Raw genomic sequence first — 115,343 nt, forward strand, 5'->3', positions numbered from 1 at the left:
ATGCCGGCACATCCTTGTGCATAATGATGTGTCAACATTACGATTTACTGAGCTGCATCCTCCGTATCAGGTTTGATAACTTCGATGACCTTGGGTGTCGATTCTTTTACGCTATCGATGGCTGACGGAGAAGCATCCTTGGCTTTGTCAGCAGTTTCTTTGGTGGCATCAGCCGCCTTGGCAGCGTTTTCTACGGCGGTATCGGCCGATTCTTTTACTTCCTCAACGACTTGAGGTCGCTTTTCATCGGCTTGTTCTAACGCTTCCTTGGACGTATCTTCCGCAGCTTCTTCTTTAGTGATTTCCTTGACGGGCTCGACTGCTTTAGTAACGGATTCGTTTATCAGTTTAGTTGAGGTGGCGGGTTTTTCGACTTTTGCCGTATCGTCGGAATTACCGCAACCGGCCATAGCGATAAGGGTTGTTAGGATAAGTAAGGTCTTGGTTTTCATAATGCGCTCCTATCGTTTGTTAGAGGGCAATAGCAAACAGTTCCGTTTGAATGCGAGTGAATTTTGATTCTAACGTAATCAATGGCGCAATGCGTGAATTAGATTTTTATGGGGATAGTTGATTGCTGTCGTCGATTCAAAGCAACCACGCTACTAGAGAGTTCGGGCGGCGATCGATATAAAACGTGATTCGCCGACCGAAAAATCGATTAAAAAGTGATAATTTCTTCGCCTTCGCTGACCAGTACGATGTCGGCCGGACGCAGTGAGAAAATGCCGACCGTGATGACGCCTGGAATGTTGTTAATGGTTTTTTCCAGTTCGCTTGGGTCGACGATGTTCAGGTTATGCACATCGAGAATATGGCCGCTGTTGTCAGTCACGCAGTTTTCCCGCCAGACCGGTTGGCCACCCAGTTTGACTATTTCTCTAGCTACGAAACTTCTTGCCATTGGAATGACTTCCACCGGTAGCGGGAATTTGCCGAGCACGTCGACGCGCTTGGAGCCGTCCGCGATACAGACGAATTTCTTACTGGCGCCGGCGATGATTTTTTCGCGGGTTAATGCGGCGCCGCCTCCTTTGATCAATTGTTTGTTCGGGTTGATTTCATCCGCGCCGTCCACGTAGACCTCGAGGGTGCCGACATCATTCAAATCCAGTACAGGAATGCCCATCTTTTTCAGATGAGCCGTGGTGGCTTCGGAGCTGGATACCGCGCCTTCGATGCCCGATTTCATCTCGGCCAGGCCATTGATGAAGTGGAACACGGTCGAGCCGGTTCCGACGCCGACAATCGAAACGCCTTTGACATAATCGAGGGCTGCATAGGCTACTTTTTGTTTGAGTTCGTCTTGTGTCATAGCTTTTTTATTATTGAGTTAGTGGTTGTAGTTAATATGTGATAATAACGCATCTAAATCGAGAGCTCATCCGTTTTTTAAGCATGTTAACTAAGTATATCGAAAAAATACTAAAGGCCCGCGTATACGATGTTGCGGAAGAGACGCCGCTGGATTATGCGCCGGGCTTGTCCAAGCGTCTAGGCAACGCGGTTTATTTGAAGCGTGAGGATTTGCAGCCGGTCTTTTCGTTTAAATTGCGCGGCGCCTATAACAAGATCGCGGCGCTGGATGAGCAAGCCAAGGCAAATGGCGTTATTGCGGCCTCGGCCGGTAATCATGCGCAAGGCGTGGCATTGTCGGCGCAGATGCTCGGCATCGATGCGTTGATCGTAATGCCGCAAACGACGCCCGAAATCAAGGTCAATTCGGTGCGCGCGCGCGGCGGCCAGGCCGTTTTGTTCGGCGATTCCTACGACGAAGCCTACGGTCGGGCTCGGGAAATCGCCGCCGAGAAAAACATGACCTTCATTCATCCGTATGACGATCCCGAGGTCATCGCCGGGCAGGGTACGATCGGCATGGAGATTTTACGGCAAAAAACCGGCGCACTCGATGCGGTGTTCGTGCCGGTCGGCGGTGGCGGTTTGTTTGCCGGTATTGCGGCCTATATCAAATTCGTGCGCCCCGAGGTCAAGCTGATCGGCGTTGAGCCGGACGATGCCGATTGCTTGAATCAGGCCTTGAAGGCGAACGACCGGGTCGTGCTCAAACAGGTCGGATTGTTTGCCGACGGGGTCGCGGTCAAGCAAATCGGCGAGGAGCCGTTTCGGATACTGCGGCATACGGTCGATGCGGTCGTCACGGTCAATACTGATGAAATCTGCGCGGCGATCAAGGACATTTTCGACGATACCCGCTCGGTTGCCGAGCCTGCCGGCGCATTGGCCTTGGCCGGCTTGAAAAAATATGTCGAAACCCGAAAAATCGTCGATCAAACGCTGATTGCGATTGAAAGCGGCGCGAACATTAATTTCGACCGGTTGCGCTATGTCGCCGAGCGGGCTCAGGTCGGCGAGCATCGGGAGATTTTGTTGGCTGTCGAAATTCCCGAAGAGTCGGGTAGTTTTTTGCATTTTTGCAACATGCTCGGTAATCGCAACATCACCGAGTTCAATTACCGTTATTTCGACGCGCGCAAGGCTCAGGTCTTCGTCGGTCTTTCGACCAGCGGCGCCGAGTCGGACAAGCCGGAAGTGATTCGGCGCCTCGAGGCCGAGCGCTTTACCGTGGTCGATATGACCGCGAACGAACTCGCCAAGGAGCATATCCGTTACATGGTCGGCGGTCATGCGCCGCGTGCTTTGAATGAAGTGATATACAGTCTGCAATTTCCCGAGCGTCCCGGCGCTTTGCTGAAGTTTTTGACAGCCTTGGGAGGGCGCTGGAATATTAGTTTGTTTCATTACCGCAATCATGGCGCGGCTTTCGGGCGAGTGTTGATCGGGTTACAAATGCCGAATTCCGAGCGCGATACGTTTGAGGTGTGCCTGGAGAGCTTAGGATTCGAATATTCGGAGCAAACCGCAAATCCTGCTTACGATTTGTTTGCCGGTGGTGGGGAGGAGAAAGGGTGAAAGAGGAAAGAGGAAATTGGGGCTTGACAAGAGGTTAAAATGTCGCATCATTTCACTATTCACTATTCACTATTCACTATTCACTATTCACTATTCACTATTCACTATTCACTATTCACTATTCACTATTCACTATTCACTATTCACTATTCACTATTTACTATTCACCGCGCATGCCCACGGCGGTCTGGGTTTTGGACATAAAAAAGGCCGCATTCGGAAAATGCGGCCTTTTTTGGTTCGGTAATCGGGTGAGCGATTAACGTTTGGAGTATTGAGGACGCTTTCTGGCTTTGTGCAAGCCGACTTTTTTACGTTCTACTACGCGTGCGTCGCGAGTGACGTATCCTGCTTTTCTGAGGGAAGGGCGCAGCGTTTCGTCGTATTCCATCAACGCTCGGGCCAGTCCGTGACGTATCGCGCCAGCTTGGCCGGAAGGGCCTCCGCCTTTGACGATGACGTTGACATCGAATTTATCGATCATATCAACGCATTCTAGCGGTTGGCGAGAAATCATTTGGTCGGTTTTCCGTCCGAAATATTGCTCGATGCTTTGACTATTGATCGTTATTTTACCGGTTCCGGTGGTTGCGTAAACGCGCGCGATAGCGCTTTTACGACGGCCTGTTCCATAATACTGAGCTGCTGCCATGATCTACCCGCTTAAATTTCTAAAACTTTCGGCTGTTGAGCCTGATGATCGTGTTCAGGACCCGCATATACTTTCAATTTCTTGAACATTGCGCGGCCCAATGGATTTTTTGGTAACATGCCTTGCACGGCTGTATTGATAATACGGTCCGGGAAGGTTTGTCTGAGTTTGCCTAAGTTAACGGCTTTCATATTACCGATATAACCTGTGTGGCGGTAATACATCTTGTCTTTTTCTTTATTGCCGGTCACTGCGATTTTTTCAGCGTTAACGACAATGATATAGTCGCCGGTATCGACGTGCGGTGTGTATTCGGGTTTATGTTTCCCGCGAAGACGGCGCGCAATTTCAGTGGCAAGCCGACCAAGCGTCTTCCCTTCTGCATCAACTACGTACCAATCGCGCTTAACTTCTGCTGGCTTTGCACTAAAAGTTTTCATCGTTACTGTTTATTCTGTTTAGGACCCAATAAAAGACTGGGAATGTTACTAGAGTCGCTAGGGTTTTTCAAGTTTATTTATTGTTTCTGAAGGTTAACCTGCGCGAGGTCATGCTTGAGGCTTTTATTTTTCTATAGCTTGATATTCAATGCGTGCAATTTACGGTATAAATGAGTTCGTTCCATGCCGATGATCGAGGCAAGTTTGGCAACGCTGCCGCCGGATTTTTCGAAATGGTATTCGAGATAGGCCTTTTCGAAGTGTTCTCGTGCTTCTTTTAATGGCAGATTATAAAACTCCGGGACCGACGATCTGCCGCCCGTTTGTTCGACCGCTGAGCCTAACGCGCCTTTGACTTCGTCGAGCTCCATGTCGTCGCCGACGCCGAGAATCATCAGGCGTTGAACTAGGTTCCTCAGTTCTCTTACGTTGCCTGGCCAACTGTAATTTCTTAAATAATTCTGCGCCGCCATCGAAAATTTTCGGAACGGCAGCTTTTCCTGATTCATGAATTGATCGACATAGAATCCGAGCAAGGCCGGTACGTCCTCGCTATGCTCGCGTAGCGGCGGAATTTCCATCGTGACTTCGTTGAGTAAATAATACAAATCCCGTCGAAACCGGCCTGCCTTAACTTCTTCTTCGAGCGAGACTCGGGTCGAGGTGACGATTCTGACGTCGACGCTGACCGATTGGATGCCTCCGCTACGCAAAAAGGATCGAGACTCCAATGCGCTGAGTAGTCTCAATTGAGATTCTTTGTCCATGCCGGCGATTTCCGATAGGAACAGCGTTCCGCCATGAGCCTGTTCCAGCAAGCCGGGCATCGCTTTGCCGTTTTCCTCCTTGCCGAAAAATTCGATCACCGAGTTTTCCGGCGAAAGGCTTCCGACCGCGACGTCGATAAACGGCCGTTCTCTACGTACGCTATGGTTATGTAGGTAACGGGCATAGAGTTCTTTACCGACGCCGGCATCGCCAACGAACAGCACGCGGGTATCGTGTTGCGCGAGACGCTTCAGTTGTTCTTTGATGCGGGCAATCGTTGCGCTTTTTCCGACCGGTTCGAAATCCAATGTTTGATATGCCTTCGGAACGGGTAGTTCGATTTGCAATTGACGCGATTCGAGCGCGCGTTCGACGATCAACAATAACTTGGCCAGAGACAACGGTTTTTCCAGGTAGTCATAAGCGCCTAGTCGCGTAGCTTCGACGGCCGATTCGACAGAGCCGTGACCGGACATCATAACGACCGGCGAGGCAAAACCGCCTTCCGCGATCCATTCCTTAAGGAGCGTTATCCCATCTGTGTCGGGCATCCAGATATCCAGCAGGATCAAGTCCGGTTTTTTTTCGTTCTTTAATTGTCTTGCTTGGCCTGCGTTTTCAGCGGTACTGACTTCGTAGCCTTCATCTTCCAGGATTTCATGAACCAGTCGACGAATATCCGGTTCGTCGTCGACCACTAAGATGTGTGCTGCTTTTGCATTCATAATATAAATAAGTAATAGCGTTAGACGGCAGGGAGTTGGATCACGAAGCCTGCACCGGCTTTATAGCCTGTGTCGATCCAAATGGCTCCGCCGTGTTCCTCGATAATCTTTTTGACGATGGCCAGTCCTAAACCGGTACCTTTTGCCTTGGTTGTAACATAAGGTTCGAATATTTTATCCAAATGCTCTTCTTTAATGCCCGGACCGTCATCATGAAAAGCCACTTCGACGAACCTGGCATTATTTTTAAACCGGTTAGTGATTGTAATTTTTACGTTGCCGTTTTTTTCGGTGGCTTCTAAGGCGTTTTTTATCAGGTTGTGTAGAACCTGTCGAATACTGATTCGGTCACCGTTGATCATCATAATCTCTTCTTCGACTGAAGTGGTAAATTTTGCATCGCCCTGTGAGGCGTAAAGGGTTAAAACTTCCTGTATTAGCGAGGGTAGGTTGATGTGCTCGGTTTGCTTTTTAGAGACTCTGGCATATTCGGAGAAATCGTCCACCATTTCTTTCATCGCTTCGACTTGCTGAACGATGGTTTCGGTGGAGCGCTGTAATATCGCAAGCGATTTTGGTTGCAATTCATTGGCGAGTTTGTGTTGCAGGCGTTCGGCCGATAGTTGTATTGGTGTTAGAGGATTTTTGATTTCATGAGCTAGACGCCGGGCGACTTCACCCCAAGCGGCATTTTTTTGCGCTTGTATTAGGTCAGTGACATCGTCGAACACGACGACAGCGCCTATGCTACGGCCTTCGGGCGAGTAGAGCGGGGTTCCTCTGCATAACAGTTCTTGCAGGCCGTTGGGGCCCAGGAAGGCGATGCGTTGCTCCCAAATATCCTCGGCATTTTCAAGCAAATGTTGAATTTTTCGCAAAGGATCGGCTAAATCCGAGTGCTCTTTTGACAAGTCCGACAAAGTTTGTCCGTAAAATCCGCTGACTTGTAGATGAAAGATACGGTAGGCGGCCTGGTTGGCCGTGCGGATTCTAAAATCCTTGTCAAAACTTATCACGCCGGCTGTTAGGTTGGCTAGAATTGTTTCCAGATAAGCACGTTGATTCTCGACTTCGATACCGGCCAGTCGGGTTTCGTCGCGGGCCTTGGCGATGCGTTGGGCCATGTCGTTGAACGAGATAACCAGAAACCCCAGGTCGTCCTGGGCCAGTACTGGAAGCTGTTGGTTGTAATGGCCCGCTGCGATAGCTTGCGTGCCTTTGACCAGTTCCTTGACCGGCGCGACAATGTTTCTGATGCTGATAAATGCGACCCAGATTGCCGCAAGTAGACTCATTAACAATACCAATGATAAGGCAAGCGAAAAGCTCAGTTTCAACGAATTTCGTAGAAAATTCATTTCTTGGTAGCGCACGAAGGCGAATTCAACTGAATCGGCCAGGTCCATGATTCTAAGGGGGACCGGGTATAGGGCTTGAAGATATTGAATGTCTTGAGTGCTGACAGTAACGATGACTTGTACCCGCAACTGCTCTTCCTTGGTCGAGTCAAGCGCGACGTAATGGTCGTTGCGGCGCACGTCCAGCCAGGCATGTTCGTCGGGAAGATGAGGGAGAATATCGCCGGGATTGATGCTGCTGGAAGCGATGATGCGGCCTTGTCTGGAAAATAAGGTCATTTCCGCCGCGCCGGCTTGTGCGCGTAGCTTTTCCAGATCGTCCATGCGTTGCGTTTCGGATTTGGTTTCGTAGAGTTGGTCGACGAGTTGTTGAGTCTGCCGTAAATGCCAACGCATCCGTTGGTCAAGGGAGGCTTGGCTGAGTTCGAGCGAGTCTTCCATCGCTCGGTCGATTTCGACATTGAACCAACTATCGATACCCTGATGTAAAAATTGCATCGAAAAGAAAAAAACGATGCCGGCGGGGGCTAGCGCCAATAGCACGAACAGCGAGACCATGCGAATCGTTAGCTTAGAGCCTGCTTCGCGTTTTTTGAGTTGTTGGGTAAGCGAGACAATGTTGACGCCAATCAATCCCAACAAGACGATCGAGCCTAGCGCATTGATGATCAATAATGATGAGTACATCTCGTTGAGTTGCGAGGATTCTTGGGTTGCCGAACTCATTAATTGCAAAGACAGCAAAACCAGTCCGAATAGAACCGCAATTAACGGGGCAAGGGGAAAACTCATTTTTGCACGGGCCATTGCAACCAATCGCTCGATAAATACCATTGCGGGTTGATATAAGTGGCGGGGCGGAGCGGCAAGGGCAGGGCTTCGCGGTCGAAACGAGTCTTGACGCCGACCTGGTAGCTCTCATCCTCAACGAGATCGTCTTCATTGAGTACGGCAATGTTACGGATCGCCGACATGCCGGCTAATGCCTCGGAAAGCGACGCGTAACTCGTACTGTCCGAGGAGGTGATGTTAGTGACTCGGTAGTTGTTCAATAAGGCGTGATATTGGATGCGGTAACGAATTTTGAAATCAACTAGGGTTTTGTTCCAAAGCCAAGCACGTTCGTGAACGACTTTGATCAGCACATCCCAGTATAAAGGAATGCCTTTTTGCAGTGCTTCGCGAGCGGTTTGAGTTAATTGATAATGGATATCTGCAGATAAGTAATATTGGCCGTCTCTCAATGCAAAGTCGATACTTCGGACTTCAATCTTCGATTCGTCCGCATGAAGAAAAGCCGGTCGAGCCAGTAGTCCGGCGAGTACCGCTATCCATATGCCTATCGATAGTAGGCGGTTAGTGTTTACGAATACGCGCATAATAAAATCCGTCCATTGCCTGGCTGCCGGTCAATATTTGCCGGCCATGGGGTCTTGCCATGCCCCAGTTGCAATCGATGGGCCATTCCGAAGCATCTTGATGGTGGTCTAAAAACCGTTGGATTTGTAGCTCATTCTCTTCCTTCAAAATCGAACACGTCGCATAAACCAGTAAGCCGCCCGGGGCTAACAAAGGCCATATGGCTTCGAGGATCTTTTGTTGGAGCTGTTGTAATGGGGCTATATCGCCGGGTTTGCGCAACAATTTAATGTCCGGATGTCGGCGGATTACCCCAAGTGCCGAGCACGGCGCATCGAGTAGGATTCGGTCGTACGGAACGCCGTCCCACCAGTCGTTAGGTTGGGAAGCGTCCGCGACAATGCATTCGGCATCGAGCCTTAGCCGTCGTAAGGTATCGCGGACTTTTTGCATGCGATTGGCATCGATATCGATTGCCGTGAGGCACGATATATCTCCTTGCGTTTCCAGAATATGTGCCGATTTGCCGCCGGGGGCCGCACAGACATCCAGTACCCGTTGGTTCGGCTTTAGGTCCAGTAATCCGGCTGAAAATTGCGCGGCAAGGTCTTGTACCGAAACCAAGCCTTCGGAAAATCCAGGCAATTGTTCGACCGGAACCGGCCGCTCAAGGATGAGCGCGGAAGGGCACTCGGAAGTCTCGATTGCACCGAGTTCGGCGGCGGCTAGTTGTGCTTTATAATCGGTTCGGTCGATGCGTGCTGAATTGACGCGCAGAGTCATTGGTGCCTGAAGATTGTTTTCGACCAATAAGTGCCCGGCTTGTTCCGGCCAATTTGAGCCGATCGTATCGATTAGCCACTTCGGATGATTGCTTGCCGCTACCGGGTCGTTGTCGGCCAGCGATTGTAATTCATCTCTGCGTCTTTGATAGTTTCTCATGATGGCATTGAGCAGCGGTTTTGCCCAAGCCTTTTTTCGAGGGGCTGCCGAAACCGTTTCGGAAACCGCGGCATGGGCTTTAACGCGCATGTATTCGAGCTGATAAAGACCGATCAAGGCTAAGGTCTTGATCTCATCGTCTTTGATCGGTTTACTCAATAATTGCCCGAGCAGAAAGTCGAGCCGGTAAAATTCACGAATGACACCATAGCATAGCGCTTGAACGAAAGCCTTGTCAGTAGCTGACTCGATCGTGCCGAGCGATTGTTCGAGGGCTGCGGTTAGCGATTGGCCTTCCTTCAATACCCGGCTCACAATCCGGGCCGAGAGATTTCTTAGGTTCACAGAGGATTAACCCAGGCTTTGCGCAGTCACATCATGCGCATTCATAAAGGCGGAGGCGGATATACGTTTGCCGCCGGGCAGTTGGACTTCAAGCAGGCGCAGTAAACCGTCGCCGGTGGCGACTTCAAGGTGTTTGCCGTTTTTGAGCAGCGTACCGGGTTCCTCATCGGTTTGACCGCTGAGCGGTTCGGCTAACCAAATGCGTAAAATTTGATCTTTATAACGCGTTTGCGCTACCGGCCACGGATTGAAGCCTCTGATTTTTAAATCCAATTGTTCGGCAGATTCGTTCCAGTTTAGATTCGCTTCGCTTTTTTCGAGCTTTGCGGCATAAGTGACTTGGCTTTCATTCTGTATTTCCGGATGTAGCGTATTATCTTCAATATTCGGTAATACCTTGCTCATGCCAAGCGCGCCTAGTTTGGCCAGGTTGTTATGCAGATCTCCCGCCGTGTCTTTGGGGGTAATACTGTATTCTTCTTTATGTAGCATGTCGCCGGCATCCAATTTGAGGGCCATGCGCATAATCGTGACGCCGGTTTTTTCGTCGCCGGCGATCAAGGCTCTTTGAATCGGTGCCGCGCCGCGCCAGCGCGGTAGTAATGAAGCATGTACGTTGATGCAGCCGAATGTCGGCAAGTCAAGAACTCGCTGCGGCAGAAGCATGCCGTAGGCGACCACGATCAGCAAATCCGGTTCGAACGCCGCCAGTTGTTGAAAGTGATGATCGGGTTTAAGAGATTCCGGTTGTAAAACCGGAATTCCGGATTGCATGGCCAGTTCCTTGACAGGGCTGGGTTTCAATTGCCGTCCGCGCCCTGCGGGGCGGTCGGGTTGAGTATAAACCGCGCAAATTTGATGGCTCGAGGCAATCAACATGCGTAGCGTAGGCACGGCAAATTCAGGGGTGCCGGCGAAAACGATTTTCATGAGGCTTTTTGTTCCAATCGATGAATTTTATTCAGTTTCTTTTTAATCATTTGGCGTTTCAGCGGCGAAATATAATCGACGAACAACTTGCCTTCTAAGTGATCCATTTCGTGTTGCACACAGACAGCCAACAGATCCTCAGCCTCGAATTCAAATGATTCGCCGTCGCGATTGAGAGCGCGTACTTTGATGTGTTCGGCGCGTTTGACTGTTTCGAAAAAACCTGGGACTGACAAACAGCCTTCTTCGGTTTCTTCGATGCCGTCTTTGGCAAGGATTTCAGGATTGATTAGACACAGCGGAGATTTCTTCTCTTCACTGACGTCAATGACAATGACTCGCTTGTGAACGTTGACTTGAGTTGCGGCCAAGCCGACGCCGCGAGCTTCGTACATGGTTTCGAACATATCGTCGACGAGTTTCCTGATATCGGCATCGACCGTTTCGACCGGGGCCGCCTTTTTACGCAAGCGCTCATCAGGGAACTCGAGTATAGTTAGAATGCTCAACAATTTCTCCACTATCATATTACAATTCTGGAATTTTATATGAATTCATCTAAACTTTGAATTCAGACAGCATAATATTACCGGATCTATCGTCTCAGGAACTCTCTATGGCTTTTCGACAAATTTTTGGATTGATCGTTTCGTTAGCAGTCAGCGTACTCGGTTGGGCGCAGGAAATAGAGGTCAATCCTTCTCACCCGGATCAATATACCGTAGTTAAGGGCGATACGTTATGGGATATTTCGGGAAGATTTTTGCGTAAACCTCATCAATGGCCTTTAATTTGGGAAGGTAATCCGCAAATCGATAATCCGCATTTAATTTATCCGGGCGATACCATTTATTTTTCCGAAGTCGGTGGTAAGCCTCGCTTAAGTTTGTCGCCGTCAGGATTTACCGGCGATTTAGGTTCGTCAAGAGAAGTCAAGCTCTATCCTCGTATTCGTGAAATGGACCTCATTGATGCGATCGAGTTAATTCCTTCCGAAAAAATCGCCAAATATTTGGCCTCGCCACGCGTGGTTGGGCAGGATGATTTGGAAAACTCGCCTTATGTCATCGACTTTGCAGGCGAGCACCTAATTGCCGGTCCCGGCAATCGTGTTTATGTTCGTGCGATCGAAAAGCCGGAAAGCTTGACCTATACGATTTATCGGAAGGGCGATACTTTCGTCAGTGCCGAGACCAAAGAAATTCTGGGTTATGAAGCGAAGTTTGTTGCAAATACGACGCTACAAGCGCCCGGCGATCCTGCAACGCTGCTCGTTACGCGTTCGACCAGCGAGATTCGCATGGGCGACAGACTTATGCCGCACCAAGAAGGCGATTTTACCCTGCATTACTTTCCTAAGCCGCCGGAAACTGAAATACAAGGTAGTATTATTAGTGTGCTGGATGGCGTTACTCAAATTGGGCGCTATAATGTCGTCGCCATCGATAAGGGTGCGTCGGATGGTCTGAAAGTCGGGCATGTGCTCGATATTTACAAAAAAGGGAAGTCCGTTCGAGATCCTTTTAGTAAAATAAGGAACGATACGATTCAATTACCCAATGAGTTGGCCGGAACCTTGATGGTTTTCCGAACCTTCGATCGGATTAGTTATGCGCTGGTAATGGACGCACACCAAGCGATTCACGTACTTGATAAAGTTCAAACCCCCTGAAAAATTTTCAAATTTCCTCCGATATCAAATACTGGCTTGCCTTATTGCGCACGCCGGGTTTCGGCTGTCGGTCGTTTCTTAAAACGCTCGACAGTCATACTCCTCAGCAATTGTTTTCCGAGTCAAGCAGTGGATTGGCCGCTCTCGGGCTAAAGGATTCGGTCGTTCAAGCGATTCGCAATCCCGATTGGACAGCGGTAGAACAAGATTTGCATTGGTTGGAGCAGCCTGGGCATTTGGCCGTGACTTTAGCCGATCCTTGTTATCCGATGCAGCTAAAGGAAATCGCCGATCCGCCGCCATTATTGTTTATTAGAGGAAATCCGGATATTTTGGCGCTTCCGCAAATCGCTATCGTTGGTAGCCGAAATCCTTCCCATTTAGGTGTCGAGACCGCTACTGAATTTGCTAAAGCCTTGGCAAGAGAAGGCTTTGTGATCACCAGCGGATTGGCTTTAGGTATTGATGCCGCCGGGCACAAAGGCGCCTTACAAGTTCAAGGGTACACGATTGCCGTAGCGGGAACCGGGTTGGATCGGGTGTATCCTGCGCGCCATAGAACATTGGCGACCGAAATTGTCAATCATGGTGCAATGATTTCAGAATTTCCTCCCGGAACTGGGGCGAAAGCCGATCATTTTCCTAGACGTAACCGAATTATCAGCGGTTTGTGTATCGGACTACTGGTGGTTGAGGCAGCCAAACAAAGCGGTTCTTTGATTACTGCGCGCATGGCTTTGGAGCAGAACCGCGAAGTGTTCGCGATTCCGGGGTCGATTCATAACCCCTTGGCAAGAGGATGTAATGCTTTGATTCGTGAGGGCGCTAAACTCGTTGAAACCGCGCGCGATATTCTTGAAGAATTAAGTCAGTATAATCAACAGGATGATGATATTTTTACGGAATTGAGACAAACAACGCTTGACCTTGAGCAACAAACATTATTGAATCTAATTATGTTCAGCCCCACTTCCATTGATAGTTTAGTGGAAAATACCGGATTACCGGTTGAAGTCATTTCGTCGATGTTGTTGGTTTTGGAGCTGCAGGGTTACGTAGAATCCGTTTCGGGAGGCTGTTATACCCGAATTAAATAAACGCTGTATGAAGGCGCAGTACAGGGAGTGCTGCCGTTTTTAGCCGATACCGGCTGCGAAAACGGAGGAATCGGATCGATTCCAAAAAGGAATCTCTCACGGAGAGAAGGGTTCCGTATAGAAACTTTTTTAAAGAAGACCCGCTATGAAAGAAAATATTTTTGATGTAATTATGTATCTGTTTGAAAACTATATGGAAGATGAGATTGATATCCTGCCGGATAACGAGTTGATAAAAACAGAGCTGGAAGAAGCGGGATTCGATCAAATCGAAGTGGTCAAGGCTTTTGATTGGCTCGAATCGCTGAGCCTGCAAGGGCAGATTACCCCGACGGTGCCGACCGCGTTTCGTATTTTTTCCAGTCAGGAACAAGATAAACTGGATTTGGAATGCCGTAATTTTCTGATGTTCATTGAACACAGCGGCATCCTATCGCATGCCAACCGGGAAATCGTAATCGATCGTGCGATGGCGTTGGAAAATGAAGAAATTTCATTGGAAAAATTGAAATGGATCGTACTGATGGTGTTGCTCAGTCAGCCCGACGAAGAAATCGCATTCTCAAGAATGGAGGACATTGTCTATGATCTCATCCCGGCTTACTTACACTAATCGTATTTTCCTATCTGAATGAGTAATAACCTCGTTATTGTAGAATCGCCTGCAAAAGCTAAAACCATTGAAAAATATCTCGGCAAGGACTTTCACGTACTAGCTTCTTACGGCCATGTTCGAGACCTGATCCCGAAAGAAGGCGCGGTCGATCCCGAACATGACTTCGCGATGAAATATGAAATCATCGATCGGAATCAGCGCCATGTTCAAGCGATAACAAAAGCCATAAAGCAAGCTCAAGCGCTTTATCTAGCAACCGACCCGGACAGGGAAGGTGAGGCGATCTCCTGGCATTTATACGAATTGCTCAAGGAAAAAAAACTGCTCAAGGATAAACCGGTTCATCGCGTCGTCTTTCATGAGATCACAAAAAAAGCGGTCACCGAGGCGATTGCGCATCCGGCCGAACTGTCGATCGATTTAATTAATGCGCAGCAGGCTCGTCGCGCCCTGGATTACTTGGTAGGATTTAATCTATCGCCGCTTTTGTGGAAAAAAATCCGACGAGGGCTTTCGGCGGGACGCGTGCAAAGCCCCGCGTTGCGCTTGATCGTCGAGCGCGAACTGGAAATCGAAGCGTTCAAGAGCCGGGAATACTGGTCGATCGACGCCGATTTGAGCGCGGATGAACAAGCCTTTAAGGCCAAGTTGACGCAATTCGACGGTGAAAAAGTCGAGCAGTTCACGATCGACAACGAGGAGCGTGCGCTACAGGTCAAGCAAACTTTACTCGATGCTGCCGACGGCAAATTGTTGGTCGCGAAGGTCGAAAAAAAGCAGCGTAAACGTAATCCTGCGCCGCCGTTCATTACTTCGACGTTACAACAAGAAGCCGCGCGTAAACTCGGATTTACGACCAAGCGCACGATGATGGTCGCGCAGCAGTTATACGAAGGCATCGATATCGGCGGCGAGACGGTCGGTTTGATTACTTACATGCGTACCGATTCGGTTAATCTCGCAGCTGAGGCGATCGCCGAAATGCGCGAACTGATCGCCGAAAAATACGGTGCTAAAAATGTGCCGAAGAGCCCGCGCGAGTTCAAGACTAAATCGAAAAACGCTCAAGAAGCGCACGAAGCGATACGTCCGACTTCGGCAAGACGGATTCCGGCCGAGCTGCAAAAATTTTTAAGCCCCGAACAATTCAAGCTTTACGATTTGATTTGGAAACGCACGATCTCGAGCCAAATGATTCATGCGACGATTAACACCGTTGCAGTCGATCTGCATTGTGGCAATGAACGGAATGTGTTTCGGGCAACCGGTTCTACGATCGCCGATCCGGGCTTCATGGCCGTGTACCTGGAAGGCAAGGACGACACTGCCGAAGGCGACGACAAGGAGAATTTTTTACCGTCTCTCGAAGAAGGGCGCCCGGTCCCGCTCAATGATATTATCGCCGGCCAGCATTTTACCGAACCGCCGCCGCGCTACAGCGAGGCCAGTTTGGTCAAGGCGCTCGAAGAATACGGCATTGGCCGACCTTCAACTTATGCATCGATTATCTCGACATTACAAAACCGTGATTATGTCACTTTGGAAAGCAAGCGGTTTTATCCGACTGATGTTGGTCGCATCGTCAATAAGTTTTTGACTGAGCATTTTAATAAATACGTCGATTATGATTTCACCGCGAACCTCGAAGATGAGCTCGATGCGGTGTCACGCGGTGAAAAAGACTGGATTCCATTGATGCGCTCTTTTTGGGTGCCTTTCAATACGCTGATTCATGAAAAAGAAGAAAGCGTGCAGCGCAAGGATGTCACGCAAGAGGCGATTGATGAAAAATGTCCGGAATGCGGCAGCCCTTTGTCGATAAGGCTGGGGCGGAATGGGCGCTTTATTGGTTGTACCAATTACCCGGAATGTTCCTATACGCGCAATTTGAACGAAGACGCCAGTAAATCGTCCGAACCGGAAGTCGTCGAAGGCAGAGTTTGTCCGAAGTGCGAATCGCCGTTGGTGATTAAAACCGGACGTTACGGCAAGTTCATCGGGTGTAGCGGCTATCCTAAATGCAAACACATCGAGCCGCTCGAAAAGCCGGTCGATACCGGTGTCGAGTGCCCGCAATGCAAAAAAGGCAATCTGCTCAAGCGTAAATCCAGAAACGGCAAGATTTTTTATTCCTGTTCAGAGTATCCGAAATGCAGCTATGCAATATGGAATGCCCCGGTTCAGGAAAGTTGCCCGGAATGCAATTGGCCTATTTTGACCCTAAAATCCACCAAGCGCCGGGGTGCCGAAAAAGTGTGCCCGCAAAAGGAATGTAGCTATGCTACGCCATATGAAGGCGATCCCGATGATGTTTTAGGGCCTAAGGGATAGTGCCGCAAAGCATTTCTCGATTACGGATTTGTGTTATACCCATCGTAGATCAAAATTCGGCGCCGAGGTGACCGTCAAAGGACGCCGTGAAAACGTCCATGTAGGCTCTATGCCAGCATCCATGCTGGCAAAGCCTTTGCCGATTACCCCGGCGCTTCCATAGGCTAATGCCGAAATTTGAAGTGTGAAAGGTATAATTCGTGATCGTATTTTCTCATCCCTAATCAGTCCGGGTACTTTCATAGTCCTAAGTGATGAGAGTATCTTCATGATCATTAGGTATGTGGTATGTTTGGCGAAGATGTCGGTAAACATACCCCTGACCTTTTGATTATTATCAAAAAGAAAGCAGCCCGAAGATTAAGGCAAAAAGTATCGAGTTCTTTTTCAACAGACTGCTAGCCAAATTAAACGAACAAATACAATACCAAGATGAGCGAATTACCTAATTGTCCGCAGTGCAACTCTGAATACACTTATATCGATGGAGGCATGTACATTTGTCCGGAGTGCGGGCATGAATGGTCGCAAGACTCGGAGGGCGGCATCGGAAATGAAGGCAGGATGATTAAAGACGCCAACGGCAATGTATTGCAGGATGGCGATACGATTACGGTGATCAAGGATCTCAAGGTAAAAGGCTCGTCCCTTGTCGTTAAAGTCGGCACAAAGGTCAAAAATATCCGGTTGGTCGAAGGCGATCACGATATCGATTGTAAAATCGACGGCATCGGCGCGATGAAATTGAAATCGGAATTTGTAAAAAAGGTTTGATCGAGCTCATGAATCGAAGGTCGGATTAGCGTAAGTCGACATCCTCGCCAAGCACGTTCCTCTCCTCCAGGAAATTAGACGCTTTTTCGATCAGATTAGGAGTAGTTGGTTATGTTTGAATCACGGCTTAAAGCCGCATAATGTAAAGCTAATCGGGCGACCTGGAAAGATTGCAAAAGGCGACAATGGGCTAAATTTTCAGTATGAAGCACTTTGTTTGGAATTTCGAAAAGAACGCTCAGCTGATTGCAGAGCGGGGAATGTCATCCGAACGAGTCGTTCATCAAGGGTGTTTTGGATGTGATCAAACATCCGAACCCTTCAAAATACCCTAACCAGCGCATGTTCATCATAAATATTGAAAATTACGCATATTTGATTCCATTCGTTGAAGATGAAAAACAGATATTTTTGAAAACCATAATCCCAAGTCGTAAAGCTACAAAACAGTATCTTGAGGTGAATAATGGCTAGCAAACTCGATCAAGAAGAGAAAGATCTGCTTGAATCATATGAAAATGATGAATGGGTTTCAGTTATGAATCCATCAGATATTGCAGAATATACAGCAGCAGCAAAAAACACATTCAGAAAAGACAAGCGTGTAAATATACGAATGACGGAAATGGATCTTGAGCTTTTACAAGAAAGGGCATTAATTGAGGGATTGCCTTATCAAGTTCTTGTGTCAAGTATTCTACACAAATATGTAACCGGTCGTTTGGTTGAAAAAGGTGCATAACAAAAGCGTAAACTCGACCGGCGCGCCTTTCGCTACGCTACAGACAAGCCGCATTGGTCACCTGTATTTCTTTGATATTCAAAAAGTCCTCAAGCCCCCCACCAGTATTGTTTGGAAAACGGGGATCAAGTTTTTGATTTATGGATTTTATCGATTTCACTCGCGTTAGAAAATTACGATCCTATAAAGCGCTTATTTTCTTCAGGTTAAAACCGCTATGGAAAAGAGGGCGGATTACTTTTTACGGTTAATGGTAGCCGATAAGAAAAGTAACCAAGCGTCCTTTTCACTATAGAGAGTAGCAAATGTATAAATGTATAGTGAAATAATCGGAAAAGGGTGGGGTAAATGTCAATTGTAAGGCTTGACCCCCATCGTTCTCACTCCCTGGAAAAAATTCAGGGACTCTGTCAGATTTATTGGTACAAATAAAGTCTGAAAAAGTGGCTCAAAATTGTTGGCCATTTCTGGCTCAGTTTAATTGGCCATTAACACAGAAAAGACAAAAGGTATTTTTAAAGGTATTATTAGGGTCTAGATTCATAGCATAACCCCTGCTAAAAACCAGCAAATCGCCGAACACTTCGGGTTACACTTTACTACAGTAGGGCGAATTATCAGAGGTGTAAATTAGACGCTTCTTTTATAGACCTGACCCCGTTCTGCAGCCTCGGCTGGACCGCATGGTTAAGCATGTAGTGACTCAACGAATTCATCTACGGAAATATCAGCCTGTTTTAGAACTCCGCTCAATGTGCCAGTTTTTAGTTCGGCGTGATTTGGCACGACGCAACCCGAGGAACCGCGCCGCATCACGATATGGCTACCACGCTGCCGTGCAACCACGAATCCCAACCGTTGCAAAGCCCTTACAACCTCCGTTCCCGACACGACCGGCAATTTAGGCATGTTCCGGTACTTGAAATGAGGTCAGCAAAGGGCGTCCCTCGACGATAAGAGGAAATTCTTCAAGATAAAGCTCGGTTGCCTCACGCAAATTGGTCAATGCTTCCTCAACGGTTTCCCCTTGTGTAGTTGTGCCGGTTTCCGGATTGAAGGCGATATACCCCCCTTCGGGGGTTGGCGTTAAAACTGCTGAGAGTTCCATAGATTTTCTCCGTTAATGATGCGGGGGGATTAAAGAGCTTAAAGGCAAGAAAAACTTACCTCAATGGCCAAGGTGAATTCGATTATAAATAACTGACGCTATTTTGCTCAATTTTTATATACTTACGCTTTTCAAATTCATGGATAATTGCGTCGATGTCCGCCTCTGAAATGCCACCCTGAAATTGAAACATTGACTTAATTGAATTGGCTAACGCCTTTTTCTTGCTCGGTCGCAATTCAAAAAGCCTTTCAACAACGTATCCGATGGTGTCAATTTCGTCGAACGCCTGTGTTTTAAGATTTTGGAACTCTTAGCAGTAACTTATGATTTTGATCGATTTTGCGGGTTTGCATTCTCTTCTTCCTTTCTTGTCGCCTGTATTAACAATTGAGCAAGGCATAGTTTATCCCTATAACTAAGCTTTTCGCATGCAACAGCTACATCGTATGGCATTTAATTTCTGTTCCCTTATTTGAAGCTCCGTGTTAGCCACCTTTTTTCCAGGCCCAATAATCAAACTCCAATTTTGTGCCGCCAGCGGCCTCACAAAATGCTGCGATCATATATTGGCAATAATGGTAAGTGTTCTCGTTATGAATGTCGCCCATACGCGGTTTGCTGATTGGAAGACAATATCCGTAGCATGCGTTGATCTTTGATATAGTTTGAGAGTCAAGTGCACATGACGCATACTTATTCAATAGCGAAGCGAATTCTCCATTCTGAATTCGATAGCGACTTAACCATTTAATATATAGATCAACAAGTTTATAGCAGTGCGCGATGGATAATTTTCCGCCTTGATCTTTTTTCCATTTCGCATTTAGTGATTTGCACAAGCCTCTATGCCAGCATTGGAATCCAGGCTCAGTAGCGATTTCTTTTAATGGCGTGGCTGTTATGATGGAATCCGTTTTTTTCTTCGCCCATGCCTTGTATATCTCTCCGGGCGGCTCACTCCAGCTCCGATATGCCCTAAAGGTATTACCAGATACTCCGTACAAAGGCGACATTCCGGTGATATCCTCCGTTCCGAGCGCGGCGCGAGTTTTTCTTGCTGATTTGGAAAACTGAGCAAGTAGTGTTTCGCTCATATATTGCCGCATGCTACTTATCTCCATTGGTTAACTGTAATTAGGCATCCTAAAATTATTGGATCAAGTACGGGCTAAGATTCGCTTGAAGCATTACAGCATTCGTACTGAGCAGGCTTATACGGAGTGGATTAAACGCTATATTTTGCATTTTGGCAAGCGCCATCCGCGTGGCTTGGGCGCTAGCGAGGTGGAGCAGTTTTTGACGCATTTGGCGGTCAACGGCAAAGTGGCGGCTTCCAAAAAAACGGGGTTAAGTCTTTGATTTATGGCTTTTGCCGATTTCTTTCGCGTTAGAGAAATGTAATCCAAAAAACCGCCTGTTTCCTTCAGGTCAAAACCTCTAACGCCGGACGGGTTTTGCAACGCCGTCCGTGCTATTGTTTCACTTTTTAAATCGATATCTCTTTGGATACCGAGCGCTAATCTCGGCTCGGGAGTCCATTGCCGCTTTCGTTTAAGAGTATTCAACCTTCGGCTTGCCTTCCGATGATTCGCATGTTCCTATCGAAAACGCTGTTTCGCCGGCTTCCGTCAAAATTCGCAGCGTTGCCGCTTCGTCTTCTTCGGCGACGCAAACGATCATGCCGATGCCGCAATTGAAAGTGGTCAGCATGTCGGCACCGGAAACGTTACCTTGTTGTTGCAGCCAGTCGAAAACTTCCGGGCGTTTCCACGATCCTAATTGGATGTGTGCGGCTGTGTCTTCCGGTAGCACGCGCGGCAGATTTTCGGTGATGCCGCCGCCGGTGATGTGTGCCAGCGCATGAACCGGCACCGATTCGAGCAGTTTCAACAGCGGTTTGACGTAGATGCGGGTCGGTTCCAACAGCGCTTCACCGAGCGTTTTGCCGTGGAAAGGTTCCGATAGCGGCGTGTTGCCGTGCGCTAAAATTTTGCGTATCAGCGAATAGCCGTTCGAATGGGGGCCGCTTGATGCGATGCCGATCAGCTTGTCTCCGGCTTTGACCTTGCTGCCGTCGATGATGTTGCTTTTTTCGACGATGCCGACGCAAAATCCGGCTAAATCGTATTCGCCGTCTGCGTACATGCCGGGCATTTCGGCCGTTTCGCCGCCGACCAACGCGGCTCCGGCCAATTCGCAGCCTTTACCTATACCTTCGACGACTGCGGCTGCCGTGTCGACATCGAGTTTCCCGGTGGCGAAATAATCGAGAAAGAATAAAGGTTCCGCGCCTTGAACAATGATATCGTTGACGCACATCGCGACTAAGTCGATGCCGACCGTGTTATGAATGCCGAGATCGATCGCCAGTTTGAGCTTAGTGCCCACTCCATCGGTCCCGGAAACCAGTATCGGTTGTCGGTAGCGGTCGAGAGGGAGTTCGAACATCGATCCGAAACCGCCGAGTCCTGCTAACACTCCAGGTGTGCGGGTTTTGGCTGCGATCGGTTTGATCCGTTCGACCAATGCATTGCCGGCTTCGATATCCACGCCGGCACTCTTATAATTCAAGCCGTCTTGATTTTGTGCGCTCAATGTGATGTTCTCTATAAAGTAAAAATGTTAATGACCGATATTGTACAAGACATCTTCGGATTTGTGTGAGGGATATGAAGTCACTATTTAGGGTTCTTGCGGTTATCGTTTATTTGTGCGGTTCGAGTGGCTGGGCCGCCGAAGTCAAAGGCTTGTTCGAAACGGAGGTCATTGCGAAAAGCCAGCGGCCGGAAGATATTGAGGTCGCGATCAAGGAGGCGATGACCATTGTCTTGCAACGGGTATTATCCGGCAGCGATGTTCTCGATGACCCCGTTGCCAAGACGGCTTTGGCCCAGGCGCGTTTTTACGTCAAGCAGCACCAATATTCTTTGGTTGAGAAAACGAGCGATGCATCCGGGCAGGCACGAGTCATGAGGGTTTTGTTTGACGAGACGCGGCTATTGAATTTGCTCAGTACCGGGCGATTGGGGATTTGGAGCGAGATTAGGCCGGAAACATTGCTTTGGTTGGTCGTCGACGAACAAGGCAAGCGGCGTTTTTTTAAACCCGAATTGATGCCGTCTTTGGAGCATGCTATCAGCCGTGCCGCGAAACAGCAGGGATTGCCGCTGATTTTTCCTTTGCTTGATCTTGAAGAGCGCGCCCAAATTGCCGTGCATGATGTTCTGAGCGCTTATCCTGAGCAGCTATTGGATATTTCCGGGCGCTACGATGTGGTGTCGATACTGGCGGGCAGGGTGGCCCGGCAAGCCGATTGTTGGCAGGCGGATTGGGCTTTTTATTTCGACGGAGGCGTGCAACAGTGGTCAAATTCTTGCGGCACATTGCATGAAGCGTTGTTGAGCGGTATGCGGGGCGTTTATACGCGCTTGTCTCATTATTATGGCGTTAAGCCGGATATACTTGAGCGAGGCATGATGATGCTCAATATTGCCGGGATTGCCGGTATGAACGATATTACTCGAGTTACACGTCATATAGAATCCCTGCCGATGGTTAAATCGGTGGCTTGGCTCAGTGTTAGAGATGGCTTTAATCGCTATAGAATCAATTATGAAGGTGATTTCAGCGTGTTTCGGCATGCGCTCGGTTCCGGTGGCGTCTTAGAACCGATGGGGTCAGTTGGGGTGGGGTCTGGTGAATTAAGTTCCGACGAATTGAGTTTTAGACTGCTTCCCATGCGTTAAAGCCGTGATATATTCTTGAGAGTTGAATTCAATTTAAAAACTATTTAAGGTTAAGCAAGGATAAAGCTTTTGGATTCGCCAATTACAATAACTATAAATGTGAGAAGGTTATGACGACAAAGAAATTATTGAAAGTTACTATTTTTACGATCGCCGCATCACTGACTAATGGGGCTTTTGCTTACACTGACGATAATGACAAGCCAATTTGCAAAACACCAAAATTTAGGGACTTTAATCTGCCGGTTTATAGTGCGGAAAATAAAACCGAGGTCGCGCCCGAATCCGAGTTGGTGTTTACGATTTCCAATTGGATAGCGCCTGACACTATTCGAGTAACGGCAAAAGATATTCCACTGGAGTTGGATGTCGAAAATAAAAACAGTTTTTTTAGAGTCAGTGCAAAATTACCGGCTTCATTGAACGGAAAATTCGCCCGAATCAACGCAAGAGCCGATGCCGTTCTTGGCTGCAAAGGCGCGGAAGGATGGTTGATTAAGATTGCCGATAGTCCTCAAATTTTGGCCTCCGAGCCCGAAGAAGCCGACGAAAATGTTGGTAAGGCTACCGGGCAAGCCGTCGACAAAGTTGAAGAAGAGAAAGCCGAGGTGGTAATCGAGAAAGCGGGCGAGTAACCCTCAGGTCGTTGCGTTGGCTAATAAAGGATCTTATCGGGTTTAGCGTTCCATAGTTCAAAAGGCTTGAGATCGTTGCCTTGTTTGAGGTTTAGCATGGCGATGCTTCTTTCGTCCGGCGGTAGCGGAATTTCATCATAAATGAAGCTGTCGTCGAATCCGGCCGCTGCCGCGTCTTCTCGGCTACAGGCGTAATAAACCTTGTCGAGTCGGGCCCAATAGATCGCTCCCAGGCACATTGGACACGGTTCGCAGCTGGTGTACAAGGTACAGCCTGTCAACTGATAGTCGTTCAAGGTTTGGCAGGCCATGCGAATGGCCATGACTTCGGCATGAGCCGTCGGGTCGAGTCGGCCGGTGACTTGGTTGCCGCTGGCGGCAATAATTTTACCTTCTTTGACGATCAATGCGCCGTAAGGGCCGCCTTGTCCGGATTCGACGTTTTCGGCAGCGAGATCGATCGCTTGTTGTAAATAGTCCGAGTGCGTGTTCATAAACCTAAAGGGTTGTTGGGATCGATGCCCGGCATAAACGGAATACGCCGGTCCTGATCGGTGATCTGATAAATTTTTCCGAGCCAGTTGTTAAAGACCGCTCGAGCCGTATCCCGCCAAGTATTGTCGATGTAATCCAGTACGGCGGCTTCCGGAAAAGGTTCGATCGGTTTATTGCCGCGCCGCGCCGCTATGACGTGGTCTCGGTAGTCCATGAAAATATGCTGGACTTTGGGGCTGAAATAATGCTCCGGAAAAGGCGGATAGTCGTCTATTTGACCGTAATAATAACGCGTCACTTCGCGCTTGTATTCTTTCAACAGGCTGATGTCGTCGTACTCCGGGTGGCCTTGGAAGAATACGATTCGGAAACCGTCCGGGCTAACCGCCAGATGTACGCCTGCTTCCTTGCTCGCGACCAATACTTTCAAGCCTTTTTGTTCGATGTCTTCGCGAAAGATTTCGTTAAAGCGCGAATGCGGGACATCGAAGCGGGTATTGATTTCCGAGACTAAGGGATGCTTGCGATCCAAGACTTTATGCGGAAACACGCCCCAGCGTTTGGCGGGCAAACGGGTTCTTTCAATACCGTAGCAAAACTGTATGACGGCGTGCGTTGCCAGGCACGAACATAAAATGGACGGAACGTTCTGTTTTGCCCATAAGAACACTTCGGTCAACGGTTGCCAAAAATCTTCCTGGTCTAGTTTCGGTTGCGTGACATTGGCGCCGCTGATGATCAAGGCGTCCAGTCCGTCGCGCTTGATGGTTTCGAACGATTCGTAATAACGCTCTATGTGTGCTTTTGCTTCCGGGCCTCGGGGTAATCCGTCGACGGTAAACGGGTGGACATGAAACTGCGTGATTTGGTTACATGCGCCGACCAGTCGGAAAAATTGGCGTTCGGTGGCTTCAAGCGCGGCATCCGGCATCATATTCAGCAAACCGATATGCATTTCTCGAATATCTTGGTGACGGGCGCGCTCCGGGTTTAAAATTTCTTCGCCTTCTTCACGCAGACGCTGGAATGTCGGTAAATCGGTGTGTGCGACTAAGGGCATTAATCCTAACCTTATTTAAGCCTGTTGTTCGGCGATCGCATCCGCGATCAGGCGAATGAAATCGTCTTCGTTATTGACTTGTGCGGCATCGTTGGCGTCGATAGTGTAGCCGTACTGCCGGGCTATCGCTTCATAACGAGGTAAGCGCGACTTGAATAATTCCGGGAAGACCCAGGTGACGAATTCGTCGGGCGGAATCATTTCCGGGGCCGAATAGTTTTGTTTGGTCATAAATTCGGCCAATTTTTCATCCAAAAAGGCTTCACGGTAATAAAGCGGTTTCGGGTCGGTTTTGGCACGCTCGATAATAGTTTTTTCGAGATCCGGCGGAATCTTGATATAGAGAATTAGCGTGTGCCTAGCGAGCGTTTCCAGTACCGCCTGGTCGTCCAGTTCGCATACGCTGCCGCCTGCATCGTTAATGAAGTGTTTGTATCCGTAGATGTCCTCGGATTTTTTTATGAAATCGGGAACATCGAGCATTGCAGCGATTTCGGCTTCATGATGCAATTTTTGGCGTCGTTTGAATTCTTTTAATGACAATCCGCCCAGTTCGGGGTTACCGATTTTACCGAGAAAACTCGATACCGGAGTCAGGTTATCGACGGTAACGTTGTTGCATATATAGATAGAGTCGGATAGCAGTAACTCTCGCAAAAATGGCACGTCCATCGCTCGGCGCTTGATGTTGTCCAGGATCGGTTCATCCAGATACTTGGTGCCGATCCGGTAATCGCCGGAGTAATGAAACCATTTTTGTTTAGGTAGCTTATTGGCCAGCGTGGTTTTACCCGCGCCCGACATGGCCATTAGTGTAATGCTTTTGGATTCCCAATCCAGGAATTCCGGTGCACTCATTTTCATGCGAAGTGTTTCCGTTAATCGATGTAATCGTCAAAGTTTAAATCGTCCATGTTGCGCCGATGTTCGTCCGGATCGCTATAACCGAGATCTTCGTCGTCCAGTTCGAACGGTGCGCTCCAATCCTCGGGTTCCTCAATATAATCGAAGGTTGAATTATACCAACTGTCGTTGTCGTATTCGCCAATCTCTCCGTTCAAATATTGTACTTCGATTGAATCGTCGCTTTCATCGATCGTAATGACTTTGAACGTTAAATTATTCTCGACATCTTTGTACCATCTGTCGATGACGGGGTCTGCTATTGTAGTCATGTTAAGATCCTCATATAAGTTAGAGTATTCCGTATAAATCATCATAACCTGATTGACAGAATGTTATCGGCTGGTTGTTTAACCGGCAAGCGTTCGCAAGCCGACCGATTGTGAAATATATTGCTCGCTCCTACCATCCAAACTAGCTGAAATTACCAGTAAAGAAAAGAAGTTTTTTAACGGTCGTGGCGAATTAATAAATTCATGGTTTTGTGAGTAGTAGCGATGTATTTTTTGGTGTGGAGGTTTGCTGAAGACGGCTTTATTTGGTCGGTTGGCAACGGTAGTTTGTGGATGAATTACAGAGCTTTGGTTTTACCCGCTGGGCTGATCAGGTCTCAGCTTAATTTACGAGGCTTTTTCAAGCGGTACAATGCCGAAATGTCCTCGTTACCGAAGCCTTGATCCATTAACTGTGCGTAATTGAGCAATGTCATTTCGGCCAGTGGAATAGGCGTGTCGGCGTTTTCGGCCATTGCGCGGCAGATTTCCAAATCCTTGTGATGTAATGCCAATTTGAAGCCCGGTGCGAACGTACCCTGCATCATTGTCGGTCCTCTATGTTCGAGAAACCAATTGCCGGCTGCGCCCCCCGAGACGACTTCGATGACTTTGTCCATCGGCAGGCCTTGCGCTTCGCCGAATGCGAGCGCTTCGGTCACGGCTTGGTTGATGCCGGCGGCCATAATTTGATTGACCGCCTTCGTGGCCTGACCGCTACCGACCGGTCCCATGTGCAGAATGCGCGTTGCCATCGAGGCAAGTATCGGCCGGATTTTTTCTAAAGTTTCGCTACTCCCGCCTACCATCATCGCCAAGGTGCCTTTTTTCGCGCCTTCGACGCCGCCCGAGACCGGAGCATCTAGGAATTGCACTTGCTTTTCGGAGAGTATTTCGGCGGCTTTTTTTGCTGTCGAGCTGCTGATCGTCGACATGTCGACGACGATCGCGCCCGGTTTAATCGTCTGCGCGACGGCATCAACCATTTCTAGCACGTCTTCGTCGCGTGAGACGCAAATCAAAATGACCTCGCACGCGGCGGCGAGTTCGGACGGTGTGTCGAATACAGCGACATCGAGTTCGTTGGCCAACGCTTGCGTTTTATCGGCAGTGCGGTTATAGACGCCGGTCAAAAAGCCTGCCTTCGCGAGATTTCTCGCCATGCCAGCGCCCATGGCGCCGAGTCCGATGAGTCCTGTTTTCATCTTAATTATCCCGATCGAATTTTGTGAAATAGTTGTCGATATCGAGAGCGCCATGAAACACGCCCAAAATTTCGATTCGTGTCGTTGATTTCAGTAAGTAAGCGATTCGATAATGTCCGTAAAGCAATACTCTGATATCGCCTTCGTTTTCGGATCGATATTGATAGCCGATTTCAGGAAAGTCCTTGAGCAATTGAACCTTGTTGTAAATACCAGAAACAACTTTGCGGGCAGCGGTAGGGCTATCTTCTGAAATGTAAGTGAAGATTTCTTGAAGCCAACGCAAGGCCTCTTCGGTCCATACTATTTCCACCATGAATGAATGCGTGCTTTTAGCTCTTCGTCTTTGATAATGCGTCCTAGACGAGAGTCTTCCATGCCACGCTCAATCATGCGTTCAAAGGCTAGTTCCCGCATAATTTCATCATAGCTGGCATCGTCCGGTTGCGATTCGATCACTTCGACGATTTTCTCTTTAACATTAGACATGACAGGATCCTGGTATTTATGAAATTAGAATTATTTTTCTAAATAAGTATAAGCCCGAAGTCCCGCTTCGAGTTCTTTTTCATATTCGTAGCGCTCCAATTCGCCGATACCGCTTTGCGTTAGCTTGTTACGATAGGCTTCTTTTAATTCTTCAGGATTGATATGGACATAATCCAATAAATCGGAGACATGCTCGCCTTCCTGTAAGTCGGAAAAATGGTAGCCGTCGGCGTCGAGTTCGATATTGATCGAATGCGTGTCGCCGAAGAGATTGTGCATGTCGCCGAGAATTTCCTGATAGGCCCCGACCATGAAAAATCCGATCAGATAAGGTTCGTTCAAGTCGATTTTATGCAGCGGCATCGTGTTTTCGATATTCGGTCCGTCGACATAATGATCGATGCGTCCGTCCGAATCGCAGGTCAAATCTTGCAGCACCGCGCGCCGGGAAGGGCACTCGTCGAGCCGGTGAATCGGCATGATAGGAAAAATCTGATCGATGCCCCAGATGTCCGGCAACGATTGAAACAGCGAAAAATTGCAAAATACCTTGTCGGCCAACTTTTCGTTTAGTTCCTGCAAGATCGCCGCTTCGCTGTGGTTGTTGGGATTCAGATGCGCCTTGATTTGCCGAAACAGTTGTACGTATTCGCTTTCGGCTTCGGCGAGTTCGACAAGTCCGTGTTTGCCTTGCACGAAGGCATTTCTCGCTTCGTTCAGATTAAATTGGGCGTCGTGATATTGTTCGGCGATGTTGTGCGATGAGAATGGCGAGTCGCATTTGTCGAGTTCGGTATCGAGCGATTCGATATCGGTGACGTTGCTGATCAAGACCGCATGATGCGCGGTCAGTGCGCGTCCCGATTCGGTGATGATGTGCGGGTGTAGCAGGCCGTGCTCGGCGCAGCTTTCGGCGAAGCTGCGCACGATGTTTTGCGCGTATTCGTCGACGCTGTAATTGATCGAGCAGTCGCGGCGCGAACGGCTGCCGTCGTAATCGACGCCGAGACCGCCGCCGGCATCGACGGTATCGATTTTGGCGCCGAGCTTGTGCAATTCGGCATAGAACTGTCCGGCTTCTTTTAGCGCGGTCTTAATGTCGTGAATGTTTGCGATCTGCGAACCCATGTGAAAATGCATTAATTTCAAGGTGTCCAGCAGACCTTTGTTGCCGAGCCGTTCGACCAATTGCAGCACTTCGCCGGCATGGAAACCGAACTTGGACTTCTCACCGCCGCTGTTTTGCCATTTGCCGGTACTAATGCTCGATAGCCGTACGCGCACGCCGAGCAGGGGCTTGATGCCAAGTTTTTGCGATTCATCGAGTATCAATTCCAGCTCGGAAGGCTTTTCGATCACGATGTAGACCGTAAGGCCCATGCGCAAACCGATCAGCGCGAGACGGATGTAAGCTCTGTCCTTATAGCCGTTGCAGACGATCAGGCCGGGCGATAAGGCCAGGATCGCCAGCAGTTCCGGTTTGCTGCCGGCTTCGAGACCGACCTGTTTGCCGGCCACGATGCCTTCGATCACTTTACGCTGCTGGTTGACCTTGATCGGGTAGACCGGCGTGTAAGTGCCTCGGTAATCGTTCGTAGCGCAGGCTTTGCCGAACGCGTCATGCAATTGTTTGACGCGATTTTTCAGGATGTCGGTAAAACGCACCAGCACCGGCAGCGACAGGTTTTTATCTTTCAAGGTCTGCGCGATTTCGTACAAGTCCAGTTCGGCGTTCTTGTCGGGATCCGGCTTGACCGAGACCCGGCCGGCCGCGTTGATCGAAAAAAAACCGTCGCCCCAGTTGGCGATGCCGTAAGTTTGCGCCGATTGTTCGATGGTCCAGGATGGTTCAGGCTTGAATTGCACTCGGGTTTTCCTTGGTTTGAAATGTAGGATGGGCTTAATTTTGTAAATATTCAGTTCCCCTCTTTGAAAAAGACGACATGGATGCAGGGCAGAAAAATGCTCCTGCATTTTCTGCATTCATGACATCCTTGTCACTCAGCAGTTGTCGAGGGGTTCGGGAAGATTATATAAATAAATCCCCCTCAATCCCCCTTTTTCAAAGGGGGAGGACAAGCTCCGACTCGTTCTAAGGATATGGCCGGTAATGACTTCCTCAAGTACGCGGATGAATTTCCGGTGTAGTTTAGGTGCGAATAAATTCGCCCCTACAAGAGACTTTCGCAAATCGGGAAGTAAATTTTGGCGAAATCCTAAATACAGGCGATTGAACAATTATAGCAATTCCCAGTTTGAGCAGTTTCGCCGATTTTAGGGTGTGGGGTATGCCTGTCGAGGAACGCCGTAAACCCATCCATGGGGGCTTGGCGGCAGCTCGAACGCCAAGGATGGCGTGAATGCAGGTTTTGCAGGAGCAAAAATCTGCAAGCGCCAAGGATGGCGTGAATGCAGGTTTTGCAGGAGCAAAAATCTGCCCTGCTGCCGACATCCTCGCCAAGCATACCCCACACCCTTTTTGATCTCCAAATTGGGAATTGCTGGAACAATTAGTAATTTTTCAATACGGCAGAGATTTCTAATATAATGGCCCCATTTTAAACCTTTCCAACAGGATTACCCAACAATGAACCCAACTGAATGGTTTACCGAACAAGCTCCCGGCGCTGGCTCGGCTTTCTCGCTGAAAATCAAACGTAAATTGCATGAAGAGCAGTCCGATTTTCAATTCCTCGAGATCTATGAAACCGAGGATTTCGGTAATCTGATGGTGATCGACGGCTGTACGATGGTCTCGACCCGCGATAACTTTTTCTATCACGAAATGATGAGCCACCCGGTGTTGTTTACGCACCCGAATCCGAAACGGGTTTGGATCATCGGCGGCGGCGACTGCGGTACGTTGAAAGAAGTCTTGAAGCATCCGGGCGTCGAACAGGTCGTGCAGATCGATATCGACGAACGCGTGACGCGTTTAGCCGAAATTTATTTTCCTGAATTGTGCGAGTCGAACGGCGATCCCCGCGCCGAGCTGAAATTTATCGACGGCATAAAATGGGTCAAAGATGCCGCGCCCGGTTCGGTCGACATCATCATCGTCGACAGCACCGATCCGGTAGGACCGGCCGAAGGCTTGTTCGGCGAAGCGTTTTACCGCGATTGTTTGAATTGCCTGTCCGAAAACGGCATGGTCATACAACAATCCGAGTCTGCCCTTTATCATTTAAATCTGATGCAAGCGATGCGAGGTGCCATGAGCGCAGCCGGTTTCGAGCATTTGCAAACGCTGTTTTTCCCGCAATGCATTTACCCGTCCGGCTGGTGGAGCGCGACAATCGCCGGCAAGAAAACATTGGACGGTTTCAGGCAGGAGGATTCGGCGAATAAACCGTTTGCGACCGAATATTACAATGTCGATATCCACCGCGCGGCATTGGCGCAGCCGGAGTTCGTTAAACGGGCGTTCGGCGGTTGATGCATGGCAAGGCGGGCAATGCAGTTGTCCGTCTTCAATATTAACAATGAATACGAACAAAAATCGCGGTGCCGGTTGCCTAACTTATTCCCTTTCGTTATGTGTCTTGCGTCTCATAACTAATGTGCATATTATATGCGCATTAGTTATCGATGAGATATGCGCATGCCCCAGGTCTTTGACACTCACGCCCCAAAAAAACCAACAAACGTCAGTATCAACAGTGATTTACTTGTTAAAGCGAAAGAACTAAAGATCAATTTGTCGGCAACCTTGGAAACAGCTTTAACCGAATTAGTAAACGCTCGGCAACGAGAACTTTGGCTGTGTGAAAACAAGATTGCCATCGAAGCATACAATCAATTGGTAGAGGATCATGGAAACTTTAGCGACGATTTGAGGAGTTTTTAGTGGCTCAGTTCAGGGCTTACGAGAATTCAAACAAAGCAACTATGAAAGCCTACCCTTACCTTTTGGATATCCAATCCAACTTACTTGACGAGTTACGGACCACAGTCGTCATTCCGCTTTGCCCTACTAACCTTGCAGGTAAAGCTGCAATTACAAAGCTATGTCCAATCTTAAAAATTGATGACAGATCTTTTATTGTGCTCACCCAGCAAATTGCCGGCATAGATCGAAAATATCTTGGTAAAGAAATTTGCGACCTTTCGCAGTATCGCTCTGAAATTATTGCCGCATTGGACTTCATCATTTCCGGCATTTAACGGCATAAAAGCCCAGGCGGTAGCCGGCACTAAATACTTTGCTGGAACAATGCGCGCCGGATTTGATTTGATCGGTGGTTCAAAAAAGCTATGTATCTTAAAAAGAGCAGTTGAGAGTCTCAAACTACCGTTCGCCCTGAGCCCGTCGAAGGGTCAACGGTAGTTTGAGGCTTCACCACGACGGTGAAAGTGTTGTATACCCTTCATGCTTCGACTTAGCTCTCAAGAAACAGCTAATTTAGTTATTCTTAATCAATAGGTTACAGGATAAATAAAATCATTAAATAGGCCTTCAAACAGCTTGAGGCACGAGGTCAAATCCGAGTGTTTTCGCCTTTAGTTGAAGATACTTAAGGGTACGGTCATGGAATTTCGCTTCATATTCAGCTTGTGATTGCTGAACATACTCGGTGCCCTTCGTTAACATGGCATAGATTAATCGGGCTAATTTATGCGCTGTGGCGGTGATAGCTTTTCCTTTACCCAAGCGAGCCGCCGTTTTTCGGTAATAGGCGCCTAATCCGCATTGGCTGCGATGCAATCCTTGCGCCGCTAACTTAAGCGCACGCGCCACCCGGTTAGGTATCCGTTTGCTAGCGACTGAAAGACGTTTGCCGCCTGAGATTCGGGTCCCTGGGCATAATCCCAGCCAGGAACAAAAATGCTTGGCCGTTTTAAACTTGGATAGGTCCGTACCTAACTCCACCAAAACTTTAAGTGCCGTGCAAACATCAATACCACCAATCTGGGTTAAATCAACGCCTGCCCATTCCCTCAAAGCCTCCTGCACATCAAAGCCGGGCGCATTCTTGCCGCCTCGCTTGGTTTTGCCTTTGGCCGTTTGCACGTCTTGACGACGTAATGGAGCAATGAGGGTCTCCAACTTCGCGTCTGCCTCAGCGATTAAGGCTCGATAGGTGTCATAAAGCGATAAGGCTTGCGACAAGCAAAATAAATGCTCTGCTTTCCATGTTCCTTCCAAGCTCTTGGCTATTTCAACTTCACTTGCCTTGATGCGGTAATTTCGATGTTTGGCCAGTTCGATAGGATTTCGCTCCCCGGCGACAATGGCTCGTATGATGTTCAGTCCAGTTTGTCCAGTGATATCCGTGATGACATTGGTTAATTGCAGGTTCATCTGTGTCAGCGCTTTTTGCATGCGTTGTACGCAACGCGCTTGGTCTTGCAGCAACGTGTCGCGCTGGCGCGAGACGGCACGTAACGCGCAAACATCCGCAGGCGGGCGAAATGCCGAACTGAGCAAACCAAAACTCATCAATTGCTGGAGCCACTGACAATCCAGGACATCGGATTTACGGCCCGAGACATTTTTAACGCTACGCGCATTGACCAACATCACCTGAATGCCATGTGCTTCCAAAACCTCGAACACCGGAATCCAATAGACGCCTGTTGATTCAAGCGCGGCTATCGTAATGCCGCAGTCCAGCAACCACAAGGCTAGCGCATTGAGATCTTCGGTATAACAACCAAATTCCCGCACCGACTCTGTCGCGCGATCCGCCGGAACCGCCACAAAGTGGCTGCGGCTACCAATATCAATACCGGCCGCATTGGGATACTGAATATTCAATACTTTGCTGACGCGCATAGCCATGGGCATAAACTCCTGATGAAAGTTCATAAATAGCCTTGCCAGCTGGGGACATCGTCTTGCTCATTCTCTCAAGCGGGATGCAAAAGCTCACCAAAGTCGCCGACGTCACCAAACCACACTCAGACAACGGGCAATTAGCACCAGTGCTTATTCGGTCTTTGCTGGTAAGGTCCATATATAATACACTTTCAACGGTAGCCTTCCCCTGTTTCTTGCTAACGCCATGCGACCGAAGGGCGCTTACTTTGCTCAGCACGAACGGTCTACAACACATGTCAACTGCTCTTTTTAGGATGTATGCGGTAATAGTCGAAAACACCCGTCACTGTCGGAAGCACTTATAAATCCAAAGAGAATAGTAGGATACGCTACGCGTACCTAATGTCGGCACAAGGCAACACATGAGGGCAAGTTAAACTACGGCTGATACTGTCGTGGTACGCACAGCGTACCCTACAGCCTTCTTAACGTGAAGATGCTCAAAAAAAAGGCCGGTTGCCCGGCCTTTTTCTCATTTATTTCAACAATCCCTGCAGCAGTTCGTTCAATTTATGTACGAACGCCGACGGGTCGTCCAGTTGTCCGCCTTCGCTTAGGATCGCCTGGTCGAACAAGATGTTTGTCAGGTCTGCAAAACGTTGGTCGTCTTGTTCCTCTTTCAGGCGAGTGACCAGCGCGTGAGTCGGATTCAGCTCGAAGATCGGTTTGCTGCCCGGCATTTTTTGGCCGGCTTCTTTCATGATCCGCTCCATGTTCAGGCTCATGCCGTAAACATCGCTGACCAGGCATGAAGGGGAGTCGGTCAGGCGGTGCGACAGACGTACTTCGCTGACTTTTTCTTTCAGCACTTCCTTGATTTGATTGACGACCGATTCGAAGTCTTTGTTGACTTCTTCCTGCTGTTTTTTCTCTTCTTCGTCTTCCAGTTTGCCCAGGTCCAGATCGCCTTTCGCGACCGATTGCATATGCTTGCCGTCGAATTCGGTTAGGCTCGAGACCAACCATTCGTCGATACGGTCGGACAGCAGCAGGACTTCGATGCCTTTCTTGCGGAAGATTTCCAGGTGCGGGCTGTTTTTCGCGGCCGCGAAGCTGTCTGCCGTGATGAAATAGATTTTTTCTTGGCCTTCTTTCATGCGGCCGACATAGTCTTCGAGCGAGACGTCCTGTTTTTCGCTGTCGGTGTGGGTTGAAGAAAAACGCAGCAACTTTGCGATGCGGTCTTTGTTACTAAAGTCTTCGATAATGCCTTCTTTAATGACATTGCCGAAATTGGACCAGAAGGTTTCGTATTTTTCGGCTTCGTTTTTAGCCAGGCCTTCGATCAGTCCCAACACTTTTTTGACCGCGCCGGATTTGATTGTGCTGATTTGCTTGCTTTGCTGCAAGATTTCTCGCGAAACGTTCAGCGGCAGCGAATTCGCGTCGATCACGCCACGGATGAAGCGTAGGTAACGCGGCATCAATTGTTCGGCGTCATCGGTGATGAAGACTTTTTTGATATACAGTTTCACGCCATGTTTGGCGTCGCGGTCCCATAAATCGAAAGGCGCACGCGATGGAATATAGAGCAAGAGCGTATATTCGTTCGTACCTTCGACTTTGCTGTGGATATGAGTCAGAGGATCTTGAAAGTCGTGTCCGACATGCTTGTAAAATTCGTTGTAGTCTTCGTCGGAAATATCCTGGCGGGCTTTGGTCCATAAGGCCGACGCGCTGTTGACCGTTTCTTCCTCGATTCTGGCCGGCGCGGTTTCGTTGCCTTCATCGTCGGTTTCGGCCGGAATTTCCTTGTTCATTACGATCGGTAATGAGATGTGGTCGGAATATTTGCGGACGATAGAACGCAGGCGCCAGTCGTCGAGAAACTCGTCCTCGCTTTCTTTCAGATGCAGAACGATTTCTGTGCCGCGTTGCGGTTTGTCGATCGATTCCAGCGTGTATTCGCCTTCTCCGGAGGATTCCCAAAGTACGCCCTCTTCATGAGACGCACCGGCCTTGCGGGTTTTCAACGTGACTTTGTCGGCGACGATGAACGAGGAATAGAAGCCGACGCCGAATTGGCCGATCAGCTCGCTGTCTTTTGCCTGGTCGCCGGTCAGCGCTTCGAAGAATTGTTTGGTACCGGATTTGGCGATTGTACCTATATGTTCTTGAACTTCTTGACGGCTCATGCCGATGCCGTTGTCAATGACGGTGATTGTGCGTTTATCCTTGTCGAATTCGAGCCGAATTTTCAATTCGCTGTCGCCTTCGTAGAGTCCGTCGTTGGATAAGGCTTCAAAACGCAGTTTGTCGGCGGCGTCGGAGGCGTTGGAGATGAGTTCGCGTAAAAATATTTCCTTGTTGCTGTACAAGGAATGAATCATCAGGTGTAGCAAGTGTTTGACTTCGGTTTCAAAGCCTAAGGTTTCTTTTTTTGCTTCAACGGTCATGCTTGAGTGTCCTCTTATCGATTCAAAAGAAATTTGCATTCGATGTGGGGGCGCTTTGATTATTTTCAAGTCATGAGCTAGACACTTTAGAAACTATGGTTAAAATTGCTTTCATGAATCTAAATCTAAAGTCCAAAAAATTTCTGATCGTCGAAGATCTGGCCAATATGCGTAAAGCGATACGCGAATTGCTGTATACGCTCGATGTGCAGCATATCGTCGAAGCTGCCAATGGTCTAAATGCGATTGCTGCGATGAAAAGGGAGCGTTTCGATGTCGTGTTGTGCGATTACAATTTAGGCGAGGGGAAGAACGGACAGCAAGTATTAGAAGAAGCCAGGTTTCGTAAATTGTTACCTTACAGCTCCACCTTTATTATGGTAACGGCGGAACAAAATCAAAGTATGGTCTTGGGGGCTATGGAAAGTAAGCCTGACGAGTATTTGACTAAGCCTTTTAACGGTCAACAATTACTGATGCGGCTGGAAAGAAATCAAACTAAAAAAGAGTTTTTCGCCGATATAGAACAGGCAATCGAGGCCGATAATTATAGTCTGGCGATCCAGTATTGCGATAGCAAGCTCCAAGAAGGCAACCGGAAAATGCATTTGCATTTGCAGAAAATTCGTGCCGAATTGGCTGTTAATACCGGCGATTTTAAAAAAGCGGAAAGTATTTACCGCGAAGTGTTGGCCGCGCGAGAGCTTAATTGGGCGCGTCTGGGGTTGGGAATTATCGCTTATTTGCAAGGCGACTACGAATCGGCCGTTGAAGTTTTTCAAAACTTAATCGACAGTCAGCCGATGATGTTGGAGGCTTATGACTGGTTAGCCAAAGCTCATGAAGCGAGCGGCGATTATCTAACCGCGCAAGCCGCGTTAGATAAGGCTACCAAGATTTCACCGCAGGCTATTTTGCGGCATAAGAAATTAGCGGCTTTAGCCGATAAAACGGGGCATTTGGAAATCGCCGAAAAGGCTTATTTATCGGCGGTCAATTTAGGCAAAAACTCCGTTCACAAGTCATCCGGGGATTTTTCCGGGTTGGCCAAAGTTTATTCGAAGACCAATAATAGCGCTGCAGCGCTGAATACGCTGAAAGACATGCGCAAACAGTATATCAATGATCCGGAGGCAGAACTTCGAGCGGCGGCATTGGAGACCGAAGTCTACCAGCAAATCGGCGATGAAGAAATGTCGGAGCAGGCTTATCGGACAGCACAGGCGTTGTGCGAAAAGTTGGGCGATAAAATTCCGAATGATTTGCGCATGGATGTCGTTAAGGCGCATTATTTAAAAGGAAATAATGAATCGGCGAACGCGATACTGGATCAATTGATCAAGAATAATATCGATGACGAACATTTTATCGGCAACGTCAAGACTATGTTGGGTAGTATCGTTAGCGAGCATCATGCGGATGCATTGATTGCACCGATCAAGCAGGCCCTGATCGAAATCAATAACAAAGGAGTGGATTTGTTCAAGCGAGGGAAGCTATTGGAAGCGATGCGGGTTTTTGAAGAAGCGGCCGAGATTATGCCCGAAAACAAAACGATCATGATCAATATGATCAAGATTTTGATTTATGATTTGAAAAAGTCGGGATTTAATCAACACAAATTTGCAAGGGCTCAGGACTTGATCAAAAAAGCCGCTAAATATGGCGTTAATCCGGATAAAATCGGGAATATGTTGATGCAATTGGAAAAAATGTCTGCCGTGAACGAATCCAAGGTCTAATGTCTATATCCCCTATCAATAATTTTTCGACGATTTTGGCAGCATCGATTCATGACATCAAAAATTCCTTGTCGACTGCCCGCGAATTAATTGCACAATTAGCTAAGCTTGACGGTGTTGCAGAGACTCCCGAATTTCGACAGTTGGAGTTTGAAGCAAGCCGCATGAATAGCAGTCTGATGCAATTGTTGGTATTGTACAAAATCGATTCGTCGCTGTTTTGTCCGGTGATCGATGAGTACCAAGTCAAAGATATTCTCGACGATGTGGTGGCTCAACAGAGGGGCGTGCTGGCTTTGGGCGGGATAGGCTTGATCGTCGAATGTGCCGACGACCTGTATTGTTATTGCGATAGCGGATTAATTAATACCGTACTGATTTCGATCATTAATAACGCCCAGCGTTATTGCCGCAAAACCATTGTGTTATCGGCTTATCAATCCGGCGATTCGGTTTGTTTCCAGGTCGAGGACGACGGCGAGGGATATCCTGCTGAATTAATTGCGGATTTGTCGTATCCGGTTGCTAACGGGCCAGGTAATACCGGTCTTGGATTGTTCTTTGCGGAAACGATTGCCGAGTTGCATCGCAAGGGAACGAAAAGCGGTATCGTGCGAATCGATAACAATAGTTGTTATGAGGGGGCTCGGTTCAGATTGTTTCTGCCATAACTTCGGCGCCTCCGATCAGTAGGCATATTTGTGTCAGAGTATCCCATGCGCTGCCTTTAGAAGCCCCTTTGATTCGCCGGTCCGCTTCTGTGCTCATCAGCAGGGCTTTATTCAATTGCGTTAGTTTAAGGCGTTGTTCGGCGCCGAGAACCAGTCCTTTTCGATTTTCCCATACGTGAGCGTTTCTGAGTGCCTGATCTTTGGAAAAGCCTTGATATCGGGCGGCTTTGATCGAAATCAGTAAACGGATATCCCGGGTCAATGCCCACAACACAAGGGGTTCCGCAGTGCCTTCCGACTTCAAACCTTGCAACATTTTTAGTATGCGTCCGGTTTTTCCTGCCAGCATCGCATCGCAAAGATTAAAAACATCGTAACGCGAACTATCCGCGACGGCCGATTCGATATCGTGTCGGCTAAGTTGTTTTGGACCGTGCAGCACAAAAAGCTTTTCGATTTCTTGTGCGGCAGCCAGTAAATTGCCTTCAACCCGGCCGGCTAATAAGCGCAACCCCTCTTGGTCGCCGGATAATCCTTTATTCGCCATTCTATTTTGCAGCCAGTTGATGAGGTCTTGCCCTGAAGGAGGCCATATTTGGATGATGACGCCGACCTTATCCAATGCTTGAGCCCATTTGGATTTTAACGAAGCGCTGTCGAGCTTGCCGGATGTGATGAGCAGTAATGTGTCTTCGGGCAGGCGTGCGCAATATTCGGTAAATGCTTTTGCGCCTTCCGCACCGGGTTTGCCGGAGGGTAGCCGTAAATCGATAATTTTTTTATCGGCAAAAATACTGAATGAATCGGCGGATTCTCCCAGCGAAGCCCATTCAAAATGAGCGTCGACGGTCAGCACCTCTCTGTTTTCGAATCCGGCTTTTTTCGCGGCGCGCCTAACCGCATCGGCGGCTTCGCCCAGTTGCAACGGTTCGTCGCCTGCAATCAAATAGACCGGCGCCAAATTTTTATTCAGCGCCGCTTCGAGTTGTTCCGCTTTTAAACGCAAGGCTTAATATTTGTGAAGTTGGGTTCGTGCGAGGTCGAGAATTGACCGTACAGCTTGTTTATACATTTCGTTAATAATTATTTGTTCCTCGTTGGCTTGAGCAATGACCGCTTCCTGGTCGTTGTAATATTCCCGGATAATTTCGACCGACTGATTGCGAGCCAAAACGGCTCCTTGATTATCCAAAAGTTCGTATTCCAATTTGTAATTTAATTCGAACTCGTTTGCTTTGCCGATGGAGCTTAGCGACAAAACTCGCCTATCCAGTCGTTCATTCAACGTATTAATTACCAACTCGGCTTGTCCGACCGAATCGACGATGCGCACGGGAGACGATCTCAATGTTCGGGTAAAATGATCGCGCAGATTACCCGAAACTCCCTGCAGATAAACCTTGTTGATATTGTCGGGGAGGTCTACGGTTCCTTGTAGTCGGTATCCGCAGGCGCTTAACGCCAATGTCATTAAAATCAGCGGGGCTACTTTAAATCTCATGCGCGACCTCGTTTCATACAACTATATTGATCAATTTATTAGGTACGACGATGACTTTTTTGACCGGTTTGTCTTCGATAAAGCGCTTGACGTTTTCGTCGTCGAGAGCAAAGGCTTCGATTTGTTCTTTTGAAGCGCCGGCAGCCACTGAAATCTTGCCGCGAAGCTTGCCGTTGACTTGCACGACGATTTCGAGCGTGTCGAGCCGCATCGCTCTCGAATCGGCTTTGGGCCATGCGCTATCCAAAAGACTGTCGCTTTGATCCAAATGTTCCCAAAGCCGTTGGCAGATATGCGGAACCATCGGCGACAACATTAAGACGATCGCCGTCAATGCTTCCCGGCGAATGGCTTTGGCGTTACCGGAATCGCTATCGAATTTCGATACGGAATTCAAAAGCTCCATGTTCGCCGCGATCGCAGTGTTGAAAGTATGGCGTCTGGCCATGTCGTCGGTGACTTTTTCGATGGTTTGATGCAGTTGCCGGCGAAGATTTTTTTCATCGTCGGTCAATGCATTGCTGTCGATTTCGGGAGCCGGTAGATCGTTTTGAATGTGCTGATGGATCTGCTTCCAAAGCCGGCGTAGAAAGCGGAACGCGCCTTCGACGCCGCTGTCGGACCATTCGAGCGATTGTTCGGGCGGCGATGCGAACATGATGAACAAGCGCACCGTGTCGGCGCCGTATTGATCGATCAAGGCCTGCGGGTCGACCGTGTTGCCTTTCGATTTCGACATTTTGCTGCCGTCTTTGAGTACCATGCCTTGCGTTAGCAAGTTTTTGAACGGTTCGTCGGGTACCGGCAAGCCTTCGTCGCGCATCAATTTAGTGAAAAAACGGGCGTACAGAAGATGCAGGATCGCGTGTTCGATGCCGCCGATGTATTGATCGACCGGTAACCAGTATTTCGCGGCTTCGTCGACCATCGAGTTCGCCTTGGGGCTCGCAAAACGCGCGAAATACCATGACGATTCCATGAATGTGTCGAAGGTGTCGGTTTCGCGCCGTGCCGGTTTGCCGCATTTCGGGCAGTCGACATGCGAAAAGGTCGGGTGCGCGACCAACGGCGATTGAGAACCGTCGAGCACGACGTCGCGCGGTAATGTGACCGGTAATTGATCTTCCGGCACCGGTACCGTGCCGCAGTCGTCGCAATAGATAATCGGAACCGGCGCGCCCCAATAGCGTTGCCTCGAAACGCCCCAGTCGCGCAGTCGGAAGTTGGTTTTGCGAGTACCGCGATTTTCTTTTTCGAGCTTTTCGGCGATTGCGGTGAAGGCTTGTTCGGAGGTCAGTCCGTCGAATTCGCCGGAGTTGCGCAAGATGCCTTTGTTGGTAAAAGCTTTCTCGGTGCAGCTGTCGTCGGAATCGTCGAGCGAATGAATGACCTGCTTGATCGCAATGCCGTATTTATGCGCGAATTCGAAATCGCGCTGGTCGTGCGCGGGCACCGCCATGACTGCGCCGGTTCCGTAACCCATCAAGACGAAATTCGCGATCCAAACCGGAACTTGCTCACCGCTAATCGGATGCACGGCCTTGATTCCGGAATCGATGCCTTTTTTCTCCATCGTTTCCATTGCAGCTTCCGAAGTTTCCATGATCTTGCACTCTTCGACGAAGCGGGCGATTTCGGCATTGTTTTCGGCGGCTTTCAGTGCCAAGGGATGTTCGGCGGCAACGGCCAAGTATGTCACGCCCATTAAAGTGTCGGGGCGGGTCGTATAGATTCTGAGCGGTTCGCTGGCGCCGGGTACCGGAAAGTCCATCTCGACGCCTTCGGAGCGGCCGATCCAGTTGGCTTGCATCGTTCTGACCTGTTCCGGCCAGCCGTCCAGACTTTCTAGGGCCTCTAACAATTCATCGGCATAGGCGGTGATTTTTAGGAACCACTGCGAAATTTCTTTGCGTTCGACCGGTGTGTCGCAGCGCCAGCAGCCGCCGTCGATAACTTGTTCGTTGGCGAGGACCGTCAAGTCGTTCGGACACCAATTGACCGGTGCGGTTTTTTTATAAACCAGGCCTTTTTCGAAGAGTTTCAGGAAGAACCATTGCTCCCAGCGGTAATAATCGGGGTCGCAAGTTGCCAGTTCGCGGTTCCAGTCGTAACCGAAACCGAGACGTTTAAGTTGATCGCGCATGTAACCGATGTTTTCGTAGGTCCAATCGGCCGGATGAACGCCGTGCTGCATCGCGGCATTTTCGGCCGGCAAACCGAACGCGTCCCAACCCATTGGTTGCAGCACGTTCTTGCCTTGCATACGCTGAAATCGACTGATCACATCGCCTATCGTATAATTCCGAACATGGCCCATATGCAGCTTGCCGCTGGGGTAGGGGAACATCGATAGGCAGTAATATTTTTCGCGATTCGAATCTTCATGGGCCGCGAAGGCGTTGTTGTCTTCCCAGGATTGTTGAATCGCTTGCTCGATTTCTAACGGCTTGTAACTTTCTTCCATCCTTCTCATCTTTTCCGGTCAAAAAATATTAGAATACAGTACACTTGTTTAAATCTAAAGCCTCATTTTAAGGAGTTCATCGTATGAGTGACAATAAATTAATTAAAGCCTATAACAATTTGATGGAACACCTTTATGAGGTGATGGACGACGGTATACATTCTTTGGCTCATGCACTCGACCAAGCCAAGGAAAAAACCAGCGAATTCGGCGGTTTGACACAGGAAGAAATTAATAAAGTATCCGACTACGTCAAGCGCGATGTCGTGCATGCTGCGCATTCGCGCAATGAAAGCGAAGCTGAAGATTTGTCCGAATGGCTGAAATTCGATATCGATTTGCTCGAAAATTTCGCGCTGGAGGAATTTATGAGTTTGGCCGATAAAACTAGCGTCGAATTAGCCAAACTCAGGGCGATTGCCGAAGTTAATACGTATCATAGTGGTGAAGTCGCCAGTCCCGGCACCTTTGTTTGCGATCAATGCAATAAGGAAATTTCGTTTAAAACGATCAGCGAGATTCCAAAATGCCCGGCCTGCGGAGCCGATACCTTCGTTCGGTGTTGATATTATCCTGTCAAACCTTATAATGCCGACTTTAACTATCTGATTTTATGGAGCATAGCATGCGCAGGGTCATTTTCAACCAGAAGGGCGGAGTCGGCAAGTCCACAATTTCTTGCAATTTGGCTGCGATCAGTGCGGTCGAAGGCAAAAAAACGCTGGTCGTTGACTTGGATATGCAAGGCAATGCGACTCAGTATCTACTGGGTGGAAAAGTCGCTAATTCCGATAAGACCATCGCGAAGTTTTTCAAGGATTGTTTAGGCCTCGGTCTGTTCGGCAGTAATAATCCGGGGCTTGAGGACGTGATTCATGAAACGCCTTTTCCGAATCTTTTTGTGATCCCTTCTCATCCTGAGCTTGAGCCTTTACAAGCCAGGCTGGAATCCCGATACAAGATTTTTAAATTGAAAGAAGCTTTGGAAAAGTTGGAAGGATTTGATGCGGTTTACATGGATACCCCGCCGATCTTGAATTTTTATAGCCAATCGGCATTGATTGCCGCGCATAAGTGCCTGATACCGTTCGATTGCGATGCATTTTCGCGTGAGGCCTTATATACGCTGATGCATGCTTTGACCGAAGTCAAGGCCGATCATAACCAAGAATTGGAAATCGAAGGCATCGTCGTTAATCAATACCAAAAACAAGCCAATCTGCCAAGGCAATTGGTCGAGGATCTGATTACGGAAGGTCACCCGGTGCTTGATGCTAAAATTTCTCCGTCGGTAAAAATTAGGGAATCGCACAGCGAATCGAAACCGCTGGTCTATTATGCGCCGTATCATAAACTGACCGATGAGTTTCGAGCGCTACATATCGAAATTACCGGTAAAGTTTGATCTTATCGTTCTTCGTGGATGCCCCGATATTCAGCTTTTATACCCTCTGTAATTGTTAAATATGAATTGTAGTAGGGTACGCTGCGCCTTCCTCTATGCCTTTAAGTACCGACTCCTTACCCAGGTTTAGCCATATAGGTTGTGAGTTAACATTGATATGTGGCGCCATGGTAAGCACCGCGTACCCTACGAAGTTTAGCTAATGCAGCCTTGATATTATTTTTGCCTCCTACCGTTCCGGGCGTTTAATATCTTTAAGATTTATCAGACATTAGCGTTCCCGAATTTTCTATAAGCTCTGTTCAGAAAGTTCATCGATACTTGTGTATAACGGCGAGCGTTCTGCGTGAAACCCATGTAGAGACACTTTCTATTGGAGAGGCGTAATCAAGATCAAGCGGCGATTGCCGCATTCAGTATTCCCTTTTGGTAATATTGGATCACATCGATATTATAGGTGTCGGGGCGTTCAATCTTTCGTATGCTATAAGCATGACCGCTAGCATCCAAGTCCAACTTCGAGAGATCGATCAAGCGTTCTTGACGTGCTTGTTTATTTTCATCTAATAACAAGATGATTTTCGGGCGGATCTTGGCTTTCGGGTTTACCTCGACGACTATCCCGACTTCTCCGGTGTTCAATTCGACAATACTTCCAGGCGGGTAAATACCCAGGCATTCGATGAATTTAATCGTCAGCGAGGAGTCGAGATGCGAACCGGAATTTTTGGTTAATATACTGATGGCTTCGAGATGCGCACGCCCGTTTTGATAAATTCTATCGCTGGTGATTGCATCGTACATATCGGCAATAGCAACGATGCGTGCATAAGGCGTGATGTGTTCTGCTTTTAATTGACGCGGATAGCCGGTACCGTCCAGCTTTTCATGATGCGTGTGAGCAACGTCGATGGCGCCGCCATACATGCCGGGCGAGGCCATCAGTAATTTCCAGCCCAGCGTCGTATGACTTTGCATGATTTTCAGTTCCTCGGGCGTAAATTTTCCGGGTTTATTTAAAATTTCCAGCGGTATTTTCATTTTGCCCATGTCGTGCATCATTCCGCATAAGCCGACATGGTGCAATTCGGCTATCGGTAGATTGATATGTCTGCCTAACGCGATTGAGTAAATACAAACATTCATGCTGTGCTGAGCGGTATATTCGTCGCGTTCTTTCAGTTGCGTCATCCACATTAATGCATCGGGAGCATTGATAATGCTTTCGACGCATTCGGCAACGGCTTTTTTAGCGAGCTCGACATTGATGGTCTTGCCGAGGCGAACTTCCTCCATGAAGCTTTTGACTAAATTGCTCGTTTTATGATGAACATATTCGGCATTCTTGATTTCCTTCGCGAATGTCGAGTGTTTTTCGGGCGGCGTGTGTTTTTCCAGAAAGTCTTTAGAGTAGGCGGTGCTTTTGGCATAGATTTGCGGGGCTTTCGATTGCTTCGTGACATCGATATAGACATATTCGCATTGTTGCTGGACGGCTTCGATGTCGTTTTCGTTTTTCAGCTCGAAGCCTTGAAACAAAAAATTCGTTTCCAGCCAAGGGCGATCGAGTTTCGAGACATACATGCCGACGCGCAAGTCCTTGACATCTATCTTAAATAAGTCGATTGACGAGGCGAATTCGTTGCGGCTCCAGTCAGTCATCATAGCTTCCTCTTTCGTATTGATCCCGCTGGCGATTTTGAGTGCGGCGGTTGTAATTTATTTGAATCGACATGTTTACTATTATACCTTTCGCACTTTAAATTTCGGCAGTGCCTAAGGAGGCACCGGGGTGCTAGGTCGATTTTTGCTCCTGCAAAATCGACATTCACGCCATCCATGGCGCTCGCAAAGGCTTTGCCAGCATGGAGCTGGCATAGAGCCTACATGGACGTATTCACGGCGTCCTTTGACGGGCCCCCCGGTGTCGAATTTTGATCTCCGATAGATATAACAGAGCAATGAGTATCGAGATCGCCGGAGTATCTCCGGTTTTGGCATAGGGCGTCAGCCCGCCCATTGGCTCTATTATGCCGCTGATCGCCGCCGTTTCGAAAGGTATTGCTTGTTTAACGATGCCGCCCATAGGCGAAACAATGGCTGTTACGCCGGTATTGGTAGCCCTCAATAGATAACGGCCCGTTTCGAGCGCGCGCATTCTGGCGATTTGCAAGTGTTGAAAAGGCTCTATCGATTGTCCGAACCAGGCATCGTTGGTAACGTTCACTAAAAAAGCGGCATTCGGCAATTTCTTTCGTGCTTCGCTGCTAATGGCATCCTCATAGCAGATCGAAGCCGCAAACGGATATCCTGCCGCGATTGGCAACGTTTGATTGTCTCCCCCGGGAGTAAAGTGTCCGAGACGCATGTTTAAGAAAGCGAGAATTTTTCCGGACAAGGGTTGCAAGGGCAAATATTCGCCGAAAGGCAGTAAATGGTTTTTATGATAAATACTTCGTTGTTTACCGAGCACTAATACCGAGTTGTATTTTACGTGCGGTTGATCGCCTTTCATAGGGAGGCTGACGATGATGTCACTGTCGTGTTCGACGGCTTCGCGCTCTAGCGGTTCGATAAAACTTTCTTTGACTTCGGAATAATAAGCCGGAATCGATGTTTCCGGCCAGACGATAATGTCGGAGTCCCAGTGTTTTTCTGTTAAGTCGCGGTATTTCCGTAACGTTGCATTGCGGTTTTCCGGCGCCCATTTTTGTTCCTGCGGAATATTGCCCTGCAATAAGCTGACGCGAATGCTCTCTCCGATTGAATGAGTCCATGCGATGTTTTTGCATAGGGCGCCGCTCGCGAAAAGCACGGTAATTAGGGTTAGATTCGTCACGATGCGCCGTTTGCCGTGACGGCATTGCAGCGCGAGGCCAGCGCTCAGAGCCATCAAAAAACCGGTGCCGTACACACCGATGATAGGAATATAGCCGGAAAAAGGGGTCGCGAGTTGCGAGTAGGCAATTTGCAGCCACGGAAAGCCGTTAAGAAACCAATTGCCTCGGATATATTCCACTAAAATCCAGATGCCGGGCGGAATCAAGCTATTGATAGCGTGGTCTGAACGACGAACGATCGCGCTCGTCAAGTATCCGGTCAGTGCCGGGAAGAGGGACCAGACCGATACAAATAACAGCGTGATCAATACGGAACTCAACAAATCGGCTCCGCCATAGACTCGAACGCTGACGAATACCCATGAAACGCCGAAGCCGAATAAGCCCAAGCCAAACAAGAATCCCCGGAAGGCGGCACGGGCGGGAGTTAATTCCTCCCAAGACGCAAATATAAAAGCCAAGGCGACGAAGGCCAGATAGGCATGATCGAAAGGCGCGAAAGCCAGCGCCATTGCAATACCGGCGGCCGGCGCGAGTAAGTCGCCGTAAAACCCTTTGAAAAAAGCGCTTAAATTGTGATTGAAAACGGTTTCCGGCATGTTCATTCTTTACAATAAGGATTTGGTCGTAAATAACTTTTCTATTTTATGGAGGGTTCGGTAACTCGATTGGCAGGTGTCGGCGGCAGGGCAGATTTTTGCTCCTGCAAAATCTGCATTCATGCCATCCTTGGCAATCAGTCGCCGCCGTCAAGTCTACTCGGACGTATTCACGGCGTCCTGCCAAGCGAGTTACCGAACTCTCAACAAAGCTCAGAGTTCCAGGACGTTATTTGTTACGAAATCCTAACTATTGAATATAAAACGCATTTGTCGTATGTCCATCCATCGGAGAAAATCCAGACGATGAATTTAAGTCGCCGTGAGTTTTTACAAGCGCTTACGATAACGCTGTTATCCTCGAATTGTTCGACACAAAGGCGTTTCGGCGATTTCGATATCGAAGGCCTATATTCGGCACAGTCCTTCGGCAATGTCAGATTGCTGCATTTTACCGATTGCCATGCGCAATTGCTTCCTGTTTATTATCGGGAGCCTTCGAATATTCTCACCGCCGGCGAAAGGCATGGGCACGCGGTTCCTTTAAGCGGGCAGGCATTAGTCGATTATTACAGGATAAAATCCGGCAGCCCTGAAGCTTATGCCTTCACGCATTTACACTTTATCGAATTGGCCGAAATTTACGGAAAAATGGGCGGTTTCGCGCACTTGGCGACATTGATCGAGCTGCTTCGGGGAGAAAGCGGTCCAGGCAACACCTTATTGCTCGACGGCGGCGACAGTTGGCAAGGTTCGGCTACGGCATTGTGGACGCAAGGGCGGGATATGGTGGCGGCCTGCAATCTCTTGGGCGTCGACGTAATGACCGGACACTGGGAATTTACTTACGGCAGCAAGCGTGTTTTGGAAAATCTCAAACAGTTTAACGGCGAGTTCGCCGCGCAAAATATTGCGTTGACCGATGCGGCCCGATTCGACAGTGATGACGATAACCCTGCTGTGTTCAAACCCTATGTCATTAAAACCTTGCAACACGCGCGAGTTGCCGTCATCGGGCAGGCGTTTCCATACACGCCGATAGCCAATCCCAAGCGCTTCGTCCCGGATTGGCAATTCGGCATTCAAGAACACAATCTGCAAGCCGTCATAGACCAGATCAAAACCGATAAAGCCGCCGATGTCATCGTGCTGCTGTCTCATAACGGCCTCGATGTCGATTTAAAATTGGCGTCGAGAGTCAGTAGGCTGGATATTATTTTAGGCGGTCATACGCACGATGCCTTGCCCAAACCAATCTTGATCGATAATTCGGGCGGCAAGACTTGGGTGAGCAATGCCGGCAGCCATGGCAAGTTTTTGGCGGTGTTGGATTTGGATGTTGGTAAAGGTCGACTGAAAGGTTTGAATTACCGTTTATTGCCGATATTCTCGAATCTGTTGCCGCCCGATCCTAAGATGCAGAAATTGATTGAAACCGTTAGAAATCCATATATCGATCAATTGGCTTATCCGTTAGCGACTGCCGACCGACTCTTGTATCGGCGCGACCGTTTTCACGGTACCTTCGATCAATTAATTCTCGATGCCTTGCTTGAAGTTAGTGGTGCCGAGATCGCCATGTCACCGGGATTCCGCTGGGGCAACACATTACTGCCGGGGCAAACAATTACGCTGGAGGACGTGATGAATCATACTGCGATCACTTATCCAGAAACTTATATGCGCTCCCTATTAGGACGAGAAATCAAAGCGATTCTCGAAGATATTGCGGATAATCTATTCAACAAAGATCCGTATTATCGTCAAGGCGGCGACATGGTGCGCGTCGGCGGCTTTCGTTTCAATTGCGATCCGAACGCGGAAGTCGGCCGTCGTATCTCCGGACTTAGAATGCCGGACGGAAAGACGCTTGATGCCGATAAAACTTATAAAGTCGCCGGTTGGGCCGGTGTCGGCGAGCCGTCTTCGGGAAAAACGGTTTGGGAGGTTGTTGTCGAGTATTTGGGGAAGTCAGGTGAAAGATGAAAGATGAAAGGTGAAAGATGAAAGGTGAAAGGTGAAAGGTGAAAGGGGAAAGGTGAAAGGTGAAAGGGGAAAGGGGAAAGGGGAAAGGGGAAAGGGGAAAGGGGAAAGGTGAAAGGTGAAAGGTGAAAGGTGAAAGGTGAAAGGTGAAAGGTGAAAGGTGAAAGGGGAAAGGGGAAAGGGGAAAGGTGAAAGTGGGGGGGGGCTTTTTTCGTGGCTCTTGCTTTCCGAGACCCGCCGCGCGATTCGAACTGGAGCCGATTGCAATCGATGCAAGCCATGGAAAGCCATATAGTGCCTCGGCTTCGCTTTTGCTTAGGAATATGCACAAAATAACTGCTACAAGTAGTAGGCTTTGCGGCGATTCGGTGACTCGCTTGACAGGACGCCGTGAATACTTCCATGTAGGCTTGACGGCGGAATCTGATTGCCATGGATGGCATGAATGCAGATTTTGCAGGAGCAAAAATCTGCCCTGCCGCCGACACCTGTCAATCGAGCCACCGAACCCCCTCCCAGAAGTTGTCGAAGTTATTTCATGCTCGTTCTTTGGTACCTCGAGCTAGGCTGGCATTCGTTATTCTTTGAGGTGTTCTAGTCTTCAATGGGCCTAGGCGGAAGGCTTAGGCATGGGCTTTTATCCTAAAAAGAGCAGTTGACATGTGTTGTAGACCGTTCGTGTTGTGCTAAGTCGAAGCATGAAGGGTCTACAACACTTTCACCGTCTTGGTGAAGCCTCAAACTACCGTTCACCCTTCGACGGGGCTCTCCTGAGCGCAGCCGAAGGGCTCAGGGCGAACGGTAGTTTGAGGCTCTCAACTGCTCTTTTTAGGTTTATGCACATTGTTCTATCTTAGCTTTAACTTAGCCGGTTAGGCGGGTTTTAAATACAAATACGTCTTCAATTATGCATGTAAGTCATTGATATCATAATTTGACCGCATACTGTATAAAAATTAGCCGATTTAACAAAGTTGTAATAAACATGCGGCTTTATCGTCTCAGTCTTCAAGATATGCACAAAGTTATCCACAGGTTTTGTGGTTAAAGGCCGCCTTCTATAAATTTTCAAGAAACAGAACCTAAAAATTTAAAAAAGCGGCCTTGAAATTCAAAAAACCACCCCTAAATTTGCGTCGAAGCTAGTACAGCACCATTTTTATAATGACAACTTAAAATAGGAAATTTATCTGATGAGTCAGAAGCTTTTCTATCCTCTAGTTCGACATAACAAAATGGTCGTTGCACAAGTCAATAGCGATATGAAACTTTATTCAACATTCATTTCATTTATTTATTGATTCATGAGGTACACATTCTTATGAGTATTCGTCCTTTACATGACCGTGTCGTCGTTAAGCGCTTGGAAAGCGAGAAAACCACGCCGGGAGGCATCGTAATTCCCGATAATGCGAAGGAAAAACCGATCACTGCCGAAGTCATTGCCGTCGGCAACGGTAAATTGCTCTCTAACGGCGATAAACACGCATTGACAGTCAAGGTCGGCGACAAGGTCTTGATCGGCAAATATTCCGGCACCGATGTCAAAATAGACGGCGCCGAGCTCGTCGTGTTGCGCGAAGACGATATTTTGGGTGTTTTAGAATCTTGATGTAACCGATTTGAAGAATAGTTGGAGGAAAACCGAATATGGCAGCTAAAGAAGTTCTATTTTCAGATGATGCGCGTCACCGTATGTTAACAGGCGTCAACATTTTGGCCGATGCGGTCAAGCAAACGCTCGGACCGAAAGGCCGCAACGTCGTGTTGGCAAAGAGTTTCGGCGCGCCGACTGTGACCAAAGACGGCGTATCGGTCGCGAAAGAAATCGAATTGCAAGGTAAATTCGAAAACATGGGCGCTCAAATGGTCAAGGAAGTCGCTTCGAAGACTTCTGACATCGCCGGCGACGGTACAACGACTGCAACCGTTTTGGCTCAAGCGATTGTGCGCGAGGGCTTGAAATCGGTCGCGGCCGGCGCCAATCCGATGGATATTAAGCGCGGCATCGATCAAGCGGTTAGCTCCGCGGTCGAAGAATTGAAAAAAATCTCCAAACCTTGCGAGGACAGTAAGTCTATCGCACAAGTCGGCACGGTTTCGGCCAATGCGGATGAGTCGATTGGCAAGATCATTGCCGATGCAATGGACAAGGTCGGCAAGGAAGGCGTCATTACCGTCGAGGACGGTTCAGGAATGGACAACGAGCTCGAAGTCGTCGAGGGCATGCAATTCGACCGCGGCTACATTTCGCCGTATTTCGCGAATCAAAAAGAAACGATGACGGCCGAATTGGATGCCCCGTACATTCTGCTGCACGACAAAAAAATTTCGAATATCCGCGACATGCTGCCGTTGCTCGAAAAAGTGTCCAAATCCGGCAAGCCTTTATTGATCGTCGCCGAGGATGTCGAAGGCGAAGCTCTCGCGACGCTGGTCGTCAATACATTGAGAGGCATTTTGAAAGTTTGTGCGGTTAAAGCACCGGGCTTCGGCGACCGGCGTAAAGCGATGCTCGAAGACATGGCGATTCTGACCGGCGGCAAGGTCATCACCGAAGAAGTCGGCTTGAGCCTCGAAAAAACCGAACTCGAGGATCTCGGCACCGCGAAGAAAGTTCAAGTCAACAAAGACAATACCATCATCGTCGACGGTAGCGGTAAACACGAAGACATCACGGCGCGCGTTGAGCAGTTGCGCAAACAAGTCGAAGATACCAGCTCGAATTACGACAAGGAAAAACTACAAGAGCGTATTGCTAAATTGTCTGGCGGTGTCGCGGTGATCAAAGTCGGCGCGGCGACCGAGATCGAAATGAAGGAAAAGAAAGCGCGCGTCGAAGACGCCTTACATGCGACTCGCGCAGCGGTCGAAGAAGGCATCGTGCCAGGCGGCGGCGTCGCGCTGATCCGCGCGCAAGCTGCCTTGCAAGATCTGAAAACCGACAATACCGACCGTAACGTCGGAATCAAGATATTGCGCCGCGCGATCGAAGAGCCGTTGCGCCAAATCGCAACCAATGCCGGCGTCGAGGCTTCGGTCATTGTGGCCAAGGTTCAAGAAGGCAGCGGCAGTTATGGTTACAACGCGGCCAGCGGCGAATACGGCGACATGCTCGAAATGGGCATTCTCGACCCGACCAAAGTGGCTCGGTCGGCCTTGCAAAACGCGGCCTCGATCGCGGGACTCATGCTGACGACCGAAGCGATGGTCGCCGAATTGCCGAAAGAAGACAAACCGATGATGCCGGTCGGCGGCATGGACGATTATTGATCCGGCTATTGTACCTTTCGCACTTCAAATTTCGGCAGCGCCTGGGGAGGCACCGGGGTGTGCGGCAAAGGCTTTGCCTGCATGGAGCAGGTATAGAGGGACGTATTTACGGCGTCCTTTGACGAGCACCCCTGAGGCCGAAGATGGGTATATGCCGAAAATACCCGAAGCGACAAGCCGTTAAATTACGTTAGAATAACCTAACTTCCGATTTCTTAACGGCAAACGCTATGGACAACGATTTTTTTCTTTTCGATACCGAACGACTGCATGCCGTCGCGGCCGATGACCGTGTTAAGCAAGGCCTGGCTTATTTTTCCGAGAACCGTGTGTTCGATCTCGACCTACAGGACGGCATCTTGTCGGCTCAGGTCGAAGATGAGGATGCCGAGTTGCCGTATTATGTGGAGTTGTCCGAAGGCGGGGATATGCAACTTCATGTCGATTGCCACTGCGGCGATCATCAGCTGGTTTGCAAGCATGCTGTCGCGGTCTTGTACGCTTACGCCGATCAGTTCGGAGGCGATGAACAGACTCTGCTCGGTAGCGCGGTCGAGGAAGCGATCGCCGAACGCGTCAAAAAAGGCCGCAACGAAGTCCGTGTTAAATTGATCAGCGGCAATCTCGGTTTCGGCATTTGGCAGGCGTCGTCGATCCAATCGGCGACGCATTGGCAGCAAACCTATCAGGTGCAGATTCGCTCGCTCGATCAACGTATGAATTATTGCACCTGTCCCGATTTGGCAAGTAACCGCCTCGGCACTTGTAAACATATCGAAGCGGTCTTGCATTATGCGAGCAAACAGCCCGACTATAAGAAACTGAAACAGGCCGGTTGCCCGGTGTCTTTCGTCTACCTATCTTGGGAGTCGGCCACGCATCCGGTGCTGCGCTTACATCGCAGCCTGCATATCGAAACGGATCTCGCCGAGTTGCTCGCGAATTATTTCAATGCCGACGGCAGTTTCAACGGGCGCATGCCGGAAGATTTTTTCAGATTGTCGGAGCAAGTATTCGGGCGAGAAGATTTACAATTGGGCGACGATGCCGTGCGCTATGCCCGGCAATGTGCCGAGGATGCCGTGCAAGCCGAACGGGGCCGGCAGATTGCTCAGGAAATTCTGCGCGCGAACGGTGTATTGCCCGGTATCAAGGCGCGTTTATTTCCGTATCAAAGCGAAGGCGTGGCATTTTTAGCCTCGCGCGGCCGGGCGCTGCTTGCCGACGACATGGGGCTGGGTAAAACCTTACAGGCTATAACGGCAGCATCCTGGATGGCCGATAATCTCGGCATTCGGCGCGTCCTGATCGTATGCCCGGCGTCGTTGAAATCGCAATGGGCACGCGAAATCGAAAAATTCACGTCGCATGGCGCGCGCATCGTGCAAGGTCCCGCCGAAAACCGTTCGGTGCATTACCGCGCCGATGCCTTGTTTTTCATCGTCAATTACGAATTGATCTTGCGCGATCTTAGCGTCATCACCGAAACGCTGAAGCCTGATCTGGTGATTCTCGACGAAGCGCAGCGCATCAAAAACTGGCGCACTAAAATCGCTTCTTCGGTGAAATTGATTCCGTCGCGTTATGTGTTCGTGCTAAGCGGCACGCCGCTGGAAAACCGCCTGGAAGACCTTTACAGCTTGTTGCAGGTGATCGACGCGCGCGTGCTCGGACCGCTGTGGCGCTGTTTGCTCGATTTCCATGTGACCGACGAACGCGGCAAGGTGATCGGTTACCGAAACTTATCCGAGTTACGGCGGCGTATCGCGCCGATTATGTTGCGGCGCAATCGCAGCTTGGTCAGCGATCAATTGCCGGATCGGACCGAAGTGCGCCTGGATATCCCGATGACGCCCCAGCAAGTCGAACTACACGGATCGGCGCTGTCCGCGGCAGGTTATATCGCACAAATCGCAAAACGCCGACCGTTGACGCCGAGCGAACAAAACCGCTTCATGGCCGCGTTGCAACAAGCACGCATGGCCTGCAATGCCGCCGGCCTTGTCGATAAGGAAACAGAAGGTTCGCCGAAACTCGACGAAATGGTGGGCATCCTCGAAGAGATCTGCCTCGAAAGCAGCCGTAAGGCGGTTATCTTCTCGCAATGGGCACTGATGACCGAAATGGTCGAAGCGAAGGTCCGCGCAATGGGACTCGGCTGCGTGCGATTGCATGGCGGCGTACCGAGCGAAAAGCGCGGCGAATTAATGGAGCGCTTCGAAAAAGACGATTCGGTGCAAGTGTTCATTTCGACCGATGCCGGCGGAACGGGCCTGAATTTGCAATCGGCGACCGTGTTGATCAATCTGGACATGCCGTGGAATCCGGCCATACTGGATCAACGCATCGCGCGGATTCATCGTCTAGGTCAGAAACAGAACGTGCTGATTTTCCTATTGCTGGCCGAGGATTCCTACGAGCAGCAAGTCGCGAAGCTGGTACAAAACAAACGCGACCTGTTCGACAATGTCATCGATCCCGAGGCTTCCGAGGATGTCGTCGGCGTGTCGAAAAAAATGCTGCAGACATTGATCGATGAGCTGACCGCAACAGAGCCCCCGGCAGACACGGAAAATAAGCCGCCGTTGCTGGAGTTGGAAGAAAGCCTCGAAACGGCATCTGCCGATCAGCCCGAAAAACCGCTTAAACATACGGGGCCTGCCGCCAGCGAGGACGAATCCGATAGCGCGATTCGGCAATTGATCGTGAATATACAGAACTGTTTCGGCACCCGTATCGAGCGCATACTAGGCGCAGGCGGCGGGTTGCTGGTCGTTTTGAATGCGGTCGACGATGCCGACGAAGGTAACGCGCGCAACCTGTCCGAGCCCGATGTTCCGGTGGCGCTGATCGACCGGCGAACCTTGGCCGGTTTACAGCGTCTTGGAGCCGCTTCGCCGGTCGCGCAAACCGAAGTACTGTTCGAGCCGGGCGAAAGCGAAGCCGGGGTCGAACCGGTCAATCCGTTGCATCAGACGGCCGAAGACAAATTGAAGTCGGCCGAATTACTGTGGGCTCAGCACGCGAATGCCGGTGTGATGGACTTGTTGACCTCTGCCTTGTTGGCCAAAGCCGCGGCAATTGGCGGTAAAACCCAACCGCCGCCGGCCGATCAGGCGACCGTTTGGTTGTACGGCGAATTATTGCCGCAGCAGTGTGTCACGCAGGAACAGGCCGCCGTATTTGCTCGAGTGTTTTCGTTGAGCCAAGCGCCGTTAGTTCCGGATGCATTGATCGAACAATGCTTGACCGACGTACGCTGGCTATTATCGGTGTTGGCTTGATAGAGAACATCGGAGGGTGAGTATCATGCGCGTCGACTATGTCGAACACCGCTTGAGCGAAGCGGATTATCTGGAAGGCGAACAAGACGGTCAAATCCGGCATGAATTGATTGACGGGATTGTCTGTGCGATGACCGGCGCAAGCGACAAGCACAATAAGATTAACGGCAATGTTTTTGCCGAGCTTAGAAATGTGTTGAAACAAAGACAGTCGCCATGCACAGCCTATATCAACGACATGAAAGTCAAAGTCCAAAACGACTTTTATTATCCCGATGTGATGGTGGTCTACGACCGGCAGAATCATGAAAACGATTACTATAAAACCAGCCCCGTCATCATCATTGAAGTGCTTTCGCCGACGACACGGAGAATCGACAAAACCTTGAAACGCGAAGCCTACCAATCCTTGGAGTTGCTGCAGGAATATGTGCTAATCGAACAAGATAAGGCCGAAATCGAAGTGTTTACGCGGCAAAGCGGCTGGCAGGCGGCTTATTATTATCTCGGCGATACGATTTATTTCGAGTCGATCGATACGAGTATTTCGGTCGAGGATATCTATTACCAGGTCGATAACGAGGATGTCTCGGCATTCATTCAGGAACAGCGGCAATCTTGAAATAGTTAACTATAAAATCAATGTATCCAACAATCGAACATCACGGCGCGGTCAACGGCGTCACCGGCTCCTGTCATGAGTTGAAAATCGATGCCGACGATTCGGTGTTGATCGGTTGCGGCTTATTCCAAGGCGCGGAAGTCTCGAACGACGGCGCGGCCTTCGACAAATTGCAGGTCGAATTTCCGGTTCAGCCGGTCCGTGCGTTGATCGTCACGCATTGTCATATCGACCATGTCGGTCGCATACCTTATTTGCTGGCTGCCGGTTTCGACGGGCCGATTTATTGTTCCGAGCCGTCGGCAGAATTGTTGCCGCTGGTGCTCGAAGATGCAGTGCAGGTCGGATTCACGCGCGACAAGGCGTTGGTCGAGCGTTTTATCGGCTTGATCCGGTCGAAGATAGTCGCCGTGCCTTATGGACAGTGGCAATCGGTGCCGTTGAGCGGGAAAACCGGTAGCAAATTAAAAATCAAATTCAAACCGGCCGGGCACATACTCGGTTCCGCCTACATCGAATGCGATGTCGGGAGCGGCGAACAACATAAACGCATTGTGTTTTCCGGCGATTTGGGGGGACCCTATACGCCGCTGCTGCCGTCGCCGAAATCGCCTTATCGGGCTGACGTACTAGTGCTCGAAAGCACCTACGGCGATCGTTTGCATGAAAACCGGAGGCAACGTAAAGATATGCTGAAGCAATTGATCAGCCATTGCTTGCAAAATCGCGGCGCGATCCTGATCCCGGCGTTCAGTATTGGACGAACGCAGGAGCTCCTGTACGAACTCGAAGAACTGATTAATCGTTACCGGGAAGAATCCGTAGCGAAAGGCCTGGCCTGGGAAGACCTCGAAATCATCGTCGACTCGCCGCTCGCGAATCGCTTCACCGAAGTTTACCGAAAGCTCAAACCTTATTGGGACGCCGAAGCCAAGCGGAAGCTTCGCGCCGGGCGGCATCCGTTAGCCTTTGAGCAGATCACGACGATTGACTCGCATCAAGATCATCTGAACACGGTCGACTATCTGAAAAAGACCGCGCGGCCTTGTATCGTCATTGCGGCCAGCGGTATGTGCGCGGGCGGTCGAATCGTCAATTATTTAAAAGCTTTAATCGAAGACGAGCGCACCGATATTCTTCTGGCCGGTTATCAAGCAGAAGGCACGCCGGGGCGGACCATTCAAACTTACGGTCCGAGAAAAGGCTATGTCGAACTAGACGGGCGGCGTTATACGATCAATGCGGGCGTGTATCAATTGAACGGCTACTCCGCTCACGCCGACAAGGATTCGCTGATTCGTTTCGTCAAGGGCATGCGGGTCAAACCATCGGAAATTCGGTTGATTCACGGTGACGTAAAGGCCAAGTCGGCATTGCAACAAGCGCTGCTGAAAGTTGTGCCCGATGCGAACGTGCTGATTCCCTAAGGATTTGGTCGTAAATAACTTCCCTATTTTATGGAGGGTTCAGTAACTCGCTTGGCAGGTGTCGGCGGCAGGGAAAGCCGCCGTCAAGCCTACAAGGACGTATTCACGGCGTCCTGTCAAGCGAGTTACTGTACCCTCAACAAAGCTCATAGTTCCAGGACGTTAGTTATCACGAACCCCTAAATCAACAAATCGCAAATTTCAGAAACCCCAAGATTAACGCGGAAAAGGTCGAATCATGTCATTGCAAGCACTTCCAATCGGTATCAATACACTGTCGGTGATACGCGAACAAGACATGGTCTATATCGACAAAACCCCGTTGGTCTGGCAAATGACGAAGCAACCGGCGCGATTCTTTTTATCCCGCCCGCGCCGCTTCGGCAAAAGTTTGTTGGTCGATACCTTAAAAGAACTATTCGAAGGCAATCGAGCCTTATTCGAAGGTTTATATATTCATGATAAATGGGATTGGAGCAAGTCCTACCCCGTTATTAAAATCGATTTTGCTTCCGGCATCTTACAGAGCCGAAAGCAGCTCGACGAGCGAATTGAAATCATCTTGACCGAAAATCAACAAAGGCTAGGCGTCGAATCCGGCAATCAGCGTGCCGATATTCCGGGTAAGTTTACGGATTTAATCTTGAAAGCCCGCGAAAAATACGGCCAAAAAGTCGTCGTCTTAGTCGATGAATATGACAAGCCGATCTTGGACAACATCGACTATCCGGAACGCGCTGCCGAAGTCCGCGAGGGATTGAAAAACATCTACTCGGTACTGAAAGGCCAGGACGCGCATCTGCAATTCATATTTATGACCGGCGTGAGCAAATTTTCCAAAGTCAGCTTGTTTAGCGGTTTGAACCAACTTAAAGATATTACCCTGGACGAGAATTACGCCACTATTTGCGGTTATACCCAACAGGATTTAGAGACCGCCTTTGCCGGGCATTTAGCCGATGTTGATTGGGCGCAACTAAAAGATTGGTACAACGGCTACCAATTTTTAGGCGAGCCGGTTTACAATCCTTACGATATTTTATTATTCATCAGCGGCAACCAACGCTACCGTAACTACTGGTTCGAAACCGGAAACCCCAGCTTTTTAATCAAATTGTTCCAACAAAAAGCCTATTTTCTGCCCGACCTGGAACAGCTCGAAGTCTCGGAAGAAATCCTGGATTCGTTCGACGTCGAAGCGATAGACCCGGTTACTTTACTATTTCAAGCCGGCTATCTGACGATCGAAAAAGCGTATACGGGTTTTGACGGTCAATTTCTGTTTCAACTCAAAGTGCCCAACCGGGAAGTGCGGCAGGCGCTTAATTCGCACTTCATCAACGGCTACACCCAAACGCTGGCGAGCGAAAAACTCAAAATTCAGCATCAGGTATTCGACTGCTTGAATCAAGGCGATCTGCCGCAATTGCAAACCGTCTTACAACGTTTATTCGCTGCCATACCGTGGCGCAACTTTACCAACAATGACTTGCCCGATTCCGAAGGTTACTACGCCAGTGTGCTCTATGCGTTTTTTGCGAGCCTGAACGCGACGATTATTCCGGAAGACATTACGAATCGGGGGCAGGTTGATATGACAGTCATGCTGGGCGACTTTATTTACGTCATGGAAATCAAGCTCGATAAAAGCTCCGATTACCAAAAACAAACGCCCAATCCAGCCTTGCAACAAATTCAAGATAAAGCCTATGCACAAAAATATATAGTCGGCGAACAAACGGTGTTTGAAGTCGGTTTAATCTTTAATCAAGTTCAACGGAACCTGGCGCAACTCGACTGGCGAAAATTATGAAGACGTTAAAAAAATTGCCATTAGCCATACAAACCTTCGCCGAAATACGGGAAAATCCGTATTGCTATGTTGATAAAACGCCCTTGATAGCGCAACTAATTGACGCAGGCAAAGCCTATTTTTTATCGCGCCCCCGCCGCTTCGGCAAAAGCTTATTGGTCGATACCTTAAAAGAATTGTTCGAAGGCAATCGAGCCTTATTCGAAGGTTTATATATTCATGATAAATGGGATTGGAGCAAGTCCTATCCCGTTATTAAAATCGATTTTGCTTCCGGCATCTTACAGAGCCGAAAGCAGCTCGACGAGCGAATTGAAATCATCTTGACCGAAAATCAACAAAGGCTAGGCGTCGAATCCGACAATCAGCGTGCCGATATTCCGGGTAAGTTTACGGATTTAATCTTGAAAGCCCGCGAAAAATACGGCCAAAAAGTCGTCGTCTTAGTCGATGAATACGACAAGCCGATCTTGGACAACATCGACTATCCGGAACGCGCTGCCGAAGTCCGCGAGGGATTGAAAAACATCTACTCGGTACTGAAAGGCCAGGACGCGCATCTGCAATTCATATTTATGACCGGCGTGAGCAAATTTTCCAAAGTCAGCTTGTTTAGCGGTTTGAACCAACTTAAAGATATTACCCTGGACGAGAATTACGCCACTATTTGCGGTTATACCCAACAGGATTTAGAGACCGTCTTTGCCGGGCATTTAGCCGATGTTGATTGGGCGCAACTAAAAGATTGGTACAACGGCTACCAATTTTTAGGCGAGCCGGTTTACAATCCTTACGATATTCTATTATTCATCAGCGGCAACCAACGCTACCGTAACTACTGGTTCGAAACCGGCAACCCCAGCTTTTTAATCAAATTGTTCCAACAAAAAGCCTATTTTCTGCCGGACTTGGAACAGCTGGAAGCTTCCGAAGAAATCCTGGATTCGTTCGACGTCGAAGCGATAGACCCGGTTACTTTACTGTTTCAAGCCGGCTATCTGACGATCGAAAAAGCGTATACGGGTTTTGACGGCCAATTTCTGTTTCAACTCAAAGTGCCCAACCGGGAAGTGCGGCAAGCGCTAAATTCGCATCTAATCAATGGCTATACCCAAACGTTGGCTAGCGAAAAACTCAAAATTCAGCATCAGGTATTCGACTGCTTGAATCAAGGCGATCTGCCGCAATTGCAAACCGTCTTACAACGTTTATTCGCTGCCATACCGTGGCGCAACTTTACCAACAATGACTTGCCCGATTCCGAAGGTTACTACGCCAGCGTGCTCTATGCGTTTTTTGCCAGTTTGAATGCTACGATCATTCCGGAGGATACCACGAACCGAGGCCAAGTCGACTTGACCGTAGAGCTGGGCGATTTCATCTACGTCATGGAAATCAAGCTGGACAAAAGTGCCGACTACCAAAAACAGACCCCCAATCCTGCTTTGCAACAAATTCAAGATAAAGCTTATGTACAAAAATATATAAATGGCGACCAAACGGTGTTTGAAGTCGGTTTAATCTTTAATCAAGCCCAACGAAACTTAGCGCAACTTGATTGGCAACGGGTATCCTTATGACTTTATCCAAACTCCCTATTGGCATCAACACCTTCGGGGCTATTCGTGACAACGATATGACTTATATCGACAAAACCCCGTTGACTTGGAACATGGTGCAACAACCGGCGCGTTTCTTCTTATCGCGCCCAAGGCGCTTTGGCAAAAGCCTGTTGGTCGATACTTTAAAAGAACTGTTCGAAGGCAACCAAGCCTTATTTAAAGGCTTGTTTATTGAAGGCAAATGGGATTGGGGTCAAAGCTATCCCGTCATCAAGTTTGATTTTGCTGAGGGCGTATTACAAAGCCGTGCGCCTGTTTTCGCGCCTTGCTACCATAAGTATCTACACATCTTTTCCTAAAAATTGCTGAGCGGTTGCTTTCAAGCTATCCAGTTCTTCTTGAGAGTAGGCATCCATGATTTCAAGCATGGAGAGGAAGACCCACAGCCCCGACAACAGTGCTGGATTCGTAAACTCCTTGTTGTGGCGCATTTGCCTGCCGCTGAGTTTGATCGGAAATAGTCTTAATCAGCCGCTTCCTTGCTTTTGTCGGCGGCTATGGCCCAAACCGTAACGCAGGCCATGCTAGCCACCAAGAGGCGTTTGGCAATGGCCAGGGCTGATTCCTGTTGCCACGATTCGAGGTGGTGGCCTGCCGACTTGACCAGTTTGAAGAAACACTCGATTTGCCAGCGCCAGTAGTACCATAGCGCAAGGGTCGAAGCATCAACGTCTTTCACATTGGTCAATAGCAACCATTCCGCCAACACATCACCCTCGTCGGACAAGACGCGACTGACCACCAGCCTAGCCGCTACAGGAATGCCAGGCACAGCCGGCTTTTTGCCTTTCTTCTGACTCGGTTTGGCGGGACGGGTTAGCGTCACGTCTGTTTCTGCCACCCACTGCCAATAAGTCTGACCATGATAACTGACTTGCCGAGTCTTGCTGAACGCCAGTTCTTGCGCCACGGCTTTACAAGCCATGGGCTTGCCCTGGTAGTCCACATTAGGATTATCCTTGACGCGTACTAGCCAGTGGCTATCCGCCGCTTCCCAGCGGCGGATATGGCCAACGGAATCCCCTTCCCGGTCAATTAGGTGTACTAATGGCTTGGCAAAACCTTGTCCGTCCAAAAACTGGATGCAGTCGCTAACTTCATCCAGATGATGCTTGACGGGCAAGCCGGGCTCGGGATCGCCGGTGGCATAACTCCCGTCAGCACTCACTAATCGCTGCGCCACCGGCGCCAGCGGTTGCCCGTTCTGATCGCTGACGATCAGACTGGTTTGCAAGTCATAGCCAACATCCGTCTCATGCGTAATAGCATACGTATCGGTTTTGTTAGCATGCTTGAAGCTCAGGTGTGACCAATCATGCATACATAAGGCATACTGGCTGCAATGCTCGGCGATGCCTTCATGAGCTGCTGCAGTCAGTGGTTCCTGTAATTTCGACAAGCTGACCAATTCATTCTGATAAAATCGCCTAGCTGCTTGCGTGCTGGCGAAACTGCTGATCTTATTCGGCAACGCCTTCAAGCCTGCGCTCAGGCTTTCGCTTGAGTTGATGTGTTCAAGTACCAATTGCTGATGGCGCTTGGCGAGGCGTGGGTCTATACCCGTCAGTGTTTTTTAAAATCATGCGACATCATGCCATTTTTCTGGAAAACTTGTGTAGATACTTATGCTCTGGGAGAGGGTTGGGGAGAGGGAATAAAAAAGCCTAAGTTATTTCATGCCCGTTCCTTAGCGGCAACTCGTGACGGTTAGAATTACTCTGGTTGGAAAGGCTACGTCCATGCGGTTCGCGGGGATTAGGGCTATGGCTCCTTTGATTGCAAAAGGGAGTCGTTTTTCTGATGAGACTCGATGTTGCCTTTCCACAGTTTAAAACACTATTGGGACATTTTGAGGGCTTTTCGATGCATAGCTACGAATCTGATATTATTGCATGGGCGAACGAGCAGGCCGCGCTTCTCCGTGTGGGCCAATTCAACATGCTCGACCTTGAACATATTGCGGATGAGATTGAGGACGTGGGCAAAAGCGAACGGAGAGAACTGAGAAGCAGAATGGCGATTTTGCTGGCCCATCTTCTGAAATGGCAATATCATCAGGAAGGCTTTCGAAGCAAAAGCTGGCAGCGGACAATCAAGGAGCAACGGCGAGGGATTGCAGGTTGCTTGAAGGAAACCCCCAGCCTTAAAACCGATCTGGCCCAATCCGATTGGTGGGAATGGGTGTGGTCTGATGCCGTTAGCCTTGCGGTCAAGGAAACTGGACTCGATTGCGTCCCTGAGTCTTGTCCGTGGGGCATTGAGCTGGTTATGAATTCTGAGTTTTGGCCGGAATAAGGGCGCTATAAGCCATGACAAAGAAACCTGCGATGAAACACGACACCGGCTACAAACTGCTGTTCAGCCATCCCCGGCTGGTCGAAGACCTGCTGACCGGATTCGTGCATCCCGAATGGCTGGACAGCACCGACTTCACGACGCTGGAACCCTACAAGGCCAGCTTTGTTAGCGATGACTTGCGCGAACGCCACGATGACAGCATCTGGCGGCTGAAATTCAAAGACACCTGGCTGTATCTGTACTTGTTGCTGGAATTTCAGTCCAGCGACGACTATTTCATGGCCAACCGCGTGATGGCCTACATGGCGCTCTTATACCAAGACATCATCCGTTCCCAGTCCCTGAAAAAAGGCGATCTTCTGCCGCCGGTCATGCCGATCGTTATCTACAATGGCTCGCCCGACTGGACGGGGCCTGTGGATATGGAACAGCTAGTCTAACCGGTGCATCCGGCACTGAGGCGCTACACGCCGCGTTTGAGCTACTTTTTATTGCAAGAAAAAGCCACTCCGACGGATTATAGCCAACAGCATCCGGACAATCTGGTCGGACATTTGATTGCACTGGAATTTTGCCAAACGCCCGATGAAATGCGCGAACGGATCCAGCGATTGCATCAACAACTCGACACATCGCGCTATCAAGCAATCCGGCGAAGCTTTGCCATTTGGCTCAGCCGCTTATTGCGTGTAAGATTTAAACAAGACAGCATCCCCGAATATCAAGAACTCAACGAGGTAAACGCCATGTTAGCCGAACGGATGACCAATTGGGCCCAGCAATGGGAAGAAAGAGGCATAGAAAAAGGCATAGAGAAAGGCATAGAAATAGGTAAACAAAGAGGTGAGAAAACAGGTATAAAAAAAGGAGCCCGACAAGAAGCGGCCCGCGTGTTGGGCAAACAAATCCGGTTGAAATACGGTGCCTTACCCGATTGGGCTGAGCAAAAAATACAGGCAGCCGATACCAGACAGCTTGAACACTGGGCGGAACAAATATTCACCGCCGAGAGTGTCGAAACGCTCCTGCAATAGTCAAGAAACAAGCCGACAGCTCATAAGGAAGTCTTAACGCTAAATGCCTCGAATTCCGCTTTGCTCCATCAGGGCTACTGGCTATTTTATTCGGCCTTACGAGATAAACCCAAGACACGAGACATTTTTATGAAAGCTGTTATTTTAGCCGGTGGGCTAGGCACCCGATTGTGCGAGGAAACAAACATCAAGCCCAAGCCAATGGTTGAAATTGGTGGAAAGCCGATGCTTTGGCATATTTTGAAAATATATTCCAGTCACGGAATCAATGAATTTATCATTTGTTGCGGCTACAAAGGCTATCTCATCAAAGAATATTTCGCTAATTATTTCTTACATATGTCCGATGTCACGTTCGATATGGCCAACAATAAAATGCATGTGCATGAAAACAAAGCCGAACCCTGGAAAGTAACGTTAGTCGATACCGGCGAACACAGCGGTACCGGTGGTCGGATGCGGCGAATTAAAAATTACGTAAAAGATGAAGAATTTTTCTGTTTTACCTATGGTGACGGCGTGGGAAATATCAACATCACCGAAAGCATCCGGTTTCATCGCCAACAAAATACACTGGCGACCATCACAGCAACCTATCCGCAAGCTAAATTTGGCGCGCTTAACACATTAGGAGACCGGGTCGTTTCCTTTCAGGAAAAACCGAAAGGCGATAATGCCATGGTAAATGGCGGTTTTTTTGTATTGTCACCTAAAGTGATTGATTACATCGATAACGACGACACAGGGTGGGAGCAGAAACCTCTCGAACGCTTAGCCAAAGAAGGACAGCTTGCCGTTTATAAACATAAGGATTTTTGGCAGCCAATGGACACATTGAGAGACAAAAACTATTTGGAACATTTATGGAATTCGGGTAGGGCACCTTGGAAAACATGGGAATAAACGAAAGCTTTTGGCGAGATAAAAAAGTCTTGATAACAGGGCATACCGGATTTAAAGGGAGTTGGCTGGCTTTATGGTTGCAGCAGATGAAGGCGCATGTCTACGGCTTTGCGTTGGCTCCGCCGACACAACCTAATTTGTTCGAAAAAGCCAATGTCGGCCAATGCATAGCTTCACACATTGGTGATATCCGCGATTTATCCGCGCTTAAATCCGTATTCTTAAAAACCGAGCCGGATATTGTCATCCATTTGGCCGCACAGCCCTTAGTGCGCTATGCTTATCAAAATCCGGTTGAGACCTACCAAACCAATGTCATCGGAACGCTGCATGTGTTGGAAGCGATCCGTGCTTGTCCGAGTGTACGTGCCGCGGTTATCGTAACGACCGATAAGTGTTACGATAACAAAGAATGGATTTGGGCGTATCGGGAAAACGAGCCCTTGGGAGGCTATGATCCTTATAGCAGCAGTAAAGCCTGCGCCGAATTATTGATTGCTTCTTACCGTAACAGTTTTTTTTCGGATGCGCATAGCCCCGCCATTGCCAGCGCACGCGCCGGAAATGTTATCGGTGGTGGCGACTGGTCGCCTGATCGATTGGTACCGGATATTATTCAAGCTTTTCAAGCTAATCAAACGCTATCCATTCGTAATCCAAACGCCATCAGACCTTGGCAACATGTACTGGATTCGCTATCGGGTTATTTACTACTCGCTGAAAAGCTATTTACTGAAGGACAGCACTATGCAGAGCCTTGGAACTTTGGCCCGGATATGAACGATATGCAACCGGTACAATCGATTGTGCAGCATTTAGCCACCTATTGGCCTCAAGCGAACTGGACAATAGAAGAACAAACACAGTTTCATGAAGCGCGTTCATTAAAATTGGACAGCACTAAGGCACACGAACGCTTGGACTGGCATCCTCGCTGGCGGCTATCCGACGCATTGCAATTGACTGCCGAGTGGTATCAGGCAGAATCTCAAGGCTTAGATATGGGGCTATTTTGCCGCAAGCAAATACAGTTATTCACAAATCAAAGAGGAGCGGGATAATGAGCGAGGAACGGATCATTGCCGAAGTATCTCACACAGGCTTAGTTGAGCTGAATCTACCGGAATATGCGGATAGACGTGTTGAAGTGATTGTCTGGCCCGTTGAAGAGATCAAGCCACTGGAAAGTATAGAGTTGGCTACAATGCAACAAGAAAATGGATTTGCAATGGCGGTATTGGCTGATCCTGAAGAGGATGTCTGGAATGACCTTTAATATACAGGCTGGAGATATTTGTGTTCTGCCTTTTCCGTTTACCGATTTAACAACGCATAAAAAACGACCCGCCTTAGCTTTGTCCGCTCCGGATGAGTATGGTGATATTCGCTTTGTTTTTATAACGACGAAATCCGGGCATAAAGATATCTCTATAAAAATAGAAGCGCCCGATTATTTAGTAGGTTGTCAGCCGTTGCCAAGAGACAGTTATATACGCTTAGAAAAGCAATATCTCTTGAATAAAAGTCTAGTTTTAAGTAAAAAAACGTCGGTTAGTCCTGAAAAGCTGGAAGAAATTTTAAGAAGCAATATTATTAAAGAAATTACGCCTTATTGCGATAATAAGTACCAAGATACTCGTTTTCAACCGGGAGTAACTGCGGTTCCGGTATCCGGAAAAGTGATTGGCGAGCCAGAAATAGCCGCTATTACGGAATCTGCTTTGGATGGCTGGCTCACTACCGGTCGCTTTAATGACGCATTTGAAAAGCGTTTTGCCGATTTTGTCGGCGTGCCTTACGCCTTGACTACAAACTCGGGATCGTCTGCCAATCTGCTGGCTGTTGCAGCATTGACCAGTCCTAAACTGGGAAGCAAGGCTTTAAAGGCCGGAGATGAGGTCATTACTGTTGCCGCAGGCTTTCCGACAACGGTGAACCCTATATTACAAATGGGAATGGTGCCCGTATTTGTCGATGTTAATATTCCTACATACAACATTGATACAACCAAAATAGAAGCAGCTATCTCGTCTAAAACTAGGGCAATCGTACTGGCGCATACCTTAGGTAATCCATTCGATCTTGAAACGGTAATGTCATTAGCCGACAAGTACAATCTATGGGTTATTGAAGATTGTTGCGATGCATTAGGATCCACTTACAAAGGACAACATGTCGGTACTTTCGGACATATCGCAACGTGTAGTTTCTATCCGGCCCATCATATTACGACTGGCGAAGGCGGTATGGTGTTTACCGCAGATCGCAAATTAAAAAAAATCATAGAAAGTTTTAGAGATTGGGGGCGTGATTGTTATTGTGCGCCCGGGTTTGATGACACTTGTGGCATGCGTTATGGCTGGCAGTTAGGTGATTTACCTAAAGGTTATGATCATAAATATATTTATTCACATTTAGGATTTAACTTAAAAATGACCGATATGCAAGCGGCATGTGGGTTAGTGCAGATGGATAAGTTACCCGAATTCATTATCGCTAGAAAACGGAATTTCGATTACCTTGTCCAGCAATTAAAGTCGTTAGAAAACATTTTTGTATTACCGAAAACAACTACAAATAGCGAAGCATCGTGGTTTGGTTTTCCTTTGACGATTCGGTCATCAACAGGCATAGAGAGGGTGGAATTATTGAAATTCTTGGCTAAACATAAAATACATTCGCGCTTATTGTTTGCAGGAAATTTAGTTAGACAACCTTATATGGCTACTCGAAAGTATCGGGTCAATGGTAGTTTAGATACTACTGATTTAGTAATGAGTCAAACATTTTGGTTGGGTCTGTATCCTGGCTTGACTGTAGAGATGTTGGATTTTGTCTATGATCGACTGACGGCATTTATAAAGGGATATTAAATGGCAAGTCAGTCGGCTAGTTCGTCCTTTAAGATCTGTGAGTCTATTATTCCCGGGTGTTTGCTGTTGCAGCCTAAAAGATTTGAAGATTGCCGTGGCTATTTTGTTAAAACCTTTCATCAACCTAGTTTTAAAGACATGGGCCTCGAGACAGACTTTTCGGAATCGTTTTATTCGGTTTCAAAGAAAGGCGTGGTTCGTGGCATGCATTTTCAAAGTCCGCCGCGAGATCATGTGAAAGTGGTTTATTGTGCTCACGGTGCGGTAAAGGATGTTGTGCTTGATATTCGTATTGGCTCCCCGACTTATGGTCATTTTGATTCATTTGAATTATCGGCTGCAAAGAGCAATATGCTTTATATACCTAAAGGTTTAGCGCATGGTTTTTGTGCTTTGACTGACCAAGCCTTAGTGGTATATCAGGTTTCCGAACCGTATTCGCCGGAATATGATCGAGGTATACGCTGGGATTCGATTGGTATTCCTTGGGAAGAATCAACGCCGTTGGTATCTGATCGAGATAAACGACATCCGGTTTTAGCAGACTTTAGCAGTCCGTTTGTATACGAGTTGTCATGAAAATATTAGTGACTGGAGCATCCGGTTTTTTAGGCTCCCATTTGATTCCGCATTTATTAATGCAAGGCCATCGGGTTGGTTGCTTGTTACGATTAGGTAGTGCTAATCAGTCTTACTTGCCTGATCAGTGTCTAATCTGGACTGTGGATGACGCCGGAGGCGGCTTTGAGCGTGCTTTGACCGAATTTTCGCCGGATATTGTGGTTCATTTGGCTGCATATTATGTCTCGGAACATGGTTACCGAGATGTGGGCGTTTTAGTTAAAGCTAATATTGAATTTGGCGCATATTTACTGGATGCCATGTGTAAAGTTGGTTGTAATGCTTTGGTTTATGCAGGTACTGCTTGGCAACATTATGAAAATAAAGCGTATTGTCCGGTCAATTTATATGCGGCGACCAAGCAGGCATTTTCCACATTGGCCGAGTATTATCTAAGTGCAAATGGCATGAGAATGTTAGAGTTGCATTTATATGATAGTTATGGTGAAGATGACCCAAGAGAAAAATTGATTCATATTTTAAGCTTATATGCACAATCCGGAGACGTCTTAGACATGTCAGAGGGGGAGCAATATATGCATTTAGTGCATGTGGATGATCTGGCTGACGGCTTTACCCTGGCCTGCGAGCAGGTGCTGGATATGCAAGCAGGGCAGCGGCGGGTCTACCGATTGCCATCTACTGCGGCTTTATCGCTGCGGGAATTGGTAGAATGCTTCAATGCCGCCGATCCTCAACATCCGGTCCGAGCGGAGTGGGGGGGGCGGCCTTATCGGCAACGTGAAGTATTCCAACCCTGGGAAGGGGCTCAGGTATTGCCTGGTTGGCGGCCTCAGGTACCTTTGGACGCGGGCCTGCGCCGACTTCGACTAGGGAAGGGCCGGTAGCCATGATCTTGCCCCAGGTAAGCATCTGTATCCCTAACTACAACAAAAGTCGCTATCTGCGCGCCTGCTTGATCAGCGCTCTAGCTCAGACCTGGCCCCGTATTGAGGTCATTCTGGTGGATGATGCTTCCACCGACGACTCCCTGGCCGTTGCTGCCGAGTTCGGCGATCATATCCGTCTGCTGTGCCTCGACACTAACCAGGGGCAGCCGACGGCTACTAACCGGGCAATTGCCGAGGCCCGGGGGGAGTTCGTGGTGATCTTGCACAGTGACGATCAGTTGCTGCCGGATTTCGCTGCATGCCTGGTCCCTATCCTTCAAGCCTACCCGGAGGCGGGCATGGCAGTGGGCGAGCGCTTGGAGACGGACGAGAGCGGCGAGCCCTGGTCGATCACGCCGTTTTACAATGTGGACTGTGTGATCCCCGGCGAGCGCCAGGCTAAGGTATTTCTGTTCATGTCCTTCCTACCCTGCCAGGTTTTGGTACGGCGGTCGGTGCTAGAGCAGATTGGTGGCGTCGACCTACGCCACATTGTCAATCTAGATGGCCTGCTATGGTTCAAGTGCGCCTTGGCTGGCGACGTGGCCTACCTGCGGGCGCCGGTAGGCATTTATCGGGTACATGGCGAGAGCACCACGGCCCAGTGCAACCGGGGTATTGGCCACATGATGGAATATCACTCTACCTTGACCGAAATGTTCCGCCAAGGTCGTGGTCGGCCCTATCTGGAACAGTTCTTCGATGCGGCAGTGAAGCGGGTGGGGCAGCTCACCCTGCGCTATTGCCACCACGTGTTCCGTGAGGAGAACTATGCTCTGGCCCGGCGCTTCCTGGCCTTGGCTACAGTTTTCGATCCTGACATCCGCATAACTCATACATGGCGAACCATGAACTACTGCGCTGAGTCTACCGAACATGACCCGGGGGCACTTTATCGCGCTCTGTTGCCGACCCTGTCCCCAGGAGCCCGCACCTTTAGCTACGACCCGCCTGAGGGTTTTCGTACCCTGGCGGCAATCGACGACGGGAGGCCAGCATGAACAGAACCCAATCCTATGCTCCCGACCTGACGGCCTTAATGGGCCGTCGGGTTATCATCTACGGCGCCGGCAAGATTGGACGTCGGATCCAAGAAGCCCTGAACTGGTTCGGCGTGTCGGTGGACTTCTTCTGGGACCTGCGCGCCGACACTATCGGTGCCGAGCTGGGTGGTGCCCCGGTATGCAAGCCGGATTTTCACGCCCTGCCTGAATCGGAGCGTGGCGAAAGTGGAGTCATCGTTACCATCTTCGCGGAGAATGTGGCTGCACAGGTCCGTGCAAGGCTTGAAAAAGCGGGTTACACTCGAGTGATCACCGAACGGGACTTTATCACCCGATTGTTGCATGGGGAGTGCGCGTCTCGGCGGGCGGAAGGGCAGTTTCAGTTCGACCTGGAAACCTGTCACATATGTCCAGTAGTGAGCGATACCCGCAACCGCTGCGATATCTTCGATGACCACGTGCGTCAACACTTCGTTCAGGACTTAGCGCCGGAACGGCCTATTGAGCTGGTGATTCCTTCGGTGGGAGTACTGGTCTCCAACAAGTGCACCCTGACCTGTGTCGGCTGCAATCATCTGCGTGATCACTACGTGGCATCGGACCACGTAGATATCCCCGCCGCCCAGATCTTGGCCGACCTGAAGAAATTCGTCAACGCCGTGGACTTGGTTAACAAGATAGTGCTGGTGGGAGGCGAATCCATGCTGCATCCCGAGATCGAGGCCATCCTTGAAGGAATCATGACCCTGCCTCGAGTGGGGGTGGTGCACGTGATCACCAATGGCACAGTGATTCCCCAAAGCGAGCGTGTGTTCGAACTGCTGGCCAGTCCCCGTGTCATCGTGGAGATCAGCGGGTATGGAGAGCACATCCCGGTCAAGTTTCAGCGTAACGTGGACAAGTTCATCGGTCGCCTACAGGCTCGGGGTGTCCACCATCGCTATACCCAGACCCTACAGTGGTTTGATTTCGGCGGCTTCGATGCTAGGGGCTATTCTGAGTCCGAACTGGAGCAGGTCTATGGCACTTGCTGTTTCGTCTCCAACGATATCTTCGACGGCCGCTTGTTCAAGTGCAGCCGCAGTGCCTATGGCACCCTGATCGGCAAGATTCCGGACTACCCAGGCGACTACGTGGATATCCGCAATCTGCCGGTCGCGGAGGTGCGTCGTCAGGTGTCGGCTTTCCTGGAAATGAAATGGGCTCGGGTCTGTAACCACTGCAACGGCGCATCCATACACGTGATCGAGGCGGGACAGCAGGTTAAGATCGTTTCCAAAAATCAACCAAAAGCGATCAAGGATGCCCAGCATGGTGCCATCCATACAGAATCCCAGAAGACGGTCGTCTGAACGAAAGAAGGAAATATACATGAAAGCGAGCATCAAACCCCGCATTAACCTGGATGAGCGCACTCCTCTGCAGGAAGTGATCCCTTTGTCCACCCCCTTCGTGCTGTTCGTGGACCCGGTGAATACCTGCAACTTCCAATGCAAGTTTTGTCCCACCGGCGATCGGAATCTGATCAAGTCCACGGGCCGTTGGCAGGGACGACTGAATTTTGATGTGTACAAGAAGGTGATCGACGACTTGAGCGAATTCGATCAGCCTCTGAAGGTGCTGCGTTTGTACAAGGAAGGTGAACCCTTGCTGCACAATCGCTTCGCCGACATGGTAGGTTACGCCAAGGCCAGCGGTTATGTGCAGTACATCGACACTACTACCAACGGCTATCTACTTACTCCGGATAAGGTGGGTCCCATCTTGGACGCAGGTATCGACCGCATCAACATCTCCGTGGATGGCATGTCCAGCGCCCAGTACTGGGAGTTTACCCAAACGCGGATGGACTTCGACCAATTCGTGGACAACATCCGTCGGCTTTACGAGCGTAAGGGCGACTGTGAAATCTGCGTCAAAATCCCCGGCGACATACTCAGCGACACGGAGCGACAGCGCTTCTTCGAGATTTTTGGCGACATCGCTGATCGAGTCTTCATCGAAAACTTTGCCCCCTGTTGGCCCACCTTCGACGTAGAGGAACGTACTGGGATCCAAATCACCGAAGGTATCTATGGTAACGCCATCCAGGAAGTGTCGGTATGTCCATATATTTTCTATTCCATGGCGGTAAACACCGACGGTACGGTAAGTCTGTGCTTCTTAGACTGGGCACGCAAGCTGAATATTGGTGACGTTCGCATCCAATCCCTGAAGGCGATTTGGAACAGCGAGGCCATGCATCGGCACCGGGTTGCTCACTTACAGGGGCGGCGCAAGGACAACCATACCTGCGCTGCCTGTGGCCAACTCAGTCATTGCCTGCCGGACAATGTAGATGAGTATGCTAATGAACTTCTAGCGCGTTTATGAGTTGAATCCACGTTGATATTTACCGCTTTCTACCAAGTTATAAAAACTTGAATCCAAGCTTTGATAAAGGAAATTCCAATGGCAGTAATTAAACGATGTCCCGCATGTGAAGGTAGATTAAAAGAACGTGGATATTGTCAGTACGGTGATTTTGATGGGGGGCTTTTCTCTTATAAGGCGGATTTACTCGAATGCGTTAGGTGTGGATTTGTCAGGTTGCAGGGTGAGTTCGATGACCAAGCGATCGAAAACTACTATTCCAATGACTGTATGTATGCCTCAGCCGGTGGTATTGGTGTAGGGGGTAGAAGTCAGGAAGATCAAATAAGATACAGACATTACTTAAATTTGCTCCAAACCATTGCTCCGGGTGGTGGCCGACTTTTGGATGTTGGTTGCTCCAGAGGAGGATTTATCAGATATGTTGATGAACGTGCACCTGGTTTATTTCTATTGTCCGGGGTTGACATTGATTCTACTAGTGTGAATGATTTTGGGAGTCGTGATCTACCAATCAAACAAGGCAGTGTCTTTGCTCTTCCATATGAAGATTCTAGTCAGGATATAATTTGTTATTTCCACGTTTTTGAGCATATTCTCAACGTTGAATTAGTTATGGAAGAGGCTGCTCGCGTTTTGGAAAGCACGGGGCGGTTGATGGTTGAAGTACCTGATGCCGCTCTATATTCACTGGCCAGAGTAGGAACCAATTTTTGGCCTGGTATGAAGGAACACGTTAATCATTTTACCCTAAAGGCCTTAAGTATGTTGGGGGAGCGAAAGGGGTTACATGTGACGGCAGTTGAGCGGGTACTGCTACCAATGAAGGGAAGTATTAAAGACTATCCGTCATTGATGGTTTTGTTTTCCAAGGAAGCTAATGACTTTGAGCGGGTGAAAGCTGACCAGACTCTGACAAAGAACATTGTCTCTTTCTTTGAAGACGAGCGTCGTCAACAGGAAATACTGCTTACAAATCTTCACCACTGTTTTGGCTTTTACGATAAAGTCACGCTGTGGGGAGCTGGTCTTGAGCTGCTTGACCTTTCGGCGCAGGGACTGCTGGAGATAAATAAGGTTATACATATTATTGATAGCAATCTTATAAAGCAAAAAAAGCGACTTACAGGAATCAGGATTGAGGCACCAGAGTATGTTGATCCCACTGGCTTATTGGTGATTACTTCTTATTTATCTGTGGATGATATTAGAGCAGCGGCGATAGGGTTGGGTTGGACTGAAAAACAGATATTTTATATTTTTTGATGTAGATTGCATTTTTACATGTTGAAGGACTAGTCATGCTAAATGATTTGTGTTTGATAGAGAGCCGCGTTGATACATTTCTTAAGAGAGCAAACGAAGGCAATCCCGTTTTTTTGTATGGTGCTGGATTTGCTATGCCTGCCATAATAAAAAAGTTAGAGAAATATAATTTTAATATTTTTGGTATCTGCGACTCTAATCCAGACAAGCTAGGTTCTTATCACGAGGGTAAGTACCGGATAGTTTCCTTTGAGGAGGCCATCGATCACTATCCTAATTCTACCTTTGTTATATCATCACCAATCTATTTCAAAGAGATTTACAATTCATTGATTAAGAGAGTCACACCTGCGCAGGTCTGTGATATCGATTTGGAGTGTGTGCATTATTTCGAACCCCATGAGTTCAAACAATTCTTCTGTGAAAATCTTCATGGCTTTTACCAGGTATTGGATTCATTAGCAGATGACTATTCAAAACAAACCTTTCTCAAGGTATTAAAGGCTCACCTGACCGGCGAGCGGGAAGATTTCGAGATTGCCTTTACTGGCAACGACGATTGGTATTTGTTTCGTTCCTTTATGCGGCCTTTATCGAATTCTGTTTTCCTGGATTGCGGCGCTTACGATGGTGATACAGTGCGGCTGTTCATTGAGGCATCAAATAATCAATATAGCAAGATATATGCGTTCGAACCCGATGATAGTATGCAAGATAAACTGTTTGAGGTTGCGAATTCGGCGTCACCCGGGAAAATTGAAATCATCAAACAAGGGCTTTCGAATTTTACTGGGAGCGTTTCATTGCGCTCTAATGGGATGTATTCTTACATCGATATTGACGGCGAAGATAAGCAAGCCATTCCAGTCACAACAATCGATTCCATTATGAACGGTGCGCCGGTAGATATAATAAAAATGGACATCGAAGGTTCGGAATTCGAGGCACTAAAAGGCGCCATGCAGACTATCAAAACTTTTAAGCCCAAGCTCGCAATATGTCTTTATCATAAGGTGGAAGATTTTCTCAGAATTCCTGTCTTGTTGATGGAAATGGTGCCAGAATACAAGTTTTACATCCGTCATCAGTCTCCTAGTTGCACCGATACTATATTGTTTGCATCTCTATAAAAGTTTACGTGAGGACCAAAATGCTCTCAGACGATCAGAAGCATTCTTTTCATAATAATGGATTTCTCATTATTGGTGATGTTATACCTGAGGCTATGCTAGCTCGTCTTGAGGAAGATATCTTGGAACGTATAGATGAAATGGCAGCTTATCTCAGGATTGACATTTCGGGAGTGGCTTCAGATATTGATGCAAGGATGTTGGCTCTTGAAAGTAGGTGTCCAGGTGCGTCGTTGATTTTTACACACTCCTTCATTATGACGCCGGGATTGTTTAATCTCTGGAGCGAAAGCCATTTGGTGGATATTGCCCAATCGCTGATCGGGCCTGACATAGATGGTCACCCTTTCTGGACCGTTAGGCCAAAACCCCCAAACATTGAGTTGTTTGCAGTGCCTTGGCATCAGGACAGTGCTTACCTATATAAAGAGGCAATTGAAAGTCAAATCCTCACGTTCTGGATTCCGATACGCAATGTCACCGCTAACAGCGGAGGTATGGAGTTTGCATGCGCAGAACACCGAAACGACCATGAATTGCTGCACATTCCTCATGAACAGCTTGAATTTGGCTATAAGTCTTGGTATCTGGAAATTCCGTATGAGATTGCTGAGCATTTTAACACCGAAAATTGCATTATTAAGCGAGGCTCATGCATTGTTTTCAGTCAATTTACTCCGCATAGGTCACTATTAAATACCTCTCAATCGTGCCGTTGGAGTGTCGATCTGCGTTATATTAATGCTAATGCTATCAGTGGTGTCCGCAGAGCATCAATACCATTCAGGCGAGGAGCAAAAGCCATGCGGTCATTCGTTGAAGAACAAAAGGCGGGGTATATGCAGCAACAACTAAGAGAAAAAAGGGATGCCTGGCACCATGGTGTCGAAAATGCGATTTGGAAAGAGCGTTGGATTAAAAAAACTAACTTTATATTATGAGTGAGTATTGGTGGAAGTGCTTCATATAACCGCCCACCTAGGCGGCGGTGTTGGCAAGGTGCTCTCCCGCCTGGTAGAGGCCTCGACTAGGCGCGGTGACGGCATCTATCACACTATCGCCTGTCTAGAAGCGCCGGAGAAATCCCAGTTCGTCGACCAGGTGCGAGCCCACGACGGCCAGTTATTGGTTTGCCCAAGCCAAGTAGAACTAGCCGAGCAAGTCGCGGCGGCAGATATCGTGCAGTTGGAATGGTGGCACCACCCGGCGGTGGCTGCCTGGCTAGGGGGGGAGCTACCAGCCATGCGGCTGGTGGTATGGAGTCATATCTCCGGTTTGCATGTACCCAGATTGCCAACCGCCTTCGTGACCATGCCGGCTCGATTCCTGTTCACTTCGCCCTGCAGTTGGTCGCAAGTCGCCCTGGCCGACTTGGATGGAGATGTTTGGCTGCGGGTAGACGCGGTGTTTAGCACCGGCGGTTTCGATGACCTGCCAGAACCGCAGCAACGTCCCCTGAATGGTCCACTACGAGTAGGCTATCTGGGGACCCTAAACTTCGCCAAGCTGCACCCCCGGCTGCTGGATTTTGTCGCCGCCGTGAAGCTGCCGAATTTTCGCTTGATTTTGGTGGGGGATCCGACTACTGGAGTGGAATTATTGAACGAAGCTCAGCGGCGGGGACTCGACAGCCGCTTAGCGATTCGAGGCTACCGTACCAATGTGGCGGCAGAGTTGGCGGGCTTCGACGTGTTAGCCTATCTGCTCAACCCGTTACATTACGGTACGACTGAGAATGCCCTACTCGAAGCCATGTCGATGGGAGTGATACCCATAGTGTTAAACAATCCTGCAGAACGGTATTTGGTTGAACATGGTAAAACGGGCTTGGTAGTGGACAGTCCTGCTGAATTTGCTAGAGTGCTGGCCAGACTGAATGCCCAACCCGATTTGCGTTGGCGTTTGTCACGCCAAGCCAGCCAAGATGTAAGAAAGCGTTTTGCACTAGAGCATACTGCCGATTGTCTCCTACGTCATTACCAGGCAGTTATGACCGAGTCGAAACGTGAATTGGACTTTCGGCCTGTCTTTGGCGACAGTCCGGCGGATTGGTTTCGTTCCTGTATGGGGGAGGAAGCTTATCGCTTCCGTGATGATGGCTCAGTGAACTTGGAAGGCGAACTACCCCATGTTCTATTTGAACGCTGCAAAGGTTCTGTTTTTCATTACCATCGCCAATTTCCAGGTGATCTCCGCTTGGCCAGTTGGGCGAAAATATTGGGTGCATGGAGATGAGGAGATTGGAATTACCCGATCGAAGCCAAAGCAAAATGTTGCTGGACGATCTTGTGGTACGCATTCCTACGGTTGCTCCTCAGCTTGTAGACCGGCCTCTGGTTCTGTACGGCGCTGGCAAATTGGGACAATTGGCTGCTCAATTAATGGATTTCTTGGGTATTCCTATTGCCTATGCGATCGATCGATCCCCTCCTGCTAATAATCTGCTGTTGGATCGTATTCCGGTTTACCTGCCTGAAGAAGCACCAAAGAAAAATCATGCCAGCCACTTAGTGGCGGTATGCGTGGTGGTGGCGCCCTATACACCTATTCAATCTTATTTGCACACAATGGGCTGGCTTCATGTGCGGCCCTTCTATGATGTGGCTGAGGCTTATGCTGGACGAGTGCCCCTAAACAACGGTTGGTTTGCCGGTGCTTTGAATACCAATGATCGTGAGCAAATAAGTCGGCTCCTCGATGCATGGTACGATGATATTTCCCGGGCTGCTCATTTGCAATTTTTGGCCTGGAGGGTGCATCGCGAGGAATGGTTGTTCTCAGCCGCGCCGGTAACTATTGATAATCGTTACTTTATTCCAGAGGTTTTATCGGCTCTAAACTCAGAAGAATGTTTTCTTGACGCAGGAGCTTGGCGCGGCACGGTGTGCCAGCGTTTTTTGATTGAATCCAAGGGAAAGTTTGAACAAATCGTAGCCATTGAGGCGGATAAAGACAATGCTTGCGCTTTGCGGGATTGGGTAAAGAGTCTGCAGCCAGATCAAAAGAACCGTATTCAAATTAGGGAGTGCGCTCTATCTGAAGAACAAGGATGTTTTCCCTTTGCCCATGGTTACGACCTAACATCCCGTTTGATGCCAAAAGCTATGGGAAACGTAGAAACTTTTACCTTGGATTATCTTAATATTCCTTGCAGCGTTGCAAAAATCCATCTTGAAGGCGGCGAACTAGCTGCTTTGCAAGGTGGGTTGAAGACCTTAAAGCGATATCGACCAATACTGGCAATTACGGTCTATCATAATTGTGATGGCCTTTGGCGCACAGCGACTTGGCTCATGGAACATTTGTCGGAATATCTTTTTCTGTTTCGTATGCATGCCTGGTGCGGCACGGGTGCCGTGATTTATGCTATTCCAAAGGAACGTCAAGTTTAAGATGAGTTGTTGTAATTTAATAGATTTGGCTTCATCTGAAATCCTGCTCGACCACTTAATCTCAATGAGTCGAAGACTGAGTTTTCGATAATGTCTATTTGTAACCGGTTTCCGTCCGTACATGGCAGTTAGGGTAATCGTTTAGCCCCCATCACTAAAAAAGTAGCAACTCACGTTAAAACATGAAAAGCTATAGGACATGACGTTGAGCGACCGAGACCTTAGCCAAATGGACACGGACTATCTGGATGATTTGCCGGAGGGTGAGTTGCGTCCATTGAGTAAGCAACTGTTGGCGGATCTCAAAGAAGCCCGAGAACGACTCAAACAATCCCCGGATACGAGTTCGCGTCCGCCGTCATCCCGGGAGCCTTGGCAATCGAATCAATCCAGCGCCGAACCGTCGGAAGAAGCGCCGGCAACGGACGACTTGTCGGCACTGGATTCGTCTGAGTCTTCGTCAGATGACTTACCTAGCCAGGACTCGGCAACACCTCCGGCGGCGACCGGTGATAGCGNAAAGCCTAAAAAAGCCGGGCGCCAAGTCGGTAGCCCAGGCTATAGCCGCAACCTGACCTTACCGGTGACACGGACAATTGAGCATCGCCCGGATTGCTGCGCCGCGTGTAGGCAATCGTTTGCCGACAACACCGACTACCGACCCTGGAACGCCCGGTTCGAACTGGAGCTTGAAATCGGCAACGCCGAATCGCCGAAATTACAAATCGAACATAGCCGACATGACTACTTCTCGGCGACCTGTCCCTGCGGTCATCAANCCCNNGCCGAGCCCGGGCGAGGCGCCGACGAAGATGGCTGGAGCGTAGCCCTGAGCGAATGGCATCTGTGCGGCCCTCGGTTGGTTAGCTTTTTGGTTTATCTCTCATTGTCCCTACGGGCATCGCGCAGCAGAATCCAAGCCTATTTGCGCGATTGGCTGGGAATCTACCTCAGCACCAGCACCATCAATCAATGCATTCATGAAGCGGGACGTGCCGTTGCGCCGGTCGTTGACGAGCAGTTGATCGCGGAACTCAAGGCCGCCGGCCTCTTACATATCGATGAAACACCCTGGAAAGAAGCCGGGCAGTTATTTTGGCTCTGGGTCTTTGTCAGCGCACAGACGGTGATTTATCAAGTGGGCAAACGCCATCGTCTCGTCGTGAACCAGCTCTTAGGGGAAGCGTTTTGCGGCTTACTGATGACCGACGGCTACAGCGTCTATCGCATCTTTCCTAGGCGCTTGCGCTGTTGGGCGCACTTGGTGCGCAAGGCCCGAGCACTGTATCAGTTCCTGGATAGCGAAGGACAAGCTTTCGGCGAAGCCTTGTTATTGGCCATGATCCTGTTGATGCGCAACATCCACCGACTCCGCGAATCGCCGCCGGATGCCGAATCCTTATGGGCGCAGAATCAACAGTTGCTGACCTTGCTGCGCTCGCTCTGCGAGACGCACCGAGACATCGCGCATGTTGACAGCCGACAATTAGCCGGCGAATTTCTCAACGATTGGGAGGCCATCGTGCGCGTGGTCGAAACGCCGGCGCATCCATTGACCAACAACGTCGCGGAACGCAGTTTGCGGCACTGGGTATTGCTGCGCAAAATCACCTTCGGTTCGCGGACGGCCCAAGGCAGTCGCGTGGTTGCCTTGCTGGCGAGCGTGATTGATACCGCGCGTTTGAGAGACCTGAATCCTTGGGAGTTTATTGCTCAAACACTGGCCGAACGCCGTAAAAACCAACCTGTCCCTCGTTTGCCTATGCCGGTTTTGGCGTGATAGGAACAGGGGGGGGGCTAAACGATTACCAGTTAGGTAAAATTAGAGATTCTCGATGAATTGTCGGATAATAACTGAACGAAGCTGAAGCCAACTGGTTTGTTCGCATCGGCTCTACACGGCGAGCGAAACTCCCTAAGTCATATTTTTACTAAGTAAACTATAATGATGTCAACTACTGATAATAAGCCTTTTATTTCTATTTTAATGCCAACTTACAATCATGGAGCTTATATAAAAAAAGCTATTGAAAGCGTTTTGTCATGTGATTCTGTTGAAATAGAGCTAATTATTGGAAATAATTGTTCGGAAGACAATACAGATGCTGTTATTGAGCCCTATCTTAGTGATAATAGAGTGGTTTATTTTAGAAATGAAGAAAATATAGGGATGGGAGCTAATGGGTTTAAGTGTATATCCTTGGCTAAAGGTGTCTTTAGTTTATTGTTGGCATCAGACGACTATTTGTATCCTGGTTTTATCGAGTTGATTTATCTTGGGTTTTTGAAAAATAAGAATATCGATGTATTTTATTCTAATGTTAATTATGTTAACGAGAAAGGTAAATTAACATCGATAAATAAGCATCCAGGACTGGTTGATTTTAGTTATACAGGATTAAGAAACGAATTTGCTACCATTATCAGCTCTGGGGTACATATTAAGATTGGGGCTTGTGCGATAAAGACAGGTTTTCTTAAGGATTATATTAAAGACTTCTCAGTGTCTTCGTTTCCTGATGGTTTTGTTGGTTATGACACTGATATCCTTTTGTTTTTATCTCAAAATGGGGCTTGTTTTTCATATACGAATACTATACATGCTGTACATCGTAAGCACGAAAATCAATCATCTGGTCAGTTTCAATATCATAAAGGACAGCATTTAATTGATAACTTATTTTTGTGGGAAAAATACATAACAAATAAAAATTTACATAGGCTTTCAGGTTTTGAAGAGAAAATTCTAAATTTCATTGAGTTTAATATAGCGCTTTTAAAAAAGAATGCTAGTAATCCAGAAAAGATTTTGTCTGAACTTGGCTGTCGTATCGATGCTGTTAAGTCAAAAATAATAAAAAGTTCTAATCGATTACGTCCTTTATCTGCTAAACCTCTGGTTACTGTCGTGATGCCGACTAAGAACAGGCCGGAATTACTGCAATATGCGCTCAAGTCGATTATTGAGCAAGTTTATGATAACTGGCAGGCTATTGTCATCAACGATGGCGGCTGTGATGTCGGCCCCTTAGTAGAGGCAATTGATCAAGGTCGCAATAAAATTCATTATATACATTTGCCGTCATCTAAGGGACATGCAGCAGCTAGAAATGTTGGTCTTGAACTAGCTCAAGGTGAGATTATTACTTACTTAGACGATGATGATATGTATTTTCCAAATCACCTTGAGATTGTTGTTAATGCGCTGATTAATTCTAGTGATCCAGTAGTATTTACACAGGGCGAGTGGGTTTCTGAAACTATTGAAAATGGTGAGAGAATAGATATAAAGAAAGAATATCCATATATTAATTCTGAACATTCACTAGATAAGCTACTTGTTAAAAACTACATTGGGCTAATTTTTCTGGCACATAGAAAGTCATGTCTTATTAAAATTCGAGGATTTGATGAATCATTAACTGCTTTAGTAGACTGGGATTTAATATTGTCACTTTCAATGCATTTTAAAATTCGAAGGTTAGATGATATAACAGTCCAAGCTCGTTCAAGAAATAATGTTAAAGACAATGTTTCTAGAAATGAACGGAAAAACTTTTTCGATCTCTTTAGTCGAATTTATAAAAAATACCCGGTAGACGATCCCGCGATTCAAGCGCAACGAAATTCATTACTAGAATATTTTCAAAAAGAACAGAGTCGATCGGGTAATCAAGCTTCTGGCCCCATTACAATAAATTATAAACAAAATAAGGCCGATCAACCCAAACCAGCCGACCTTTATAAGCAATGGTTACAGGAAAGGCAAATCACCGAAGCCGACGCCCAATTATTCGCCGAACGCATGTTGCGTGATTGGCGATTACAACCGATTATTCATATTTTAGTCGAGGTTGCGCCTGGGGAAGAACAGGGTTTGGCGGATACGATCGATAGCCTGTCTCAGCAGTTATACGGCGAATGGCGATTGGTGATTCTGGCGCCTTTCCCGGCGCCGGACAGCTCTTTTGATGAAATCGATATCGTCAGTTGGCATGTTGTGAATGATAGCGCCAGTCGTCAAAATACATTGAATGCGTTACTCAGTGACGATGAGCGTGTTTGGTTTTGGCGATTGCCCGCTGGCACGCAATGGGAAGTGCAAGCCTTGCTCTGTTTAGGCGACTATATCAATTTGTATCCGCAGGCGCGCTTGTTTTATTGTGACGATGATGAACGCGGCTCAACCGGCGGTTATCAAAACCCCCGCTTTAAACCCGATGTCAACATCGATTATCTTTATTCCTATAACTATCTAGGTGCGTGTGCAATATCGGCACAGGCGCTTAAAGTTTTAGGCGGTTGGCATACGGATGGCGAAGCGCAAAGTTACGATTTTGCCTTGCATGTGCTGGATCAGTGTGGCGAGGCTGCATTGGCTCATATCCCCGAAGTATTAATTCATCTGCCGCCAAATAAAATACAAAGTCTAACGGAATCGTTACACCGACAGGCGTTGATGGAACATTTCAAAAGGCGAAATATCGAGGTGGATATTCAAGAAGGGTATTTGCCGAATACCTTCAATATTGTTTATCGCTGGCCGCAAACGCCGCTGGTTTCCATTATAATCCCTACGCGTGACCGGCTGGATTTATTAAAGCCCTGCGTCGAAAGTTTGCTCGATAAAACTCAATATCCAAACTATGAAGTCTTGGTCGTCGATAACCAAAGTGAAAAGTCGGAGACTTTGGAATATTTCCAAAAATTAGAGCAGGAATATAATCACGTTCGGGTTATTAAATATGCCAAGCCTTATAATTATTCCGCGATTAACAACGCTGCGGCCGAGCAAGCCAATGGCGACTACTTAGTTTTATTGAATAACGATACCGTTATTATTCAGGAGCAATGGCTGGAGCGTTTGCTCAATCACGGTTTGCGCGATGAAGTCGGTATTGTTGGCGCGCGCTTGGTTTTTCCGAACCAAACCCTGCAACACGCCGGCGTGATTTTGGGCATGGGGCCGTTCGGCGTCGCCGATCATCCACATATCAGTCTGCCCTTAACCGATCCCGGTTATATGAACCGGGCGCAAGTCGTACAAAATTTTTCGGCCGTGACCGCCGCTTGTTTATTGATCCGGAAATCGATTTATTTTGATGTCGGCGGCTTGGATGCGGAAAACTTCAAGGTGCTGTTCAATGATGTCGATTTGTGCCTGAAAGTACGCGAACGGGGTTATAAAATCGTTTGGACACCTTATGTGACCGAAGTACATCATGGTTCCAGTTCCATCAAAGCGGACAGAAATCCCGATAATGTCAAGCGTGCCCGGCAAGAAGCCGACGGCATGGTGAAAAAATGGCTCCCGCAACTGGCCAACGATCCTGCCTATAACCGCAATCTCAGTCTCAAGCACCGTCATTTTCAAATCGAAACCGAAACTGATGTGACCTGGAATCCTGATTTTCATGATCGTTTGCGGGTTTATGCCTTCCCTGGCAACGATACCGGCATTGGCGAATATCGAGTCAGAGCGCCTTTACGGGTATTGACCAATGCGGCGATGATACAAAGCAGTCTCTTGCCGAACCATAGCGAAACGCTGATTCCCGATATTGTCGAAATCGAGCGGGTTAAGCCTGATGTAATGATGCTGCAAAACGGTTTTGCCGATTATTTGATCAATGCTTGGACGCAATATAAGCGTTTTAACAATGTTTTCCAGATTTTTTCGCAAGATGATTTGATTCATATGTTGCCGAAAAAACATCCGTTGCAAGGCAAGTGGCCGAAGGATTTGCGTAAGCGTTTAAGAAAATTGTTGGAGCAGTCCGACCGTTTGATTGTGGCTACCGAACCATTGAAAGAAGAATACGGCAAATATAGCCAAGATGTGCGCCTGGTGCCGAATTATCTTGAAAAAGCACGTTGGCTGGGTTTGGATATCAAATTCACCGAACAGCGAGATGGCAAGCCGCGTGTCGGTTGGGCCGGAGGAGGGCAGCATCAGGGGGATTTGGAATTGATTTTGCCGGTGGTTGAGGCGACTGCAAATGAAATCGATTGGGTGTTTATGGGGATGTGTCCAGATATGCTCAGGCCTTTTAGTAAAGAATTTCACAGTGGTGTTTTATTCGATCAGTACCCGGCTAAACTTGCCAGTCTGGATTTGGATTTGGCGATCGCACCGTTGGAATACAATAATTTCAACATGGCGAAAACCAATTTGCGTTTACTGGAGTACGGTATTTTGGGATGGCCGGTCGTCTGTTCCGATGTGTATCCCTATCAAAATGCTCCGGTAACGCGGGTTGGTCATAATGCGAGTTATTGGATCAAGACGGTCAGAGAAAAGTTGGCCGAGCCGGATGCTTTGCGTGCAGAAGGGCTGGCTTTACAGCAATGGGTGTTGGTGAATTTCATGTTGGAGGACCACCTGGATGAATGGTTTAGCGCATTGACGCCATGATGACGGGCTTTTGATATATCGCGCCCAAAAAATATTAAAGCTTGGAAAGCTTTGGTCGATAACTTCAGCGAGATAAAAAGAAAGTCTTAACCAGTTTCGATCAGAACATAAACGTAGTTAATAAGGAGAGTCATCATGGCACAAGTCATTAACACCAATGTTGCCTCGCTCAATGCGCAGCGGCAACTGAACAAATCACAAAGCGCGATGCAAACCAACCTGCAACGCCTGTCTTCCGGCTTACGTATCAACAGTGCCAAAGACGACGCGGCCGGCTTGGCGATTTCCAACCGCTTCCAATCCCAAATCAACGGCCTTAACCAAGCCTCCCGTAACGCCAATGACGGCATCTCCTTGGCGCAAACTGCCGAAGGCGCGCTGGACGAGGTCACCAACGCGCTGCAACGCATGCGTACCCTGGCCGTACAAGCGGCCAACGACACCAACTCCGCTTCCGACCGGCAAGCGCTGCAGGCTGAAGTCCGGCAATTGGTCGATGAGATCAACCGGATCGGTGGCACGACGGAGTTTAACGGCAAGAAGTTATTGAACGGCGAAGATAGCGAATTTAGTTTCCAAATTGGCGCTAATGCCGGCCAACAACTCAACGTCAAAATGGCCGATATGCGCGCCAGTGCCTTGGGTCAACAACCAGGTGCCGTGCAAACTACAGGTACCCGGGTGGCGTTGGGTGCCAATGAATCAGGCAATGTCGGTATCCAAGATTTAACTGCGGCTGGCGCATTGTCCGGAGCCGCTGTTTCGTCTGGTCAATTTACGATTGAAGTTGCTGGCCAATCCACAGTGGATATTGCCGAAACCCGTTATGGCGGAAACATTGAATGGAAATCCAGTGGCGATTTGACCAATGTCAATTCTCTTGATTATGGCGGCGGTATTGCCAAAGACATTGCGGCCAGGATTAATGACATCGCAGCTAAAGGGCTGACTGATGCCAGTGGACAAGCTATCTTGCAAGACGTTTATGCAAAGGCGGAAACCAGTTTCTCTATCACTAGCGTGGCCAGTGGCGATGCTACTGCTGCCATGGCTTCTGGTGCCCCGATTGACGGCTACAGGCATGTGGGTGCAGGCACCATTGCCCATGACGGCCTGACCATCAATGGCGTCAATATGGGGCCTGTGAGCTTCCAAGAAAAAGACGCGGACGGTTCGTTGGTCAATCAAATCAATTCAAAAAGCAATGTCACCGGTGTCACGGCCAGTGTCGACAAAGATGGCGTATTGCAGCTTTATGCGGAAGACGGGCGCGATATCATCATCCAAACCAAAGCGGCGGAAGACGCGAACAAGCTGTTTGCGGCAGGTGGGACGGCAGTTGATACGGCCGACACTAACCGGATAGACTTTCAGGCTGCGCTGGAACTACGGGTTGCTGGCCGTGTTACGCTCTCTGCCCAAGACACGATTACGACGAGTGGGACGGCGGCCGCTAATGCAGGATTTGCATCCGGAGCCGCTACGGCCATTGGCGATGAGATGAAGGAGAATAAGCAGGCGGTAGGTTCTATCCAGCTCGCCGATGTCACCACTGTCCGGGGTGCCAATATCCTGATGAAATCTGTGGACAGCGCCTTGTCACAAGTAGATGGTTTGCGGGCGAATTTAGGTGCGGTACAAAACCGCTTTGAAATGACCATCCGTAACCTAGATAACGTCTCGGAGAATCTGTCCGCGGCGAATTCTCGGATTCGCGATGCTGACTTCGCCGCCGAAACCACGGCGATGACACGCAATCAAATCTTGCAACAAGCCGGTATTTCGATGTTGGCGCAAGCCAATGCCCAATCGCAAAACGTGATGTCATTGTTACGGTAAGCAGTTAAAATAACCGGAACTGTCTTCCGAAGGCTGTTCCGGTTTTTAGCTAAGGGGTAAACATTATGGACACGGGAATCAAAAACGTATATCCCTCAATAGGTTCGTTGCAACCAGTGCCGGATATGAAAAAAAACCCTTTGATAGACAAGGCGACCGGTAATCCGGTCATCGCCAGTTCTGTCGATACGGTTTCAAAAAACGCGCCGGCATCCGGTGTGTTGAGCAATGTGCATACCGAAAAGGATGAAAAAAGCCAACTCGATCAGCGGGATTTGGACGACATGGTCACGCAAATCAACACCGCTCTGCAAAACGAAAGGCGCAGTATTCAGTTCAATGTGGACGAAGATAGCGGTCGGACGGTCATCAAGATCATCGATGCGAAATCCGGCGACCAGATCAAACAAATCCCGGCTGAGGAGCTTCTGAGAATTTCACGGCAGATGGCTGAGCAACTCGATCAGGACGATATTACCGGTATGTTGGTTCAGGGAAGGGTCTAACGAGGTTTAATGGAGAGCTGTCATGGCAGGCATTCAAGCCCCCGGTGTCGGGTCCAATTTAGACATCAACAACATCGTGACACAGTTGCTCTCAGCCGAGCGCAAGCCCGCGGAGACGCGCTTTGCGAGTCAGGAGGCGCTGGTCCAGGCCAGGCTGTCGACTTTGGGGATCGTCAAGAGTTCGGTTTCGGACTTTCAAAGCGCGCTGCGCGGACTCAACTCGTTGACGGCGTTTCAGAGCAAGACCGCGAGCGTCGGCAATGATCGCTTGTTTTCAACGACGGTCAGCAGCGCTGCGGTGGCCGGCAGCTATTCTGTCGAGGTCAAGCAGTTGGCGCAAGGGCAGAAACTGGCGACAAAGAGTCTTGCCGATACTTCGTCTGTGATTGGCGGCGGTAAATTGACCATCAGTTTCGGCACTTATGACGGCGACACCAACGTATTTACAGAAAACGACAAAAAACCGGCGCGGGCGATAGACATCGCGGCGGGTAGCAGTTTGGCCGACATTCGCGATTCGATTAATGGGGCCGGTATTGGCGTTACCGCGTCGATTTTGAACGACGGTAACGGTTTCCGTTTGGTGTTGGGTTCCGATAGCGGGGCGGCGAGTAGCATGAAAATCGATGTGGCCGACGCCGAGGGCAATCCGTTGCTCGATGACAGCGGTCTTGGTCAGCTGGCGTTCGATCCGACCGCCGAGGCGGGTTCCGGCAAAAACATGCAGCAAACGCTTGAAGCAAGGGATGCACAGCTGATGGTGGACGGTATCGAGGTTTCGCGTTCGACTAACTCGATCAGTGGCGTCATTAGCGGCGTAACGCTGGATTTGAAGGAAATGGCCGAGGGTGCGCCGACCACATTGTCGATCCAAGCGAATAAGGACAGCATCAAGGAGGCGGTGGAAAATTTCGTTACCAGTTATAACGAGCTTCGGGGTGTGCTGAACAAGTCCAGCGTCTATGACGCGGAAGAAAAAAAGGCGTCTTTATTGACCGGCGATTCCGCGATCCGCAGCATCAATAATCAAATGCAGCGAATCATGGGCAATGTCGTGACCGGCTTATCCGGGCCTTTGCGAGCACTGGCCGATATCGGTATTACGACCGCACGGGACGGCACGTTGAGTTTGGATAATACGCGCATGAATCGGGCTTTGGATGCCAATATCGATGATTTTGCGGCGTTGTTTACGACGGTCGGTCGCGCATCGGGCAATAACATCAGTTACTTCGCGTCATCCAGTGAAACCAAGGTGGGTAGTTATGCTGTCAATATTACGCAATTAGCCAGTCAAGGGGCTTATACCGGCGGCGATATCGGCAGCGAGCCATTCGATATCGCCGAGGGCAGCGCCTTCCGGATCACTGTCGATGGTGCCCAATCGGGGACGATCACGCTGGGTGAAAAAACGGGTTTGACCGGTAATGAGTTGGCGCGCGAACTGCAGAGTCAGATCAACAAGGATTCGGCGTTGTTGAACGCTAATCGTTCGGTGCAAGTCTCTTTCGAGGATGGAAAATTATCGATTAAATCCGCGCGCTACGGCAGCGATTCGACGATAGCCATCGGCAACATCAACGCTGGTAGCTCATCTTTAGGCTTGTTCAATGCGACCGGTTTGGCGGGACAGGATGTCGCCGGCACAATTGGCGGTGTTAGTGCAACGGGCAATGGAACGCGCTTGACCGGAGCCGGTGATGCTGCAGGTTTGCAGATTGACGTGATCGGTGGAGTTTTGGGGGAGCGAGGCACGGTGAGTTTTACTAAGGGTTTTGCACAAGAGCTGAATACCTTGGTCGGCAGTTTTTTGTCGAGCGATGGCGTGCTGACGCAGCGTACTAACGATTTCAATCGGGAAATTAAGGAAATAGAAGGTAGAAGAACACGATTGAACGAACGAATGGAGAGCCTGGAAACACGACTCAGGGCTCAGTTCATGGCGATGGATTTGATGGTTGGGCAAATGCGCGCGACCAGCGATTTCTTGAGCGCACAGCTGCAAAATTTACCGAGCGCCAACAGTAAATAAGTAATTACGAACGAAGATTAATGCAAGCCGCATCGAGAGAATCTCGATGCGGCTTTTTTGTGTCGACGAAATTTTGACGGAGTTGGCATTTTTTTCTGGCTTCGCGTCATGATTTTGATAATCGCGCGGTGATGGATGTGCAAAAGACTGATATTGCTACAAAAAAATATTTGGTATGGAACGTGCCTTGTGACTTATGAAAGCGATAGCCGGTTGCGGCGATCAGCGCTAATTAACAAGGCGGCTCTTTTTGGCGCCGCGTAAATACAGGGGTCAAGAAATGGCACAAATTATCAATACCAATATATCGGCGCTTACCGCGCAACGTAATTTGAACAAATCGCAATCCGCATTGCAGACCAACATGCAACGCTTATCTTCGGGTTTGCGCATCAACAGTGCGAAAGACGACGCGGCGGGGCTTGCGATTTCCAACCGCTTCCAATCGCAGATCAATGGACTCAATCAGGCCTCGCGTAACGCCAATGACGGTATATCGCTGGCGCAAACCGGCGAGGGTGCGCTCGAGGAAGTAACCAATGCGCTGCAACGGATGCGCACTCTGGCGGTACAGGCCGCCAATGATACCAACTCTGTGTCCGATCGGCAGGCTCTGCAATTGGAAGTCCGTCAATTGGTCGACGAAATCAATCGTATCGGCAATACGACCGAATTCAACAGCAAGAAATTGTTGAGCGGTGAAGATAGCGAGTTCAGTTTTCAAATCGGCGCGGGTCCCGGACAGATGTTGGCGGTCAAAATGGGCGATATGCGCGCCAGCGCGCTGGGTCAACAACCGGGCGCCGTGCAAACGGTCGGTCATCGAATCGATTTAGGAGCTGGCGGCTATGTCGGAATTGCCAAAACGGCAGATGCGGTCGCCGAAGATACTAGTTTTATCGCTTTTGGCGATTTCAAAATCGAGGTGGCCGGGTACAACGAAGTCGATATCGCCGATGCGCGTTATGGCGGTCATATTGCCTTGAGGTCATCGGGCGACATTACCGATACGACCGGTTTGAATTATGGCGCCGGTATCGCTAAAGATATCGCGGATCGAATCAACAGCATCAGGGAAGGAAACTATACAGGGACAGACGGCAAGGTCGTGCTGGAAGGCGTTTATGCGGCCGCCGAAACACGCTTCAGCGTTTTGAGCGCGGCATCCGGCGATATTAATTCCGATGGGCAAATCACCGCGCCGTTTAGTAATGTCGGGGCGGGCTCGATTACCTATGATGGTCTGGTAGTCAACGGTGTCGACATGGGGCCGGCGGTCTTCCAAAAAAATGACGCGGACGGTTCGTTGGTCAACCAAATCAACTCGAAAAGCAATTTGACCGGCGTGACCGCAAGCATCAATAAAGACGGCGCGTTGGAGTTCTACGCCGAAGATGGCCGCGATATCGTGATAGAAACCAAGAGTGGCGAAGCGTCGAATCTGCTGTTTGCCGGCGGAGGTGCTGCGGTTCATGATAATGCGGAAGCTAATTTTGCAGCTGGAGCCGGTGGTGCCGTTTCATTGAGAATTGCGGGTAATGTGACAATCTCCGCGCAGCAAACGATCACGATGACGGCCGATAAGGGGTTTGATAAGAATTTAGTGGCGGGCGATGATTTTGCCATTGGGGAGGGCATGCAAGACAATGTCCAAGCTACCGGCACGATACAAAGTGCCGATGTAACGACGGTGCAAGGAGCCAATACGCTAATGAGATCAGTCGACAGTGCCTTAGAGCAAGTCGATGGGCTCAGGGCAGTACTTGGCGCAGTGCAGAACCGCTTCGAGATGACGATCCGCAATTTGGATAATGTTGCAGAGAACCTGTCCGCCGCCAATTCTCGAATTCGCGATGCCGACTTCGCGGCCGAGACCACCGCGATGACACGCAATCAAATCTTGCAACAAGCCGGTACGGCGATATTGAGCCAAGCAAACGCGCAAGCGCAAAATGTGCTGTCCCTGTTACAAGGATGATAATTTGGCGGGAAATGCCTGATCATCTCTGGTTGGTAACCCTTGGCAGGACGGGGTTTGTAACCCATACGCATCAAGCTAAAAATCGCCATCCTCGATTTGGTGGTCGAGAGCGTACTACGCCAGGGCAAACGCATTAAAATAAATGTCATATCAATATGTTATGACTATTCAACCTAAGCTTGCAGAATATTTTATTTGTTAGTTTTTTATTTTGTGGCAATAAAGGCTGCCGCTATGAAATTACTGAAAATACTACGCATTATAACCATTTGATTTTATATGTAGTTTTAATGCGTTTACCCTGCGTACTACGCGGTTTCACAAATCCGCTTTGGGATGTATAGTTTGCGGTCCACATTACTCAATGGATAACCAGAAATGGAAGCCGCCCCGATTGAAACGCTCACACATCAAATTGACCAGTATTTAGCCACTTGGTTCGACGAAGAAACCTGTGAAACCTTGGCCAAGTCTAGCGGATTTATTCAACGCAGCACGAGTCGCTTGACCGGCAGCGATTTTTTTAAATCTGCTGACGGTCGATACGCTTAGGAACGAGCACGAAATAACTTGAGCAACTTATAAATTTACCGCTTCAGGTATGGCGACATAATTCCATTGCCTCAGATGCTTATCAAATACAATTCGCATGGATTCTTTAAAGCCCTCCACAACTTTTCTGCCCGTTTCATAAACCTTGTTAAAAATACAGGCAAAGACTTTTAATCCCGCTTTTGTTGTTGTCTTTTCAATTAACTCTTTCATAAAGACATGGCTGATTAAAATCATGCCGGATAATTCACGAGTAATATGAGGAAATACCCGGTGTTCAATGGGATTCCATTTAGAGGTGTACGGAGGATAATGCGCTATCCGTATTTCAATGCCTATTTCTGCCACTAATGCCTGCAAATCCTGTTTGAAAATATAGTGTCTGGATGAGTTACTGCCACCGCCATCCATCAGCAATAAAATGGATGTTGCCAGCGGATAGTAGAGGTTGCCATAGGTGTACCACCAGTGACGAATCGAATCACAGGAAAACTCGCTGGTGTCACGGCTTGTCCCAATGTTGACGTAGGCTTCGTTGCGCTCAGTATCATAAAGCGTATGAGGTACGGCAACGCCTTCGGCTAATGACGGAAAGTCATGATCATAAACTTCAACTGTTTGAGTGGTATAGATCTTGCCATCGCGAAACAGATTACCAATCAGCTCCTTTTTCTTGGTATCCACGCTGATGACAGGATTTCCCGCCGCCGTATATAAAGCTCTCAATTGACTGATATTCTCAAATTGCGCATTACGATTTACATGCCCGCCAGCCGCTTTCTTTTTCAAGGCCTTACGCTTCACATAATCATTCTTTTTTAATAATTTTCTGACAATATTGCGACTGACTTTGAAACCCTTTTCAGCCAATAGACAGCCCATTTTGGCACACGTCAAATTAGTCCATTTTTTCGTTTCATCCATCGGGTCGCCTGCCGTATGCTCTTTTAAAATAGACAGAAACGCGTCATTAATATCCGTGTGTTTTTTAATAGTTTGTTTTCGACCTCCGCCCGCTTTTCTATCTCGTTTTTTGGGGATAATTGCCTTCTCTTTCAGTTCATTTATCCCTCGTCGGATGGTATTGCGAGAACAGGAAAACAGCTGAGCAATATAGCTGATGCCCGCCATAAGGAAATTTTAATGCTTCAACCCCCCCGCATACAAACGCTTTACTCTTTTCGGATAGACGGTCGAACACTTCTTGCATTTGTTTTTTCAATTTCTATTGGGTAAGCAGGCTTCACTATAAGTTTTGGGGTAATGTTTTAGGTTCGTTAACTTTACCGCATTGCAACGACTACTTGCTCAAGTTATTTCGTGCTCATTCCTTAGCGAGCCGACGATTAGTTATGAAGGTTTGTGCGATAGCCTGGAGGAACGAAGCGGCGTGGATCTGACACCGCAAGCCTTGTGCGGGCGAATGAACAGCGATGGTGCGGTACAGTTTATGGAAGCGGCGCTGACCAAGACTTTGCGCGAGACGGTCGGTCCGCCTTTGACGGCACAAGAAGCCGCATGGCTAGCTCCGTTTCCTCGGGTTTTACTGCAAGACAGTAGCCAAATCGAAGTGAACGAAGCCTTGACCGAAGCGTTCAAAGGGAGTGGCGGTAACGCCAGCACGGCCAGCGTTAAAATCGACTTCAGCTATGACGTCAAAAACGAACGGGCCGAACATATCGCGATACGTCAGGGCACCGACAGCGATCAGGGTTTTGCCACAGACGTGCTCGCGCGAGTGCGTAAGGGAGATTTGATCATTCGAGATTTGGGCTATTTCAGTTTGGCGCCTTTGCTCAAATCATGCTGATCGGTGCGTATTTCTTAAGCCGACTCAGCTATACCGTCAATCTCTATAAGAGCGCCGATGAAGCCGCGTCACCGATTAATCTGATCCAGTACATCAATCGTTTCGGCGGTGGTCAGCAAACGATGGAGTTTTCGCTGTTTGTCGGTGAGAAACACCGTCTGCCCATCCGCTTAGTGGTTTATCGGCTGCCGCAAGAGGTCTACCGGAAGCGACAAAAAGCGGCGATTAAAACGGCCAAACGCAAAGGGCGCCGGGCGCGCTTGTCCTACTTGAAATTTCTCAAGTATAGCTTCTTCATGACCAACGTCCCCGCCGATGTTTGGCCGAAAGAAGCGTTAGGTACCCTGTACCGCTTGCGTTGGCAAGTCGAATTGACGTTTAAACACTGGAAATCGTTGTTCTGCATCGACCTCTTGAAAGGCACGCGTCTGGAACGTATCCGATGTCTTCTCTATGGGTGTCTGATCGTCATTCTGACCGTGCAACGGTTGCTCGCGCTGGCTGCACGGCAGGCGGAAAACGAAGGTCGCGAACTGTCTTTTGACAAAGCTATCCAATGGTTGTTGCGACAGGATCGGTTTTTGAAAGCCTTTGTCGCGCGGCAGTTCGACACGCTGATGCGTAAGCTGTTAGGTAACCTGCGAAGGCTGCTTAAAGCCAAGCGAAAGCGGCGCACGACTCGGCAATTGATTACACAACAAGTAGGATACTTGGACAGCTTCTCAGACTCGTCGGAGGAACTCGATAACGGTTTAGCTGCGGGGAGCTACGCTTAGCTTGATGCGTATGGGTTTGTAACCCCGTCCTAAACGTTCCGGTCGTGGTCAAGGCTGAATTGGCTACACTGGCCCCCAAAGTACGCGGCGTTCACACGGGGCTTGGATTCTTTTGTGGGATCGATCCCTTGATCGCGATTTCGGAGGCGTAAGTGGTAGGTAACAATAAACGGCATCGAAGTCACATTGGCCGGGATGGCAAGTATCGGCAGGCGACGCATTCCTTTTTCAGTTTGAGGGTTTAAATAAAAATGCACGCCGCTTATCCTTGATTTATGTCTAGCGGTGGCGGGGTGTTCCTGGGAGACAAAAAGCATGACAAAAAAGCCGAAAATCTCCGGCTTTTTTGTTTTTTGGATTTAAAAAAAATAAAATCATGCCGATACATAAAGCAACTTCAAGCGAAATATAAAAGGTGCGGAAATGAATTCAGGTGTCAGGCAGTACGCAGTAAACAGTTACAAGTCAGGAATGGTTGCCGAAATCGAGGAGGCGAGTCCGCATAGGCTGATTCAAATGCTTTACGAGGGAGGCTTGCAGCGCATTGCAATTGCAAAAGGGGCGTTGATGCGCAACCAGATTGCCGAAAAAGGCGAAAACATTAGTCGGGCGATTGCGATCATTGGGGGGTTGCGCTCGAGTCTGGATTTGAAGCAAGGTGAGATCGCTCAGAATTTGGATAATCTATACGAGTATATGGAAAGGCGCCTGCTTGAGGCAAACCTGAAAAACGACGTGGCTATTTTGGATGAAGTCAGCGGATTGCTGAAAGAGATCAAGGTCGCCTGGGATGCTGTAGGTGCCTAGGAAATGAGCGCCAACCGCACAAATAAACACGAGCTGGCCCAGGTCGTCACGCTGACCGAGAATATTGTTGCGCATGCTTTGCGGGGAGAGTGGGATGCGGTCAATGAGTTGCAGCTCGTTCAAGGGCGGCAAGTCAGAGCGCTTATTGCAGAGCCTGGTGGCGTTCTTAATGAGAATATGGAGCTGCTCAACAAGCTTCAAGCGCTGATGAATCAAGTCATTGATCTGGCGGAGACCGAGAAGGCGGCGGTGGCAGAGCAGTTGTGCCGTTTTAGAAAAGTTGAGTCGGTCAACAAGGCCTATCTGCAGAATATGGAGTAGCTAATGCCGCAATACGGTGGATCGGTGTTATCTCAACGCCTCTGCAAAATAATCTCCAACACCAACTTACTGCCGAAATAAGCCAGCAGCAGCAGTACAAAGCCGGTTAATGTCCAGCGGATAGCAATTTGTCCGCGCCATCCGTATCGGATTCTGCCCAACAATAAGCCGGAAAATATGATCCAGGCGACGATCGATAGTACGGTTTTATGTACTAAATGTTGAGCAAATAAATCGTCGATAAACAAGGCTCCGCTGACCAGCGAAATGGTTAGGAAAAAAAGGCCGGCTCCGATCATTTGAAACAATAACGATTCCATTGCCTGTAGAGGCGGCAGGGATCGAATGACGCGTTTAGGCTGGTGGCTACGAAGTTGCCGGTCTTGAATGGCCAAAAGCATGGCTTGTAAAGCCGCGACATTCAATAGGCTAAAGGCCGAAATCGAGGTTAGGATGTGTATGCTCATCGGCCAGTCGTAGCGCAAGCTTGTCTGGGCTTGAAAGGGGAAGAGCATATCCAAGCCGAGCAGTATCGCGGCCGTCGGAAATACCGCAATGCCTAGTTTTTCCACCGGTTTATCGAAGGTGGCGAAAAGAATTAACAAGGCGACCAGCATGGATACCAGCGACGCCGTATCAAAAAAGCCGAAATTCAGTCCGCTTTGTCGTTCGATGATGACTAAGGTGTAGACTCCATGGGCGGATGCGCCGAGCCAACCTAAGTAAATCGAAGGTTTTTGTGTATTCTCGGTAACGGTTTCTCGAATCAAAAAGCCGGTTGCGGCTAAATAACCCAAAATGGAAAAGATACCTATGGCTGTTATGTTCATGGTCGCGTTGGCGAGAGATAAGGAATAATCGAAAGGTGATCTTAAAGGGTTATGTTAAACTATCCAACTGAATAGTTCTAACCGATTTGCGTTAGCGAACATCCGTTTGAATCATAAATAAAAGATGCCGATATGTTTGATAATTTAACCGACCGCCTAAGCAGTACGCTTAAAACGATTAAAGGTCAGGGTCGTCTGACTGAAACCAATATCAAAGACACGTTGCGCGAAGTCCGCATGGCGTTGCTTGAAGCCGATGTCGCGTTACCTGTGGTAACCGAGTTCATTGAGCGCGTTAGGGAGGGGGCACTCGGACAGCAAGTGCAAACCAGTTTGACGCCGGGACAAGCGATGATCAAGCTGGTTCAGTCGGAGCTGATCAAGGTTATGGGCGAGGAGAATGAAGGGCTTAATCTTAAAGCCAATCCTCCCGCTGTTATTTTAATGGCTGGCCTGCAAGGCGCCGGTAAGACGACCACGGCGGCAAAATTAGGCCGTTTTCTGAAGGAAAAGCATAAGAAAAAAGTCGGCGTGGTTAGTGCCGATATTTATCGCCCGGCTGCGATTAAGCAGTTGCAAACGCTGGCGGACGATTTGTCGTTGGACTTTTTTGCCAGCGACGCTTCGCAAAAGCCGATCGATATCGTCAATAATGCTTTGGATGCGGCGAAAAAGAAATTTCTCGATGTATTGATCGTCGATACCGCGGGTCGACTGCATATCGATGATGAAATGATGGGTGAAATCAAAGCGTTGCACGCCGCGATCAATCCAATCGAAACCTTGTTCGTCGTCGACAGTATGACCGGCCAGGATGCAGCCAATACGGCAAAAGCGTTCCATGACGCCTTGCCCCTGACCGGGGTTATTTTGACCAAGGCCGACGGCGATGCGCGCGGCGGTGCGGCGTTGTCGATTCGCCATATTACCGGTAAGCCGATCAAATTCATCGGTGTCGGCGAAAAAACCGATGCACTGGAGCCGTTTTATCCCGATCGTGTCGCGTCACGTATTCTGGGTATGGGCGATGTGCTTGGTTTGATCGAGGAGATTGAACAAAAAATCGACAAGCAAAAAGCCGAGAAGCTGGCGAAAAAAATCCAGAAAGGCAAAACTTTCGATTTAGAGGATTTACGCGAGCAATTGCTGCAAATGCAAAGCATGGGCGGTGTCGGTTCGTTGATGGAAAAACTGCCCGGTATGAATCAAGTGCCGAAGGAAATGAAGGATAAAGTCAACGATAAAGAGTTGGCGCGTCAAATTGCCGTCATTAATTCAATGACGATGCAGGAGCGTCGGTATCCGGACTTGATTAAAGGCAATCGTAAAAAACGTATCGCAGCCGGTTGCGGCCAAGAATTGCAAGACGTCAACCGTATTTTGAAGCAACACAAAATGATGGAAAAAATGATGAAGCGATTCAAAAAAGGCAACATGGCGAATATGATGCGCGGTATGCAAAGCAACATGCGCGGCATGAGAATGTAAATTATCCTTCACTTATGCAAAAAAATGCGTAAAATAGGTCGATTAAATTTTTGATTAATGTTTTTTGAGGATTTTAGATGGTAACCATTCGTCTTTCCAGAGGCGGCGCGAAAAATCGCCCTTTTTATCAAGTCGTTGTCGCTGATAGCAGATGTGGTCGTGACGGGCGCTATATCGAACGCGTCGGTTTTTTTAACCCATTAGCGCGTGGTAATGAGCAAAAGCTACAACTAGATATTGAGCGTGTAGCTTATTGGCAAGGTCAAGGCGCGCAGCCATCGGATCGTGTTGCCAGTTTGATTAAAACCGCTAAAAAAGCAGTAGCTTAAAATTTGACCGATCGACAGTATATCCTTGTCGGAGAAATTTCCGGCGTTTTTGGCTTAAAAGGCTGGGTCAAAATTTTTTCTTACACCGAACCGCGGGAAAATGTTTTGTCCTATTCGGCGTGGCAGCTAAGAAAAAACGGGGAGATCAAGTCTCTTAAAGTTAAAGAGGGGCAGCGACAAGGTAAAAATGTAGTCGCCCATCTTGAAGCTGTCGACGATCGAGATGTTGCGGAAAGTTTGATTGGTTGGGAAATTTATATCGAACGCGATCAGTTGCCTACACTTGCACAAGATGAATACTATTGGGCTGACCTTGTCGGTCTCAATGTCATCACGAAATCGGGTGTAGAATTGGGGGTGATCGATCACTTGTTTGAAACCGGCGCCAATGATGTTTTGGTGGTGAGAGGAGATCGGGAACGTTTGATTCCGTTTTTAATGGGGCAGACAGTCCTGGAGGTCGATTTGGACGGCAAATGCTTGACGGTCGATTGGGATCCTGACTTTTAGTCGACGGTCGATGCGTTTCGATGTAATTACGCTGTTTCCCGAGATGGTTAAGGCCGCGTCGAGATACGGCGTTACCGGTAAGGCGATAGACAACGGTGTGGTCCGTTTGGAGACTTGGAATCCTCGGGATTATACTCACGACAAGCATCGGACAGTCGATGATCGACCTTATGGCGGCGGCCCCGGCATGGTCATGAAGTATCAACCGCTTTTTGACGCGGTTAGCGAAGCGAAAGAGAATGGCTTTGGCGACCGTGCAAAAGTCGTTTATTTAAGCCCGCAAGGCAGACCCATTACGCAAAGCTTGTTGAATGAATCGGTCCATTGTGAGCAATTAATATTAGTTGCCGGGCGTTACGAAGGTATCGACGAGCGTTTTATCGAAACGGTTTGCGATGAAGAATGGTCCCTGGGCGATTATGTTATCAGCGGCGGCGAGTTAGCTGCATTGATCGTTGTCGATGGAGTCTCACGTTTATTGCCTGGCGTGCTTGGTGATGAAAACTCGGCCCTTCAAGATTCGCATATGGATGGCTTACTGGATTATCCGCATTTTACACGGCCGGAAAATATCGAAGGCCGAGTCGTCCCGGAAGTTCTGCTTAGCGGTAATCATGCGGATATCGAGCGCTGGCGGCTGAAGCAAGCGTTGGGGCGAACTTGGCAGAGACGTCCTGAATTATTAAAAAACAAGCAGTTGAGTGATGTGGAATACGAACTGCTGCAAGAGTTTATTGTGGAATTGGTTTAATTAAGGTGTGGTGATGAGCAATATTATTGATGTATTGGAAAAAGAACAATTAAGAAATGATATTCCTGAATTTGGCGCGGGCGATACTGTAGTCGTCAATGTTAAGGTAAAGGAAGGCGATCGCGAAAGAATTCAGGCTTTTGAGGGCATCGTGATTGCAAAACGCAATCGTGGACTGAACTCTGCGTTTACTGTTAGAAAAATTTCTCACGGCGAAGGCGTCGAGCGGGTTTTTCAAACGCACAGCCCTATTATCAGCGATATCAAAGTTAAACGCCGCGGTGATGTACGTCGAGCCAAGCTTTATTATCTGCGGAACTTGACCGGTAAAGCCGCTCGTATTAAAGAAAAAATTTAAGTCGAGATTTTGCTTCGTTCCGGCAATAAAAAAGGCAGCCAAGGCTGCCTTTTTTATTGCCGGAAAAACCTGGATTTCCTTGTTTCCACGCGCCAGCATACCGATCTTGCCTAGGCAGCTAAGGTATCACTGCCATTAAGTTAAGCCGTTCGTGGTGAGCCTGTCGAACCATGGACGGCTTAACTTATCGACCCAGGATTTTTCCATTCACCCTTCGACAGGCTCAGGGCGAACGGAAAAATCCTTAACTTAATGGCAGTGAGCTAAGGTATGGGTTCCCACGGAGGACCGCTCATCGTTATTCATAAATTGTAGGGTACGCTGTGCGTACCATGGTAACTATAAACTGTTGAAAATTTTCGTGACTTTCGAGTATTTCGTGGTTCAATCACTTTTTACAGACAGTTAATCGATACGACAATTCTTTTTAAGAATGGGAGCGCGATATGCCTTTCATCGTTCACTGGGTCAGCGAGTGCCAGGGTGCCAAAAATATTCGAATACTCCAAACGCCTGCCGGAAAACTGTCGGTACAGCGGTGCGGCGAGGTAATTTGCGGCATCGATTGGTTACCCGGTGGGCCAGTCATGGTCTCCAGCCTCGATAACGACGATAAACAAAGCTTCGATCCGGTTGAAAATTATTGGCGAGAGCCTAATGCTATCGTGGAACTCAAACTGTTACGGCGCGGCAGCCCATTCGTGCAAACCGTTCAAGACGCATTACTCAGGATTCCGTTCGGGACGACGTTGACTTATAAGGATTTGGCTAAAGTCTTAGATTCCGCGCCGAGAGCGGTCGGCGGCGCATGTCGGAGAAACGATTATCCGTTGATTGTGCCGTGCCATCGGGTTGTTTCAGTAACCGGCCCCGGCGGCTACTCGGGACAAACACAAGGCGAGTCGATGGCTGTTAAACTCCAATTATTGGCTTTCGAGGCTTCGTTTAATCAATGAACCCCAGCGATTTGATCGACCAGTTCCTTGATGCGTTGTGGGCCGAGCAAGGCGTTAGCAACAATACCTTGTCTGCCTATGGTAGCGATTTAACTATTTTCGCGCAGTGGCTCAAGAACATCTCGCTGTTGGAAGTGGGAGGAGGCGATATTTCTCGATTTCTAGCCTTCAGATATAATCAAGGCATCGGTAGCCGTTCAAGTGCTCGGTTACTGTCGACATTGCGGCGTTTTTATGCTTATCAGCTTCGGGAAAACCGGATCAGCGTCGATCCGACCGCATTGATCGACATGCCTTATATCGGCAGAAAATTGCCGTCTTCATTATCGGAAAACGATGTCGAAGCCTTGCTTAAGGCGCCCGAAACGTCGAACCCTTTAGGCTACCGCGACAGAACGATGTTCGAAATGCTCTATGCGACGGGACTTAGGGTTTCCGAGTTGGTCGGTTTGCGTTTGGAGCAGGTAAGCCTTCGGCAAGGCGTCGTCAAGATTACCGGAAAAGGCAATAAAGAGCGCTTGGTGCCGTTCGGCGAAGAGGCGATGGAATGGCTTGAAGGCTATTTGCAAACGATACGGCCGGCGATTCTCGGCGAGCGGCAAAGCGCTTTTTTATTCGTGACGAATCGAGGCGACGGCATGACAAGGCAGGCGTTTTGGCATATTATCAAACGCCGCGCGAAAGAAGCCGGCATCGTCAAGGAGCTGTCGCCCCATACGCTACGGCATGCCTTTGCGACGCATTTGCTGAATCATGGCGCAGATTTGCGCGTCGTGCAATTGTTGTTGGGCCATTCCGATTTATCGACGACGCAAATTTACACGCATATCGCGCGCGAACGACTGAAAGATCTCCACGCAAAATTTCACCCGAGAGGATAAGCCAAGATGGCGCAAAACATTCATCCGACAGCCTGCATTGCAGAAAACGTAAAATTAGGCGAAGACGTCACGATAGGGCCCTTCGCGGTCATTGAAAGCGATGTCGACATCGGTGCGCACTGCCAAATCGGCCCGCATGCAGTCGTGCAACGTTATGTCAAGATGGGCGAAGGCAATATAGTGCATCCGCATGCCGTGCTCGGCGGCCTGCCGCAAGACTTAGGGTTCAATCCCGAAACCGTAACGTGGCTCGAAATCGGTAATGGCAATCAATTTAGGGAGGGCTTTACCGCGCATCGGGCGACCAAGGAAAACGGCGCGACGCGCATCGGTTCGGGCTGTTATTTCATGAACAACAGCCATGTCGCGCACGATTGCTCGATCGGGGATAACACGATATTCGCCAACAATGTCGCGATCGGCGGCCATGTTGAAATCGGGCGCAAAGTATTCATGGGCGGTGCCGTAGTTGTGCATCAATTTTGCCGAGTGGGCTCTTATGCCATCGTACAAGGTACGACCGGGCTCAACATGGATGTGATTCCGTTCATGTTGATCGGCGGACGTCCGGCCAGGCATTACCGTTTGAATACGATCGGTCTCAGGCGCGCCGGGATTACCGGAGAACGTTACAAGGTACTCGAAACGGCGTTTCGCCGTCTTCGCAGTAAAAAGAGCCTCGACGATTTGGAAGAAACCGAAGAGCTCAAAGAATTGAAAGAATGGTTGGCGGTCAAATCGAAACGCGGTTTGCACGGCTTCGTCGATCTGTCGGATTGAGCTGAAATGTCGCCCGAGGATTAAATTGACACGCTTTACGTCGGTCGGAAAGGTTCCTGCGAGTCAATTGCCGTAACCAATGCTACGAATTTCCATTAATATACCGTTCTCGAAAATCAGCTGTTGCTTGAGCCTTCTCGGGCCGAAGTTGTAGATCCATTCGTCGATCGTAATTTGCTGATATTCGGATATGTCGAGCGTGCCTTGCGGAAAACGAAAACGACTGCCCGAAACGCCCAAACGCTTATCGGCATAGTCGGGTTCGCCGCATTTCATGCGAACGTCGCTGATATGGTCGCCGGTTTGGACGATCCGTTGTCCGCAGCGGAAAGCAAAGGCTTCGGGGGCTAAGGCGAACAAAAAGAACCCCAGCAGCAAAACAAATTTTTTCATAAATACTCATCGAAACAGAGGATTGAAATTAAAGCTAACGCAAACCGATGAACCAAAAATGAATCAGTAGGGTACTTTTTACGGTTTTTATTTTACACTTGAGTTCGACTATAAACCTAAAAAGAGCAGTTGAGAGTCTCAAACTACCGTTCGCCCTGAGCCCTTCGGCTACGCTCAGGAGAGCCCTGTCGAAGGGTGAACGGTAGTTTGAGGCTTCACCAAACCGGTGATAGTGTTGTAGACCCTTCAGGCTTCGACTTGGCTCAGCACGAACGGTTTACAACACATGTCAACTGCCCTTTTTAGGATAAACCTTTTTTAGGCGGTAGGAGTATTCGAATGCTAAAGTCACTTCAGATAGAGCCGGAAAAATGTACCGGTTGCCTGCAATGCGAACTGGCCTGTTCGTATCATCATGAAGGGGTTTTTAATCCTTCCAAGTCCCGCATCAAAGTCTTCACATTTCATCATGAAGGCCGTTTCGCACCCTATACCTGCACGCAATGCGCCGAAGCCTGGTGTCTGCATACTTGCCCGGTCGAGGCCATTACGGTCAACTTAACGACCGGTGCAAAAGAGGTTGCCGTCGAGCAATGCGTCGGTTGCAAAGTTTGTACGATCGCCTGTCCGTTCGGTACCATCAACTATCAAGTCGAAACCGGAAAAGTCGCCAAATGCGACTTGTGCGGCGGCGATCCGGAATGCGCCAAAGCCTGTCCGACCTCGGCAATCACTTATGTCGATGCCGAACAAACCGGCTATCAAAGAATGCGCGCTCATGCCGCACAATCGATTAAATCGCTATAGGAGATTGTCATGGCCTGGACCGGAAACGTACTACGCGTCAATTTGACCGAACGCACCTGCAGCAAAGAACCGCTTAATAAAGATTGGGCGCTGAGCTATTTGGGCCAGCGCGGTTTAGCGACTAAATATCTAACCGAAGAAATCGACCCCAAAATCGATGCTCTATCGCCGGACAATAAATTGATCATGGCGACAGGGCCTCTGACCGGCACGCCGGCATCGACCGCCGGGCGCTATTCGGTCATCACCAAAAGCCCGTTGACCGGTACGGTCGCCTGCTCGAATTCCGGCGGTTTTATCGGCATGGAATTCAAAAACGCCGGCTGGGATATGATTATCTTCGAAGGCAAGGCTTCTTCTCCGGTTTATTTGTATTTGGAAAACGAAAAGGCTCAATTGCTGCCGGCTGACGAAATCTGGGGTCAGTCGGTTTGGCAGGCCGACGAATGGCTGCATAATCGTCATCAAGATCCCTTATTGCGGATCGCGGCGGTTGGTCGTTCCGCCGAACAAGGTTGTTTGTTTTCAGGGATCATCAATGATTTACACCGAACCGCCGGGCGTTCCGGCGTCGGCACCGTGATGGCGTCGAAAAATCTCAAGGCCGTCGCTGTTCGCGGTACGCGAGGCGTCGGCAATATCAAAGATCCGGTTGCCTTTATGCAAGCAGTCAATGCCGGTAAAAAAGTACTGGCTGAGGGACCTGTGACTGCCGAAGGCTTGCCGACTTACGGTACGCAAGTCTTGATGAACGTGATCAACGAAGTCGGTGCGATGCCGACTCGCAATTTCAAGGACGTGCAATTCGAAGGCGCCGCGAAGATTTCCGCCGAGGCGATGCACGAGCCGCGCCCTTCGGACGGCAAACCGAATCTGGTCACGAATGCCGCCTGCTTCGGCTGCACGATCGCGTGCGGACGTATATCGACGATTGCCGGCGGCCATTTTACGATCACAAACAAACCGCAATACCGAGGCGCATCGGGCGGTTTGGAATATGAAGCGGCCTGGGCATTGGGGTCGGATACCGGCGTCGACGATCTCGATGCGCTGACCTACGTCAATTTTCTGTGCAACGAAGACGGCATGGACCCAATATCGCTCGGCTCGACGATCGCAGCGGCGATGGAATTATACGAATCCGGAGCGATTACGATTGAACAGACCGGCGGCATCGAATTGAAATTCGGTTCGGCCGAAGCGCTGGTCAAATTGACCGAGTTGACCGCTAAAGGCGAAGGCTTCGGACGCGAAATCGGTCTCGGCTCGAAACGCTTATGCGAAAAATACGGGCGTCCCGAATTGTCGATGACGGTCAAGGGCCAGGAGTTTCCGGCATACGACCCGCGCGGCATTCAAGGCATGGGGCTGGCCTATGCGACTTCGAATCGCGGCGCCTGTCATTTGCGAGGTTACACGGTTTCATCGGAAATCATGGGTTTGCCGGAAAAGACCGACCCCTTGATTACCGACGGCAAAGCCGCCTTGGTGAAAGCCTTTCAGGATGCGACCGCAGCGGTGGACTCAGCCGGATTGTGCGTGTTTTCGACCTTCTCATGGACGATGGCCGATATCGCGCCACAGATCGCCGCAGCCTGCGACGGCGACTGGACCGTCGATAGCTTGCTCGAAACCGGCGAGCGCATCTGGAATCTGGAGCGAAAATTTAATTTGGATGCGGGCCTCACCGGCGCCGACGACAATTTGCCCGAACGTTTGTTGAAAGAAGCCGCCAAAACGGGGCCGGCTAAAGGCAAGGTCAACGACTTGGCCAAAATGCTCCCCGAATATTACCAATTGCGCGGCTGGACGGCAGACGGCATACCGAAAGCCGAAACCTTGTCGCGGCTGTCGGTGTAGGAGGCACTATGCATTATGTCATCATCGGCGCGGGGCCGGCCGGTATCAACGCCGCCGAGCAATTGAGAAAACTGGATGCCGACGCGCGAATTACCGTATTCGGCGACGAGCCGGAAACGCCCTATTCGCGCATGGCCTTGCCGTATTATTTGATCGGTCAGGTCGGCGAAAACGGCACGTATTTAAGAAAATCGCCGGATCATTTCGAACGCTTGTCTATCGAAATACGCCGTCAACGAGTCGAAAAAATAGACGGTCCGGGCAAGTGCTTACAACTGGCCAATGGCGAAACGATAGCGTTCGATAAGCTTTTGATCGCAAGCGGTTCAAGTCCGATTAAACCCCCGATTCCAGGCATCGATTTGCCCGGCATTTATAACTGCTGGACGCTAGCCGACGGCCGCAAAATCGCCGAACAATTGAAACCGGGAGCCAGAATCGTGCTAATGGGGGCGGGTTTTATCGGTTGCATCATTTTGGAAGCGCTGGTTAAAAGCGGAGCACAGTTGATCGTTGTCGAAATGGGCGAGCGTATGGTGCCGCGCATGATGAACGAAAAAGCCGGAGGTTTGATCAAGCAATGGTGTCTCGAAAAAGGCGTTGCGATTCATACCGGTACGAAGATCACCGCTTTCGAACCGGAACGAAACGGCTTACGGGTGAAGCTCGACACCGGCGAAACGCTGTCTGCCGATTTTGTCGTTTCGGCGGCCGGCGTTAAAGCCAATATCGATTTTTTGGAAGGAAGCGGAGTTGCAACCGAGCACGGTATCCTGGTCGATCGGCATTTAGAGACTAACATAACCGGCATCTATGCTGCAGGTGATGCGGCGCAAGGCCTGGATTTTTCGACCGGCGAATATACCGTACAAGCGATTCAGCCAACCGCAGTCGATCATGGTTTATTGGTTGCAAAAAACATGGCCGGCGGCCGCGAAGTTTTGCATCAGGGCAGCATTAACATGAACGTACTCGATACGATGGGTTTGATTGCCTGCTCGTTCGGTCTTTGGATGGGGGTAGAGCAGGGGAGTTCGGTCGAGCGCTACAATCCGGATCGATACCGCTATCTCAATTTGCAATTTCAAGAGGATCGTCTGATCGGCGCCACTGCGGTTGGTTTAACGCAGCATGTCGGCGTTTTAAGAGGATTAATTCAAAGCCGAATCAAACTCGGCGATTGGAAACAACGTCTAATCGACGACCCGACCCGCATTATGGAAGCCTATCTGGCGAGCACTCAAGCGATCGGTCTCAATGCTGGCGTAAACGTTAAATAGTGTGAAACTAAGCTTGGCAATTTAATCATTAAGCGCATTAAGTTCTTCAAGTATCTCAAGGGGATATTTGCTCGTTCCCAAGCTCTTTGCTTGGGAATGCGGTACGAGAAGCTCCAGCTTTTTTAAATGCAGGGGGGCTGAATAATTACTTCGACAAAGCTCAAAACTTCAAGAAGTTATTTATCGGAAAATCCTTAACGCTTGAAATAATCGCTAAAAATCCCCACTAGTGACAGCTCGTTTTTAGCTAGAGGCTTAATAATGGTCAACGCATCCGATAATATTTTAGTGGCCTTGGGCAGGTTGGTAATGTTTTCGCGCACTAAGGTATAAGCGCCGAAAAGCGCGACAAAAAAGAACTGCTTCATCAATGAATAATGATTTTTGTTTAGGCCGGCCAATATCGCAATCGATTCCTTCGCGTTTACTCCGCCACGTTGCAGATATTTGAATACCGAATTTTTAAGTAATTCGTTCGACATGACCCCATAAAGCGCGTTAGCAAGAATGTTAAGGTTGGCGTTGGCGTATTGCCGATCGCGGTAATAGGCTTCAATTTTTTGATAAATTAAATCGTTGTTATTGAAATCGGGCATGGCCAATAAATGCCCGCTCAATATTTCTATGTCCGAGAATACCGCTGTCAAGCCGCCGCCGGTTAAAGGGTGACGCATGTTCAACGCATCGCCGAGCATGACCGCGCCTTTACGTATTTTCGGCTTGGCCGCCATGTAGTGATTGGGCATGACCTTAAGCCGGTCTTCTTGCAGGGCGTGTCGGTAGCTTGTCTGCATGCCTTCGGGAATGTAAGGCGTTACATTCGTTTCTAAATGCGCCTGCAAAAATGCTTTTCTGGGAAATTGGCCGCCCGGAAAGTCGATTAAAAGTCTGACTTCATTGCTGGAAATCGGATAACAAATGAACGGTGTCGGCCCCGATAAAAACACATGGCCATGCTTGGGCACAGGAATTTCGCAGTCTTTTAAAATCAAACCGATAAAGTAGGAGGTAACGGTTTTTTCGTTGTTGCTGAGAAGCTCTCTAAAATTAGAAAAAAAACCGTCGCTGGTAATGGTTAACGGAGCATAAATAGATTTGATCTCGTTCGAAACCGAATCGCGGTAATTCACGCCGATGATTTCGTTTTGCTCGTTTTCCAATAAGCTCAAGGCTTTACCTTGAATTTGTGTAACCGATGAGTTTTGTAAGGCCGAGGCTCTGATTTGTTGCAGAAAGCGGCCGTTATGCAAGCCCATGCCATGATTGGGCGATGGATAAGGTATGGTCGTTTGTTCATTGCCTTGCAGCAGCGCATAGCCTTCGACCGGTTGTGCGTCGATGCCGTCTAATAAATGCCCGAGACCTAATTGTTCCAGCGATAATACGGCTCCGGGCTGTAACAGCTCGCCGACAATTCGTTTTTTCTCTTTGTAGCAGTGATCGATCAACGCGATGTTGATACCCTTGGGCGCTAGATAAGCGGCGATAGTCGCGCCCGCCATGCCCGCGCCGATAATGCAAATGTCGAAATTCGATTCCATCTTTAGTTACTTGATACGCATCATCATTTTTCTAACATCCTTAAATTATAGATCCTACAATATCGGTTCAGCGCCCAAATAGGGAAAATATTCCGATAATTCGCATAAGTGATCATGCAATTATAGTTAAATACGCCGGAAATATTTTCTTGATGCCAGTCGCCTAGCTCGGTTTGTTTGTTCAATAAAACGCGGATACCTTTGTCGATAACCGATTTATCTTGAAAATTGCCTGACAGCAAAGTCAATAGTGCCCAGGCGGTATTGACCGATTGTGAAGTCGCGGCTTCGGTATAAACCAAGTCGGAACACGATTTGAAACTTTCCCCCCAACCGCCATCGGCTTTTTGTTTGCCAACTAAAAAAGCGCAAGCTTTGTTGATGCTGTCGGCTAAAACCGTATCATCGTAATAACCTTTATTGAGAGCCTTGCTCAACGTCTCTACGGCAAACCAAGTCGCATAAGTAAAGCAAACGGCCCATCCGCCATACCAGGAACCATCGGCCTTTTGTTGCTTAATTATAAAACCGAGTCCTGCGCTTATGGCTTTGCTTATCTCATCGTTTTTATAGGTCGGATAATCTTCTTGACTCTCCATTAGCGAAATTAGGCAAGCGGCGCTGCATTCCGTCCAGGAATAGTCAATCATTATATCGGCAAATACTTCAGAAGGGTTGAGTTTTTCCAACCAGCGAGGCGCGCGCGTCAATTCATAAGTCGACCAGCCGCCATTCGTATTTTGATAAGACAGAATGATGTCGATAGCTTGTTTCATCCGCTGCTCGTCGATAACCGCTTCAACCAGACCGGAACGGTGTATGGACAAAGCCGCGCTTAAGCCTTCCGCGGTGCAATCCGACACCGGCCAGCCGTTGTCTGCTGTCGAAAACGGCCAACTGCCGATCATCGGGTGGCGGAAAAATTCGGCATGCGTCGAGTGTTCGGACTTGATTTGCGAGCGTTCGATGAAGCGATAGCTTTTTTCGATGGTTTTCGGAAATCGTTTGCCCAAGTCGCTTTCCAAAATAGCCCGGGTCGCCAATGCCGTATCCCAAAGCTGCGAACCATTGTAACCATTCATTTTCATGCCGTCCTCGGCAACCCATAAATAATCGTACCAGCGTTCTACATGGCGTTTAAATCGGTCGGAATCCTTGCCGTAAGCATGCCAAATACAGATCGAATTGATCGCCTTGCTGACCGGGCCGATATCAATGTACTGAGTTTGTTGATCTTCGGCGTCGAGGTATTTGAGAATGTAATCGGTCGTTTTTTTTCTGAGCCGAGAGCTAGCGAATTTTTCGTAAGTGTTCGTGAACAAATTCATCCATTTGAGCACGCCCGACGGCGTATAGTAGCGGTCTTTGTCGCATACGGCATCGCGTTGTTTCGGCCAGTCTATCGAGTCGAAGTTTTCATAGAGTTCTTCTCTCAAGGATAGTACCAGCTCGTCTTCGGGGGCTTGAAAACGGTGCGCCTGGCAATAGGCCATCGGCAGATACACCATTCGGCAGTGGCACCAGTAGCGCGACGGATGCATCGGCAGCCATTTCGGTAGCAGCCACATTTCCGGAAACAGGCTGTTAAAGCCGCGCCAATCGTAAAGATTCATCACCGCCAGATAAAACTTGCCCCAGGAAGGAGCGCCGGCTGCCCCGCCGTTGTTTTTGATCCAGTTTCGGGCCTTGACGATGGCCGGATGCTCTTTATCGACGCCGAGAATGCGCAGCGAAACATATTGCATGACCGTGCCGAACATCGTCGATTCGCCTTCGATATGCATGCCCCAGCCCGCATCAGGGTTCTGATGATTGAAAATATAAAGTTTCATCATTTCGCGGTGTGCCTTAGGGAATGGTGTGCCGCTGATATAGGAAGCAATCAATAAGCCGGGCAGAAGAAATAGCGGGCCGCCGTAATCGCCCGGCCAATGCCCGTCCTCGCATTGTAAGTATGAAAAATAGTTTATGCCCTTGACGAGCGAATCGATAACGGCTTGGTCTTCGGCGCTTTTTGCTTGTGGAACGAGACCGTCGAAAGGCTGAAATTGATTGCTGATTGCGCTATGCCGGTAGACCTGGTCGGCGGAATTCGGATTGATCGACGAATCGAAGCGGAAATCTTCGGCAAATTGCGCGATTTCCTCGTCCGAGACCGTTTCGGCATTGTGCAGATGTTGATCGATTTGATCGGAGACGGGCTTGAATGCCCAGATATGCCGTCCATGGTCATTCAATAGACGCCATTTTTTCCAAGCGGGTTTTACAGTCAACATGGTTTTTTATTGTTATTACAAATTTGAAAATGAGCGATGGACCGAAAAAAGCGGTTTGTCTACGATATCCGTAAAATCGCGAAACAATATAGGGTTTCGTGGGTAGCTATTTTCGGTATCATTAGTTCATAAGCTCGCGCAATTATAGGTTTCAAGTGTGAATATTACCTGAAGTGCACAATCGAGGCTTGAGGCAAATTATCGAATTCTCGTTGGTTAATCCGGTTTGTGATTTAAAAACTAAATATTCCGCTGTCCGTTGTTTCCCAAGCTTAGAGCTCACGGCCATTGATGGCAATGCGTAGCACCGTATCCATGCAACATGGATATCGACAACCCATACCAAAATGACGAATAAAGCCATAAACGCACCATAGAATAGGCACTAAGTTGGCGCTTATGAGTCATAAGCCTCCTCCTGCCAAAGGAATGAGCGAAAATCTCCGTGCCACGGCGCATGTGCGTGAGTAATTATATTTCAACGATTGAACAGCGCGATACGCACCATCGCCAAAAAGCCTTTCAGTTTTTTTCCGAAGCTTGGCGGTTTACGCAGGCGCTCATGACCCGGTAACAACTGGCCTTTGGCCAGTTTGCCGATTTTTCGTTTGACGGCGGGATCGAGTTTGCCGTCGGCGGCCAGTTCGAAGAACAAGGCTTTCACATTGCCCAAGTCGAAAAAGTCGCGTTGCCATTCCCATTGATAATTGCCGCCGTAACGAAACCATGAGCCGCCGATACCTTCGACTTGATAATGCGTGCCGTCATCACGCAAAGCAGGTGAGACTTGGGTCCATAAGCCTATCACTTCACCGATTTTTTCGTCGATCAGGATGCGGTGATAAGGATAACGCCATTCTTCGAAGCCTTCCATTTGTACGCCTAATGCCCATTCTTCGATTTCTTTACGGCTGCGCGCGACGAATTCTTCATTCGGGCCGATATTCCAGCGGTACTCGGCGTCGTCGGTATACATCGGGCCGAGGTGTTTGGGCCAATTGCCTTCTTTTTCGGCGTCCCGGTTGGCTTGAAGCCAGCGTTCGACCATTTCTTCCAGTTCTTCTCTCGGATATACAGGCATCGTTGCTCTCTATTTTAATTGAATTTTAATGGCTTGGGTCGGGCAATATTTTTCGGCTTGCTTGGCTTTGTTCAACAAATCCAGTGCCGGGTTTTCTTGTAACACGGTCAAGTTGCCGTCGTCGTCGACCTGGAACAGTTCGGGCGCCTCGCTCATGCAGGTAGCATGGCCTTGGCAAAGTTCGCGGTCGATGACGATCCGAAAGGATTCTCCGGTCGGGGTTTTTTCGGCCGTGCCGGCTTCCGATGCTTGGGTGGCGGTGTCGCTCATGGTTTGGCGTTTGCGGTAACGTACCCTGCATGGCGATACCGGTTGCACCACCATTTGCGTGAAGTCGTCTTGATAATGGTCTTTGGCGTCGGTCAGTTCGAAGGTATAGCGGCGCAGCAGCACGGCGATGATCGCTTTCAATTGCAGCATCGCGAATGCATTGCCGGTGCATTTATGTTTGCCGCCGCCAAACGCGATCCAGCTGAACGGCTTGGCGTCTTCTTGGCGCGCTTCGGTATAGCGCTCGGGATCGAATTTTTCAGGTTCCGGAAAAATTTCCTCAATGCGATGCGATACTCGCGGCGACGTGCAGACATATTTCCCGGCCTTGACCGTGTAATCCTTGAAATGAAAATCCTGCATGACCTTGCGAATCAAGAATATTAGCGGCGGGTGCAGGCGCAAGACTTCTTTGATGACGTTTTCCAGCAGCGGCATTTCGCGCAGGGATTGAAAAGTGACTTCGCCGTCCGCACCGAATAATCGATCCAGCTCGCTCAATACGGCTTGCATGTGCTCGGGCCGGCGTGCCAGTTCTAGTAGCGTCCATGCGGCGGTGCCGGCTGTGGTATGGTGTCCGGCGAAGATCGTACCGATCAGCATGCCGGTAATTTCATGAGGCGACAGGCGGCTGCCGTCGTCATATCGGGCGTCGATCAAGAGTTGAAAGGCGTCTTCGCTCTTCTCGGGTTTTTGCGCGCGCTTGGCAATGATGCCGGTGACCATTTCCTGAAGTCTGGCGCGCGCCTTATCGCGGCGGCGGAAGACCGGCAGCGGCAAATAGGGAAACACGAAGGCGAGGGGATTCACGCCTTTTTCGAGGTCGTGATAGATTTTGGCGAATTCTTCATTCAATTCATAGCGGAACTCGTTGCCGAGCAGGCAGTGGCTGGACGTGTAAATCGTCAATTCCTTCATGAATTCCAATAAATCGATCTCGCCGCTGTCGCCCCAGTCGGCGACCATTTGCTCGACTTCGGCGACGATGATTTGCGCATAGCCGCGCATCGGTTTATCGCGCAACACCGGCATCAGCATTTTCAGTTGTTGATCTTTTTTATCCGGCGGTGCATCGAAAACCACGCCCTTGCCGAAAATGGGCGTCATGATTTTATAGGCCTGGCTTTGGTCGAGTTGCGTGTCGGGCGCGCGAAAAAACGCCTCGTTCGCCTCGGGGCCGGTCATCAGCACCATGCGTTGATGAAACATACGGAACTCGCCGATCTCTCCGAGCGTATTTCGGAGCTTCATCATGTAGTTGAAGGGATTTTTGCCGAATTCGAGCATGTGCCCGATCAGCGGCAACGCGCCGGGCATTTTAGGCGGTGCTTTGTCGGAAGAAGTGGGTTTTTCGGAATTGATCGTAGTCATGTCTTGGGTGGGATAAAAAATAAATTAACCGTATTGATGGCGGATGAGCCGGGATTATTTGAGTTGAGGCTGAAGCCAAGTATCGGCGAATAGTACGCGAAGTCTTGTCAGGAGGCCAAAAAACCGAATAAATCTTTAGGATCGTCCACTTCGGGCAATAGTGTTATTTCGGTGCCGAACTTTAATTCGGTCGCGAGCTCGTAGATGATGCGAAGTATCGAAAAGTCTTTCAGCGCGAAACCTACCGAATCTAATAGTGTAATCTCTCGATCGTTGTTACGGCCGATTTTCGTTCCGCAGATCAGTTCCGCTAATTCGGCATGGATCAGTTCGCCATCGCCTTGCTGAGTTCCGCATTCTATTAAGCTTTGCGGTGTGTATTCGACGACTAGTTTAACTTGAAGTTAGCAGTTCCGCCGGTAATTCGGTTTTGCCGGGGAGTCGCCGCCGATTGCATTGATATGTGTGCCTGGCTTGATATCTTGAAGACCAAAAAGCGTTTGTCGATGCTTAGCGGCTGTTGCGGTAGTGACGATATCGGGAATCTTGACAGTGAATGACTAAAATACCTTGATTTGTGTTAGTTTACCGTTCATGAAGATCACTGTTAAATTATTTGCCGGTTTGCGGCGTTATTTACCGACCGGAACCACGAGCGAAGGCCTGATTATGACGTTATCCGAAGCGGAATCGCCGCATCAAGTGCTGGAGCGGTTTAATTTACCCCGTAATCAAGTTCATTTGCTTTTGATCAACGGTATATTTATCGAGCCAGTGGATCGTGATCGTCCGATTTTAAAGGAAGGCGATGTCTTGGCGGTTTGGCCGCCGGTGGCCGGTGGCTAAAAGCATAGTCGTCAAGGTATTGGCAATGACGCAAGGTGATTTCGTTAGGCATTTGCCGGTTTTATTGCCCGACGGCTATTCGGTCGATGCCGAAACATGGCTATTAAATGAATCAGGGCGGATGTTGACGATCCGCATGAACAGCAACGCCGATCGTGTGTTGGGCAAGCTTCGCTTGCCGCAGTTGCGCGTTGAATTCGAGTTTGACGCGTATTCCGAACAGGAAGTCGACGTTTTTATGTGCCGTCTTTCACGGCTATATCATCGAGGCGGCGGTTAGCGGAAGGCAAAACTTGCCGAACGGAAGATATTAAATATCGGAGAATAGTGCTGTTTGAAAAATCTGCCGATATTGAGCATCAGTGGCTTTGACAATCGCGACGAAGGCGTCGCTCCCACAAGGAGGCCGGAAGCTCTGTGGGAGCGATCCCCAGATCGCGATATCGAAGCCGCAAACGTCAGGCGGCAATAGATGCTATCGAGGTCGCCCTGGCTAAGGAGTAATCATGAAATAACTTGAGCAATAGTTCTTTCCGGGAGAAGGTTGAGGGCTTCAAAAGCCTAAGTTATTCAGTGCTTATCTATTGGGTTGTGAATCATAAAAAATGTGTCATCAATAAGGAGTCAGTACCATGCAAACCATTTTAGTTACCGGAGCCAATCGCGGCTTGGGGTTGGAGTTTTGTCGTCAATATGCTGAAGCGGGCGATCGGGTCATCGCAGTCTGTCGGAATCCCTCTAATGCCGAAAAACTTCAGGATCTGGCGGCGCGTCATGCCTCGATTCAAATCGAAACCTTGGATGTCGCTGATTTTTCGCAAATCGATGCCATGTCGGCGCGATTGGCCGAT

At 48.9% G+C, this 115,343-nt stretch carries 107 protein-coding genes and 1 pseudogene (1 of these 108 running past the window's edge); 69 read left to right on the top strand and 39 right to left on the bottom strand.

The annotated features are described in order from the left end of the window. Positions 1-44 precede the first annotated feature (44 nt). A complete protein-coding gene (locus METBU_RS25505) occupies positions 45-452 on the bottom strand; it encodes a hypothetical protein (RefSeq protein WP_017842216.1) in 408 nt (135 codons plus the stop codon). 209 nt (positions 453-661) lie between these two features. Next, positions 662-1,315, bottom strand: coding sequence for a ribose-5-phosphate isomerase RpiA (rpiA, locus tag METBU_RS0119525; protein WP_017842217.1), 654 nt, complete (start codon positions 1,313-1,315; stop codon positions 662-664). Positions 1,316-1,398: 83 nt separating this feature from the next. Between rpiA and ilvA the strand changes: the two genes are divergently transcribed. Next, complete coding sequence (gene ilvA, locus METBU_RS0119530) at positions 1,399-2,931, top strand: threonine ammonia-lyase, biosynthetic (protein WP_017842218.1); 1,533 nt, start codon at positions 1,399-1,401, stop codon at positions 2,929-2,931. 259 nt (positions 2,932-3,190) lie between these two features. Here ilvA and rpsI read toward each other — a convergent pair whose 3' ends face one another. The 8 genes from rpsI to def form a co-directional block, all read right to left on the bottom strand. Further along, on the bottom strand, positions 3,191-3,583 hold the full coding sequence (rpsI, locus tag METBU_RS0119535; protein ID WP_017842219.1) for a 30S ribosomal protein S9: 393 nt from the start codon (positions 3,581-3,583) through the stop codon (positions 3,191-3,193). Between the two features lie 11 nt (positions 3,584-3,594). Further along, entirely contained in the window at positions 3,595-4,023 is a 429-nt protein-coding gene (gene rplM / locus METBU_RS0119540) for a 50S ribosomal protein L13 (RefSeq protein ID WP_017842220.1), read from the bottom strand. Positions 4,024-4,154: 131 nt separating this feature from the next. Then, positions 4,155-5,516 carry a sigma-54-dependent transcriptional regulator gene (locus METBU_RS0119545; RefSeq protein ID WP_017842221.1) on the bottom strand — a complete coding sequence of 454 codons (1,362 nt, stop codon included), beginning with the start codon at positions 5,514-5,516 and terminating at the stop codon, positions 4,155-4,157. A gap of 20 nt (positions 5,517-5,536) precedes the next feature. Then, entirely contained in the window at positions 5,537-7,681 is a 2,145-nt protein-coding gene (locus METBU_RS0119550) for a sensor histidine kinase (RefSeq protein WP_017842222.1), read from the bottom strand. Next, positions 7,663-8,253 carry a DUF4390 domain-containing protein gene (locus METBU_RS0119555; protein WP_017842223.1) on the bottom strand — a complete coding sequence of 197 codons (591 nt, stop codon included), beginning with the start codon at positions 8,251-8,253 and terminating at the stop codon, positions 7,663-7,665. The genes METBU_RS0119550 and METBU_RS0119555 overlap by 19 nt, the downstream gene beginning before the upstream one ends. Next, positions 8,231-9,520, bottom strand: coding sequence for a 16S rRNA (cytosine(967)-C(5))-methyltransferase RsmB (rsmB, locus tag METBU_RS0119560; RefSeq protein WP_026130336.1), 1,290 nt, complete (start codon positions 9,518-9,520; stop codon positions 8,231-8,233). Before rsmB ends, METBU_RS0119555 begins: the two co-directional genes overlap by 23 nt. Positions 9,521-9,526: 6 nt before the next feature. Then, positions 9,527-10,450 (bottom strand): methionyl-tRNA formyltransferase, encoded by a 924-nt coding sequence (gene fmt, locus METBU_RS0119565; protein WP_017842225.1) that lies wholly within the window; start codon positions 10,448-10,450, stop codon positions 9,527-9,529. Next, the gene (gene def / locus METBU_RS0119570; RefSeq protein WP_040575895.1) at positions 10,447-10,959 is read right to left on the bottom strand and encodes a peptide deformylase; all 513 of its coding nucleotides are present in this window, start codon (positions 10,957-10,959) and stop codon (positions 10,447-10,449) included. Before def ends, fmt begins: the two co-directional genes overlap by 4 nt. A gap of 107 nt (positions 10,960-11,066) precedes the next feature. Here def and METBU_RS0119575 point away from each other — a divergent pair, with 107 nt between their 5' ends. From METBU_RS0119575 to METBU_RS0119610, 6 genes are all read left to right on the top strand, one after another. Continuing rightward, positions 11,067-12,122, top strand: a complete 1,056-nt coding sequence (locus METBU_RS0119575; protein ID WP_017842226.1) for a LysM peptidoglycan-binding domain-containing protein — start codon at positions 11,067-11,069, stop codon at positions 12,120-12,122. Positions 12,123-12,166: 44 nt separating this feature from the next. Beyond that, positions 12,167-13,219, top strand: coding sequence for a DNA-processing protein DprA (dprA, locus tag METBU_RS0119580; protein WP_017842227.1), 1,053 nt, complete (start codon positions 12,167-12,169; stop codon positions 13,217-13,219). 145 nt (positions 13,220-13,364) lie between these two features. After that, a complete protein-coding gene (locus METBU_RS0119585; protein ID WP_017842228.1) occupies positions 13,365-13,832 on the top strand; it encodes a Smg family protein in 468 nt (155 codons plus the stop codon). Between the two features lie 18 nt (positions 13,833-13,850). Next, positions 13,851-16,166 carry a type I DNA topoisomerase gene (gene topA, locus METBU_RS0119590; protein WP_017842229.1) on the top strand — a complete coding sequence of 772 codons (2,316 nt, stop codon included), beginning with the start codon at positions 13,851-13,853 and terminating at the stop codon, positions 16,164-16,166. A gap of 432 nt (positions 16,167-16,598) precedes the next feature. Continuing rightward, complete coding sequence (locus tag METBU_RS0119600; RefSeq protein WP_026130337.1) at positions 16,599-16,940, top strand: zinc ribbon domain-containing protein YjdM; 342 nt, start codon at positions 16,599-16,601, stop codon at positions 16,938-16,940. A gap of 466 nt (positions 16,941-17,406) precedes the next feature. Next, entirely contained in the window at positions 17,407-17,682 is a 276-nt protein-coding gene (locus METBU_RS0119610; RefSeq protein ID WP_017842232.1) for a hypothetical protein, read from the top strand. Between the two features lie 687 nt (positions 17,683-18,369). Here METBU_RS0119610 and METBU_RS26815 read toward each other — a convergent pair. The 3 genes from METBU_RS26815 to METBU_RS0119625 form a co-directional block, all read right to left on the bottom strand. Beyond that, on the bottom strand, positions 18,370-18,591 hold the full coding sequence (locus METBU_RS26815; protein ID WP_083877797.1) for a type II toxin-antitoxin system HicA family toxin: 222 nt from the start codon (positions 18,589-18,591) through the stop codon (positions 18,370-18,372). Further along, the gene (locus METBU_RS0119615; RefSeq protein ID WP_017842233.1) at positions 18,584-18,790 is read right to left on the bottom strand and encodes a hypothetical protein; all 207 of its coding nucleotides are present in this window, start codon (positions 18,788-18,790) and stop codon (positions 18,584-18,586) included. Before METBU_RS0119615 ends, METBU_RS26815 begins: the two co-directional genes overlap by 8 nt. A 488-nt stretch (positions 18,791-19,278) precedes the next feature. Next, positions 19,279-19,887 (bottom strand): hypothetical protein, encoded by a 609-nt coding sequence (locus METBU_RS0119625; protein WP_138767211.1) that lies wholly within the window; start codon positions 19,885-19,887, stop codon positions 19,279-19,281. Between the two features lie 58 nt (positions 19,888-19,945). Here METBU_RS0119625 and METBU_RS0119630 point away from each other — a divergent pair, with 58 nt between their 5' ends. Next, the gene (locus METBU_RS0119630) at positions 19,946-20,152 is read left to right on the top strand and encodes a phage integrase N-terminal SAM-like domain-containing protein (RefSeq protein WP_017842236.1); all 207 of its coding nucleotides are present in this window, start codon (positions 19,946-19,948) and stop codon (positions 20,150-20,152) included. A 192-nt stretch (positions 20,153-20,344) separates the two neighbouring features. Here METBU_RS0119630 and purM read toward each other — a convergent pair whose 3' ends face one another. Then, positions 20,345-21,388: a phosphoribosylformylglycinamidine cyclo-ligase gene (purM, locus tag METBU_RS0119635; protein ID WP_017842237.1), complete on the bottom strand. Its 1,044-nt coding sequence runs from the start codon at positions 21,386-21,388 to the stop codon at positions 20,345-20,347. A gap of 74 nt (positions 21,389-21,462) precedes the next feature. Here purM and METBU_RS24795 point away from each other — a divergent pair, with 74 nt between their 5' ends. Together METBU_RS24795 and METBU_RS24800 are read left to right on the top strand one after the other, a co-directional pair. Beyond that, on the top strand, positions 21,463-22,539 hold the full coding sequence (locus METBU_RS24795; protein WP_017842238.1) for a DUF2066 domain-containing protein: 1,077 nt from the start codon (positions 21,463-21,465) through the stop codon (positions 22,537-22,539). A 110-nt stretch (positions 22,540-22,649) separates the two neighbouring features. Continuing rightward, positions 22,650-23,174, top strand: a complete 525-nt coding sequence (locus tag METBU_RS24800) for a hypothetical protein (protein WP_017842239.1) — start codon at positions 22,650-22,652, stop codon at positions 23,172-23,174. Positions 23,175-23,194: 20 nt separating this feature from the next. Here METBU_RS24800 and METBU_RS0119650 read toward each other — a convergent pair whose 3' ends face one another. The 8 genes from METBU_RS0119650 to speA all read right to left on the bottom strand — a co-directional run bounded on the left by METBU_RS0119650 (position 23,195) and on the right by speA (position 29,464). Beyond that, on the bottom strand, positions 23,195-23,668 hold the full coding sequence (locus METBU_RS0119650; RefSeq protein WP_017842240.1) for a nucleoside deaminase: 474 nt from the start codon (positions 23,666-23,668) through the stop codon (positions 23,195-23,197). After that, on the bottom strand, positions 23,665-24,729 hold the full coding sequence (gene metA / locus METBU_RS0119655; protein WP_017842241.1) for a homoserine O-succinyltransferase MetA: 1,065 nt from the start codon (positions 24,727-24,729) through the stop codon (positions 23,665-23,667). Before metA ends, METBU_RS0119650 begins: the two co-directional genes overlap by 4 nt. Before the next feature lie 15 nt (positions 24,730-24,744). Further along, positions 24,745-25,593, bottom strand: a complete 849-nt coding sequence (locus METBU_RS0119660; protein ID WP_017842242.1) for a hypothetical protein — start codon at positions 25,591-25,593, stop codon at positions 24,745-24,747. Positions 25,594-25,607: 14 nt separating this feature from the next. Next, positions 25,608-25,904, bottom strand: a complete 297-nt coding sequence (locus METBU_RS0119665) for a DUF6763 family protein (RefSeq protein ID WP_017842243.1) — start codon at positions 25,902-25,904, stop codon at positions 25,608-25,610. Between the two features lie 338 nt (positions 25,905-26,242). After that, the gene (locus METBU_RS0119670) at positions 26,243-27,109 is read right to left on the bottom strand and encodes an NAD(P)-dependent oxidoreductase (RefSeq protein WP_017842244.1); all 867 of its coding nucleotides are present in this window, start codon (positions 27,107-27,109) and stop codon (positions 26,243-26,245) included. Between the two features lies 1 nt (position 27,110). Further along, on the bottom strand, positions 27,111-27,425 hold the full coding sequence (locus METBU_RS0119675) for a type II toxin-antitoxin system RelE/ParE family toxin (RefSeq protein WP_017842245.1): 315 nt from the start codon (positions 27,423-27,425) through the stop codon (positions 27,111-27,113). After that, on the bottom strand, positions 27,413-27,598 hold the full coding sequence (locus tag METBU_RS0119680; RefSeq protein ID WP_017842246.1) for a hypothetical protein: 186 nt from the start codon (positions 27,596-27,598) through the stop codon (positions 27,413-27,415). Before METBU_RS0119680 ends, METBU_RS0119675 begins: the two co-directional genes overlap by 13 nt. Before the next feature lie 30 nt (positions 27,599-27,628). Further along, positions 27,629-29,464, bottom strand: a complete 1,836-nt coding sequence (gene speA / locus METBU_RS0119685; RefSeq protein WP_017842247.1) for a biosynthetic arginine decarboxylase — start codon at positions 29,462-29,464, stop codon at positions 27,629-27,631. Positions 29,465-29,958: 494 nt separating this feature from the next. Here speA and METBU_RS29080 point away from each other — a divergent pair, with 494 nt between their 5' ends. The 4 genes from METBU_RS29080 to METBU_RS0119705 all read left to right on the top strand — a co-directional run bounded on the left by METBU_RS29080 (position 29,959) and on the right by METBU_RS0119705 (position 31,762). Then, positions 29,959-30,081 carry a hypothetical protein gene (locus METBU_RS29080; RefSeq protein WP_017842248.1) on the top strand — a complete coding sequence of 41 codons (123 nt, stop codon included), beginning with the start codon at positions 29,959-29,961 and terminating at the stop codon, positions 30,079-30,081. 104 nt (positions 30,082-30,185) lie between these two features. Then, entirely contained in the window at positions 30,186-31,034 is an 849-nt protein-coding gene (speE, locus tag METBU_RS0119695) for a polyamine aminopropyltransferase (RefSeq protein ID WP_017842249.1), read from the top strand. 165 nt (positions 31,035-31,199) lie between these two features. Beyond that, a complete protein-coding gene (locus tag METBU_RS0119700) occupies positions 31,200-31,445 on the top strand; it encodes a type II toxin-antitoxin system CcdA family antitoxin (protein WP_017842250.1) in 246 nt (81 codons plus the stop codon). After that, a complete protein-coding gene (locus METBU_RS0119705; protein WP_017842251.1) occupies positions 31,445-31,762 on the top strand; it encodes a CcdB family protein in 318 nt (105 codons plus the stop codon). The genes METBU_RS0119700 and METBU_RS0119705 overlap by 1 nt, the downstream gene beginning before the upstream one ends. 292 nt (positions 31,763-32,054) lie before the next feature. Here the strand turns inward: METBU_RS0119705 and METBU_RS0119710 are convergent, their stop codons facing one another. Then, the gene (locus METBU_RS0119710) at positions 32,055-33,380 is read right to left on the bottom strand and encodes an IS110 family RNA-guided transposase (protein ID WP_017842252.1); all 1,326 of its coding nucleotides are present in this window, start codon (positions 33,378-33,380) and stop codon (positions 32,055-32,057) included. Between the two features lie 515 nt (positions 33,381-33,895). Then, positions 33,896-35,815 (bottom strand): molecular chaperone HtpG, encoded by a 1,920-nt coding sequence (gene htpG / locus METBU_RS0119715; RefSeq protein WP_017842253.1) that lies wholly within the window; start codon positions 35,813-35,815, stop codon positions 33,896-33,898. Between the two features lie 95 nt (positions 35,816-35,910). On the opposite strand from htpG, the gene METBU_RS0119720 reads away from it, so the two are divergent. Both METBU_RS0119720 and METBU_RS0119725 read left to right on the top strand, forming a co-directional pair. Next, positions 35,911-37,557 carry a response regulator gene (locus METBU_RS0119720; protein ID WP_017842254.1) on the top strand — a complete coding sequence of 549 codons (1,647 nt, stop codon included), beginning with the start codon at positions 35,911-35,913 and terminating at the stop codon, positions 37,555-37,557. Next, positions 37,557-38,228, top strand: coding sequence for a sensor histidine kinase (locus tag METBU_RS0119725; RefSeq protein WP_017842255.1), 672 nt, complete (start codon positions 37,557-37,559; stop codon positions 38,226-38,228). Before METBU_RS0119720 ends, METBU_RS0119725 begins: the two co-directional genes overlap by 1 nt. On the opposite strand, the gene holA is transcribed toward METBU_RS0119725, so the two are convergent. From holA to leuS, 3 genes are read right to left on the bottom strand one after another with little or no spacing between them, the layout of a single operon-like run. After that, positions 38,209-39,234, bottom strand: a complete 1,026-nt coding sequence (gene holA / locus METBU_RS0119730) for a DNA polymerase III subunit delta (RefSeq protein ID WP_017842256.1) — start codon at positions 39,232-39,234, stop codon at positions 38,209-38,211. The two genes, METBU_RS0119725 and holA, sit on opposite strands and share 20 nt — an antisense overlap. A 3-nt stretch (positions 39,235-39,237) precedes the next feature. Continuing rightward, entirely contained in the window at positions 39,238-39,729 is a 492-nt protein-coding gene (locus METBU_RS0119735) for an LPS-assembly lipoprotein LptE (protein WP_017842257.1), read from the bottom strand. Between the two features lie 13 nt (positions 39,730-39,742). Next, a complete protein-coding gene (gene leuS, locus METBU_RS0119740; RefSeq protein WP_017842258.1) occupies positions 39,743-42,193 on the bottom strand; it encodes a leucine--tRNA ligase in 2,451 nt (816 codons plus the stop codon). Positions 42,194-42,276: 83 nt separating this feature from the next. On the opposite strand from leuS, the gene METBU_RS0119745 reads away from it, so the two are divergent. Together METBU_RS0119745 and METBU_RS0119750 are read left to right on the top strand one after the other, a co-directional pair. Next, entirely contained in the window at positions 42,277-42,759 is a 483-nt protein-coding gene (locus tag METBU_RS0119745; protein WP_017842259.1) for a zinc ribbon-containing protein, read from the top strand. A gap of 59 nt (positions 42,760-42,818) precedes the next feature. After that, complete coding sequence (locus METBU_RS0119750) at positions 42,819-43,598, top strand: ParA family protein (protein WP_017842260.1); 780 nt, start codon at positions 42,819-42,821, stop codon at positions 43,596-43,598. Between the two features lie 393 nt (positions 43,599-43,991). Here the strand turns inward: METBU_RS0119750 and METBU_RS0119755 are convergent, their stop codons facing one another. After that, positions 43,992-45,263: an HD-GYP domain-containing protein gene (locus METBU_RS0119755; protein ID WP_235726430.1), complete on the bottom strand. Its 1,272-nt coding sequence runs from the start codon at positions 45,261-45,263 to the stop codon at positions 43,992-43,994. Positions 45,264-45,495: 232 nt separating this feature from the next. Then, on the bottom strand, positions 45,496-47,037 hold the full coding sequence (gene lnt, locus METBU_RS0119760) for an apolipoprotein N-acyltransferase (protein WP_017842263.1): 1,542 nt from the start codon (positions 47,035-47,037) through the stop codon (positions 45,496-45,498). Between the two features lie 306 nt (positions 47,038-47,343). Between lnt and soxB the strand changes: the two genes are divergently transcribed. The 9 genes from soxB (at position 47,344) to METBU_RS0119805 (ending at position 61,360) form a co-directional block, all read left to right on the top strand. Then, complete coding sequence (gene soxB, locus METBU_RS0119765) at positions 47,344-49,023, top strand: thiosulfohydrolase SoxB (protein ID WP_017842264.1); 1,680 nt, start codon at positions 47,344-47,346, stop codon at positions 49,021-49,023. 1,318 nt (positions 49,024-50,341) lie between these two features. Further along, positions 50,342-50,632, top strand: a complete 291-nt coding sequence (gene groES, locus METBU_RS0119770) for a co-chaperone GroES (protein ID WP_017842265.1) — start codon at positions 50,342-50,344, stop codon at positions 50,630-50,632. A 38-nt stretch (positions 50,633-50,670) separates the two neighbouring features. Next, on the top strand, positions 50,671-52,293 hold the full coding sequence (gene groL, locus METBU_RS0119775) for a chaperonin GroEL (RefSeq protein ID WP_017842266.1): 1,623 nt from the start codon (positions 50,671-50,673) through the stop codon (positions 52,291-52,293). A gap of 230 nt (positions 52,294-52,523) precedes the next feature. Further along, positions 52,524-55,577, top strand: a complete 3,054-nt coding sequence (locus tag METBU_RS0119780; RefSeq protein ID WP_017842267.1) for a DEAD/DEAH box helicase — start codon at positions 52,524-52,526, stop codon at positions 55,575-55,577. A gap of 25 nt (positions 55,578-55,602) precedes the next feature. Then, positions 55,603-56,199, top strand: a complete 597-nt coding sequence (locus METBU_RS0119785) for a Uma2 family endonuclease (protein WP_017842268.1) — start codon at positions 55,603-55,605, stop codon at positions 56,197-56,199. Between the two features lie 20 nt (positions 56,200-56,219). After that, positions 56,220-57,626 carry an MBL fold metallo-hydrolase RNA specificity domain-containing protein gene (locus METBU_RS0119790; protein ID WP_017842269.1) on the top strand — a complete coding sequence of 469 codons (1,407 nt, stop codon included), beginning with the start codon at positions 56,220-56,222 and terminating at the stop codon, positions 57,624-57,626. 238 nt (positions 57,627-57,864) lie between these two features. Continuing rightward, positions 57,865-59,439: an ATP-binding protein gene (locus METBU_RS0119795; RefSeq protein ID WP_017842270.1), complete on the top strand. Its 1,575-nt coding sequence runs from the start codon at positions 57,865-57,867 to the stop codon at positions 59,437-59,439. Next, positions 59,436-61,019: an ATP-binding protein gene (locus METBU_RS0119800; protein ID WP_017842271.1), complete on the top strand. Its 1,584-nt coding sequence runs from the start codon at positions 59,436-59,438 to the stop codon at positions 61,017-61,019. The genes METBU_RS0119795 and METBU_RS0119800 overlap by 4 nt, the downstream gene beginning before the upstream one ends. Beyond that, positions 61,016-61,360, top strand: coding sequence for an AAA family ATPase (locus METBU_RS0119805; protein ID WP_017842272.1), 345 nt, complete (start codon positions 61,016-61,018; stop codon positions 61,358-61,360). The genes METBU_RS0119800 and METBU_RS0119805 overlap by 4 nt, the downstream gene beginning before the upstream one ends. Here the strand turns inward: METBU_RS0119805 and METBU_RS28270 are convergent. Together METBU_RS28270 and METBU_RS0119815 are read right to left on the bottom strand one after the other, a co-directional pair. Beyond that, on the bottom strand, positions 61,343-61,492 hold the full coding sequence (locus METBU_RS28270) for a hypothetical protein (RefSeq protein WP_017842273.1): 150 nt from the start codon (positions 61,490-61,492) through the stop codon (positions 61,343-61,345). The two genes, METBU_RS0119805 and METBU_RS28270, sit on opposite strands and share 18 nt — an antisense overlap. Positions 61,493-61,524: 32 nt before the next feature. Next, the gene (locus METBU_RS0119815; protein ID WP_017842274.1) at positions 61,525-62,586 is read right to left on the bottom strand and encodes a transposase; all 1,062 of its coding nucleotides are present in this window, start codon (positions 62,584-62,586) and stop codon (positions 61,525-61,527) included. 338 nt (positions 62,587-62,924) lie between these two features. On the opposite strand from METBU_RS0119815, the gene METBU_RS0119820 reads away from it, so the two are divergent. The 24 genes from METBU_RS0119820 (at position 62,925) to METBU_RS28275 (ending at position 92,170) form a co-directional block, all read left to right on the top strand. After that, positions 62,925-63,356: a DUF29 domain-containing protein gene (locus METBU_RS0119820; RefSeq protein ID WP_026130340.1), complete on the top strand. Its 432-nt coding sequence runs from the start codon at positions 62,925-62,927 to the stop codon at positions 63,354-63,356. 32 nt (positions 63,357-63,388) lie between these two features. After that, entirely contained in the window at positions 63,389-63,799 is a 411-nt protein-coding gene (locus METBU_RS28495) for an Rpn family recombination-promoting nuclease/putative transposase (RefSeq protein WP_017842276.1), read from the top strand. Between the two features lie 3 nt (positions 63,800-63,802). Next, on the top strand, positions 63,803-64,393 hold the full coding sequence (locus tag METBU_RS28500; protein WP_017842277.1) for an RpnC/YadD family protein: 591 nt from the start codon (positions 63,803-63,805) through the stop codon (positions 64,391-64,393). A gap of 129 nt (positions 64,394-64,522) precedes the next feature. Then, positions 64,523-65,296, top strand: coding sequence for a glucose-1-phosphate cytidylyltransferase (gene rfbF, locus METBU_RS0119830; protein WP_017842278.1), 774 nt, complete (start codon positions 64,523-64,525; stop codon positions 65,294-65,296). Further along, positions 65,287-66,357, top strand: coding sequence for a CDP-glucose 4,6-dehydratase (gene rfbG / locus METBU_RS0119835; protein WP_017842279.1), 1,071 nt, complete (start codon positions 65,287-65,289; stop codon positions 66,355-66,357). The genes rfbF and rfbG overlap by 10 nt, the downstream gene beginning before the upstream one ends. After that, positions 66,357-66,572 carry a hypothetical protein gene (locus METBU_RS0119840; protein ID WP_017842280.1) on the top strand — a complete coding sequence of 72 codons (216 nt, stop codon included), beginning with the start codon at positions 66,357-66,359 and terminating at the stop codon, positions 66,570-66,572. The genes rfbG and METBU_RS0119840 overlap by 1 nt, the downstream gene beginning before the upstream one ends. After that, complete coding sequence (gene rfbH, locus METBU_RS0119845) at positions 66,562-68,169, top strand: lipopolysaccharide biosynthesis protein RfbH (RefSeq protein WP_017842281.1); 1,608 nt, start codon at positions 66,562-66,564, stop codon at positions 68,167-68,169. The genes METBU_RS0119840 and rfbH overlap by 11 nt, the downstream gene beginning before the upstream one ends. Continuing rightward, a complete protein-coding gene (gene rfbC / locus METBU_RS0119850) occupies positions 68,170-68,748 on the top strand; it encodes a dTDP-4-dehydrorhamnose 3,5-epimerase (RefSeq protein WP_017842282.1) in 579 nt (192 codons plus the stop codon). Then, on the top strand, positions 68,745-69,638 hold the full coding sequence (locus tag METBU_RS0119855) for an NAD-dependent epimerase/dehydratase family protein (RefSeq protein ID WP_017842283.1): 894 nt from the start codon (positions 68,745-68,747) through the stop codon (positions 69,636-69,638). The genes rfbC and METBU_RS0119855 overlap by 4 nt, the downstream gene beginning before the upstream one ends. Positions 69,639-69,640: 2 nt before the next feature. Then, positions 69,641-70,681: a glycosyltransferase family 2 protein gene (locus tag METBU_RS0119860; protein WP_017842284.1), complete on the top strand. Its 1,041-nt coding sequence runs from the start codon at positions 69,641-69,643 to the stop codon at positions 70,679-70,681. Beyond that, positions 70,678-72,036 carry a radical SAM protein gene (locus METBU_RS0119865; RefSeq protein WP_017842285.1) on the top strand — a complete coding sequence of 453 codons (1,359 nt, stop codon included), beginning with the start codon at positions 70,678-70,680 and terminating at the stop codon, positions 72,034-72,036. Before METBU_RS0119860 ends, METBU_RS0119865 begins: the two co-directional genes overlap by 4 nt. Positions 72,037-72,055: 19 nt before the next feature. Further along, on the top strand, positions 72,056-73,057 hold the full coding sequence (locus tag METBU_RS0119870; RefSeq protein WP_017842286.1) for a radical SAM/SPASM domain-containing protein: 1,002 nt from the start codon (positions 72,056-72,058) through the stop codon (positions 73,055-73,057). Positions 73,058-73,135: 78 nt separating this feature from the next. Continuing rightward, the gene (locus METBU_RS0119875) at positions 73,136-74,323 is read left to right on the top strand and encodes a class I SAM-dependent methyltransferase (protein WP_017842287.1); all 1,188 of its coding nucleotides are present in this window, start codon (positions 73,136-73,138) and stop codon (positions 74,321-74,323) included. 35 nt (positions 74,324-74,358) lie between these two features. Further along, positions 74,359-75,453 carry an FkbM family methyltransferase gene (locus METBU_RS0119880; protein WP_017842288.1) on the top strand — a complete coding sequence of 365 codons (1,095 nt, stop codon included), beginning with the start codon at positions 74,359-74,361 and terminating at the stop codon, positions 75,451-75,453. A 20-nt stretch (positions 75,454-75,473) separates the two neighbouring features. Further along, complete coding sequence (locus METBU_RS0119885) at positions 75,474-76,394, top strand: phytanoyl-CoA dioxygenase family protein (RefSeq protein ID WP_017842289.1); 921 nt, start codon at positions 75,474-75,476, stop codon at positions 76,392-76,394. Positions 76,395-76,404: 10 nt separating this feature from the next. Then, positions 76,405-77,688, top strand: coding sequence for a glycosyltransferase family 4 protein (locus METBU_RS0119890; RefSeq protein WP_017842290.1), 1,284 nt, complete (start codon positions 76,405-76,407; stop codon positions 77,686-77,688). 5 nt (positions 77,689-77,693) lie between these two features. Continuing rightward, positions 77,694-78,845 (top strand): FkbM family methyltransferase, encoded by a 1,152-nt coding sequence (locus METBU_RS0119895; RefSeq protein WP_175421702.1) that lies wholly within the window; start codon positions 77,694-77,696, stop codon positions 78,843-78,845. Between the two features lie 229 nt (positions 78,846-79,074). Beyond that, positions 79,075-80,625 carry an IS66 family transposase gene (tnpC, locus tag METBU_RS0119900; RefSeq protein ID WP_017842292.1) on the top strand — a complete coding sequence of 517 codons (1,551 nt, stop codon included), beginning with the start codon at positions 79,075-79,077 and terminating at the stop codon, positions 80,623-80,625. 168 nt (positions 80,626-80,793) lie between these two features. Beyond that, positions 80,794-85,260, top strand: a complete 4,467-nt coding sequence (locus METBU_RS24815; RefSeq protein WP_208976565.1) for a glycosyltransferase — start codon at positions 80,794-80,796, stop codon at positions 85,258-85,260. A 135-nt stretch (positions 85,261-85,395) separates the two neighbouring features. Beyond that, positions 85,396-87,099: a flagellin N-terminal helical domain-containing protein gene (locus METBU_RS29150; protein WP_017842294.1), complete on the top strand. Its 1,704-nt coding sequence runs from the start codon at positions 85,396-85,398 to the stop codon at positions 87,097-87,099. A 125-nt stretch (positions 87,100-87,224) separates the two neighbouring features. Continuing rightward, entirely contained in the window at positions 87,225-87,605 is a 381-nt protein-coding gene (locus METBU_RS25510) for a flagellar protein FlaG (RefSeq protein WP_085986421.1), read from the top strand. A 22-nt stretch (positions 87,606-87,627) separates the two neighbouring features. Continuing rightward, the gene (gene fliD, locus METBU_RS0119920; protein WP_017842296.1) at positions 87,628-89,637 is read left to right on the top strand and encodes a flagellar filament capping protein FliD; all 2,010 of its coding nucleotides are present in this window, start codon (positions 87,628-87,630) and stop codon (positions 89,635-89,637) included. 280 nt (positions 89,638-89,917) lie between these two features. Next, the gene (locus METBU_RS29155) at positions 89,918-91,615 is read left to right on the top strand and encodes a flagellin N-terminal helical domain-containing protein (protein WP_017842297.1); all 1,698 of its coding nucleotides are present in this window, start codon (positions 89,918-89,920) and stop codon (positions 91,613-91,615) included. A gap of 381 nt (positions 91,616-91,996) precedes the next feature. Next, the gene (locus METBU_RS28275; RefSeq protein WP_017839982.1) at positions 91,997-92,170 is read left to right on the top strand and encodes a hypothetical protein; all 174 of its coding nucleotides are present in this window, start codon (positions 91,997-91,999) and stop codon (positions 92,168-92,170) included. Between the two features lie 27 nt (positions 92,171-92,197). Here the strand turns inward: METBU_RS28275 and METBU_RS24825 are convergent, their stop codons facing one another. Beyond that, positions 92,198-93,301: an ISAzo13 family transposase gene (locus tag METBU_RS24825; RefSeq protein ID WP_017842298.1), complete on the bottom strand. Its 1,104-nt coding sequence runs from the start codon at positions 93,299-93,301 to the stop codon at positions 92,198-92,200. A 160-nt stretch (positions 93,302-93,461) separates the two neighbouring features. Here METBU_RS24825 and METBU_RS0119940 point away from each other — a divergent pair, with 160 nt between their 5' ends. From METBU_RS0119940 to METBU_RS0119960, 4 genes are all read left to right on the top strand, one after another. Next, positions 93,462-93,980, top strand: a complete 519-nt coding sequence (locus tag METBU_RS0119940; RefSeq protein ID WP_186005691.1) for a transposase — start codon at positions 93,462-93,464, stop codon at positions 93,978-93,980. After that, on the top strand, positions 93,974-94,756 hold the full coding sequence (locus tag METBU_RS0119945; RefSeq protein WP_017842300.1) for a transposase: 783 nt from the start codon (positions 93,974-93,976) through the stop codon (positions 94,754-94,756). Before METBU_RS0119940 ends, METBU_RS0119945 begins: the two co-directional genes overlap by 7 nt. A gap of 423 nt (positions 94,757-95,179) precedes the next feature. Continuing rightward, the gene (gene fliS / locus METBU_RS0119955) at positions 95,180-95,563 is read left to right on the top strand and encodes a flagellar export chaperone FliS (RefSeq protein ID WP_026130345.1); all 384 of its coding nucleotides are present in this window, start codon (positions 95,180-95,182) and stop codon (positions 95,561-95,563) included. Between the two features lie 3 nt (positions 95,564-95,566). Continuing rightward, complete coding sequence (locus METBU_RS0119960; protein ID WP_017842303.1) at positions 95,567-95,884, top strand: hypothetical protein; 318 nt, start codon at positions 95,567-95,569, stop codon at positions 95,882-95,884. 32 nt (positions 95,885-95,916) lie between these two features. Here the strand turns inward: METBU_RS0119960 and METBU_RS0119965 are convergent, their stop codons facing one another. Beyond that, complete coding sequence (locus tag METBU_RS0119965) at positions 95,917-96,714, bottom strand: cytochrome C assembly family protein (protein WP_017842304.1); 798 nt, start codon at positions 96,712-96,714, stop codon at positions 95,917-95,919. A 132-nt stretch (positions 96,715-96,846) separates the two neighbouring features. Here METBU_RS0119965 and ffh point away from each other — a divergent pair, with 132 nt between their 5' ends. The 8 genes from ffh (at position 96,847) to lpxA (ending at position 102,767) form a co-directional block, all read left to right on the top strand. Further along, a complete protein-coding gene (gene ffh / locus METBU_RS0119970) occupies positions 96,847-98,202 on the top strand; it encodes a signal recognition particle protein (RefSeq protein WP_017842305.1) in 1,356 nt (451 codons plus the stop codon). Between the two features lie 77 nt (positions 98,203-98,279). Further along, positions 98,280-98,531, top strand: a complete 252-nt coding sequence (gene rpsP, locus METBU_RS0119975; protein WP_014147255.1) for a 30S ribosomal protein S16 — start codon at positions 98,280-98,282, stop codon at positions 98,529-98,531. Between the two features lie 3 nt (positions 98,532-98,534). Further along, entirely contained in the window at positions 98,535-99,041 is a 507-nt protein-coding gene (gene rimM / locus METBU_RS0119980) for a ribosome maturation factor RimM (protein ID WP_017842306.1), read from the top strand. A gap of 10 nt (positions 99,042-99,051) precedes the next feature. Next, entirely contained in the window at positions 99,052-99,792 is a 741-nt protein-coding gene (trmD, locus tag METBU_RS0119985; protein WP_017842307.1) for a tRNA (guanosine(37)-N1)-methyltransferase TrmD, read from the top strand. Positions 99,793-99,805: 13 nt separating this feature from the next. Next, positions 99,806-100,150 (top strand): 50S ribosomal protein L19, encoded by a 345-nt coding sequence (gene rplS / locus METBU_RS0119990; RefSeq protein ID WP_014147258.1) that lies wholly within the window; start codon positions 99,806-99,808, stop codon positions 100,148-100,150. Between the two features lie 446 nt (positions 100,151-100,596). Next, positions 100,597-101,106 carry a methylated-DNA--[protein]-cysteine S-methyltransferase gene (locus METBU_RS0119995; RefSeq protein ID WP_014147259.1) on the top strand — a complete coding sequence of 170 codons (510 nt, stop codon included), beginning with the start codon at positions 100,597-100,599 and terminating at the stop codon, positions 101,104-101,106. Next, positions 101,103-101,987, top strand: coding sequence for a site-specific tyrosine recombinase XerD (gene xerD / locus METBU_RS0120000; RefSeq protein WP_017842308.1), 885 nt, complete (start codon positions 101,103-101,105; stop codon positions 101,985-101,987). The genes METBU_RS0119995 and xerD overlap by 4 nt, the downstream gene beginning before the upstream one ends. Positions 101,988-101,993: 6 nt before the next feature. Then, complete coding sequence (gene lpxA / locus METBU_RS0120005) at positions 101,994-102,767, top strand: acyl-ACP--UDP-N-acetylglucosamine O-acyltransferase (RefSeq protein WP_017842309.1); 774 nt, start codon at positions 101,994-101,996, stop codon at positions 102,765-102,767. A gap of 63 nt (positions 102,768-102,830) precedes the next feature. Here the strand turns inward: lpxA and METBU_RS0120010 are convergent, their stop codons facing one another. Further along, the gene (locus METBU_RS0120010) at positions 102,831-103,160 is read right to left on the bottom strand and encodes a DUF2845 domain-containing protein (RefSeq protein WP_017842310.1); all 330 of its coding nucleotides are present in this window, start codon (positions 103,158-103,160) and stop codon (positions 102,831-102,833) included. Between the two features lie 339 nt (positions 103,161-103,499). Here METBU_RS0120010 and METBU_RS0120015 point away from each other — a divergent pair, with 339 nt between their 5' ends. Genes METBU_RS0120015 through METBU_RS0120025 form a run of 3 tightly spaced genes read left to right on the top strand, consistent with a single transcriptional unit; the run spans position 103,500 to position 107,107 of the window. Next, positions 103,500-103,967 carry a 4Fe-4S dicluster domain-containing protein gene (locus tag METBU_RS0120015; RefSeq protein WP_014147263.1) on the top strand — a complete coding sequence of 156 codons (468 nt, stop codon included), beginning with the start codon at positions 103,500-103,502 and terminating at the stop codon, positions 103,965-103,967. Positions 103,968-103,976: 9 nt separating this feature from the next. Continuing rightward, a complete protein-coding gene (locus METBU_RS0120020; RefSeq protein WP_017842311.1) occupies positions 103,977-105,827 on the top strand; it encodes an aldehyde ferredoxin oxidoreductase family protein in 1,851 nt (616 codons plus the stop codon). Positions 105,828-105,835: 8 nt separating this feature from the next. Then, positions 105,836-107,107: an NAD(P)/FAD-dependent oxidoreductase gene (locus METBU_RS0120025; protein ID WP_017842312.1), complete on the top strand. Its 1,272-nt coding sequence runs from the start codon at positions 105,836-105,838 to the stop codon at positions 107,105-107,107. A 194-nt stretch (positions 107,108-107,301) separates the two neighbouring features. On the opposite strand, the gene METBU_RS0120030 is transcribed toward METBU_RS0120025, so the two are convergent. The 5 genes and pseudogenes from METBU_RS0120030 to METBU_RS26820 all read right to left on the bottom strand — a co-directional run bounded on the left by METBU_RS0120030 (position 107,302) and on the right by METBU_RS26820 (position 114,191). After that, a complete protein-coding gene (locus METBU_RS0120030) occupies positions 107,302-108,648 on the bottom strand; it encodes an FAD-dependent monooxygenase (RefSeq protein WP_017842313.1) in 1,347 nt (448 codons plus the stop codon). 23 nt (positions 108,649-108,671) lie between these two features. Then, a complete protein-coding gene (locus METBU_RS0120035) occupies positions 108,672-110,924 on the bottom strand; it encodes a terpene cyclase/mutase family protein (RefSeq protein WP_017842314.1) in 2,253 nt (750 codons plus the stop codon). Between the two features lie 478 nt (positions 110,925-111,402). Next, on the bottom strand, positions 111,403-112,005 hold the full coding sequence (locus METBU_RS0120040) for a hypothetical protein (protein ID WP_017842315.1): 603 nt from the start codon (positions 112,003-112,005) through the stop codon (positions 111,403-111,405). Between the two features lie 9 nt (positions 112,006-112,014). Then, positions 112,015-113,646, bottom strand: a complete 1,632-nt coding sequence (locus tag METBU_RS0120045; protein WP_017842316.1) for a cytochrome P450 — start codon at positions 113,644-113,646, stop codon at positions 112,015-112,017. A gap of 107 nt (positions 113,647-113,753) precedes the next feature. Next, a pseudogene (locus METBU_RS26820) lies at positions 113,754-114,191 on the bottom strand (Rossmann-fold NAD(P)-binding domain-containing protein). Between the two features lie 49 nt (positions 114,192-114,240). Here METBU_RS26820 and METBU_RS0120050 point away from each other — a divergent pair. The 3 genes from METBU_RS0120050 to METBU_RS0120060 all read left to right on the top strand — a co-directional run. Continuing rightward, complete coding sequence (locus tag METBU_RS0120050; RefSeq protein ID WP_017842317.1) at positions 114,241-114,492, top strand: MoaD/ThiS family protein; 252 nt, start codon at positions 114,241-114,243, stop codon at positions 114,490-114,492. Continuing rightward, complete coding sequence (locus METBU_RS0120055; RefSeq protein ID WP_017842318.1) at positions 114,485-114,772, top strand: hypothetical protein; 288 nt, start codon at positions 114,485-114,487, stop codon at positions 114,770-114,772. The genes METBU_RS0120050 and METBU_RS0120055 overlap by 8 nt, the downstream gene beginning before the upstream one ends. Positions 114,773-115,124: 352 nt before the next feature. Then, a protein-coding gene (locus METBU_RS0120060; RefSeq protein WP_017842319.1) for an SDR family oxidoreductase crosses the window boundary here: on the top strand, positions 115,125-115,343 show its 5' end (the start). 477 nt of this gene lie beyond the right edge of the window; only the first 219 of its 696 coding nucleotides appear in the window; it begins with the start codon at positions 115,125-115,127; the stop codon falls past the right edge of the window.

Source organism: Methylotuvimicrobium buryatense 5G (assembly GCF_000341735.1).
In the GTDB taxonomy this organism is placed as follows: Bacteria; Pseudomonadota; Gammaproteobacteria; order Methylococcales; family Methylomonadaceae; genus Methylotuvimicrobium; species Methylotuvimicrobium buryatense.

Coding starts and splice junctions, on each gene's coding strand:
- METBU_RS25505 (WP_017842216.1), bottom strand. CDS start 452: ATGAAAACCAAGACCTTACTTATCCTAACAACCCTTATCGCTATGGCC.
- rpiA (WP_017842217.1), bottom strand. CDS start 1,315: ATGACACAAGACGAACTCAAACAAAAAGTAGCCTATGCAGCCCTCGAT.
- ilvA (WP_017842218.1), top strand. CDS start 1,399: ATGTTAACTAAGTATATCGAAAAAATACTAAAGGCCCGCGTATACGAT.
- rpsI (WP_017842219.1), bottom strand. CDS start 3,583: ATGGCAGCAGCTCAGTATTATGGAACAGGCCGTCGTAAAAGCGCTATC.
- rplM (WP_017842220.1), bottom strand. CDS start 4,023: ATGAAAACTTTTAGTGCAAAGCCAGCAGAAGTTAAGCGCGATTGGTAC.
- METBU_RS0119545 (WP_017842221.1), bottom strand. CDS start 5,516: ATGAATGCAAAAGCAGCACACATCTTAGTGGTCGACGACGAACCGGAT.
- METBU_RS0119550 (WP_017842222.1), bottom strand. CDS start 7,681: ATGGCCCGTGCAAAAATGAGTTTTCCCCTTGCCCCGTTAATTGCGGTT.
- METBU_RS0119555 (WP_017842223.1), bottom strand. CDS start 8,253: ATGCGCGTATTCGTAAACACTAACCGCCTACTATCGATAGGCATATGG.
- fmt (WP_017842225.1), bottom strand. CDS start 10,450: ATGAAAATCGTTTTCGCCGGCACCCCTGAATTTGCCGTGCCTACGCTA.
- METBU_RS0119575 (WP_017842226.1), top strand. CDS start 11,067: ATGGCTTTTCGACAAATTTTTGGATTGATCGTTTCGTTAGCAGTCAGC.
- METBU_RS0119585 (WP_017842228.1), top strand. CDS start 13,365: ATGAAAGAAAATATTTTTGATGTAATTATGTATCTGTTTGAAAACTAT.
- topA (WP_017842229.1), top strand. CDS start 13,851: ATGAGTAATAACCTCGTTATTGTAGAATCGCCTGCAAAAGCTAAAACC.
- METBU_RS0119600 (WP_026130337.1), top strand. CDS start 16,599: ATGAGCGAATTACCTAATTGTCCGCAGTGCAACTCTGAATACACTTAT.
- METBU_RS0119610 (WP_017842232.1), top strand. CDS start 17,407: ATGGCTAGCAAACTCGATCAAGAAGAGAAAGATCTGCTTGAATCATAT.
- METBU_RS26815 (WP_083877797.1), bottom strand. CDS start 18,591: ATGCCTAAATTGCCGGTCGTGTCGGGAACGGAGGTTGTAAGGGCTTTG.
- METBU_RS0119615 (WP_017842233.1), bottom strand. CDS start 18,790: ATGGAACTCTCAGCAGTTTTAACGCCAACCCCCGAAGGGGGGTATATC.
- METBU_RS0119625 (WP_138767211.1), bottom strand. CDS start 19,887: ATGAGCGAAACACTACTTGCTCAGTTTTCCAAATCAGCAAGAAAAACT.
- METBU_RS24795 (WP_017842238.1), top strand. CDS start 21,463: ATGAAGTCACTATTTAGGGTTCTTGCGGTTATCGTTTATTTGTGCGGT.
- METBU_RS24800 (WP_017842239.1), top strand. CDS start 22,650: ATGACGACAAAGAAATTATTGAAAGTTACTATTTTTACGATCGCCGCA.
- METBU_RS0119650 (WP_017842240.1), bottom strand. CDS start 23,668: ATGAACACGCACTCGGACTATTTACAACAAGCGATCGATCTCGCTGCC.
- metA (WP_017842241.1), bottom strand. CDS start 24,729: ATGCCCTTAGTCGCACACACCGATTTACCGACATTCCAGCGTCTGCGT.
- METBU_RS0119660 (WP_017842242.1), bottom strand. CDS start 25,593: ATGAAAATGAGTGCACCGGAATTCCTGGATTGGGAATCCAAAAGCATT.
- METBU_RS0119665 (WP_017842243.1), bottom strand. CDS start 25,904: ATGACTACAATAGCAGACCCCGTCATCGACAGATGGTACAAAGATGTC.
- METBU_RS0119670 (WP_017842244.1), bottom strand. CDS start 27,109: ATGAAAACAGGACTCATCGGACTCGGCGCCATGGGCGCTGGCATGGCG.
- METBU_RS0119675 (WP_017842245.1), bottom strand. CDS start 27,425: ATGGTGGAAATAGTATGGACCGAAGAGGCCTTGCGTTGGCTTCAAGAA.
- METBU_RS0119680 (WP_017842246.1), bottom strand. CDS start 27,598: ATGTCTAATGTTAAAGAGAAAATCGTCGAAGTGATCGAATCGCAACCG.
- METBU_RS29080 (WP_017842248.1), top strand. CDS start 29,959: ATGCAGGTTTTGCAGGAGCAAAAATCTGCAAGCGCCAAGGATGGCGTG.
- speE (WP_017842249.1), top strand. CDS start 30,186: ATGAACCCAACTGAATGGTTTACCGAACAAGCTCCCGGCGCTGGCTCG.
- METBU_RS0119700 (WP_017842250.1), top strand. CDS start 31,200: ATGCCCCAGGTCTTTGACACTCACGCCCCAAAAAAACCAACAAACGTC.
- METBU_RS0119710 (WP_017842252.1), bottom strand. CDS start 33,380: ATGGCTATGCGCGTCAGCAAAGTATTGAATATTCAGTATCCCAATGCG.
- htpG (WP_017842253.1), bottom strand. CDS start 35,815: ATGACCGTTGAAGCAAAAAAAGAAACCTTAGGCTTTGAAACCGAAGTC.
- METBU_RS0119720 (WP_017842254.1), top strand. CDS start 35,911: ATGGTTAAAATTGCTTTCATGAATCTAAATCTAAAGTCCAAAAAATTT.
- METBU_RS0119725 (WP_017842255.1), top strand. CDS start 37,557: ATGTCTATATCCCCTATCAATAATTTTTCGACGATTTTGGCAGCATCG.
- METBU_RS0119735 (WP_017842257.1), bottom strand. CDS start 39,729: ATGAGATTTAAAGTAGCCCCGCTGATTTTAATGACATTGGCGTTAAGC.
- leuS (WP_017842258.1), bottom strand. CDS start 42,193: ATGGAAGAAAGTTACAAGCCGTTAGAAATCGAGCAAGCGATTCAACAA.
- METBU_RS0119745 (WP_017842259.1), top strand. CDS start 42,277: ATGAGTGACAATAAATTAATTAAAGCCTATAACAATTTGATGGAACAC.
- METBU_RS0119750 (WP_017842260.1), top strand. CDS start 42,819: ATGCGCAGGGTCATTTTCAACCAGAAGGGCGGAGTCGGCAAGTCCACA.
- METBU_RS0119755 (WP_235726430.1), bottom strand. CDS start 45,263: ATGATGACTGACTGGAGCCGCAACGAATTCGCCTCGTCAATCGACTTA.
- lnt (WP_017842263.1), bottom strand. CDS start 47,037: ATGCCGGAAACCGTTTTCAATCACAATTTAAGCGCTTTTTTCAAAGGG.
- soxB (WP_017842264.1), top strand. CDS start 47,344: ATGAATTTAAGTCGCCGTGAGTTTTTACAAGCGCTTACGATAACGCTG.
- groES (WP_017842265.1), top strand. CDS start 50,342: ATGAGTATTCGTCCTTTACATGACCGTGTCGTCGTTAAGCGCTTGGAA.
- groL (WP_017842266.1), top strand. CDS start 50,671: ATGGCAGCTAAAGAAGTTCTATTTTCAGATGATGCGCGTCACCGTATG.
- METBU_RS0119780 (WP_017842267.1), top strand. CDS start 52,524: ATGGACAACGATTTTTTTCTTTTCGATACCGAACGACTGCATGCCGTC.
- METBU_RS0119785 (WP_017842268.1), top strand. CDS start 55,603: ATGCGCGTCGACTATGTCGAACACCGCTTGAGCGAAGCGGATTATCTG.
- METBU_RS0119790 (WP_017842269.1), top strand. CDS start 56,220: ATGTATCCAACAATCGAACATCACGGCGCGGTCAACGGCGTCACCGGC.
- METBU_RS0119795 (WP_017842270.1), top strand. CDS start 57,865: ATGTCATTGCAAGCACTTCCAATCGGTATCAATACACTGTCGGTGATA.
- METBU_RS0119800 (WP_017842271.1), top strand. CDS start 59,436: ATGAAGACGTTAAAAAAATTGCCATTAGCCATACAAACCTTCGCCGAA.
- METBU_RS0119805 (WP_017842272.1), top strand. CDS start 61,016: ATGACTTTATCCAAACTCCCTATTGGCATCAACACCTTCGGGGCTATT.
- METBU_RS28270 (WP_017842273.1), bottom strand. CDS start 61,492: ATGCGCCACAACAAGGAGTTTACGAATCCAGCACTGTTGTCGGGGCTG.
- METBU_RS0119820 (WP_026130340.1), top strand. CDS start 62,925: ATGCATAGCTACGAATCTGATATTATTGCATGGGCGAACGAGCAGGCC.
- METBU_RS28495 (WP_017842276.1), top strand. CDS start 63,389: ATGAAACACGACACCGGCTACAAACTGCTGTTCAGCCATCCCCGGCTG.
- rfbF (WP_017842278.1), top strand. CDS start 64,523: ATGAAAGCTGTTATTTTAGCCGGTGGGCTAGGCACCCGATTGTGCGAG.
- rfbG (WP_017842279.1), top strand. CDS start 65,287: ATGGGAATAAACGAAAGCTTTTGGCGAGATAAAAAAGTCTTGATAACA.
- METBU_RS0119840 (WP_017842280.1), top strand. CDS start 66,357: ATGAGCGAGGAACGGATCATTGCCGAAGTATCTCACACAGGCTTAGTT.
- rfbH (WP_017842281.1), top strand. CDS start 66,562: ATGACCTTTAATATACAGGCTGGAGATATTTGTGTTCTGCCTTTTCCG.
- rfbC (WP_017842282.1), top strand. CDS start 68,170: ATGGCAAGTCAGTCGGCTAGTTCGTCCTTTAAGATCTGTGAGTCTATT.
- METBU_RS0119855 (WP_017842283.1), top strand. CDS start 68,745: ATGAAAATATTAGTGACTGGAGCATCCGGTTTTTTAGGCTCCCATTTG.
- METBU_RS0119860 (WP_017842284.1), top strand. CDS start 69,641: ATGATCTTGCCCCAGGTAAGCATCTGTATCCCTAACTACAACAAAAGT.
- METBU_RS0119865 (WP_017842285.1), top strand. CDS start 70,678: ATGAACAGAACCCAATCCTATGCTCCCGACCTGACGGCCTTAATGGGC.
- METBU_RS0119870 (WP_017842286.1), top strand. CDS start 72,056: ATGAAAGCGAGCATCAAACCCCGCATTAACCTGGATGAGCGCACTCCT.
- METBU_RS0119875 (WP_017842287.1), top strand. CDS start 73,136: ATGGCAGTAATTAAACGATGTCCCGCATGTGAAGGTAGATTAAAAGAA.
- METBU_RS0119880 (WP_017842288.1), top strand. CDS start 74,359: ATGCTAAATGATTTGTGTTTGATAGAGAGCCGCGTTGATACATTTCTT.
- METBU_RS0119885 (WP_017842289.1), top strand. CDS start 75,474: ATGCTCTCAGACGATCAGAAGCATTCTTTTCATAATAATGGATTTCTC.
- METBU_RS24815 (WP_208976565.1), top strand. CDS start 80,794: ATGTCAACTACTGATAATAAGCCTTTTATTTCTATTTTAATGCCAACT.
- METBU_RS29150 (WP_017842294.1), top strand. CDS start 85,396: ATGGCACAAGTCATTAACACCAATGTTGCCTCGCTCAATGCGCAGCGG.
- METBU_RS25510 (WP_085986421.1), top strand. CDS start 87,225: ATGAAAAAAAACCCTTTGATAGACAAGGCGACCGGTAATCCGGTCATC.
- fliD (WP_017842296.1), top strand. CDS start 87,628: ATGGCAGGCATTCAAGCCCCCGGTGTCGGGTCCAATTTAGACATCAAC.
- METBU_RS29155 (WP_017842297.1), top strand. CDS start 89,918: ATGGCACAAATTATCAATACCAATATATCGGCGCTTACCGCGCAACGT.
- METBU_RS28275 (WP_017839982.1), top strand. CDS start 91,997: ATGGAAGCCGCCCCGATTGAAACGCTCACACATCAAATTGACCAGTAT.
- METBU_RS24825 (WP_017842298.1), bottom strand. CDS start 93,301: ATGGCGGGCATCAGCTATATTGCTCAGCTGTTTTCCTGTTCTCGCAAT.
- METBU_RS0119945 (WP_017842300.1), top strand. CDS start 93,974: ATGCTGATCGGTGCGTATTTCTTAAGCCGACTCAGCTATACCGTCAAT.
- fliS (WP_026130345.1), top strand. CDS start 95,180: ATGAATTCAGGTGTCAGGCAGTACGCAGTAAACAGTTACAAGTCAGGA.
- METBU_RS0119960 (WP_017842303.1), top strand. CDS start 95,567: ATGAGCGCCAACCGCACAAATAAACACGAGCTGGCCCAGGTCGTCACG.
- METBU_RS0119965 (WP_017842304.1), bottom strand. CDS start 96,714: ATGAACATAACAGCCATAGGTATCTTTTCCATTTTGGGTTATTTAGCC.
- ffh (WP_017842305.1), top strand. CDS start 96,847: ATGTTTGATAATTTAACCGACCGCCTAAGCAGTACGCTTAAAACGATT.
- rpsP (WP_014147255.1), top strand. CDS start 98,280: ATGGTAACCATTCGTCTTTCCAGAGGCGGCGCGAAAAATCGCCCTTTT.
- trmD (WP_017842307.1), top strand. CDS start 99,052: ATGCGTTTCGATGTAATTACGCTGTTTCCCGAGATGGTTAAGGCCGCG.
- rplS (WP_014147258.1), top strand. CDS start 99,806: ATGAGCAATATTATTGATGTATTGGAAAAAGAACAATTAAGAAATGAT.
- METBU_RS0119995 (WP_014147259.1), top strand. CDS start 100,597: ATGCCTTTCATCGTTCACTGGGTCAGCGAGTGCCAGGGTGCCAAAAAT.
- xerD (WP_017842308.1), top strand. CDS start 101,103: ATGAACCCCAGCGATTTGATCGACCAGTTCCTTGATGCGTTGTGGGCC.
- lpxA (WP_017842309.1), top strand. CDS start 101,994: ATGGCGCAAAACATTCATCCGACAGCCTGCATTGCAGAAAACGTAAAA.
- METBU_RS0120010 (WP_017842310.1), bottom strand. CDS start 103,160: ATGAAAAAATTTGTTTTGCTGCTGGGGTTCTTTTTGTTCGCCTTAGCC.
- METBU_RS0120015 (WP_014147263.1), top strand. CDS start 103,500: ATGCTAAAGTCACTTCAGATAGAGCCGGAAAAATGTACCGGTTGCCTG.
- METBU_RS0120020 (WP_017842311.1), top strand. CDS start 103,977: ATGGCCTGGACCGGAAACGTACTACGCGTCAATTTGACCGAACGCACC.
- METBU_RS0120025 (WP_017842312.1), top strand. CDS start 105,836: ATGCATTATGTCATCATCGGCGCGGGGCCGGCCGGTATCAACGCCGCC.
- METBU_RS0120030 (WP_017842313.1), bottom strand. CDS start 108,648: ATGGAATCGAATTTCGACATTTGCATTATCGGCGCGGGCATGGCGGGC.
- METBU_RS0120035 (WP_017842314.1), bottom strand. CDS start 110,924: ATGTTGACTGTAAAACCCGCTTGGAAAAAATGGCGTCTATTGAATGAC.
- METBU_RS0120040 (WP_017842315.1), bottom strand. CDS start 112,005: ATGCCTGTATATCCGAGAGAAGAACTGGAAGAAATGGTCGAACGCTGG.
- METBU_RS0120045 (WP_017842316.1), bottom strand. CDS start 113,646: ATGACTACGATCAATTCCGAAAAACCCACTTCTTCCGACAAAGCACCG.
- METBU_RS0120050 (WP_017842317.1), top strand. CDS start 114,241: ATGAAGATCACTGTTAAATTATTTGCCGGTTTGCGGCGTTATTTACCG.